The organism is Gemmobacter nectariphilus DSM 15620, assembly GCF_000429765.1.
GTDB classification, from domain to species: Bacteria; Pseudomonadota; Alphaproteobacteria; order Rhodobacterales; family Rhodobacteraceae; genus Wagnerdoeblera; species Wagnerdoeblera nectariphila.
Map to the genome: position 1 here is coordinate 112,343 of NZ_AUCM01000004.1, position 111,173 is coordinate 223,515.

Here is a 111,173-nt window from a genome sequence, read left to right on the forward strand (position 1 = left end):
CCGGTCAGCGCGTTCAGATAGGCCGGAAAGGTCGCGACCAGCGTCTTGCCTTCGCCCGTCTTCATTTCGGCGATATTGCCCTGATGCAGGAAGATGCCGCCCATCAGCTGCACGTCAAAGGCACGCAGGCCAAGCGCCCGCTTGGCGGCCTCGCGGCAGTTGGCAAAGGCTTCGGGCAGGATCGCATCCAGGCTTTCGCCTTTGGCCACCCGGTCCTTCAGTTGCGCGGTGCGCTCCTTCAGACCGTCATCGCTCAGCGCCAGGAATTCCGGCTCCAGTGCGTTGATCCTGGCGATCAGCGGGCGAACCGACTTGACCTTGCGGTCGTTGGGGGTGCCAAAGACCTTGCGCGCCAGAGTTCCGAAACCGAGCATGTGTATACGTCCCTTGGGAACGGCGCCGCCGTTCGTGATCCGCTGTGCGTATGAGGCGGGCTTGCCCACGACCCCCGGCTTGCCTAGAACAGCGCACAGGAGCAGGCATCCCCGCCACGCGACCCTCGCGATGTAAGGGGCTGCCCGCAAGGTGTCAACGCCGCCATGGTAGGCGGCATCCGGGGGAATGCTTATGAAACTTCGTGCAGGCGGCTTTGCGCTGGCGGTTCTGGGGGCTGCGTGGGCGCTGCCGGTCATGGCGCAGGATGCGTCGACCGTGGTCGCCACGGTGAATGGCACCGACATCACCCTTGGCCATCTTGCGGCAGCGCGCGCCCAGCTTCCGGCGCAATACCAGCAATTGCCCGATGACGTGCTGTTCCGCGGCCTGCTCGATCAGGTGATCCAGCAGACGGCTCTGTCGCAAGCGGCCGACAAGCTGGTGACCAAACGCGACGAGCTGACGCTGGAAAACGACCGCCGCGGCTATCTGGCCGGTCTGGTGCTGCAAGATGCCGTCAAGGGCGCCGTCAGCGACGAAGCCCTGCAGGCCGCCTATGACGCCAAATACAAGAATGCCGCGCCCGGCATGGAATACAACGCCGCCCATATCCTGGTGAAGACCGAGGAAGAGGCGAAGAAGCTCAAGGAAGAGCTCGACAAGGGCGCCGATTTCGCCGAACTCGCCCGCCAGCATTCGACCGATGGGTCGGCCGCGGGCGGTGGCTCGCTGGGCTGGTTCGGTCTGGGCATGATGGTCAAGCCCTTCGAGGATGCGGTCGTCGCGCTCAAGGCCGGCGAGATCGGCGGCCCGCTGCAAACCCAGTTCGGCTGGCACCTGGTCAAGCTGAACGAGACCCGCGCGGCCGAAGCGCCCAAGCTGGAAGAGGTGCGCGACGAACTGGCGGCCGAGCTGGAACAGGCCGCGATCGATGCCCGCATCAAGGCCGCGACCGACGGGGCCACCGTCACCCGCACGGTTGACGGAATCGATCCGGCCCTGCTCAAATCCCCGACGCTGTTCGGCAACTGAGGGTAACGCCATGGGCGCGAAGGACTGGAAGGCCAAGGCCAAGGGCCTCAAGAAAAAGCTCGACAAGCTGAAGAAGCGCGTCGAGACCGCCGCCGGGGAAACCGCGGCCGCCGTGACCGCGGTGGCCGAGTCGGCGGTGGTCAACGTCAAGACCCCGCCAGCCGTCTCGCCCTTGGCACCGGCGGCCTTTCCCGACCTGCCGGTGATCGACGGGGTCGAGTTTGCGGCGGCTGCGGCCGGCGTGCGCTACAAGGGCCGCACCGATGTGATGCTGGTGCGCCTTGCGCCCGGAACCTCGATCGCCGGGGCCTTCACCCGCTCGTCCACCCGCGCGGCCTGCGTGCTGGATGCCCAGGCCAAGCTGTCGGGCAAGGTCTCGGACGATGGCGCGGCGATCCTGGTCAATTCGGGCAATGCCAATGCCTTTACGGGCGCCGCAGGTCAGGCCAGCGTCGATGCGCTGACCGCGGCGGTTGGCGCCAAGCTGGGGATCCCGGCCGAGCGCGTCTTCACCTCGTCCACCGGCGTGATCGGCGAGCCGCTGCCGCATGAGCGCATCGCCGCCGCGCTGGACGATCTGGTCGCAGGCCTTGCGCCCGACGGCATCGCCGGCGCTGCCCGCGCCATCATGACCACCGACACCTTCGCCAAGGGTGCCGCGGCCGAGGTTCAGGGCGAAGGCGGCGCGATCCGCATCGCCGGGATCGCCAAGGGCTCGGGCATGATCGCGCCCGACATGGCGACGATGCTGGTCTACATCTTCACCGATGCCAAAATCGCCCCGGCCGTGCTGCAAAAGATGGTCAGCCGCCAGGTGGACGACACGTTCAACTGCATCACGGTCGACAGCGATACCTCGACCTCGGACGCGCTGATCGTTGCCGCCACCGGCGCCAGCCCTGCCGCCGAGATCAAGGATCTGCGCAGCAAGACCGCCCGGGACTTTGAAATGGCCCTGCGCGGCGTGATGATGGATCTGGCCCAGCAGGTGGTCAAGGATGGCGAGGGGGCGACGAAATTCGTCGAAATCCGCGTGACCGGCGCCGCTGACGCGGCCGATGCCCACAAGGTCGCCATGTCCATCGCCAATTCGCCGCTGGTGAAAACCGCCATCGCTGGCGAGGATGCGAACTGGGGGCGGATCGTTGCCGCCGTCGGCAAATCGGGGGCGCGCGCCGACCGCGACCTGCTGTCGATCAGCTTTGGCGATATCCGTGTGGCCGAAAAGGGCTGGCGCAACCCGGACTATTCCGAAGAGGCCACCTCGGCCTACATGAAGAACCAGGACTTGGTGATCTCGGTCGATCTGGGCCTTGGCAGCGCGGCGCGCACCGTCTGGACCTGCGATCTGACGCATCGCTACATCGACATCAACGCCGATTACCGCTCCTGAAACGGGGCGGGCGCGCCCCTTTCATCTGTCCCCAAATATCCCGCGGGGGTCCGGGGGCGCGAAGCCCCCGGTTCTCCGGCCGCCAACCGGAGCGCCGACCATGAAGCTTGTCCTTGTCACCGCCGTTGCCCTGATCGACCCGGATGGCCGCGTGCTGCTGGCTCAGCGCCCCGAAGGCAAATCGCTGGCCGGCCTGTGGGAATTTCCCGGCGGCAAGGTCGAACCCGGCGAGACGCCCGAATCCGCCCTGATCCGCGAGCTGCACGAAGAGCTGGGCATCGACACCTGGGCCAGCTGCCTCGCGCCGCTGACCTTTGCCAGCCACAGCTATGACGATTTCCACCTGCTGATGCCGCTGTTCGCCTGCCGCCGCTGGCAGGGCACGGTCACGCCGCGCGAAGGGCAGGGGCTGAAATGGGTGCGGCCCGACCGTCTGGCCGACTATCCGATGCCGCCGGCCGACATCCCGCTGATCCCCATCCTGCGCGACTGGCTCTAGGCCAGTCACGCGGCTGCCTCAGGCGGCGGCCTTGGGGCGGGCCTCGGTCAGAATGGCATACAGCGTGCCGGACTGCCCATTGGCGCGCAGCTTGGCGCACACGCCCGGATCGCGCATGGTGCGCGAGATCAGCGCCAGCGCCTTCAGATGCTCGACCCCGCTGTCCTTGGGGGCGAACAGCGTGAAGATCAGATCGACCGGCTGACGGTCGACGCTGTCGAAGTCCATCGGCTTTTCCAGCCGCACAAAGACACCAACGATCTGTTCCAGACCTTCAAGCCGGGCGTGAGGCAGGGCGATGCCATGGCCAACGCCGGTCGGCCCCAGGCTTTCGCGTTCCAACAGGCCATCGACGGCAACCGCAGGGCTCAGGCCATAGACCGACGCGGCCATGTCGCCAAGATCCTGAAAAAGTCGCTTCTTGCTGGTCATGCCGGCCAGCACGCGCACGGCTTCGGGCTTTAGGATTTTAGCGATGTCCATATCGTTCCGATTGTCGGGGGGCAAAGGCGCGCCACAAAGGGCGCGCCCGCCGCCGTTACTTGCTGTTGCGGGGGTCGATCCAGCCGATGTTGCCGTCTTCGCGGCGATAGACCACGTTCACCCCGCCATGCCCTTCGTTGCGGAACACCAGAAGTTTCTGACCCGACAGTTCCAGCTGCATCACCGCCTCGCCGACCGAAACCTCGGGAACCCGGGTTTCCATCTCGGCGATCACGATGGGCTGAAGCATGTCGTCGGATTCTGACGATTCTTCCGGCTCCTCGGTCGCGGCGAGGATATACGCGGCGCCCGCGCCGAATTCAACAGGCTCCGACCGGCGCGCGTGGTGGTCGCGCAGGCGGCGCTTGTGGCGGCGCATCTGCTTGTCCAGCCGCTCGCGGCAGCTTTCGAAAGCGGCATAGATTTCCGGGGCATGCCCCTTGGCCTGCACCGTCAGCCCGGTCGAAAGGTGGATGGTGGCTTCGCACACCATTTCATACGCATTGCGCGAGAACACGACGACTGCCTCGGTCGGGCGTTGGGCGTATTTCTCGACCGTTTCGCCCAGTTCCGCCTTCACATGGGTTTGCAAGGCCTCGCCAATGTCGATTTGCCTGCCGCTGATCTGGTACCGCATGTCGCCTCCTTCGTGCGGGATGGCCGGATGGGGCCTGCATTGTGCAGGGGATCCGGCCGGTGGTCGTCTGGGATCGGGGCCAGCCGTTCCGGAAGCCTGCCTGCGGGGCTGCGCAGCGGGTCTGTGAACGTGGTCCGGTGGCTGGTTCGAATTGCACGCATCTCGGGTATTTGGCGCCACGATCCCGGCAGTTGTCAACTGCGGCGTGATGACAATCGCATGTGATGCGAAGCGGCGCCTAGGAAACCCGGAAACTCTGGCCCAGGTAGACGCGGCGCACGTTCTCGTCGCGGACCACCTCGTCGGCGGTGCCCGACATCAGCACCTTGCCATCGTGCAAGATATAGGCGCGGTCGACGATCTCCAGCGTCTCGCGGACGTTGTGGTCGGTGATCAGCACCCCGATGCCCCGATCCTTCAGATCGTGCACCAGATGCCGGATATCCCCGACCGAGATTGGATCGACCCCGGCAAAGGGTTCATCCAGCAGCACATATTTCGGGCTGGCGGCCAGGCAGCGGGCAATCTCGACCCGCCGCCGTTCGCCCCCCGACAGCGACAGGGCAGGGGCCCGGCGCAGATGGGTGATGGAAAATTCGCTCAGCAGCTCTTCCAGCCGCTCGCGGCGGTGGTGGCGGTCGGGCTCGGTGATTTCCAGCACCGCCATGATGTTGTCCTCGACCGACAGGCCGCGAAAGATCGACACTTCCTGCGGCAGATAGCCAAGGCCCAGCCGGGCGCGGCGATACATCGGCAGGTTGGTCACGTCGCGCCCATCCAGGATGACCTGCCCGCCTTCGGGCGTGATCAGACCGGCGATGGCATAAAAGCAGGTGGTCTTGCCCGACCCGTTGGGGCCCAGCAGGGCCACCACCTCGCCCCGGCCCAGTTCCAGGTTGACATCGCGCAGCACCGGGCGGCGCTTGTAGCTTTTGCGCAGCCCCGTCACGCGCAGGCCTGCGCCGCCTTCGGCCACCGACAGGTCGGGGCGGTGTGCTGTTCCGGCCTCTGCCATCAGTTGCCGCCTTTCGCCCCGGGCTGGAACACCGTCTTCACCCGGCCCTGCATCTCGCCGGTGCCGGCGCGCAGATCGGCGACCAGCCGCTCGCCCGCGATGGTCGAGGGGCCCTGGGTCAGCAGCACCGATCCGGTCATCACCAGCGCGCCGCTGGCGACCTCATAGGTGGCCTCGCGCGATTCCGCAGCCTCGGCGCTGGTGGCCAGCGTGACGCCGCCGGTGGCGACAAGACGGCGGATGCCCTGGCCATTGTCGCCATATTCCACGGTCACGCTGCCGGCAGACAGCCGCATGGCGCCCTGCACGACCAGCACATTGCCGGTGAACACCGCCTGTCCGGTGGCATTGTCAACCTTGAGCGCGTCCGCCGTCACCTCGACCGGGGCGCCAGTGTCCTGGCGCAGTCCGCCGAACCCGACGGCCAGTCCCTGAGCCCCGGCCATGGCAAGTTGCGCGACAAGGGCAACGGCGGTCAGAAAGGACAGGCGAAGGGTCATTTCAAATGTCTCACGGTGCAGGGGGCGGCGCGGCCGTCGCTGGCTGGTATAGCAGCTTGACGCCACCGTTGAAAACCAGAACCTCCTGCCCGGCCTGATCGCCCCGCGCGAGTGTGAAGCCCCCGGCCTCGATCCGGCCCTGCGGCCCTTCGGCCGTCACGGCGCCCGGGCTTTCAAGACGGCTGCGGTCAAGTGACATCCGCACCTCGCCGCTGTCGACCGTGTAGCCGTCCGGGGTGTTGACGACGACATCGCCGCTCAGGACCAGTTCCTGCGCGGCCGGGTCGATCCGCGCCTCCTGCGCCTTGGCGCGGGTCTCGCCGCCTGCGGGCGAGACAAGTCGCAAGAGCGGCCCCAGCGCGCGCGCGCCGCTGCCATCGGGGGCGCCGGGATAGGCGGTCTCGGCGGAAAAGATCACCTCGTCCCCCTCGCGCGTCACGCCGCTATAGGTGGGGGCGGTCAGCCGCGGCTCGCGCAGCAGCTCGTCGATGTCGACCTGCGCATAGGGCAGCGCCGCATCGGGATCGCGCCCGCGCGAGAGCAGGAACAGCAGCGACAACAGCACAAGCGCCGCCAGAGGCAGCGCCACCTTGAGCGTGCCGACCAGCCGGGAATGCGCATTGTCCCCCAGCATGGTCCGATCCTAGTGCCGGAAAATATCGGTGGTGTCGTCCCAGCCCAGCAGGTCCAGTTCCGCCCGCGTCGGCAGGAAGGCGAACAGCCGCTCGGCCAGTTCCAGCCGCCCCTCGCGGATCAGGCGCGATTCGAGCTCGGCCTTGAGCCGGTGCAGATACAGGACATCCGAAGCCGCATAGTCCTTCTGCGCATCGCTCAGCGTCACCGAACCCCAGTCCGAGGTCTGTTGCTGCTTCGAGATGTCAACGCCGACCAGATCGTTCAGCAGGTATTTCAGCCCGTGACGGTCGGTATAGGTGCGGATCAGCTTCGAGGCGATCTTGGTGCACCAGACCGGCGCGGTGGTCACGCCAAAGGCCTGTTTCATCGCGGCAATGTCAAAGCGGCCGAAATGGAACAGCTTGAGCACCGCCGGATCGGTCAGCAGCCGTTCCAGGTTGGGCGCCCGCGTCTGGCCGCGGGCAATCTGCACAAGATGCGCATTGCCATCGCCGGACGACAGCTGCACCAGGCACAGCCGGTCACGCCGCGGGTCAAGGCCCATCGTTTCGGTGTCGATGGCGACGACGGGGCCAAGGTCAAGCCCGTCGGGCAGATCGGTCTGATAAAGATGGACGGCCAAGGCTGGCTCCTTGCGGCTGGGCTGCCCCGGCATAACGGCGGGCGGCGATGGGGTCAACGGCGCAAGGGGGGCGCTGCCCCCCTGTCACGGTCGAGCGGGGCGTCGGCGGCGGGCCTGCCCCCCGGGATATTTGCGGACAGATGAGGGGGCGGGCGGCGCGCGGGCCATTGACCCTGCCTGCGACAAGGTTCACCTTGACAGGGCGGCGGGCGCGTTCCGGGCGGCCGGCGCTCTGGGAGGTCGAGCCATCTTGCCGGACAGCGAAACCCTTATGCCTGTGCGGTTCTTTTACCAGAATCGCCTTTGAACATGTCACCATCGTCACAGTCGCAATCGCCGTTCTCGCCGCTCAAGCATCCGTATTTCAAGCTGATCTGGCTGGCGACCCTGGTGTCCAACCTGGGATCTCTGGTGCAAGGCGTGGGCGCGGGCTGGATGATGGCCGAGCTGACGCCCTCGCATGACATGGTTGCGCTGGTGCAGGCCTCGACCACGCTGCCGATCATGCTTCTGGCGATGCCGGCGGGGGCGCTGGCCGACAACATGGACCGCCGGCGGGTGATGCTGGCCTCGCAAGGGTTCATGGCGATGGTCTCGGCGCTGCTGGCCTTTGCGGCCTGGCAAGGCTGGCTTCAGCCCTGGAGCCTGCTGATCTTCACCTTCCTTCTGGGGCTGGGCTCGGCGATGCATCTGCCATCGTGGCAGGCCTCGGTGCGCGATCTGGTCCCGCGCGAGGATCTGGCGGCAGCGGTGACGCTGAATTCCATGAGCTTCAACCTGATGCGGTCGATCGGGCCGGCCGCTGGCGGGCTGCTGGTCGCCTGGGCGGGGCCCGAGGCGGCGTTCGCGCTGAATGCCGTCAGTTATATGGCGCTGATCTATGCGCTGGCGCGCTGGCGCAGCCCGGCCGAAGAAGGCCGCCTGCCGGCCGAGCGGCTGGGCAGCGCGATCGGGGTGGGCGTGCGCTATGTGCTGCTCTCGCCCAACCTGATGCGGATCATGGCGCGGGGCTTTGTGTTCGGGGTGGCCGCTGTTGTGCTGCTGGCACTGTTGCCGGTGGTGACGCGCGATCTGCTGCGCGGCAGCGCGACGACCTATGGCCTGCTGCTGGGGGCCTTTGGCCTGGGGGCGATCGGCGGGGCGCTGGCCAGCCCCTGGTTGCGGCGCCGGCTTGGGATCGAGGCGATTGTCGCAGGGTCCTTCGTCGCCTTTGCAGCGGGCACGGTCATGGTGGCGCTGTCGATCCACATGGCGCTGGCGCTGGTCGGGCTGCTGATCGCCGGGTCGGCCTGGGTTTCGGCGCTGTCGCTGTTCAACGTCTCGACCCAGCTGGCCACGCCGCGCTGGGTGGTGGGGCGGGTGCTGGCGATCTATCAGACCTCGACCTTTGGCGGGATGGCGCTGGGCAGCTGGGTCTGGGGCGGCTTGTCCGAGGTCTGGGGCACGGTGCCTGCGCTGCTGTGCGCCTCGGTGCTGATGCTGGTCGGGGCCGCGTTGGGGCGGGTCTTGCGGATGCCCGATTTTTCCGAGGTCGATCTGGACCCCGCGAACAGGTTCCACGAACCGGCGCTGCGGCTGAACCTCAAGGCGCGGTCGGGGCCGATCACCATCATGGTGGACTGGGACATCGCGCCGGAAAACACCGAAGCCTTCCTGTCCGAGATGGTCGAGCGGCGCAAGGTGCGGCTGCGCGACGGGGCGCGGGACTGGTCGCTGATGCGCGATCTGGAAAACCCCGACATCTGGATCGAATGCTATCATGTGCCGACCTGGACGGATTACATTCGCCACAACCAGCGCCGCACGCGGGCAGATGCCGGGAACTATGACCGGCTGCTGGCGCTGCACCGCGGGCCCGAGCGTCCGCATGTTCACCGCATGATCGAGCGGCGGGCGGTGACGGCACATGACGACATGCCCATCATCGAGCGGCCCAAGACCATGTAGCGGAGGATGGGGGCCAGCCCCCGTCGCGTTCCGCGACTCCCCCGGGATATTTGGGGACAGATGAAGGGTGCGGTTTCGCGGGATGCAAAGGCGGGTTCTTTGCGATCTGCAATCGGCGTTGCAGACTGCGAAGGGGCGGCCGCGCAGGACCGCCCCTTGCCCCCTCCCTGCCGGGGCGATCTTCAGTCGCCCTCGGTGAAGACTTCGTCGCGGCCCTTGCGGATCGTGGGCAGCAGCACCGCCACCAGCACGACAACCGCCAGCAGCAAAAGCGTCAGGCTGATCGGACGGGTGACAAAGGTGGTGGCATCGCCGCGCGCCAGGATCATGGCGCGGCGCAGGTTTTCCTCGAGCATCGGGCCAAGCACGAAGCCGAGCAGCAGCGGCGCCGGTTCGCAGCGCAGCTTGGACATGCCGTAGCCCAGAAGGCCAAAGAAGGCGACGGCGTAGAGGTCATAGGTGTTCGAGGCCACCGAATAGACCCCGATGGAACACATCGCCATGATGATCGGGAACAGGATGAAATAGGGCACCGTCAGCAGCCGCACCCACAGCCCGATCAGCGGCAGGTTCAGCACCACCAGCATCAGGTTGCCGATCCACATGCTGGCGATGATGCCCCAGAACAGCGCCGGCTGTTCGGCGGCGACATTCGGGCCCGGCACGATGCCCTGGATGATCATGGCGCCGATCATCAGCGCCATCACCGGATTGGCCGGGATCCCCAGTGTCAGCAGCGGGATGAAGCTGGTCTGCGCCCCGGCATTGTTGGCCGATTCCGGCCCGGCGACCCCGGCAATGGCACCATGGCCGAATTCGGCGGGGTTTTTCGAGACGCGCTTTTCCACCGTGTAGCTGGCAAAGGCCGCCAGCACCGCGCCGCCACCCGGCAGGATGCCCAGCACCGAGCCGATGCCGGTGCCGCGCAGCACCGGGCCGGCCATGGCGCGAAATTCCGCCATCGTGGGCCACAGGCGGCCGACCTGGCGGGTCAGCACCTCGCGCGCGTGTTCGTCCTCGAGGTTGCGCAGGATTTCTGCGATGCCGAAGACGCCGACCGCCAGCGCGACAAAGTTCAGCCCGTCGGCATATTCGGTGATCCCCATCGTGAAACGGGGGGTGCCAGTGTAGATGTCGGTGCCAACCATGCCCAGCAGCAGACCCAGCACCACCATGGCCAGCGCCTTGAGGATCGAGCCATGGGCGAGCGCGATGGACATGACCAGCCCCAGCACCATCAGGCTGAAATATTCCGCCGCGCCGAATTGCAGCGCGATGGCGGTCAGCGGCGGGGCGAACAGCGCGACCAGGAAGGTTGAAACCGACCCGGCAAAGAACGACCCCAGCGCCGCGCAGGCCAGCGCGACCCCGGCCTTGCCCTTGCGCGCCATCTGGTAGCCATCGATCGCGGTCACGGCAGACGAGCTCTCGCCCGGCATGTTGATCAGGATCGCCGTGGTCGATCCGCCATATTGCGCGCCGTAATAGATTCCCGCCAGCATGATGAGCGAGCTGACAGGTTCCAGCTGGAAGGTGATCGGCAGCAGCATGGCGATGGTGGCCGTGGCGCCGATCCCCGGCAGAACGCCGATCAGCGTGCCCAAGAGGACGCCGATCAGACAAAAGGCAAGGTTGGCCAGCGACGAGGCCACCGAAAAGCCAAGGGCGAGGTTGGAAAACAGATCCATCATGCGCCCCTAGAACCGCAGCCAGGGGCCGAAGCGCTGGAACGGCAGGCCAAGCGCATAGCTGAAGATCAGCGTGGAAAACAGCGTGACCGCCAGGGCCAGGATGACCGAGGGCACCGGCTTCATCCGCACCGAGGCCTGGGCGGCGATCAGCGCGGCCAGGAACAGCGCCGGGACAAAGCCAAGCCCGCGCACCGTCAGGCCAAAAATCACCGGCGCCGGCAGGATGAACAGCATCCCCCGCCAGGCCAGGCGGCCAAAGCCGACATGGGCAGGGCCGATCAGCCCCTTGGCCAGGATGATCGCACCCAGCAGGAACAGCAGGCCGGACAGGACGGCGGGAAAATATCCCGGCCCCATCCGCAGCGCGGTGCCGGTGTCAAGATCAAGGGTCTGCCAGCCGAAGAACGCGGCGACCAGCATCAGGGCGGCGCCGGTCGTCACATCGACCGTATCGGAAAGGCGTGCAGGCATTCGCGGCTCCAGCAGCGGTGTGCCCCCGGCGGATCGCCGGGGGCAGGCAGGATCAGTCGGCGTAGACGCCTGCGGCCTCGATCACCGGTTTCCACTTGGCGACTTCGGATTCCAGCTTGGCTTTCAGCGCCGCGGGGGTCGCATCGGCCGCAGCCGAAGGCGCGGTGCCCAGATCGCCCATCGCCTTGGCAATGCCCGGATCGGCCAGCGCGACCTGCAGCGCCTTGGACAGCCGTTCTGTCGCCTCGGCCGGGGTGCCCTTGGGGGCGTAGATGCCGTGCCAGATCGACACGTTCAGCGCCGGCACGCCGGATTCGGTGGCGGTCGGCAGGTCGGGGAAGATCGCCAGCCGTTCGGGCGTGGTCGAGGCATAGGCCTTGATCGTGCCGCCCTTGATCTGGCTTGTCGTGTTGGTGGTCTGGTCGCACATGAAATCGACCTGCCCGCCCAGAAGGTCGGTCATCGCCGGGCCGGTGCCCTTGTAGGGGACGGTCACGAACTGGGTCTGGATGGCCGACTGGAACAGCATGCCGCACAGGTGGCTGGCGGCGCCGATGCCGGCATTGGCCATGGTGACCTTGTCGGGATTGGCCTTCACATACTCGGCAAAGGCCTTGAAGTCGGCGGCGGGGAAATCCTTTTTCGCGACCATGACCATCGGCACTTCGGTGACAAGGCCGACATATTCAAAGGCGTTCAGCGTGTCATAGGCCAGCTTGCGGTATAGCGTGGCGGATGTGGCCATGCCGATATGATGCAAAAGCACCGTATAGCCATCGGGCTCGGCCTTGGCGACGCGGCCCGCGCCCAGCGTGCCACCCGCGCCGCCCACGTTTTCAATGATGACCTGCTGCCCCAGATCGGCCGACATCTTTTCCGCGACAAGCCGGGCCACGGTATCGGTCGGGCCACCGGCCGAGAAGGGCACGACCATGGTGATCTGGCGTTCGGGATAGCCGGCGGCAAAGGCGGCGGACGACAGGACGGTTGCGGCGGCAAGCGCGCCGAGCAGTTTCGACAAGGCCATGGTTCCTCCCTGGGGTGATGACGCGGTGCCGGCTCCTCTTCCGGCATCTGCTGGCGGCAAGGTGGCAAGGGGCAGGGCCGTCACGCAAATGCCATGCGTGCGGGTCGCGCCGGATTTCCGGGCCCAAGGGGCGAAAATGGGTGGAAGCGGTGACAGCCGGGCTGCGGGATGGGTGGAAATCCACCCATTCAGTCGCTGTCCTCGCCAGTGTCGGCCGGCAGAACGATCAGCCGCCGGTCCAGCCCGTGGCGCTGCATCTTTTCATACAGCGTCTTGCGCGAGATCCCGAGCGACTCGTAGACCGCCCTCAGCCGCCCGCCATGCGCGGCGATGGCACCGGCGATCAGGCTGCGTTCATAATCGGCCATGCGGTCGGCCAGCCGTGCGCCGCCCGGCAGATCGGCCGCGTCCAGCGGGTCAAGGTTCAGCACGAAGCGTTCCGCCTGATTGCGCAGCTCGCGCGCATTGCCGGGCCAGTCGCGGGCGGCCAGCGCCGACAGCCGCGCGGGCGGCAGGTCGCGCTCGGCAAGGCCGTGGCGGGCGGCGGATTCGCGCACCAGTTGCAGGAACAGCAGCGGAATATCCTCGCGCCGCGCCGAGAGCGGGGGCACGCGCAGCACGGCCACATTGAGCCGCCAGTAAAGATCCTCGCGGAAGGTGCCACGGGCGACGGCGGCGGCCAGATCGGTCTTGCTGGTGGCGATGAAGCGCACGTCCAGCGGCACCGGCTCGTTCGAGCCTAGCCGGGTGATCACCCGTTCCTGAAGCACCCGCAGCAGTTTCGCCTGCAACTCGATGGGCATCGAGCCGATTTCGTCCAAGAGCACCGTCCCGCCGCGCGCATGTTCGAATTTGCCAAATCGCGGCCGCAGGGCGCCTGGAAATGCCCCGGCTTCGTGCCCGAAAAGTTCGCTTTCTATCAGCGCCTCGGGCAGGGCAGCGCAGTTGATGGCGATGAAGGGGCGACCGGCGCGGGCGGAAATGTCATGCAGGGTGCGGGCGACCACCTCTTTGCCGGCGCCGGTCGGGCCGATGATCAGCGTATCGGCATCGGAGGCCCCGATTGCCCGCAGCCGATAGCGCAGATCGACCATCACCTGCGTGCGGCCGGGAAGGCGGGCCTCGACATCGTCGCGCTTACCGGCGACGGCGCGCAAGCGGCGGTTCTCGATCACCAGCGCCCGGTGATCGGCGGCGCGGCGCAAGACGGTGGCAAGGTCCTGCACCACAAAGGGCTTTTCGATGAAGTCATAGGCGCCCCGCCGCATGGCCTCGACGGCCAGCTGCACCTCGGCGTGGCCCGTGACCAGGATCACCGGGATCTCGGGGTCGGTCTCATGCAGGCGGGCCAGCAAGGTCATGCCGTCCATCCCCGGCATTCGTATGTCGCTGACCACGACGCCGTTGAACCCGGGGCCTGCCAGGGCCAGCGCCTCTTCGGCCGAGGGCAGGGGTTCGACCGCAAAGCCTGCAAGCTCCAGTGCCTGGGCGGTGGAATGGCGCATCCCGGCATCGTCATCGACCAGCAGGATCCGGCTCATGCGGCGGCCTCGGCAGGAAGGGCGGCGGGCAGGGTGACGGTGAATTCGGCGCCGGGGTCCGCGGCACGCAAGGTGATCTCGCCGCCGAAGTCCTTGACGATATTATAGGAAATCGACAGGCCAAGGCCCAGTCCCACCCCCTTGGTGGTGAAGAACGGATCAAAGATGCGCTCGGCTATGGCAGGTGCGACGCCCGGCCCGCGATCGCGCACGCGGATCGTCACGCGGTCCCCGCTGGCCCGCGCCGACAGGGTGATGCGGCGATCAGTCAGCCCTTCGATGGCATCGGCCGCATTGGTCACAAGGTTGACCAGCACCTGTTGCAACCGCGTGGCCCCGGCCATCACCGGGGGCAGGTCGGGCGGCAGGTCCAGCTCCAGCACCGCATCGGCCGCCGCCAGACGGCCAGCCACGATGACCTGCGTTTCCTCCAGCAGGGCGGGCAGGGCGATGGGCGAGAGCCGCTGGTTCGGCTTGCGCGCCGCGTTGCGCAGATGGCGGCCGATGGCGCCGATCCGGTCGATCAGCGACAGGATCAGCCCGATGTTTTCCCGCGCCCGCGCCAGATCGCCCCGGTCCAGCAGGATCGCGGCGCTGTCGGCATAGTTGCGCGCGGCCGCCAGCGGCTGGTTGATTTCATGGCTCAGGGCCGCCGACATCTGGCCAAGCGCGGCCAGCTTGCCGACCCGCACCAGATTGGCCTGAGCCGCGCGCAGCTCGGCCTCGGTCGCCTTGCGCTCGGCCACCTCCTGTTCCAGATGGGCGTTGACGCGGGCCAGATCGGCGGTGCGTTCGGCCACGCGGCGTTCAAGATCGGCCTTGGCCTGGGCGGCGAAGGCCAGCCGTTCCGCCACCCGCGCGCGGCGCTGCACCACCACCAGCCCTGCCGCCCCGATCAGGCACAGCGCCAGCGCCACCCCGGCGGTGGCGATGCGCGCCTCGGTCAGCGCCCCGGCACTGTCCAGCAGCACATGCACCGTCCAGCCGGCCGAGGGCATGACCTGCGCGGTTGCCACATGGTCATGCGCGGCGCCATTCGCGATCATCCGCATCAGCGGCACCCCTGCCGAGGTCGAGGTGCTGACCGACAACTCGCGCAGCGCCGCATCGGAATAGCGGCGCGAGGCGGCGGTGCGGGCCAGCCGCTCGGTCGTCAGTGGCTGGATCGACCCATAGAGCCATTCGGGTTCGGACGACAGGAAGACGATGCCTTCGGGGTCGGTGACGAAGATGCGAAATTCGCTGCCCCGCCACGCCGCCTCGGGCGCATCGACCCCGACCTTGACCGCGATCACCCCGGCGATCCGGCCCGCGAGGTCGCGCACGGGGGCCGAGAAGTAATAGCCGCGCACCCCCGATGTGGTGCCAAGCGCATAGAACCGCGCCGCCTTGCCTGCGGCCGCATCGAAGAAATACGGCCGATAGCTGAAGGTCTGTCCGATGAAACTGTCTGGCCGCGCGTGGTTCGAGGCGGCGATGGTCTCGCCGTTCATCTGCATGATGTAGATATCCGACGAGCCGATGACGGAATTGCGATCCTCGAGCAGGCGGTTGATCGCCGCGCGGCGCACCGGATCGGCAGGAAAGGTGACCAACAGGCGCACCGCCTCAAAATCGGCCAGAAGCTGGGGGGTCACCTCATAGCGCGCCAGGTAGGCGGCCAGCGCGTTGGTGGTCAGCCCCAGCGCGGTTTCGGTGCGCGCCTTGGCCTTTGCCAGATAGCTGGCGCGCGCCTGCCGTTCGGCATGGCCCACGGCCAGCACCAGCAGCAGCCCGCCCAAGGCAATCGCCAGAATACGCCGGCTGGTGATGCGCACGCCTGATCCTCCCCGATCAGGGGGGATGTTAGGCTGGATCGTGGTTTCGTCAAATGGCCAGTTTCAGGCCGGCACCCGGCTGGCGATGGCGCTGAACAGCATCATCACCGCCTCGACCGATTGCGCCTCGTCCAGATCGGTGCGGCGCAGGTTCTGGCGCAGCGCCACCCCGTCGAAGGCCAGGATCAGCGCCTGCGCCAGGGTGCGGCGTTCGGCAGGCGTGGTTCCCGGCAGGCAGGCGCCCATCATGTCCAGCGTCCGCTCCATCGTCCAGTTCAGCAGGTCGGGGCTGTAATTGTCGGTTGGCCGGGCGGTGGCCAGCGCCTGCACCAGGGTCAGCGTCTGGCCGGACCGATCGCCCGCGATCCCTTCTAGAAAGCCGCGCACAAGCAGGCTCAGCCGCTGCATCCGGTCCGGCTCTGCCAGAACGCGCGTTTCCAGTGCCTCGATCTGGGCGCGCATCCAGGGGTCGAAGACGGCAAAGGCAATCTCGATCTTGGACGAGAAATAGACATAGACGTTCGACTGCGAGGTGCCCGCCGCCTTGGCGATGCTGCCAATGGTGGTGGCGATATATCCCTTTTCCTCGAACAGCTTGGCCGCTGCTTCAAGAATGGCCTTGCGGACCTGTTCGTTCTTCACTCGGGCCATGGGGGACCACCTCCTGATGACCGAATGACATTCTGTATTGACAGAATCAAGATATATGTTTTCCCTTTAGAGAACGACGTTCGCTAATGCGCCGCCAGAGCGCCGAACCAGACCAGGGAGCCGACATGACCAGCGCCACTTGCCAGCCGAGATCCGTCCATTGCCTCCCGGGGGGGCGGGCATGAAGATCGCCGGCACCTTCGAGGTCGACGCCCCGCAGGACCGGGTCTGGGACAAGGTCCGCGACCCCGAGCTGATGGTGCAGTGCATTCCGGGCTGCGAAAGCATCGAGCAGATCGACCCGATGGCCTATCGTGCCAAGGTCTCGGTCAAGGTCGGGCCGATCAGCGCACGGTTCAATCTGGTGGTGACGGTGCTGTCCGAGGAGGCGCCGCATACCGTCATCTCGCGCACCTCGGGCGAGGAGGGCACCCGCGCCTCGGTCGTCGCCTCCGACAACGTGCTGAGGCTGGAACCGACTGCCACGGGGGGCACCCGCGTCAGCTATGAGGCTGATGTGTCGATGACCGGGCGGCTGGGCAAGTTCGGTCTGGGGATCTTTCGCAAGAAGGCCGACCAGCTGGCCGAGGTTTTTGTCGGCACGTTCCGCGACAAGCTGGAGGTCGCGGCATGACGCAGATCCTGTTTCCCGAAACGCTGGATCAGGCGGTCGCGCTGCTGGCCCGGCATGACGAGGCGCGGCCGATCGCGGGCGGCACTACGCTGGTGGCGATGCGCAACGCCGGGCTGGTCGACAGCAGCCATCTGGTCAGTCTGGACCGTATACCGGGTCTGCGCGGGATCGAACGGCTGGCCGATGGCCGGATCCGCGTTGGCGCCATGACGCGCCATGCCGATACGGCGGCATCCGATCTGTTCACCGGCTCTCTGGCCGTGGTGCGCAAGGCGGCCGGGATGATCGCCAACAAGGTGGTGCGCAACATGGGCACCATGGGCGGATCGGTCGCCAATGCCGATCCGGCGGCCGATTACCTGCCGGCGCTGGCCTGCGCCGATGCGGTGCTGTCGGTGCTTGGCCCCGATGGCGCGCGCGAGATCCCGATCCTGACCTATGTGCAGGACTGGTATGAGACCGCGCTGGAGCCGGGCGAGATCCTGACCGCCATCACCTTTCCGGCGCCCGAAGATGCGCCCTCGGCCTATCGCAAGATCGCGCGGGTGTCGGGCGATTATGCCACGGCCTCTTGTGCCATGGCGCTGACGCCGGACGGACAGGGGCTGCGCGTTGCCATCGGGGCCTGTGGCCCCGGCCCGATCCGGGACGTTCAGGCCGAGGCGGTCTTGCACGGCCATCTGCAGGATCCGCAGGCGGTGGCCGAATTCGCCGCCGCGCTGGTCGCCAAGGCCGATCCGGTCGACGATGTGCGCGGCAGCGCCGACTACCGTCTGGCGCTGATCCCCCGGCTGATTGCCTCGGTGCTCTCTGACCTCATTTCCGCCAAGGAGGCCGCGTGATGGCGAAGAAGGCCCTGTTCACCCTGTCCCTGAACGGCGATCAGACTGATGTCGCCGCCGCCCCCGATGCAACGCTGCTGGAAACCCTGCGCGACGGTCTGGGGGTGCTCTCGCCCAAGCGGGGCTGCAATCAGGGCGTCTGCGGCGCCTGCACGGTGCTGATTGACGGCGTGCCGGTGCGGTCCTGCCTGACGCTGACCGCGCGCTGCGAGGGCCACGAGATCAGCACGATGGAGGGGATGAACACCGATCCCGTCATGGAGGTGCTTCAACGGCACATGGTCGCCAGCGGCGGGGTGCAATGCGGGTTCTGCACCTCGGGGATGCTGATGTCGGCGCGCAACCTGCTGGCCGAAACCCCGCGCCCGGACCGCGAGGCGGTGAAATCCGCCCTGTCGGGCAACCTGTGCCGCTGCACGGGCTATCGCACCATCGTCGATGCCATCTGCACCGCTGCCGAGGAGCTTGCACAATGAGCCTTGATGCATTCGCCGGCACGACCGTCGGCCAGCCGGTCGCCAAGGTCGACAGTCTGGAAAAGGTGCGCGGTCAGGCGCAGTATATCGCCGATCTCTATCGCCCCGGCATGTTGCATGGGGCAATCCTGGCCAGCCCCTATCCCCATGCGCGCATTCTGGGCTATGACCTGACCGAGGCGCTGGCGGCGCCGGGCGTCGTGGCCATTGTCACCGGTCATGATGTGGGCGATGGGCGGATGGGCGCCTTCATCAAGGACGAACATGCCATCGCCAGGGGCAAGGTGATGTATGTGGGCGAACCCGTCGCTGCCGTCGCCGCCCGCACCGAGGCCGAGGCCCGCGCGGCCTGCCGCCTGATCCAGGTGCAGTACGAGGAACTGCCTGCCGTCTTGTCGCCCGAAGAGGGGCTGGCCGAAGGCGCGCCGATCCTGCACGAACATCTGGCCGACTACATCAAGGTGTTCGATGCCGGGTCCACCGGCAACCTGTGCAGCCGCACCAGGCTGGAGGAAGGCAACGTCGATAGCGCCTGGGACCAGTGCGATGTGATCGTCGAGGGCGATTACACCACCCAGGCCCAGGCTCATGTGTCGATGGAACCTTGCGGCGCACTGGCCGAGGTGGATGCCAACGGCCGCGTGACCCTGTGGTCGGCCAACCAGTCGGTGTTCCGGGTGCAGGCGAATGTCTGTGAATCGCTGTCCTTGCCGATGTCGCAGCTGCGCAGCCTGACCCCGCGGGTGGGGGCAGGCTTTGGCAACAAGATGGAGCCGCATATCCAGCCGATCTGCGTGGCCCTGGCCATGAAGGCGCAGCGCCCCGTCAAGCTGATCCTGTCGCGCGAGGAAGACTTTGAGATGGTCCGCGCCCGCCACCCCTTCAAGGTGTGGATGAAGACGGGCGCCAAGGCCGATGGCACGCTGGTCGCGCGCGAATGCCGGGTGCTGCTGGATTGCGGGGCCTTTGCCGACGACAGCCCCGGCGTGATGGGCTATGCCCTGCTGATGTGCGGCGGGCCTTACCGCATCCCGCATCTGCGCGCCTCGGGCCAGCTGGTCTATACCAACAAGCTGCGGTTCGGCGCCTTTCGCGGCTTTGGCAACCCGCAGGTGCTGTTCGCCGGGGAACAGCAGATCGACCAGATCGCCGAAAAGCTGGGTCTGGATGCGTTCGAGATCCGCCGTCGCAACATGCTGCGCGAGGGGGACCGCTGGTTCGTCGGGCCGCAGATCGCCTCGAACGGTCTGGCGCGCTGCATCGACGCGGTGGAACAGGCGGCAAAGACCCCGCGCGCCGATGGATCCCCGCGCAACTTCGGCCTTGCGGTGACGGCGCATATTTCGGGCCTGCTGGGCACCGGCGCCATCGTGCGGATGCTGGAGGACGGGACGATTTCCCTCAACACCGGGGCGACCGACATCGGGCAGGGGTCCGATACCGTGCTGGCCCAGATCTGCGCCGAGGAACTGAAGGTGCCGCTGGACCGCGTGGCAGTGGCCAGCCCCGACACCGACGGATCGCCCTACAACTGGGGAACGACGGCCAGCCGGGTGACCTATACCACGGGCCGCGCGGTCAAGGCGGCTGCGCGGGTCGTGGTGGACAAGGCCATGGAACATGCCGCCGAGATGCTGGACTGCCCCATCGAGGAGCTGGAGCTGCGCGAGGGCGGCCGCATCGGGCGCAAGGGGGCGAACACCGACCTGACCTTTGCCCAGATCTCGGGCCGCGCGCATTGGGCGGTGGGCGGCCCGATCGTGGGCAGCAACACGCTGGTGTTTGACGAACCCACCCATGACCCCAAGCGCGCCATCGCGCTGGGCCTGCCGTTCCCGCGCATCGGGGTGTTCAGCTTTGCCGCCATGGGGGTGGATGTCGATGTCGATCAGGTCTCGGGCCAGGTGACGGTGCACGAGGCCTGGTCGGCCGCCGATGTCGGCCGCGCGATCAACCCCAAGCTGGTCGAGGTGCAGCTGCATGGCGGCTTTGTCCAGGGCCTTGGCTATGCGCTGGTCGAGGAGATGGTCTGGGACGGCGCGCGTTTGGCCAACCCATCCCTGATGGATTACAAGGTGCCGACGATGCGCGACGTGCCCGACGCCATCCACACCTTCATCATCGAGGATCCCGAACCCTCTGGCCCCTTTGGCGCCAAGGGGGCGGGCGAGATCGGCCTGAACCCGGTCGTAGGCGCCGTGGCCAATGCGGTGGCCAAGGCCACCGGGTTTCGCCACCACCATCTGCCGCTGACGGGCGAGCGTGTGCTGAACGGCATGACCGGCCGGGGCTAGGCCCCCTGCTGCCAGAACGACCCGACCCCGGATCCATAACCGGGGCGGCCCATCCCCAACAGGAGCCAGGAAACGATGAAACGACGCACAACACTTGCGGGCATCGCGCTGGGCGCGCTGATGGCCGTGGCCCCGCTCGGCACCGCCTGGGCCGCCGATCCCATCCGCATCGGCTATGCCATCGCGCGCACCGGGATTTTCGCCGCCGCCGCGCCCTCGCAGGAAAACCCCTATGCGCTGTGGCAGGAACAGGTGAATGCCGCCGGCGGGATGGAACTGCCGGGGGGCGAGCGGCGCCCGGTCGAATTCGTCAGCTATGACGACCAGTCGAACCCGGCCAACACCGTGCGCATCTATGAACGGCTGATCACCCAGGACAAGGTCGATCTGCTGGCCGCGCCCTGGGGCACGCCGATGCATCTGGCGCTGGCCCCTGTGCTGCAGCGCTACAAATTCCCCATGGTGGGCAATACCGCAGCGTCCGTGCAGCTGCGCAAGGTGGCGCCGGGCTATATCTGGTTCGTCACTTCGGCCATTCCCGACAGCATGGGCGCCGAAATGGCCGCCATGCTCAAGGCGAACGGCATGAAATCCGTCGCGGTTCTGGCCAACGAGCTGCCCTATGCGCAGGAGTTCCGCAGCTTCCTGTTGCCGGCGCTGAAAGAGCAGGGCATAGAAGTGCTGGTCGATCAAAGCTATCCGCCGGACGCCAAGGACATGACATCCTTGCTGGTCGAGGTGAAGGGCAAGTCCCCCGATGCGGTGCTGGCGCTGACCTACCCGGCCGATGCCTTTCTGTTCACCGGCCAGGCGCGCGAGCTGGGGCTGGCCTCGCCGTTCGTTCTGTCGCTGATCGGGCCGACCATCGACGCCTATCGCAAGGCCTTTGGCGGGGCGGCGGATGGCATCGTCTCGTCGGCGCATTGGTCGGGCCAGTCGGACATGTGGCCGCGCGGCAAGGCGTTCTTTGACGCCTATGTGGCCAAGTTCGGCGAAGAACCCGATGCGCTGGACAGCGCCGTCACCTGGATGTCGATGGAGATCTTGCAACAGGCGGTCGCCAAGGCCGGCCTTGACCATGAAAAGCTGCGCGAGGCGATTGCCACCGGCACCTTTGACACCATCAACGGCCCGGTGAAGTTCGATGGTGTGCAGAACGCCATGACCCCGACCGGCTTTGTCCAGATCCAGAATGGCAAGATCGAACTGGTCTGGCCGCCCGCGATCAAGACCGCCGATTTCAAGCCGAAACAGGGCTGGTAAGCGCGCCGCCCCGCCGCGCGGCGGCGGGGCCTCCTTCGACAATTCGGAACGGGAACCATGGTGGATACCCTCCTCTCGGGGCAGTTGCTGTTTGCCGCGCTGGTCTCGGGCTCGCTGTATGCGCTGGTCGCGCTGGGGCTGAACCTGGTCTATGGCACGCTGCGCCTGCTCAATATCGCGCATGGCGATCTGGTGATGATCGGCGCCTATGTCGCCTTCTGGCTGTTCACGCTGCTGGCGGTGCCCCCGGTGGTCGCGCTGGTGGTGGCGGCGGTTCTGTGTGCGGTGCTGGGCTGGGCGGTCTATGCGGGGCTTTTCCGCCGGATGCTGGCCAAGCCCGCGCTGGCCAGACGGGTCGAGGCGAATTCGCTGATCCTGTTCTATGGCATCTCGGTGATCTTGCAAAACAGCGCTGCGCTGGCCTTTACCGCCTCGCCCCGCGCCTATCGCTGGCTGGATACGGTGATCACCTGGGGCGGGGTCAGCATGACGCTGAACCGGCTGCTGACACTGGGGGTGGCGGCGGGGCTGTGCCTTGGCGTGCTGGCCTTTCTGCGGTTCCACCTGTTCGGCTGGGGCCTGCGCGCGGTGATCCAGCGGCGCGAGGCGGCGCAGGTCGTCGGCGTCAACATCGAGCGGGTGCAGCTGGCCACCATCTGCGCCGGATTTGCGGTGGCGGGCATGGCGGGGGTGCTGGTCAGCATGACCGAACAGATCACCCCCTTCATGGGCTTTCCCTTCACCATCGTGGCCTTTGTGGTGATCATCGTGGGCGGGCTTGGCAACATCGGCGCCGGGGTGCTGGCGGGCTTTGCGCTGGGGTTGGTGGAAACCTATGGCATCGCGCTGACCTCGGCGGGGTATCGGTCGATCCTGATCTACGGCATCTTCGTTGCCGTGCTGATGGTGCGCCCCGAAGGGCTGTTCACCCGGGCGGTGCGGACATGAAGGGCATCTGGCCAACCGCCGGGGTCGTGCTGGCCGGGCTTGCGCTGGCCGCGCCGCTGTCCGGCAATGCCTATCTGACCGGCGTTGCCTTTCAGATCGCCATGTGGATCGCGCTGGCGCAAAGCTGGTCGATGCTGTCGGCGACGACCGGCTATGTCTCGTTGGGGCACGCGGTGTTCTATGGCATCGGCGGCTATGTCGCGGTGCTGCTGGTGGATGCGGCGCCGTTCCCGCTGGTGCTGCTGGTGGCGGCGCTTGCCCCGGCGGTGTTTGCTGCGGTGATCGGCCTGCCGGTGCTGCGGGTGCGCGGGCCCTATTTCGTGATCCTGACCTATGGCCTGTCGGAACTGGTGCGCCATGGGGTGATGCGGATCGAATCCGCGCTGGGCAGCTTTGGCCGGATGATCTTTTCCGCGCCCTCGCCCGAGGCGCTGCTGTGGTGGATGGTGGCCCTGGCCGTGGCGGCCACGCTGGGCGCCTGGGCGGTGCGGCATTCGCGCTTTGGCGCCGGGCTGGCCGCGATCCGCGAAGATGAGGTCGCGGCCGAAACCCTGGGCGTGCCGACCGCGCGGCTGAAACTGCTGGCGCTGATCGCCTCGGCCATCATCCCGGGCGCGGTGGGGGGGCTGGCGATGATGCGCACGGGCTATTTCGAACCCGGTCAGGCCTTTGATCCGGTGGTCAGCTTCACCATCGTCACCATGGCGCTGGTCGGCGGCACCGACAGCGTGCGCGGCCCGGTGATGGGGGCGATCGGCTTTGCCCTGCTGTCGGAACTGCTGTGGTCAAGCTTCCCGCAGCTTTACATGATCGTGCTGGGCGCGGCGCTGATCGGCTTTGTGCTGTTCGTCCCGCAAGGCCTGTCCGGCCTTGTGGACCGCATAGCGGGGAGGCGCGCATGAGTTTCCTTGAGGTCAGGGGCGTGTCGAAACGCTTTGGCGGCATCACCGCGCTGAACGATGTCAGCCTGACGGTGGAAAAGGGCGAGATTTTCGGCCTGATGGGCGCGAACGGCGCCGGCAAGACCACGCTGTTCAGCGTGATCGCCGGCCATGCCGCCCCCAGCAGCGGCGAGGTTCTGTTCAAGGGCCGCCGCATCACCGGCCTGCCCCCTGCGCGGATCTGCCGTCAGGGGATCTGCCGCACCTTTCAGATCGTGCGCCCGATGGCGGGGCTAAGCGTGGCCGAAAACGTCCGTGTCGCGGCGCTTTACGGCAGCCACGGCCTGCGCCCCGGCCCGCAGACGGACGCAAAGGTTGCCGAGGCGCTGGCGGCGGTGGGTCTGGACGATCAGCTGGAAACGCTGGCCGGGGCGCTGACACTCTCGGGGCAAAAACGGCTGGAGATCGCCCGCGCGCTGGCGACCGGGGCGGAACTTGTCATGCTGGACGAGGTGATGGCCGGGCTGAACCCCACGGAAATCGCCCATATGCTGGATACGCTGTCGGCCCTGCGGCGCGAGCGGGGGCTGACCTTCGTGATCGTCGAACATGTCATCGGGGCGCTGATGACCCTCTCGGACCGGATCCTCGTGCTGCACCATGGCGAGCGGATCGCCTTTGGCACCCCCGAGGACATCGGCCGCAACGATCAGGTGGCAGAGGTGTATTTCGGATGACCGAACCCATGTTGTCCGTCCATGATCTGACCGTTGCCTATGGGCAGGTGCAGGTGCTGTTCGGCGTCGGTTTCGCGGTGCCGCGCGGGTCGGTCACCACGCTGATCGGCGCCAACGGGGCCGGCAAGACCACGATCATGAAGACCCTTGCCGGCATGGTGGCCCCCCGCAGCGGCACCATCCTGTTCGAAGGGCGTGACATTGCCCATCTGCCCAGCCACGACCGGGTGGATGGCGGGCTGGCGCTGATCCCCGAAGGGCGGCTGGTGTTCGGCGGCATGACGGTGGAACAGAACCTGCGGCTGGGCGCCATTGCCCCATCCGCCCGCGCCGGCCACGATGAAATGCTGTCCGAGGTTTACCGCCGCTTTCCCCGGCTGGAGGAACGCCGACACCAGCGCGCGGGCCTGATGTCGGGGGGCGAACAGCAGATGCTGGCGCTGGGGCGCGGCCTGATGGCGCGGCCCCGGCTGATCCTGATGGATGAACCGACGCTGGGCCTTGCCCCGGTGATGGTGAAGAAAGTCTTTGAAACCATCGCCGAGCTGCGCGCGGCCGGTTTCACCATCCTTCTGGCCGAACAGAACGCCCGTGTGGCGCTGGAACTGGCCGACCATGCCTATCTGCTTGAAAACGGCCGCATCGCCATGACGGGGACGGGGGCCGACATGCTCGCCTCGCCCGAGGTGCGGCGCGCCTATCTGGGGATGTGATCCATGCGTTTCGTTGCGATCTTCTTCGATGACGTCCAGCCGCGCGACATCGACCCCGCGCTGACCCGCGCGCATTTCGATTATCTTGCGCAGCACCGCGACCGCATCACCGAGGCGGGCGGCCTGCGCCCTGGCCCGGAGGCGCCGTTCTGCGGCTCGCTCTGGGTGATCGAGGCCGACACCCTGGCCGAGGCCCGCGCGCTGGCCGATGGCGATCCCTATTGCACCGCAGGCCTGCGGCCCGACATCCGCGTCCTGCAATGGAACCGGGCGCCCCTGCCCACCAACTGACCCACAGGAGAGACCCATGACCACCCCCGATGGCACCCAGGTGATGATCCTTACCCCCAAGGCGACCAGCATCGCCAAACAGGGGATGCCCGCCTTCTTCGGCGTCTCGCAAAACAGCACCGGGGCACAGCACCTGTCGCTGAACCTGACGGCCTTTGGCCCCGGCGGGCGTGCGAAAACGCATTTCCACCGCGATTATGAAACCGCGATCTATACCGTCTCGGGCGCCATCGTGCTGCTTTACGGCAACAAGCTGGAACACGAGGCGCTGATGCTGCCCGGCAGCTTCACCTATATCCCGCCCGAAGTGCCGCATATCGCCTTCAACCTGTCGCTGACCGAACCCGCCACCGCCGTCACCGCCCGCAACGATGCGCGCGAGCAGGAAAACGTGGTGCTGACGCCCGATTTGGACGGGCCGTGGCTGGACGAGCGGATTGCCAAGCGCCGGGCAGAGGGCTGAGCCATGAAGGTCATCATTGCCGGGGGCGGGATCGGCGGTCTGACCGCCGCGCTGTTCCTTCACAAGGCCGGGGTCGCCTGCAAGGTCTATGAAAAGGTGCCGGACATCCAGCACCTTGGCGTGGGCATCACCTTGTTGCCCCATGCCGTCAAGGCGCTGGACGAAATCGGGCTGATGGAACCGCTGGACCGTCTGGGCGTGCGCACCGACCGGATGATCTTTCGCACCCGGGGCGGGCAGGCAGTCTGGGACGCGCCGCGCGGGCTGAAGGCGGGCTATGACGTGCCGCAGATCACCGCCCACCGCGCCGACATCCACAAGGTGCTGCTGGAGGCGGTGGCCGAACGGATGCCGGCAGGCACCGTCACGCTGGATGCAGCCTTCGAGACGGTCGAGGACACGGCGGATGGCGTCATCGCCACCTTCCGCCGGGCCGACGGGTCCACCTTTACCGATACGGGCGATGTGCTGGTCGGCGCCGATGGCATCCATTCCGCCGTGCGCCGCCATCTAAACCCAGAAGAGGGGGCACCGCGCTGGTCGGGGCTGTTCCTGTGGCGCGGCTCGGTCGACTGGCCGCCGGTGCTCGACGGGCATACGATCATCAATTCGGGCGGGATGACGCGCAAGTTCATCTTCTACCCGATCGGGCCTGGCAAGACACCGGGCACCCAGCTGATGAACTGGGCCTGCGTGATCCGCGCCGCCGAACCCGGCAGCCCCACCCCCGGCCGCGAGGACTGGGACCGCGAGGCCAAGGCCGAGGTGCTGCACCCGATCCTGCGCGATTTCACCGTGCCGGAAACCGACATCCGCGCCATGATCGACGCAACCCCGGTGTTCTGGGATTTCCCGATGTGCGACCGCGACCCGCTGACCAGCTGGACCCGCGGCCGCGTCACGCTGCTGGGCGATGCGGCGCATCCGATGTATCCGTTCGGGGCCAATGGCTCGGCCCAGGCGATCCTCGATGCGCGGGCCCTGGGCGAGATCTGCGGGCGCGGCGGCGATCCGGCGGCGGCGCTGATGGCCTATCAGGACGCCCGCCTTGGCCCGGTGAACGATGTGGTGGCCGGCAACCGCACCGGCGGGCCCGAGCGGGTGATCGACGAGGTCGAGGCCCGCATCCGCGACCTGCCGGGCCAGCGGTTCGACGATATCGAAACCGTGATGCCCTATGCCGAACGCGAGGCGATCGTGAACGGCTATTCCCGCCTTGCAGGCTTTGCCAGGGAACAGGTCAGCTGACCCATCGGGGCGCCGGATCAGGCGCCCCCTTCTTGCGGCATGGCCCGCTGCGTCGCCATCAACCTCTGTGCGGGTGCGCTGAACATCCCAAGGTCTCGCGCGCCCCGCACCCGACAAACGCCCTGGCCATGCGCGCCGTCCTCGTCCCTTTCGCCTTGATCCAAATATCCTCGGGGGTGAATTGGCCGTCAGGCCAAGAGGGGGCAGAAGGCCCCCTTTCTTTCCGCAGGATCACCGCCCCGGCGCTGCCGCCACGATATTGCCGATCAGGCAGGCCGTCGTCACCGGCCCCACCCCGTCCGGCACCGCCGAGACCAGCGCCGCATGGCCCAGCAGTGCTGCCATGTCCGCATCCCCGACCAGCCCGCGCGCCGTGCGGATGATCGCCAGATCCAGCACCCGCCCGCCTGGTGCGACATGATCGCGGCCGATCAGCCCGGCAACGCCGGCCGCCGTCACGATCAGATCGGCCGCGCGCGTATGCGCTGCCATATCGCGGGTCGCGACATGGCACAGCGTGACCGTCGCCCCCGCATCGGCCAGCAGCATCGCCAGCGGTCGCCCGATCAGCCGCGAGGCCCCGACCAGCGCAATCTCGGCCCCGCGCAGATCGCCCAGGATCTCGCGGGCGCACAGCAGGCTGGCCTGTGCTGTCGCAGGCGCGCGGGCCGCAGGATCGCCCAGCAGCACGGCGCCCGCGTTCAAGGGGTGCAGCCCGTCGGCATCCTTGGCCGGGCCGATGATCGCCGCGGCGCGCTCGGGCGTCAGGCCCGCGGGCAGGGGATAGAGCGTCATCACCGCGTCAATGCCCGGATCCGCCGCCAGCGCGGCCAGCTGCGCCGCAGGATCGGCGCCCCAGCCGATCGCCCGGATCTCGACCCCGGCCTCGGCCGCCATCGCCTGTTGCCGGGCCAGATAGGCGGCGGCGGGGGCATTGCCGGGGTCCAGCAGGCTGGCGCAGACCGGCGCGCGCCCCAGCGCCTTCACCTGGCTGCGCGTTCTGGCCTGCACCTGCGCGGCAAGCGCAAAGCCGGTGAACACCTCGGTCATTGCAGCGCCCCGCCCAGTTCCGCCGCGCCCGCCTGCATGCGCGGCGCGATGCGGCCGGCGATCTCGGCCGCCTCATGGCCATGGGCCGGAAAGATGATCGAGATCGCCCCCGTCACGCGCTGCATCCCGTCGAACACCGGCACGGCCAGCGAGGCAACGCCATCGACATATTCGCCATCCGACAGGCAATAGCCCAGCCGCCGGCAGTCAGCCAGAATCCCCGCCAGCCGCGCGGCATCGGTTTCGGTCCGGGGCGTATGGGCGGCGGGGGGCAGGCGGGCGAGCAGCGTGGCGCGCTCGACCTCGGGCAGATAGGCCAGGATCACCCGCCCCGCCGCCGTCGGGAGCAAGGGCACCCGCGAGCCCACCGTCACCATGTTCAGCGTGAAGCGCGAGGGCAGGAAGGCATGGGCGACATAGACCGCCTCGGTCTCGTCCAGCATGGCAAAGGATGTCGACTCGCCGATTTCCTCGGCCAGTCGGCGCAGGATCGGGTGAACGATCTGCGGCAGGCTGCGCCCCTCGATGAAGCCGCGGATCAGGCGCAGCACATGGGGGGTCAGCTCGTATTGCCCCCGGTCGGCGCGGGCATAGCCCTTTTTCTCCAGCGTGCGGACAAGGCGACGGGTGACGGCGCGGTTCAGCCCGGTCTTGGCCGCCAGTTCCGACACTGACAGGCGCCGGTCGGCCCCGGCAAAGGCCTCGATCACGTCAAGGCCCTTGGCAAAGGTCAGCGAGACTTCCTTGTCGTCATCGGGGATCGGTTCAGCCATGGCGCGCCGCCGCGTCGATCAGGTTGCGCAGCAGCATGGCGCGGGTCAGCGCGCCGACCGACCCATGCGGCGGGGTGACATGGCCTGCGACCTGCGCCACATCCCCGGCAAGGTCCGACACCATCTGGCCACCGGCATAGCTGATCCCAACGCCAACGGCGGCAGCGCCAGGGCGGATCATGTCGGCGCGGATCAGATCGGGCTGCCCGGCGGCCGCGATCACCACATCGGCCTGACAGGTCAGCGCCGCCAGATCGGGCGTTGCGGAATGCGCCAGCGTCACCGTGGCATCGACGCCCCGCGCCGCCAGCATCAGCGCCAGCGGCCGCCCGACCAGCAGCCCGCGCCCGACGATCACCACATGCCGCCCGGCCAGCGCGACACCATAGCCTTGCAGCAGCGCCAGCACGGCCGCAGGGGTGCAGGGCACATGGCCCGGCAGCCCCGCGACCATCCGGCCCAGGTTTTCCGGCGACAGACCGTCGATGTCCTTGCCCGGTGCGATGGCGGCGGCGATGGCCCGCTCGTCATGCCCGTCCGGCAGCGGGAACTGGACAAAGAACCCGTCAACCGCCGGATCGGCGTTCAGCCGCGCCACCTCGGCCAGCAGGGCGGGCGCAGGGGTATCGGCGGGCAGGGCGATCAGGTCAGCCTGAATGCCCAGTTCCACGCAATCGGCATGTTTGCGCGCGATATAGGATTGGCTGGCCGGGTTGTCCCCGACCAGCACGGTGGCCATGCGCGGTGGGCGGGGCAGGCGCGCGACTTGCCCCGCCATGGTGCGGCGCAGGGTCGCGGCCAGCGCATCGCCATCCAGCAGCACGGCCGTCATGTCACTTCAGCCCGATTGCAGGGTCGATGAAGCGGTTGGTCACCACATCTTCGGGCTTGACATCGGGGTTGGAGCGCTCGTCCAGCCAGGGTTTGACGATGTCATACATCGCCTTGACCTGATCCATGTCGAAATCGCCCAGCGTGGCATTCGGGCCATTGCCGACGATGCCGCGTTCCTTCTGCGCCTTGGCCGAGAATTCGTTCAGCTCCAGCGAGGTTTTCCACCAGCTGGTGGCGAAACCGCCAGCGTTGAAGTCGTAGATCAGCTTGTTCACCGCAGCCGGGTCGGTGATGTAATCGATCTCGGCCTGTTGCAGGATCGGCACCAGCTTGGTCAGGCAGGGCGCCAGCTCGTCCAGCCGGTGATTGGCCACCGCCAGCATCCCGGTATAGGTCGGATAGCCCAGCTCGTTCACCGTGACGGCGTCGATCGGCTTGCCCCAGTTGTTGCCGTGGCTGAACTTGTAGACCTCGGAGGTGACAAAACCCTGGTTCAGCCAGGTGCCGTTGTTGGTGACGAAATTCTCGCCATCGCCGCGATAGCCCTCGACGAAGACATCCTTGGGCACGCCCGAGTTGACCAGATAAAGCCCGAAGGTCCGGGTGATGGTGGACACATAGATCATCCCCTTGCCGCTGGCGGCAAAGGCTTTCAGATCGTCGATGGAATGGAACCCTTCGGGATAGGTGCCCACATCCCAGAACAGGCCCGAAGGCGCCTTGTCCAGCGCGGTGAACACGCCCGTGACCGGGAAGCGCTTGGAAAAGATGAAGGCGTTGTCGAGTTCCTGAAAGCCCAGATGCGGGGTGACGCCGGCCTTGGAATTGCCGTTGAACAGCGCCGAATAGGCGGTTTCGCCATCGCCCAGGCCAATGTTGCCGCCACCTTCCAGGATCACAAGGTCGATCCCGGTCGATCCCAGCGGGCCGGAATAGCGGCCGGCTTCCATCTTTCCGCCAGGTCCGATCAGCTGATATAGCCCGCCATGTTCGGCCTGCGCCAGCCAGTCCTTTTGAATGTAGAACGGGCTGGGGCACACGTCGGCCAGCGGGGTGGTATAGCGTTCGGCGGCGGTGCCCTGGGCAAGGGCAGGCAGCGCGGCAAGCGCGGTCGTCGTGGCAGCGACGGCGCGGATCAGACCTTTGATCATGGCGGTTCCCTGTGGTTCTTGGAGGAGGAGGCGGCAGGTTCGGGGCAGCTCAGCCCCGGCGGGCGGCACTTTCATGCCAGCTTGCGAACAGGCGGTTTCCCGCCCAGGTGAAGACCAGGTACACCGTTATCGACAACGCCGAAGATGCGATCAGTGCGGCATACATCTGCTCGTACTTGAAGTCGGTCTTGGCGTTGATCAGCATTTGCCCCAGCCCGCCCTTGCCCGCAAGGAAGAACAGCTCCGACGTGACCGCGCCGATGATCGCCATGCCGGTCGAGATGCGGAACCCCGCAAACAGCGCCGGCGCGGCCGAAGGCAGGCCCGCCTTCCACAGCATCGCCCACCAACTGGCGCCTTGCAGCCGGAACAGGTTCAAGATGCCCCGGTCGAGGCTTTTGAGCCCCAGAAGCAGCGTGGTGGGAAAGGCGAAAAAGGTGAACAGCGCCACGATCAGCACCTTGGGCATGAAGCCAAAGCCAAGCGCGCTCTGGATCAGGGGGATGATCGCCAGGATCGGAATGGATTGCAGCGCCACCAGATAGGGGAACACCGCCCGTTCCATGACGTGAAAGCGGAACATCACGATCCCGATCGCCATGCCCAGCGGGATCGACACGCAAAGGCCGGTGACCGCGATGGTGATGGTGACAAGGCTGCGGTTCCACAATTCGGCCAGCACCTCGGGGCGCGACAGGGCCTGTGCCCACAGATCGCCGGCCGAGGGCATCAGGAACTGCCGGTGCGGCGGCAGGTTCCAGCGCGTCCAGGCATAAAGCCCCAGCAGCATCAGGCCCATCAGCACAGGCGGCAGCATCAGCGCCACAAAGGCGCGCAGCGGCCCCGGCGGCTGTTCCACCGGCACCGGGGCAAAGCGTTCGGGGTTGATCCGGGGGGCGCGGGACATGGTCATTCCTCGATCGCGCGGCGCAGGGCGACCGAAACCTCGCCCGCAAGGCGGGTGAATTCGGGATCATAGCGCAGCTCGGGCGTGCGGGGCCAGGCAAAGGGGATGTCGAATTCGGCGATGATCCGGCCGGGGCGGCGGCTCATCACGACGACGCGGGATGACAGATAGACCGCCTCGGGGATCGAATGGGTGATGAAAAGGCCGGTGAACCCCTTGCGCAGGTAAAGGGCGATCAGCTCGTCGATCAGCCGCTCGCGGGTGATTTCGTCCAGCGCGCCAAAGGGTTCGTCGAACATGAACACGCCGGGGTTCAGCGCCAGCGAGCGCGCCAGCGCGGCGCGCATCCGCATCCCGCCCGAAAGCCGTTTGGGATAGTGGTTTTCAAACCCCTTGAGCCCGACCAGCTCGATCTGGTCCATCGCGATGCGGCGGCGTTCTGCGGCCGGCACCCCGCGCAGTTCCATCAGCAGTTCCACATTGGGCAGCACCGTGCGCCAGGGCAGAAGCGTGGCATCCTGAAACGTATAGCCAAGGTTTGACCGATCCACCCAGATCTCGCCCCCGGTGTGGGTTTCCAGCCCCGAGGCAAGTTTGAGCAGCGTGGACTTGCCACAGCCCGACGGGCCCACGACCGAGACGAATTCCCCTGCCGCAATGCGCAGATCCACCCCGTCCAGCGCAAGGGTGCCATCGGGATACTGCATCGACACCTTGTCGAAACTCAACGCAGCGGCGGGGCTGGAGGCAGTGGACATGCGCGGCCTTTCAGAATTTCAACATCGCGGCGCGGACGCGGGCGACATAGGCCTCGGTCTGGGCGCGGGTGACGTTGTTCATGTCATATAGGGCATGATAGCTGACCTTTACCATGGGGTGGCAGCAGACCCGCAAAAAGCGCGTGGCATTGCGGCGCGGCGCATCGCCCAGAAACCACGCCCGCCAGCGTTTCGATCCATAGGTCGTCACGGTCGCCAGCTTGCGGATGTTCTGAAGGCCGGGCGAGAGCTGCCCATCGCGCATCTTGAAGGACACATCGGGCAGGAACACCTTGTCGAAATACCCTTTCAGGATCGCCGGCCAGCCGAAATTCCACACCGGATGGCACAGCACCACCGCATCGCAGCTTTCCAGCCGGCGGACGTAGTCATCGACCTTGGCGCGATTCGCCGGCACGTCGTGATAGCTGTCGCGATCCTCGCGGGTCAGCACAGGGTCAAAGCCTTCGGCATAAAGGTCAAGGTCGTCGACCTCGTGCCCGGCCTCGGTCAGCGCCTGAACCACGGTGCGGTGCAGCTCGGCATTCAGGCTGTCGGGCTGCGGATGGGCGTAGATGACATGCACCTTCATCGGGTCATACTCATTCGGTGAACAGGAAATTCTTGCCGCTGTCGGGTGTCCAGTCGGGGTGGGTCCAGGCGATCATCTTGCCGGGGTTCATCAGGCCCAGCGGGTCGGTCTGGCGCTTGAATTCCAGCTGGGAAATGTCGGTGCGCTTCATCCCGCCTTCTTCCAGCGTGACGCGGTGCGGGTTGAAGACGGTGATCGGAAAGTCGGTTTCCAGAATGCGGACCAGGTCCTCCAGCCGTTCCTCGGTGGTAAAGCGCACGATGGGCATGGCAACCGGGCTGACAACGCCGTTGAACCGGGTGTATTCGCAATGCAGCATCAGCTCGTCGCCAAAGCGGGCGTCCAGCGCGGCGATGGTGTCGGCCATGCTCTCGCGCGGGAACATCATCTGCAGATAGGTCAGCGACGGGTCGATCCGGATCGCGCGCAAGGTGGTGTGGTTCCAGGCCATCTCGAACAGCGCGGGCAGGCGGTCTGCCGGATCGGCCCGGTCGGCGCGATAGGAGATGTCCGCCCCCGGCCAGGCGGCGACGCGGGCCTCCAGCGTCGGCAGATCGTGGCGCGCGACCATCAGCGCGATCACGCCTTTGCCGGTGCCGGCATGGGGGCGATAGCGCTGAAAGAACAACTCGGGCACCGGCGGGGCAAAGGTCGACAGCATCCGCAGCAGCAGCGATTCCCCAAGCTCGATCGCCAGCAGGTTGGCCGAGATGAAATCGGGGGTCGTGACCATGACATCCACCCAATCGCCCGCCGGGTCCACCGGCAGCTCGATTTCGGTCATCACGCCGTTGACGCCATAGGCATGGGCGGCCTTGTGGATGTCGTGCCCGGTCAGGTCCAGCACGCGCGGGGTTTCCTCCATCGTCACCAGCCGGACGCGGCGGATGTTGGCGGGGTTGCGCAGCCCGCCCCAGCGGATCGCGCCGACACCGGAGGATCCGCCCGCGATGAAGCCGCCGATGGTTGCCGTGGCGGTGGTCGAAGGGAACAGCCGGATCTCGCGCCCGTTGTCTCTCAGGTGCCGCTCGATGTGCTCGATGATGGTGCCAGAACGGACGGTGACATGATCGTCCCCCAGATCGGAGATGCCGGTCAGGTGCTGCATGTGCAGCACCACGCCGCCGTTCAGCGGCATGGCCTGGCCGTAATTCCCGGTGCCGCCGCCCCGCACCGTCACCGGCACCTTGTGGCGATAGCAGGCGGCCAGCACGCGGATCACCTCGGCCTCGTCCCGGGGCGAGACGACCAGATCGGCAGTGAACCCGTCCAGCTGGCGTTTCAGGATCGGGGAATACCAGTAGAAATCGCGGCTCTTCGCCTTGAGGACCGAGGGGCGGTCATCCATCTCGATCCCGTCAAGGTCGGCCTTCAGCTGGGTCAGGTCCATGCGGGGGCTCCGTCCAGGGGGTGGCCTGCACGCAGGACCAGCCGGTTTTCATGGGCGCGCGACATCAGGTCGGTCCAGTCGCGGGCGTCAAAGACGATCAGATCGGCCGGGGCGCCGGGGGCGATGATGCCTGCCTCCAGCCCCATGACCTGGCCTGCGCGGGCGGCGATGGCGGGCAGCCAGTCCTGCGGCGCGGCTTCCAGCTGCAGGGTCAGCACGGCCTGGCGGAACACCTCCCACAGGTCATAGGCGCCATAGGGGTAGAAGGCATCGCGCACATTGTCGGATGCAAAGCCGACCGGCACCCCAAGCGCGGCCAGTTCCTGCACCATGGTCATGCCGCGCAGGCGCGGGCTGGTGCCGGGGGCGCGGTCCATCAGAAAGGCGTTGGTCAGCGGCAGGGCGATCACCCGCACCCCGGCCCGCGCCATCCGCTCGGCCAGTGCCAGCGCGCGGGGGCGGTCCATGGCGGACAGGGCGCAGCAATGACCCAGCGTGACCGGGCGGTCAAAGCCGGTGCGGGCGATGGCGTCCAGCACGGTGGCGATGCCTTGTGCGTTGGGATCAAGGCATTCATCGACGTGGAAATCCACCGCCAGCCCGGCGTGGCCCGCATGGATCAGAAAGGCATCGACTGCGGCCGGATCGCAGCCTTCGGCCGGGATATAGCCCCCCGCCAGCCCGCCCCGCGCCGCGATCTGGGCACAGCGGGTGGCAAAGCCGGGCTCGAGTGCGCGGTCGATGCGCATCAGCGCGACCGGCTCCAGCACCATGCGGCCCTGCCAGCGGGCCTGCATCTGGGCCAACGCCTGCCAGGCGGGGCTGTCATCGGGCGCGGTCATGCTGTCGAGATGTGTGCGCAGGGCGACGGTGCCTTGCCGCCAGGCCATGCCGATGGCGCGGTCCATGCGGGCGGTCAGATCCGCCGCCGTGCGGTTGGGCGCATCGGCCATGGCAAGGCCCACCGCCTCGGCCAGACCCGAACGGGCAAAGCCGGTGCGCTGGACGGTCAGGGTCTTGTCCAGATGGACATGGGCGTCGATCAGGCCGGGCAGGGTGATCCGCCCGCCCATGTCGCGCACCTGCTGCGCCGGGCCAGGCTGGGCGATCCGGCCATCGGTGATCGCCAGATCCATGCGCATCAGCCCGTCGCCCAGATCGGTGCCCGGCAGCCCCTGGCACAGGGCCGAAGGCAGCACGACATTGCGCAGCACCAGATCGGCGCGCGTCCTCACCTCGGGGGCGTCGGTCATGCCAGACGCGCGGGCAGCGGGCAGGCCGATACCTCATCCAGCAGCAGGCCAAAGCGTTGCGCCGCATGATCCGCGATCCGTGCGCCCAGCTCGGCCGTGGCACCGCGCGCATCGCCCGCGGCGCCTTCGGGGTGCAGATCCTCGGACCGCCAGCCCATGCTGACCAGCCCCAGCATCCGCAGCACCTGATTGTTCTGCGCGATGTCGGCCGAGGCCGGGCGGAAGTATTTCGCCTGGGTCATATCCACCAGATCGGGGCGGAAATGCAGCATGGCCGCCGTTTCGACCAAGCCGCCGTGGATCCCCTCGGCCTGTTCCTGGGCCGAGACCGCGCCTTCGGGAAAGCCCATCGAGACCCAGCCGGCGGTGGCCACCAGCATGTCATGCTTCAGCCGCAGGCTGCGGGCCAGCATCTGCAGCACCGGCACATTGCCGCCATGGGCGTTCAGGCAGACCAGCCGCCGGATGCCCGCCCGCGCGACCGAGGCGCCGATCTGTTCCAGCACCGCCAGCAGCGTGGGGCCATCCAGCGTCAGCGTGCCGGGAAAGCCGATGTGTTCATCGGATTTCGCCACCGCGATGGTGGGCAGCACCAGCACGGGGGCGGTTGCCGCCGTGGCAGCGCAGCGGGCCATGTTCTCGGCCAGCGTCGTATCGGTGGATACCGGCAGATGCGGCCCGTGCTGTTCGGTGGCCCCGACCGGCAGCAAGGCAACGGTGCGGTCCTTGTCCAGCGCGGCAAAGTCGGTGGTGTGCAGGTCGGACCAGTAACGGTATGGCATGGGATGTGTCCGATTATCGAGCAGGTGTTCGCATTGTGATCAGGGTGGCTGCCCTTGCCGCCATTGGCCAGACCGCGAAAGCGCGGCCTTGGCAAAAATGCCGCAGCGCCGCATCGTTGCACAACAATGCGGCGCTCTGCCTGCGCAGCGGGCGGGTCTGGGGTGGATCGGGGCGAATCCCCGGCTGTCAGGACCGGGCGGCCAGCAGCTCGATTTCCACCTTGAATTCGGGCCGGGTAAAGCCGCTGACGATCATCAGGGTCGAGGCCGGGGCAGGTTGCCCGAACAGCCGGTCGCGCACCGCCATATAGGGCGCCATATGGGCGCGGTCGGTGACATAGGCGTTGATGCGCACCACATCGGCCAGCGTCATGCCGGCCTCGGCCAGAATGGCGGCGCCATTGGCGAAACAGATCTCGGCCTGCGCGCCGGCATCTTCGGGAACCAGCCCCTCGGGGGAAATCGCCAGCTGGCCCGAACACAGGACCAGCCGGGCGCCGGCGGCGATTTCCACGCCGTGGCTATAGGCGGCCAGCGGCCGGGCGATGGTGGCGGGCAGCAGGTGGTGCAAGGTCATGGGGCCTCCGGGTCAGGGGATGCCCCAAGGCTTCCACGGCTTGCGCGGCAGGGCAAGCGCCTCAGCCGACGCGGTTGCCCTGAACCCACAGCCCGCGCACCGCGCCTGCGGTGCCGATCCGCGCAACGCGCACCACATCGGCGCGCGCACCGGGCACCAGATGGCCCCGGTCGGCCAGCCCTGTCGCCTCGGCCGGGGCGGCGGTCACGGTGGCGATGCCGCGCGCCATGTTGCCCCACAGATCGCCCAGCATCAGCGCCGCCGACAACAGCGACGAGGGCACATAGTCCGACGACAGGATGTCCAGCAGATCAAGGCCCGCCAGGTCCGCCGCAGCCACATTGCCCGAATGCGAGCCGCCCCGGATCAGGTTCGGCGCCCCCATCATCACGCGAATGCCCTCTGCGCGGCAGGCCGCTGCGGCGTCGACCGTGGTGGGGAATTCGGCGAAATGCACGCCATGCACCTTCGAGGTCGTGACCTGGTCGGCCGTGGTATCGTCATGGCTGGCCAGCACCGCGCCATAGCGGCGCGCCTCGGCCACGGCCGTTGCCTCGTGCAGATCGCCCACACGGGCGCGCAGGGCCTGCTGACTGGCGACGTGGTCAAGAAAGGCCTCGTCCGACAGGCCGCGCTTGCCCATGACATATTCACGCAGCTTGCTCAGGTCGCGGAACTGGCGCTGGCCGGGGGTATGGTCCATCAGGCTGACGATGCCCACCCGGTCCTCGGGGCCGAACTTGGCCATTTCCTCGACCAGCGTTTCGGAACAGATCTCGGCCCGCAGGTGCAGAAAATGGCTGATCCGCAACACGCCGCGCGCCCGCAGGTCCAGGATTTCACTGGCCACGGCGCGGGCGTATTCGCCATACCCCGCGTTGGTGTTGGAAAAGATCGAGCCCACGCGCAGCGCATCGAACACCGTGGTGATGCCGACGCTGGCCAGTTCGGCATCATGGGCGACAATCGCCGACATATGCGGCCAGTTCACCTTGGGGCGCGGCTGCATGTGGCGTTCCAGATTGTCGGTATGCAGCTCGATCAGCCCCGGCATCACCAGATCGCCGCCGCAGTCGATGGCATCCGCAGGCACCGCCGTGCCATGGTCGATTGCCGCGATGCGCCCGCCGGACAGGCGGACCGAGCCGCGGATCACCTCGTCCGGCAGCACGATCTGGGCATTGGCAAGGATGGTATCGGTCATGTCAGGTCGTCCTGTCTTGCAGTCGTTGGCGCGGATCGGCTGAATGGCAGCGGCCTGTCACAACCGTGTGACAGTCGACCGCTAAGGCCACGCCATGGAACAGATGAAACGGTATGCCGTGTATTATGCCCCGCCGGCCGGGGAATTCTGGGACCGCGCAAGCCACTGGCTGGGCTGGGATGCGGTCCGCGGTCAGGCCGTGGTGCCGCCCGATCTGGGGCTGGATGCGGCCGCGATCACCCGCGATCCGCGCAAATACGGCTTTCACGGCACCATCAAGCCGCCCTTCCGGCTGGCCGATGGCGTCGATCTGGCCGCGCTGCACGATGCCATGGCCGATCTGTGTGCCCGGCTGGCGCCGGTCGAGCTGCCGGGGCTGCGGCTGAAGAACCTTGACGGTTTCCTTGCGCTGGTTCCGGATGGCGATGCCGCCGCGCTGCGCGCCCTGGCAGCCGCGGTCGTCGAAGGGCTGGACGCGCTGCGCGCCCCCCTGACCGCGGACGAGATTGCCCGCCGCCGTCCCGAGCGGCTGAGCCTGCGCCAGCGCGAGCTGCTCTATCGCTGGGGCTATCCCTATGTGATGGAGGAATTCCGCTTTCACCTGACGCTGACCGACCGCCTTGCCGGGGCGCAGGCCGCACAGGCCGCGACCACGCTGGAGGCGCATTTCGCCCCCGTGCTGCCGCGCCCCTTCCGGGTTGCCGACCTGTGCCTCTTTGGCGAGGCGATGGACGGGCGCTTTTACCTGCTGCACCGCTACACCCTTTCCGGCTGAAGCGCGGCCATGAAGCGGGCCAGCCCCATCTCGGGGCTGGCATCGTTGTGCACCACGGCCACATCCAGCCCGTCGGGCAGCGCAAAACCCGCCCGCGCCAGCCGCGCGGCCTGATCGGCACCGCTTTCACGCGCCCTCCCGGCCAGCCGGGCCGCCAGCACCTCGGGCGGCGCCGTCACCAGCACGACGCGCAAGCCGGGAAACTGCGCTGCCGCCGTGGCCAGCACCGCGCGCGAGGCGTTGAACAGCACGATGCCGTTGCCCGCCAGTTCCGCCGCCGGAATGCCATAGCCCAGCCCATGCGCCCGCCAGTGCAGCGCGAAATCGCCCGCCTCGGCCCGGGCGACAAAGACCGCCTCGCTGACGCCTTCAAAGTCTTCGCCCCCCGCCTCGGCCGGCCGGGTGATCACGCGCCGCGCGGCCCGGATGCGCGGATCGGCGGCACAGGCCGCCGCCATCAGCGTATCCTTGCCCGCCCCGGATGGCCCGACGACCGCGACCAGCCTCATGCCGCCCTCGCCGGGGTAAAGGCGGTCACATCGACCAGCCGGTCGCAGACCCGCTCGCGCGCGGCCTCATCGTGAAAGATCCCCAGGATCGCGGCGCCGCGCGCCTTGGCCTCTTCGATCAGCGACAGGACCACCTCGCGGTTGGCCGCGTCCAGACTGGCCGTCGGCTCGTCCAGCAACAGCGCCGGATAGCCATGGGCAAAGCCGCGCGCGATGTTCACCCGCTGCTGTTCCCCGCCCGAAAACGTGGTGGGCGAGAGGGACCACAGCCGCTCGGGGATGTTCAGCCGCGCCAGCAGACTGGCCGCCCGTGCCCGTGCCTCGTCGGGCGGAACGCCCAGCACCAGCAGCGGCTCGGCCACCACCTCGATGGTCGGCACACGCGGCACCACGCGCAGGAACTGGCTGACATAGCCCAGGGTTGCCCGGCGCAGCGCGACGATCTCGCGCGGCTGGGCGGTCACCACATCAAGACCGTCCACCAGGATCGACCCGCCCGCCGCCAGATAGTTGCCATAGACCATCCGCATCAGCGTCGACTTGCCCGCCCCCGACTGGCCGACCAGCCCGACACATTCGCCCCGCGCCACCGACAGCGCGGCCCCGGCCATCACCGGAATGACTGCGCTGCCCTGATTGTGCAGGGTGAAGCTTTTGGAAAGATTGGAAATCTCGATCATCGCCTACACCTGAAGGACAGAGGAAACCAGAAGCTGGGTATAGGCGTGCTGCGGATCGTCCAGCACCTGATCGGTCAGGCCGGTTTCCACCACACGGCCCGATTTCATCACCATCAGCCGGTCTGCAAGCAGCCGCACCACCGCCAGATCATGCGTGACGATCACCACCGACAGGCCCAGATCGCGCACCAGCCCGCGCAGCAGATCCAGCAGCCGTGCCTGCACACTGACATCAAGGCCCCCGGTCGGCTCGTCCATGAACACAAGGCGCGGCCCCGTCACCAGATTGCGCGCGATCTGCAAGCGCTGCTGCATCCCGCCGGAAAACGCGCTGGGGCGGTCGTCGATCCGCTCGGCGGCGATTTCCACCCGGCCCAGCCAGTCGGTGGCGGTGTCGCGGATCGCACCATAGTTGCGCGCGCCCACCGCCATCAGCCGCTCGCCCACATTGCCGCCTGCGCTGACCCCCATCCGCAGCCCGTCGCGCGGGTTCTGGTGGACATAGGCCCAGTCGCTGCGCAACAGCCGCCGCCGCTCGGCCTCGGACAAGGTCAGCACATCGGCGCCGTCGTATGCGATCCGCCCCAGATCGGGCCGCTGATGCCCGGCCAGACAGGACAGCAGCGTCGATTTGCCCGACCCGCTTTCCCCCACGATCCCCAGAACCTCGCCCGGCCACAGATCGAAAGACACATCCGCACAGCCGATCCGCGCCCCGTAACGCTTCGTCAGCCCATGAACCGAAAGCAGCGGCTGCGGCATCATCTTGCCAAAAATACCCAATTCCCCGGCCCCCATCACGCGACCCTCTCGGGCGAAAGCCGCCCCCGGTGCCCCTCGGCCTGGCGAGAGGCGCAATAATCGGTGTCGGAACAGACGAACATCCGGCTGCCCTGATCGTCGGTGATCACCTCGTCCAGATAGCTGCGGCCCGATCCGCACAGATCGCAGCAATGATCGGCCTTGGACGCGACAAAGGGATGATCCTCGAAATCCAGGCTCACCACCTCGCTATAGGGCGGCAGCGCATAGATCCGCGCCTCGCGGCCTGCGCCGAACAGCTGGATCGCGGGGTTGCCGCCCAGCCGGGGGTTGTCGAACTTCGGGATCGGCGAGGGGTCCATCACATAGCGCCCCTCGACCTTCACCGGATAGGCATAGCTGGTCGCGATCTCGCCATGGCGGGCGATGTCTTCATACAGCTTCACATGCATCAGGCCGTATTCCTCCAGCTCGTGCATCTTGCGCGTCTCGGTCTCGCGCGGCTCCAGAAACCGCAAGGGTTCCGGGATCGGCACCTGATAGACAAGGATCTGCCCTTCGGTCAGCGGCACTTCGGGAATGCGGTGGCGGGTCTGGATCACCGTCGCCTCGGCCGTGCGCTCTGTCACCTCGACGTTTGCTGTGCGCTGAAAGAACCGGCGGATCGACACTGCATTCGTGGTGTCATCGGCCCCCTGGTCGATCACCTTCAGCCGGTCGCCCGGCGTCAGGCAAGCCGCCGTCACCTGCACCCCGCCGGTGCCCCAGCCATAAGGCATCGGCATCTCGCGGCTGGCAAAGGGCACCTGATAGCCCGGCACCGCCAGCGCCTTGAGCAGCGCGCGCCGGATCATCCGTTTGGTCTGTTCGTCCAGATAGGCGAAGTTATAGTCCTTCACAGCAGCCCCCGTTGGGTCAATGCGGCCTCCAGCGCCGGTGGCGCCGTGAAATGGATGGCATCCATGCCAAAGGCGCGTGCGCCCAGCACGTTCCGTTCGCTGTCGTCGATGAACAGGCAGTCCTGTGCCGCCACGCCCGCGCGCTCGCAAAGCAGCGCAAAGATGCACGGATCGGGTTTCAGCACCCGCTCGATCCCGGAAACCACCGTCACGCCAAACGCATGGCCAAGGCGCGGGTGGCTGGCCAGCCCGATGGGCCAGGTCTGTGCCGACCAGTTGGTGATTGCGTGGACGCCATGTCCGCGCGCCGCAAGCCGGTCCAGCAGCGCCCAGCTTTCTTCGATCGCCTCGGGAATGCTCAGGGCATAGTCCGCCAGGTAGCCGGCAAAACGCGCCCGGTCCGACGGATCGGCGATTTCCTGTGCCAGGTCGGCAAAGGTCTCGCCAGCGTCCGCACGCAGGTTCAGCGTGGCAAAGTCGATCCGCGCCATGAAGGCGTCCACGGCGTCCCGCGTGCCAAGTGCGGGCAGAAAGGCCTGGTGGGCATCCCAGCGGATCAGCACATTGCCAATGTCGAAGACCACGTTCATTGCGCCGCCTCCTGCGCGGCCATCGCCTCGCGCCGCAGGCGGCGGACCAGCTCCAGCTCGGCCTGGAAATCGACGTAATGCGGCAGCTTGATATGCTCGAGGAACCCCGTCGCCTGGATGTTGTCGCAATGCGACAGCACGAATTCCTCGTCCTGCGCCGGCGCCCCGATGAAATCCTCGCCCAGTTCCTGCCAGCGCAGGGCACGGTCGACCAGGCTCATGGAAATCGCCTTGCGTTCCGACTGGCCCATGACCAGCCCATAGCCGCGGGTGAACTGCGGCGGCTCGGTTTTCGAGCCCTTGAACTGGTTGACCGTCTCGCATTCGGTCAGCTCGATCTCGCCGATTTCCACGGCAAAGCCCAGCTCGGGCAGATCGATCTCGACCGCCACGCGGCCAATGCGCAACTCGCCCACAAAGGCATGGGTGCGGCCATATCCGCGCTGCGTGGAATAGGCCAGCGACAGGGTGAACCCCTCGTCCGCCCGCGCCAGCGCCTGCAGCCGCAGCGCGCGGCTCGCCGGCAGCTCCAGCGGCTCGCGCGTCAGATCGCGCGGCGGGGTATCGTCGGGCAGGGCCTGTTCGATCAGCCCGTCGCGGTCCAGAAGGCCCGTGACATGGGGCACCGGCTCCGGCGCGCCCCCTGTGCGTTCCTCGTGGATGCTGGACGATGGTGCCTCGCCCTCGGCCATCAGCGAGAAATCCAGCAGCCGGTGGGTATAATCGAAGGTCGGCCCCAGGACCTGCCCGCCGGGCAGATCCTTGAAGGTTGCCGACACCCGCCGATCCACGGCCATCGCCGCCGTCTCGACCGGGCGCGAGGCGCCGACGCGCGGCAGCGTGGTGCGATAGGCGCGGATCAGGAACACGGCCTCGATCAGATCGCCCCGCGCCTGCTTGATCGCCAGCGCGGCCAGATCGGGATCATAAAGCGATCCCTCGGCCATCACCCGGTTCACCGCCAGCGCCATCTGTTCGCGGATCTGGGCGATGGACAGCTCGGGCACCGACAGATCGCCCCGCCGCTCCTCGGCCAGCCAGTCATGGGCGGCATCAATCGCGCGCTCACCCCCTTTGACGGCAACATACATCAGCGGTCCTCCACGCGGGTGCTGCGGGGCAGGGCGGCCAGCCGCTCGCCACAGGTCAGGATCGTGTCAAAGCCCAGCGGAAACAGCCGCCGGTTGGCCTGAAAGACCGCAGTCTCGGGCAGGCTCAGCCGCGCCTCGGTCTCGATGCCGGGGCCGGTCAGGCGCGGGCCATCGGCCTCCAGCCGGTCCATCTCGACGATCAGCGTGGCCGAACGATCGGGATAGGACGGCTCGCCAATGCGAAAGCGATCGACGGGGCACAGGTCATCCCAGCGCCCGACCGCGAATTGCGCGGCCTCGGCGGCCACCAGCGGCGCGCCGGTGTGAAAGGCGATCCAGCCCCGCACCGCCGCGCAATCCGCATCGCCCGCCAGATGCAGCGGCGTCGTGCTGTCGGTCAGCACCAGCAGCGCGACCCCGGCCGCCACCGACAGCGGCGCAGGCGGCTCGGCCCCCGCCACGGTGAAAATCCGGCCCGGCCGCGCCATTGCCTCCAGCAGGGCGCGAAAGGCCTCGGCGGACTGGATTGCGGGGTCGGCAAAGCCCCCGGTCAGAACGGCGCTCATTGGTCTTCCCCCCGCACCATGGTGAAGAATTCGACACGGGTGCCTGCCGCCTTGGCGGCGCGGGCCGCGCGGCGGGTGGCCTCTTCGGCGCGCAGCGCGGCCAGAACGGCGGCCTCCAGCGCCGCACCCCCGGCCGTCTGCATCATGGCATCGGCCAGCGCGGCACGCCGGGCATGGCCCTTGTCGCGGCCCTGCACGCAGGCATGGCCCACGGTGCCATCGGCCAGACGGACGGAACAGCGCGTCACCGTCATCTCGCCCAGGTTGAACGGCGCGCCAGTGCCGCCCGTGCGGCCTTGCACCATGACGGCGCCGATCTCGGGCGCGCGCAGATCGTCATGCGCCGGCAGATCCGGCATCAGCGCCGCCAGCCGCGCCGGCGGCGCCTTGGCAAGCACCGACATCCAGTCACGGCGCAGGTTTGGTTCGGTTTGGTGGGACATTCCGGCCTCGACAGCTTGCGGATTTGTCTAGCATACTATACAACTAGACAAATCAATACGCCGCACCGGGCCGCCCCACAAGCCCCCGCATCGTGAAACTTTGGTGACAGCATGGCCCGCGCCCCGATCTGGACCTCGATCGCCGACACGCTCTCGGCCGAAATCGCCCAAGGCCATTACCGCCCTGGCGAGCGCCTGCCGACCGAGACCGCGCTGGCCGCCCGCTTTGGCGTCAACCGCCATACCGTGCGCCATGCCCTGTCCGCGCTGGTCGAGGCAGGCACGATCCGCACAAGGCGCGGGGCAGGGGTTTTCGTGACCGCCCGCCCGACCGACTACCCGCTGGGCCGCCGGGTGCGGTTCCATCAGAACGTCACCGACTCGGGCCGCACCCCCTCGCGCCGCCTGACCCTGCTGGACACCCGCGCCGCCGATGCCAAAGAGGCCGAGGCCCTGCACCTCGCCCCCGGCGCCCCCGTTCACGTCGTCGAGGGTCTGTCCCTGGTTGATGGCCAGCCCGTCGCGGCCTTCCGGTCCGTGTTCGATGCCGCGCGGTTCCCCGATTTCCTGGTCCATATGCAGGACCTGCAGTCGATCACCGCCGCCCTCGCCGCCTGCGGGCTGGCCGATTATACCCGCGCCCAGACCCGGCTGACGGCAAAACTCGCACCGCCCGTGCTGGCGCTGGCGCTGGAACTGCCCGAAGGCGCGCCGCTCTTGCGCTCGGTCGCGGTGAACGTCGATGCGGGGGGGCGCCCGGTCGAATACGGCACCACCTGGTTTGCAGGCGACCGCGTCACCCTGACCGTCACGCCAGAAGGGACAGCCTGACGGCTGCCCCTTTGCCTTTTTCAAAAAACCCCGGGGGCGACGCCACACCCGCCACAGGCGCAAGGATGCCATGGGGCAGCGCCCCCTCGTGCCCCCCGCCTCAGGCGTATTTCGCGACGAAAGCCTCGGCGCCCAACCGGCGGAAATCGGGCAGCGCCTCGCGCAGACGCTCGTGGCTCCAGTCCCACCAGGCCAGGGCCATCAGCGCCTCGGCCACCTCGGGGGCGAACCGTCCCCGGATCGGCACGGCCGGGCAGCCGGCCACGATGACAAAGGGCGGCACATCGCGCGTCACCACCGCGCCCGAGGCGACGATCGCCCCCGCGCCAATGGTCACGTCGGGCTTGATGATCGCACCATGCCCGATCCAGCAATCGGGTCCCAGCACCGTGCGCCGCGCCGCACGGGCCGCGAAGAACGCGGCATCATCTTCGGCATCGTCCCAGTAATAGCTGGAGCGATACAGGAAATGGTGCTGCGCGGCGTTGCGATACGGGTGATCGGTCGGCCCGATCCGGGTCATCGCCGCGATGTTGGAAAACTTTCCGACCGTCGTGTTGGCAATATCCGCCAGCCGGTCGCAATAGGCATAGTCCCCGAAGTCCGAGTTCAGCACGCGGCTGCCCTCGCCCACCTCGCACCAAGCGCCGAAGGTAGAGTTTGCAACCTTGACGCCCGGATGCAGCAAGGGTTCGGTGGCAGACAGTTTGGGCATCATTCCCCCTTGATCAGCTTGCGGCGCAGCCAGCCCGACAGGCTGTCCATCGCCATGATCGTCAGCACGATCAGCACCATGTAATAGGCCACATCCTCCCAGTCCTTCTGGGTCTGGATCGCCTGGGTCAGAAGCAGCCCGATGCCGCCGCCGACAATCGCGCCGATCACCGTGGCGCCGCGGGTGTTGGATTCAAGGAAATACAGCACCTGGCTCAGCAGCACCGGCATCACCTGCGGGATCACGCCAAAGCGCGCCTGTTGCAGCGTGTTCGCGCCCGTCGAGCGGATGCCCTCGACCTGTTTCTCGTCGATGTTCTCCAGCGCCTCCGAGAACAGCTTGCCGAAACTGCCGGTATCGGTCAGCAGGATCGCCAGCGATCCGGTCATCGGGCCAGGGCCAAAGGCGCGGGCCAGGATGATCGTCCAGATCAGCCCGTCGACCCCGCGGATGAAATCAAACACCCGCCGCAGGCCAAAGCGCACCGCGCCCAGCGGCATCATGTTGCGCGCCGCAAGAAAGCCCAGTGGCAGCGCGACGATGGCCGCGCCAAAGGTGCCAAGGAAGGCCATCAGCACGGTCTCGAACATCGCCCAGGCCACATCGCCATGGCGCCAGACCCGGTTGGTCCAGACATCCTGCGCCATGGCCAGGATGTTCGGCTGATCGGCCCGCACCCGGTCCCCCCACAGCGCGCTTGCGGCAAGTTCGCCCCAGCTCATGTAGTGGAACGGGCTGTCGAGCGTGAACAGGAACATCTCCCAGCCGGGCTGATAGCGAAAGGTCTCGACCCGCGCACGGGTATAGGTAAAGCGGCCCGCATCGGTCGTCACCGTCACCCGGGTGTTCGAGGCATTGATCCAGTCCGGCAAGGGCTGCGGCGCGGTCAATGCCAGCGCGTTGCCATCGGGGCGAATGTCGACGGTGCCATAGCCGGGCACGACATAGCGCGCACCCTGATCGTCATAGGTGACGACATGCCCGCCCCCCAGATCGACCGTGGTGAGCCCCCCGGCCATCGTCACCCAGCCGGGCAGGCGGTCCGCAGGATAGACAGCCTTGGAATCGCCCTCGATCGAGACCGAAACCTCGCCCGATCGGTTGTCGCGCGTGACATGCGTCTTGTGCTGCCAGAAGTCCGACAGAAGGATCGCCGCATTGTCCAGCCGCGCGCGGGCGGCCAGGCCAGGCAGATCGAAGGCGACCGCAGCATACAGCAGATAGGCCAGGATCAGCGCAGGCACCGCAAACGAAAGCATCCGGCGGCGGGCGAAACGGATGGTGACGGTGGCGGCCAGATCGGGGGCAAGCGTTGCGGTGGTCATGGGATCAGCCTTTCACCAGACGGTGGCGCGCGTGGTCGGACAGCCGGTCGATGGCGACAATGGCCAGGAACAGCAGCAGAAAGATCGCCACCACCTCGTCATAGCGGCCCATGCCCCATTGCATGGCGATCTTGAGGTCATAGCCGATCCCGCCCGAGCCGACGAAGCCCAGGATCGCGCTGGCCCGCACGTTGATTTCAAAGCGCATCAGCGCATAGGACAGCCAGTTCGGCGCCACTTGCGGGATCACGCCCAGCCACATCTGCTGTCCCCAGGTCGCCCCGGTCGAGGACAGCCCCTCGACGGGCTTGAGATCGGCATTCTCGGCCACTTCGGAAAACAGCTTTCCCAGCGCCCCGGCGGTATGCAGCGCGATGGCGGCGACGGCCGGCACCGGCCCGCCGCCCAGGATATAGATCAGCATCAGCGCGATGACGATTTCCGGGATCGCCCGGAACGCATCCATCATGCGGCGAAACAGCGTGGTCAGCCGGGGCCAGCGCGCCAGCCCCCGCGTCGCCAGCAGCGCCAGCGCCATGGCGATCATGCCGCCCAGCAGGGTGGACACGGCCGCGATGTTCAGCGTCTCGACCAGCGCGGGCACATGGGCCAGCACCAGACCGGGCAGGTTGGCGCGTTTCTCCCAGGCTTCGGCCAGCACTTCGGCGGGAAATTCCAGAACGCGCGGCAGCCCCTGAAGAAAGCCGCCCGCATTGCGGCCCTGTGCCAGATCGAAGCCCGAGGCCATCAGCACCACGAACAGCACCAGCAGGATCCCGCCATACATGCGGCGGCGGCGCACCATCGCCAGATAGGCGGCGGATGTGCCGCTGGCAGGGCGCGGATCGCGGCCGGGTCCGAAGGCTATGTCGACCATGGGGCTCTCGTGGCTGGGGCTGGACATGAAATTGCCGTGCCCCCGGATGCGGGGACACGGCAGAGGCTTTTGAAATCTCAGTTCTTCTTGGCCGATTCCTGCAGCTTGCGGGCTGCGACGATGCCTTCGTATTCGGCATGGGTCACCGGAACAAAGTCCTTGGCCTCGCCGGCTGCGACACCATAGGCGCATTTTGCGTCCGTCTCGTGCAGATCGGCGGTCAGTTTCGTGACCTTGTCCTTGACGTCCTGCGGCAGCGCCTTGCGCACGACCATCGGGCCTTCGGGGATCAGCTTCGATTTCCAGATCTCGACCAGATCGTTCATGTCGACCAGACCGGCATCCGAGGCACGGCGGAAGGCGCCCGAGTTGTAGCCGTCTTCCCAGTTGCCCAGACCGTCGGCCCAGCTGACGCCGGCATCGAAATCGCCATTGGCGACGCCGACGATGGTCTGTTCATGCCCGCCCGAGAATTTGACTTCCTTGAAGTAGCCATCCAGCGGGCCGAACATCGCGGTCAGCTCGGCGCCCGGCACCAGATAGCCCGAGGTCGAGTTCGGTTCGGCAAAGGCAAAGACCTTGCCCTTGGCATCGGCCATCGAGGTGATGCCGCTGTCCTTGCGGGCAAAGCCCACCGAATAATAGCCGGTCGAGCCATCGACGTTCTGCTTGGTCAGCACGGCTTCGACGGCATCGGGGTTGTTCAGATAGATCTTGGCATAGCCCGAGGCGCCCAGCCAGGCCATGTCCAGCGTGCCGCCCAGCAGGCCCTGGATCACGCCGTCATAGTCGGCCGGGGTGAACACCTTGACCGGAACGCCAAGCGCGGCTTCGATCTTGGCGCGGTAGCATTCCTGGTTGGTCAGGCGGTCCTGTGCGTTCTCGCCGCCCAGAATGCCAAGGTTGAACTGGGTGATGCCTTCGGCCGAGGCCGCCGAGGCAAGGGCGGTGGTGGCAGCCAGCAGGGCGGCAGCAAGGGTCTTCATGGGATGCTCCATGCAAGGGGTGAACGGGTCGTCAGGACAGCATCCGGTCCGCATAGGCGCGGTCGGCTGCGGTATCGGTGGGAATGGCGGTCGAGGTCGCGGCCTCGTTGAAGCTGGCATCGGCGCCATAGATGTCGCGGGCAACGCCCGTGGACAGCTGGTCGGGCGTGCCGTCGAACACCACGCGGCCATCGCGCATGCCGATCACCCGGTCGCAATAGCGCCGCGCGGTATCCAGCGTGTGCAGGTTGGCGACGACCATGCGGCCATCCTCGACATTGATGCGGCGCAGCGTGTCCATCACGACTTGCGCATTCATCGGGTCGAGGCTGGCGATGGGTTCATCCGCCAGAATGATCTTGGGATCCTGCATCAGCGCGCGGGCAATGGCGACGCGCTGCTGCTGGCCGCCCGACAGGGCCTCGGCCCGTTTCGGGGCCTGTTCGGCAATGCCCAGCCGGTCAAGGATTTCCAGCGCCTTCAGGATGTCGGCCTGGGGCCACAGATTGAACATGGTCGCAAGGGTCGACCGGCGCGACAGGATGCCGTGCAGCACGTTCGAGGCCACATCCATCCGCGGCACCAGGTTGAACTGCTGGAAGATCATCGCGCACTGGCCCTGCCACTGGCGGCGATGGGCGCCGCGCAGGGTCAGCACGTCTTGCCCGTCGACCAGGATCTGGCCCGAACTTGCATCGGTCAGCCGGTTGATCATGCGCAGCAAGGTGGACTTGCCTGCCCCCGAGCGGCCGATCACCCCGACGAATGCGGGTCGATCCACGGAAAAGCTCACGTTCTTCACCGCGGCGCGGTCGCCGAAGATGCGAGTGAGGTTCCGAACATCCAGCATGGTGCCTCCGGCTTGGGTCGGCCCCGTCCTAGGCGGGCTGTGTGACAACAGCCCGACGGTTGCTTGAAGGTTTTGCAACGCTTGCCCCGCAAGGGCGGCGCCGCTAACACTCCGGGACACTCGTAGGGGGACCGGATGGCCGATTGGTCTGCACAGCAGGCATTGATGCGCGAGCGCAGTCCGCGGCGCGTGGTGCTGCTGGGCGCCATGGCGCTGGTGTCGGTGCTGGCGGCGGGGGCGGCCGGTTTGGGCAGTTACCGCAGCTCGCTGGCCGCGCTGGATGCCCGGATCGAGGACCGGCTGTCGATCACCGGCCATGTGCTGGCCTCCGAGCTGGAACGGCTGCGTCACCTGCCGCGGGTGCTGGGCGAGGATCCGCGCCTGCTGGCGGCGCTGGACCGGCCCGATGATGCCGCAGCGGTCGCCGGGGCCAATGCCTATCTGCGCCGGATGCGCGAGCTGACGGGCGCCGACGAGGTCTATTTGATCGACGCGCAGGGCGTGACGCTGGCGGCCGCGAACTGGGACGAGCCGGGCAGTTTCATCGGCATGAACTACAGCTTTCGCCCCTATTTCCGGCAGGCCATGGCAGAGGGCACCGCGCATTATTACGCGATCGGCGTGACCACGGGGCGGCCCGGCGCCTTTCTGTCGGCGCGTCTGGGCAGCGCCGATGCGCCGCGCGGGGTGGCCGTCGTCAAGATGGAGCTGGGCCGGATGGAGGGCGCCTGGGCCCGCGCGGGCGAGCTGACGGCGGTGGCCGATGCCGATGGCGTGGTGTTCCTGTCCTCGGTTCCCGGCTGGCGGTTCCGCCCGCTGGCCCCGCTGGATGCGGCGGGGCTGGAGCGGCTGGGGCGCGAGCAGCGCTATGCCGGGCTGAACCTTGCGCAGGCCGTGCCGCTTCCGATCAGCGACCGGGTGATGTCGCGCCCCGAACAGGGGCAGGTGCGGCTGGGCCTTGGCGCGGTGGCCGGCACCGACTGGCGGCTGATGGTCGCGCTGCCGCTGGCCGATGCGCGGGTGCAGGCCATGCTGGTGGCGGCCGTCACCGGGGCGGCGGGGTTCTTGCTGTTCAGCTTTGCGCTGGCGCTGATGCAGCGCCGGCAGATCTTGCGCCTGCGCCTGGTCGAGGCTGACCGGCTGGAGGCCCGCGTCGCCGCGCGCACCCGCGAGCTGGCGCAAGAGGTCGAGGAACGTCGCCGCGCCGAGGCCGAGCTGTTGCGCACGCAGGAAAGCCTGATCCATGCGGCCAAGCTGGCGGTGCTGGGGCGCATGTCGGCCGCCATTGTCCACGAGGTCGGCCAGTCGCTTTCCGCGCTGGACAACAACCTTGCGGCGGCAGAGCTGCATGGCGCGCGGGGGGCCGCCGACCGCCTTGCCCCGGCGCTGGACCGCGCGCGCAGCATGGTGCGGCGCATGCAGGGCGTCGTCAGCCGTCTGCGCGGCTTTGGCAGCCGTCAGGTGCCGGTGGCGCTGGGGCCGGTGGCGCTGGACCGCGTGGTCCTGACCGCAGCCGAGCTGGTCGAGCCCCGCGCGCGCGAACTTGGCGCGCGGCTGGATCTGCCGCAAGGCGCGCTGCCTGCGGTTCAGGGCGATGCGCCCCGGCTGGAACAGGTGCTGACCAACCTGATGCTGAACGCGCTCGAGGCAGCGGCGCGCAGTGACCGCCCCCGCCGCGTCAGCGTGCAGGCTATCGGCGGGGCAGGGGATGTCGAGATCCGCATCACCGACAGCGGCCCCGGCATTGCGCCCGACATGCTGGCCGAGGTGATGGAACCCTTTGTCACCACCCGCACGGGCGAGGGGCTGGGGCTGGGGCTTTATATCGTGCAATCGCTGCTGGAACAGATGCAGGGAACCTTGCGGTTCGATACCGGCCCGCACGGCACCGCCGCCATCCTGCGCCTGCCTGCGGCGGCCGCCCGCGCCGGAGAGGCCGCATGACGACCCGTGGCCATATCGTCTTTGTCGATGATGAACCGGGCCTGTGCGCAGCGGCGGCGGACTGGCTGGAAAGTTCGGGCTTTACGGTCGACACCTGGTCCGATCCGGTGCAGGCGCTGGGCGGGATCGACCCGGCGCGCTGCGATGCGGTGCTGACCGATCTGCGGATGCCCGATTTGCCAGGCGATCGGCTGATGGCCGCGCTGCGCGAGCGTGACCCGGACCTGCCGGTGATCCTGATGTCGGCCCATGCCGATGTGCCGGTCGCGGTGGCGGCCATGCGCGACGGGGCGCATGATTTCATCGAAAAGCCCTATATGGCCGAATATCTGGTCGCGGTGCTGGACCGCGCCGTCGAATGGCGCCGCCTGCGGCGCGAGATCGCCCAGGCCCGCGCCCCGCAGACCCGCCGCGACCGGGTGGAACAGCGCCTTGCCGGGCGCTCGCCTGCCATCGTGCAGCTGCGCGAGGCGGTGTTGCAGCTGGCGGACGTGCCGGTTGATGTGCTGCTGACCGGCGAGGCGGGATCGGGGCGCGAGACGCTGGCCCGGCTGATCCATGACATCTCGCGCCGCGCGCGCCGGCCGTTCGTGGCGCTGGACTGCACGGCCATCCCCGAGGCCGCGCTCGAGGCGGAACTGCTCGGCCATGAACGCGGCGCCTTGCCGGGCACCAGCACGGAACGCGCCAGCCGGTTCGAATTCGCCAATGGCGGGACGATCTATCTGGCGGGGATTCACGCGCTGTCGCCCGGATTGCAGCTGCGCCTGTTCCGGGTGCTGCAAGACCGCGCCGTGGTGCGGCTGGGCGGCAATGCGCCGCGCCCGGTGGATGTGCGGCTGATCGCCTCGAGCCCCGAGGATCTGGCAGCGCTGGCGCGGCAGGGGCGGTTCCGGCAGGATCTGTATTTCCGTCTGGCCAGCGCCGGGTTGCGCGTGCCCGCCCTGGCCGAGCGGCGCGAGGATATCGGGCTGCTGTACACCCAGTTCCTGCACGAGGCGGCAACGCGGTTCCGCCGCCCCGTCCCCGACCCTGGCCCGGCCGAGATGGAGGCCCTGCGCGCCCGGCCATGGCCGGGAAACCTGGCACAGTTGCAGGCCGTTGCGGAACGCCATGTGCTGGGTCTGCGCGAGGATCGCGCACGGGCAGGCGCCTCGGCCGATCCGGTGCCCGATGACAGCCTGCCCTTGCCGCGGCGGGTGGCCGAGTTTGAATCGCGCGCCATTGCCGAGGCGCTGGCGCGCTGCGGCGGATCCTCGGCGGCTGCGGCCGAGTTGCTGGGCCTGCCGCGCCGGACCTTGAACGAAAAGATTGCCCGTTACGGATTGCGCGGCGGCGAGGGCGGCTGAGCCGGCCCTGCGCACAGCCTGGCGGAAATCCGCCAGACAGGCGGCCCCTGGCGGATTTCCGCCAGAAGGGGACACCATCACAGGATGGCCACGATTTCGTTACCGCCTTGTTTCACGAAGGTTTTCCCGAAAATCGCCCAGAAATCGGGCGAAGGGAAAAAATTCCTTTGTTCAAGCCCGATGCTCCCGCACCCTGAAGGCCGATTCACAAGGGAGGGGAATACCCATGTCTCGCATGTTCCAGTTCATCGCGGGTGCCGCCATTGGCGTGGCCAGCCTTGGGGCCGCCACCACCGGCGCGCGGGCCGAATTCATCAACGTGCTGACCGGCGGCACCTCGGGCGTCTATTATCCGCTGGGCGTGGCCCTGTCGGAACTTTACGCCGAAGGCATTCCCGGCGCGCGCACCCAGGTGCAGGCCACCAAGGCCTCGGTCGAGAACCTGAACCTGCTGGCCTCGGGCCGCGGCGAGGTGGCCTTTGCCCTGGGCGATTCCGTCATGGCGGGCTGGGAAGGCAAGCAGGAAGCGGGCTTCAAGGCGCCGCTGAAGAACCTGCGCGCGATCGGCGGGATGTATGACAACTACATCCAGATCATCGCGGAAAAATCGGCCGGCATCGCGACCGTGACCGACCTCAAGGGCAAGACCATCTCGGTCGGCGCGCCTGCCTCGGGGACCGAGCTGAACGCCCGTGCCATCTTTGCCGGTGCAGGCATGAGCTATGACGACATGGCCAAGGTCGAGTTCCTGCCCTATTCGGAATCGGCCGAGCTGATCAAGAACCGCCAGCTGCAATCGACGCTGCAATCGTCGGGTCTGGGCGCGGCCTTCATCAAGGATCTGGCGACCACCCACGAGATCAACATCGTCTCGGTTCCGGCCGAGGTGGTGGAAAAGATCGGCGCGCCCTACAAGCCCTCGGTGATCCCGGCCGGCACCTACAATGGCCAGACCGCCGATGTGCCGACCGCGGCGGTGACCAACATTCTGGTCACCTCGGACAAGGTGTCCGAGGAAACCGTCTACCAGATGACCAAGCTGATGTTCGAGAACATCGCCAAGCTGAAGGCCGCGCATTCGGCGGCCTCGGCGCTGGATCCGGCCAAGGCGGTGCAGGCGCTGCCGATCCCGCTGCATCCGGGCGCGGAAAAGTACTACCGCGAAATCGGTGTCCTGAAGTGATGAGCGGCCGGGCAGGGGCCCATGCCCCTGCCTGAACCCAAGGGACGCGCGGGGCCTTGCCCCCCGCGCGCCCCTTGCCGTTCCCGGCCCCAAGGAGACGCCATGAGCCAGCCCATCCATTCCCACGACCCCCATCCCGGCGAAGAGAAGATCGAGGGCCTGCCCCCCGGTTTCGGCGAGGGCCTTCCGGGCCGCATCGCCTTCTGGATCGCCTTTACCTTTTCGCTGTTCCAGCTGTGGGTCGCCGCCTATGGCACGCTGGCCAGCCAGATCGTGCGCGCCATGCATGTCGGCTTCGTGCTGCTGCTGGGCTTCATCCTGATCGGCAACCTGCTGACGAAATCGCGCGCCGGGCAAACCTTTTACTGGGTGCTGGGCCTGCTGGGCTTTGGCACCGGGCTTTACAACTGGGTCTTCTACAAAGACCTGATCATGCGGTCGAACTTCCTGACCACGCCCGACCTGATCGTCGGCGGTCTGCTGATCGCGCTGGTGTTCTGGCTGGCGCGCCGCCTGATGGGCTGGCCGCTGGCGATCATCGCCGGGGTGTTCCTGGCCTATTGCGCCTGGGGTCAGCATCTGCCCGGCCTGTTCGGGCACCGCGGCTATGACTGGGAGCTGCTGATCGAACATTTCGGTTTTGGCACCGAAGGGATCTATGGATCGCCGGTCTATGTCTCGTCGGCCTATATCTTCATCTTCGTGGTGTTCGCGGCCTTCCTGGAACGCGCCGGGATGCTGGATCTGTTCAACGATGTCGCGCTGGGCCTGGTGGGCCACTGGCGCGGCGGCGCGGCGCAGGTCTGCACGCTGTCCTCGGCGCTGATGGGCACGATCTCGGGCTCGGGTGTGGCGAATGTCGTTGCCTCGGGGCAGTTCACCATTCCCTTGATGAAGAAGTCGGGCTTCCGCCCTGCCTTTGCCGGCGGGATCGAGGCGACGGCCTCGATGGGCGGGCAGATCCTGCCCCCCGTCATGGGCGCTGTGGCCTTCATCATGGCAGAGACGCTGAACCTGCCCTATGGCGATGTGGTCCGCGCGGCCATCGTGCCCGCGCTGCTGTATTTCGGTGTCTGCTTCTGGAGCGTCTATCTGGAATCGGGCAAGCACGGCCTGCTGGGCCTGTCGAAAGATCAGCTGCCCAGCCCCTGGCAGGCGCTGAAGAAGCAATGGATGCTGCTGATCCCGCTGGGATCGCTGGTGTTCATGCTGTTCGCCAACTACACGCCGATCTTTGCCGGGTCGATGGCGCTGGCGCTGGTGGTGGTGCTGATCCTGGGCACGGCGATTGCCGCGACCATCGGGCCGGTCGCCTTCCGCTTTGCCTTCTGGGTGGCGCTTGGCATCGCGTCGGCGGCCTTCCTGAACTATGGCGTCAACCTTCTGATGATCGTCATCGCGGTGCTGCTGGCGGTTTGCGTCGTGGTCAAGGGCGGGCGCGAGGCGCTGGTGATCGTGCGCGATTCGCTGGCGCAGGGTGCGCGCAATGCCCTGCCGGTGGCGGCGGCCTGTGCCATTGTCGGTATCGTGATCGGCACGCTGACGCTGACGGGCATCGCCTCGACCTTCATCGGCGCGGTGATCCGCATTGGCGAGAACAACCTGTTCCTGTCGCTGGTGCTGGTGATGATCACCTGCCTGATCCTCGGGATGGGCATCCCGACGATCCCGAACTACATCATCACCTCGTCGCTGGCCGGTCCCGCGCTGGAACAGCTGGGCGTGCCGCTGCTGGTCAGCCACATGTTCGTGTTCTACTTCGGCATCATGGCGGATCTCACGCCCCCGGTCGCGCTGGCCTGTTTCGCGGCGGCGCCGATGGCCAAGGTCTCGGGCCTGCGGATTTCCATCGACGCGACCAAGCTGGCGGTGGCAGGGTTCGTGATGCCGTTCATCGCGGTCTATTCGCCGGTGCTGATGCTGCAAGATCCCTATCCGGGCTCGTTCCTGGCGGAAAATGTCGGCTACTGGGCCGAATTCCTGTGGACGGTGGCGCAGGCGGCCTTTGCGGTTGGCCTGTGGGGCATCGCGGTGGTCGGCTTTCTTGTGGTGCGCGCGGCCTTGTGGGAACGCGCGGTGGCGCTGGCGGCCGGGATCTTGCTGGTGACGCCGGGGATGGAAACCGATCTGGCGGGCTTTGCCCTTGGCATCGCGTTCGTGGCCCAGCACATCATGCGCCACCGCCGCGGGCCGGCCAGCCCGGTGGCCGCCTGATGCTGTGTGTTGCCGCCGCCGGGGCCGTTCTGGCGCTGGCGGCGGATCGCTTTACCCTGGAATGGACCCATTCCGTCACCTTGACCCAATGGCAGGAAAGCTGGGTGGTGGACGTGGATGGCGTGCGCCCGGTCGAGGCGACGATCCAGGGGCCAGGCGCCGGGATGGAGCTTCCCGAAGGCGCCTGGGCCGTTCCGGGCGGCTGGCGCTACCGTGTGTCGCTGCCGCCGCAGCGGGTGGTGGTGCTGGCAAGTTCGGGCGCCACGCCTTCGGGCTGGCGGCTTTGCGCGAATGGCACCTGCCATGACCTTGGCACCACCGAAGGCGCCCCGCTGCGCCTGTGGTCGGGCGAGGGATGCGCGCCGCCCTGAGCGGCCGCACCAAGACCCTCGGGGGCGCTGCTGGTCCAAGGGGGCCAGAGACCGGATGCGACCTCAGACCGCCTGGGCACCCCGCGCCGCCCGCCAATGCGCGGCGCGATCCTTCAGCATCTCGGCCCGTGCCAGCTGGCTGTCCTCTTCCTCGATCCGCTCCAGCACCTCAAAGCCAAAGGCGGCTTCACCATGGGCCGTCCAGGCCGCCTGCATCGCGCGGTTGGTCGCGCCGCCCTGCGAGAGGGTGAACCACAGCCGGTTGCGGATCGCGGCCAGCGCAGGCGTCGATCCGACCCAGACCAGATCGCCGCAGGTCACGGCATAGATCCCGGCATCGGGTTTGCGGTCCTTCCAGGCGGCAACGGCCGCCTTGCGCGATTGGGATGTCATCGTCCTCTCCTGTGCGATGGGCGTCAGATAGGGCAAGGCGGCTTGCCTGTCAATTATATCCGGGTAATAATAGTTGCGAACCCAGACCGGACCCTGACATGCCCAAAACGGCTACCGCCTTTCTGAACCACCGCCGCATCGCCCATGGCCCCTTGGCCGAGGTCGCCCGCCATCTGCACGCCCTGCCGCCCGAGGCCCTGCCACTCGTCTTCGATGACACCACCGGCCACGCCATCGACCTTGACCTGCGCGGCACCGAGGCCGAGGTGATCGCCCGCCATGCCGAACCCCCACGCGGCCGCGGCCGTCCGAAACTGGGCGTCACGGCGCGCGAGGTGACCTTGCTGCCCGATCAGTGGGACTGGCTGGCCGCCCAGCCAGGTGGCGCGTCTGTCACGCTGCGCAAACTGATCAACGCGGCGATGAAGGATGCCCGCGCGGCGCGGCGTCAGGCCCGCGATACGGCCTATCGCGCCATGTCCGCCCTTGCCGGCGATCTGCCCGGCTTCGAAGAGGCCGCCCGCGCCCTATATGCCGATGATGCCGCGTTGCTGGCCCAGCACATTGCCGACTGGCCCGATGACATCCGCGCCTATGTCCTGCATCTGCTTTCGGGCGGCTAGGCTTTCATCTGTCCGAAAATATCCTGGGGGTCCGGGGGCAAGGCCCCCGGCTGCCGCCGATCAAGGGGCATGGACGGCGCCGCCTTGGCCCGCAATAATCGTCTGACGATCTGCGAGCAGGAGGAACCCATGCGGAAATCGAACAAGGTCATTGTCAGTTGTGCGATCACGGGCTCGATTCACACGCCCACCATGTCGCCCCATCTGCCCGTGACGGCCGAGCAGATCGGTGCCGAGGCGATTGCCGCTGCCCGCGCAGGGGCCGCCATCTTGCACCTGCACGCCCGCAAGCCTGGCACCGGCGCGCCATCGTCGTTGCCCGAGGATTACGCCCGCTTCCTGCCGATGGTCCGCGCCGAATGCGATGCCGTGGTCAACATCACCACGGGCGGCGGCCTTGGCATGACGCTGGACGAGCGGCTTGCGGCGGCGAAATGGGCGCAGCCGGAACTGGCCTCGATGAACATGGGCTCGCTGAACTTCAACATCTCGGGGGCGGCGGCAAAGATCACCGAGTTCGTGCAACCCTGGGAACGCCCCTATCTGGAGATGACCAAGGATTTCATCCTGTCGAACACCTTTGCCCAGATCGAGCGCGGGATTACCGAGCTGTCCGAAGCGGGCACCCGGTTCGAGTTCGAATGCTATGACATCGGCCACCTTTACAACCTGGCGCATTTCCGCGATCGCGGCATGGTCAAGGGGCCGCTGTTCGTGCAGGGCGTCTTTGGCATTCTGGGCGGCATCGCGCCCGAGATGGAGCATCTGCTGCACATGAAGGCCACGGCGGACCGGCTGTTCGGGGACGATTACTATTTCTCGTGCCTGGGGGCCGGGCGTCACCAGATGCCCTTTGCCGTGACCAACGCCTTGCAGGGCGGTCATGTCCGGGTGGGGCTCGAGGACAGCATCTTTCTGGAAAAGGGCAAGCTGGCGACCTCGAACGCCGAGCAGGTGGCCAAGATCGTGCGGATCCTCAAGGAACTGTCGCTGGAGATCGCAACGCCCGACGAGGCGCGGGCCATGCTGGGGCTGAAGGGCGCGGGCAACGTCGCGTTCTGATCCTGGTGTTGCGCGGACACAGAGGAAGGGGGGGCCTTCTGCCCCCCTCGGACCGGCATGGCCGGTCCTCACCCCCCGAGGGTATTTTCAAAAGGCAAAGAGGGGGGCGTGGCCGCAATGCTAAGGGGGGGGGCGCCCCCTGGCTGGCGGGCTCAGCGGGGCGCGGGGGCAGCTGCCGCAAGGTGACGGGCGGGCTGTGCATCGCAGGTGGCAAGAACCATTTCCTGCACCGTTGCGATATAGCTGTCGATGCTGACATTGCGGCGGCGATACTTGGCGCGCTTGACATACCAGTCCTGCAAGAGCGGCTTGATCAGTGCTGGCAGAAGCGGCGAGGTTTCGGGGCGAAAGCGGCCGGCTGCGATCCCGCGCCGGAGTGCCTCGGCAAGGTAGCCTTCGGTCTGTTCTTCGCTGTCCACCGCCTGGCGACGTTCGGCGGGGGGAAAGCCTTTTGCCTCCATGAAAGCAAAGACGAACCAGGGCAGCATGGTTTCGGTCAGCCGCATGTGCGTGTCGATCAGCCAGAGCAGATGGGCGCGGGGATCGGCGGCGATCTGGTCGGGGGGATGGCTAAGGACGGCGGTGACGGCGGCGGTGACCTCGGACAGGATCATCTGCAAAAGCGTGGTCTTGCCATCGAAATAGGCATACATCCCGCCCATCGACACGCCCGAGGCGGCCGAGAGATCGCGCAGGCTGGTGGCCTGAAAGCCGCGCGAATTCGACAGGTCCAGCGCGGCGGTGACGATGCGTTCCAGCTTGGGCAGGGCAAAGGCCGTCTTTTGCACGCGGATCGTCGCGCGGTTGCGCTCGAGCATCAGCCGGCACAGCGTTTCCATCGTGTAGGCCGAGGGATCGGCAGGCGCCGCTTGCGGCAGGATCGGCTGATCGGACATCGCGGGTTCCCGGACCAGAGGGGCGCAACACAAGACTTGTCACACCGGGCAAATCATGACTAGAAAATAAATCGAACGCTCGCTCGATAAAAGGCAAACCTTCATGACCGATCTGACCGGACGCCGCGCCCTGGTGACAGGGGCCTCCTCTGGCCTTGGCCGTCACTTTGCCCAGGTGCTGGCCGCGGCCGGGGCCGAGGTGACGGTGGCCGCGCGGCGCACCGATGCGCTGGCCGAGACCGTGGCGCTGGTGACGGCGCAGGGCGGGCGGGCCCTGCCGGTGGCGCTGGATGTGACCAGCCCCGAGTCGGTGGCGGCGGCCTGTGCGGGGGCGCCGTTTGACATCGTGATCAACAATGCCGGCATTGCGCTGGATGGCCCCGCGCTGAAGATGCCGGACGCTGACTGGTCGCGGGTGATCGACACCGACCTGTCGGGCGTCTTCCGTGTGGCGCAGGCCGCAGCGGCGCGGATGGTGGCCGAAAAGGTCGGCGGCAGCATCGTCAATGTGGCCTCGATCGTGGGCCTGCGGGTGGCAGGGAACCTGTCGGCCTATGCGGCGGCCAAGGCCGGGGTGATCCAGCTGTCCAAGGCGCTGGCGCTGGAATGGGCGCGCAATGGCATTCGTGTCAACGCGCTGTGCCCCGGCTATATCGAGACACCGCTGAATGCCGAATTTTTCGCATCCGAGCCCGGGCAGGCGCTGATCCGGCGCATTCCGCAGCGCCGTCTGGGGCAGATGCGCGATCTGGACGGGCCGCTGTTGCTGCTGGCCTCGGAGGCCGGGGCCTACATGACCGGATCGGTGATCGCGGTCGATGGCGGCCATCTGGTATCGTCGCTGTAAGGCGAGGCGGCGCCAGGAGGGGCGCCGCCAGTCATCCGGGCCCTGCAGGCCCCGAACAGGGAGGGGAGGCCATGTTCGACCAATCGCATCTTGCCGCGCGGGCGGCGAATCATCTGCCGCTAAGCCCGCTTGATCAGCTGGATCGCACGCTTTTGGTGCATGGCGCGCGTCCGGCCGTTGCCTGGCGGGACGATCTGTGGAGCTGGGATCAGTTCGGCGCAATGATCCGGCGCATGGCGCATTGGCTGGCCGGGCAGGGCGTCGGGCGGGGCGATGTGGTGTCGGTCATGCTGACCAACCGGCCCGAGCTGCTGGCGGCGCATTTCGCGGTGCCGGCGCTGGGGGCGGTGCTGAATGCGCTGAACACGCGCCTTGAGGCCGAGGAAATCGCCTATATCCTCGATCATGCCGGATCGAAGCTGGTGATCTGCGAAAACGCCACGCTGGCGCATCTGGCCGGGGCGCAGGTGCCGGTGCATGTGGTGCCGGACACTGCGGGCGGGGCCGAGGGGCTGAACCTGTTCACCGGCCCGGATGCGCCGCTGGACTGGCGGGCGAATGTCACCGACGAATGGCAGCCGATCGCGCTGAACTATACCTCGGGCACGACGGGGCGACCCAAGGGGGTGGTCTATACTCATCGCGGGGCCTGCATGAATGCGCTTGGCAATGTTCTGGCGCTGGGGCTGACGGCGGACAGCCGATACTTGTGGACCTTGCCGATGTTTCACTGCAACGGCTGGTCGCAGACCTGGGCCGTGACGGCGGCAGGGGGCCTGCATGTCTGCCTCGACAAGGTGGACCCAGAGCTGATCCTGTCGGAAATCGAACGCCATGCGGTCACGCATATGTCCTGCGCGCCAGTGGTTCTTTACATGATGCTGCATGCGGCCAAGGCGCCGCCCCCGGTGCGGGTCAAGGTGGCGACCGGGGGCGCCGCGCCAACCCCCGCGCTGCTGGAGGGGATGGAGACGCTGGGGTTCGACCTGATCCATCTTTATGGCCTGACCGAAAGCTATGGCCCGGCCACGCTTAACGATCCTGGCCCCGACGCCCCCGGCACCATTGCCGAGCGGGCCGAGCTGCTGGCCCGTCAGGGCAAGCGGCACATCACCGCCTCGACCCCGCGGGTGGTCGATGATCAGGGCCGCGACGTGCCCGCCGATGGCCAGACGGTGGGCGAGATCGTCTTGCGCGGCAACACGCTGATGGCCGGCTACTACCGCAACCCCGAGGCGACCGAGGCGGCCTTTGCCGGGGGCATGTTCCACACGGGCGATCTGGCGGTGATGCACCCGGACGGACAGATCCAGATCCGCGACCGCGCCAAGGACGTCATCATCTCGGGCGGCGAGAACATGTCGAGCCTCGAGGTCGAGAACGTGCTGCACAAGCACCCGTCGGTGCTGATTGCCGCCGTGGTGGCTGCCCCGCATCCGAAATGGGGCGAGACGCCTTGGGCCTTTGTCGAGCCGAAGCCGGGCGTTGCGCCGGATCCGGCCGATCTGGACCAGTTCTGCCGCGCCCATCTGGCCGGGTTCAAACGGCCGAAACGCTATGTCTTTGGCCCCTTGCCGCGCACGGCCACCGGCAAGATCCAGAAGTTCGTGCTGCGTGATCAGGCTCGCGCCATGGCCGCAGATAGTCAGGAGCAGGTGCCATGACCGACCATTCCCAGACCGCGCGCTGGCTGCGGGGTCAGCACCTGGCGGGGGCGCGTTTCGTGCCCTTTGCCCGCGCCCGAGGCGGTGCGACACTTGCCGATGCCTATGCGGTGCAAGAGGCGCATGTCGCCGCGATGCAGGCCGATGGCATGGGCGATATTCGCGGCTGGAAGATCGGGCTGACCTCGCTGCGGATGCAGCAGATGTGCGGCATCGACCAGCCCGTCGCCGGGGCGGTGCTGGCCAGCCGGTTGCATGCCTCGGGCCACATGGCGCGGCTGGCCGATCATGGGCGGCTGGGGCTGGAATTCGAGATTTGCCTGCGCCTTGGCGCCGATCTGCCAGCGCGCGCCGCCCCCTATACGGCGGCCGAGGTGGCGCGCGCAGTCGATGCGGCGGCAGCGGCCGTGGAAATGGTCGATGATCGCAACTGCGATTATGCCACGCTGGATGTGGAATCGCTGATCGCCGACAATTCCTGGAATGCCGGTGTGGTGCTGGGCGACTGGGCGCCGGTGCCGGCCGACCTGACCGGCTGCGAAGGTGTCGTCACGCTGAACGGCGCGCATCTGGACCGGGGCTATGGCCGCGATGCGCTGGGGGGGCCGCTGGTGCCGCTGGAATGGCTGGCGAACCACCTGTCCGCCCGCGGCCGGGGCTTGCGGCGCGGCGATCTGGTGATGACCGGCAGCCTGATCCCGACCCAGTTCCCGGCGGCTGGCAGCCGCTATGGCTTTGTCGTAGAAGGTGTCGGCCGGGTCGATCTGTCGCTGGCCTGATCCGGCGCAGGGCAAACGCGGGCCCCTGGTCGGCAGGCAGGTGACAGCGCCTGCAAATGGCGTTACAGCTTCCACAATGTAAAATTCTGGTGGGGGCAGCATGGAACGCGATGAAGCACCGCAGGGGGCCCAGCTGATCTCTCGGGCGGCCGAGGTGCTGCGGGCTATCCCGCGCGGCGCGCCCGATGGGCGGCGGCTGCGCGATCTGGCGGTGTCCACCGGGCTGACCGAACCCACCGTGCGGCGCATCCTGCTGGCGCTGATCCACGAACAATTCGTGGTGCAAGATGCCGAGACGAAACTCTATCGTCTTGGCCCGCTTGCGTTCGAGCTGGGCCTTGCCTCGGGCTTTCATGCCCGGGCGGTGGAACTGTGCCGCCCGCATCTGCGCGCGCTGACCTCGGATACGGGGGACACCAGTTTCCTTGCCGTGCGGACCGGCACCGAAACCGTCTGCCTGGACCGCGCCGATGGCTTGCAAGAGATCGAGGCCAAGGTCGCCGGCATCGGCGAGCGGATCCTTCTGGGTGTCGGCACTGGCGGGGTCGCCTTGCTGTCCGCGATGCAGGATGCCGAAATCGAGGAAGTCCTGTCCGCCTATGCCTATAACCAGTCTGCGGTCAGCCGTGACGAGATCCGCGCCCGTGTCGCGACGGCCCGCGCGCGCGGCTATGCCGATATTTCTGACAAGCCCATTCCGGGCGTTCGCGGCATTGGCGTCGTGGTGCCGACCGAGCGCGGGCTGCCGACGCTGTCGCTCTCGATCGTCGCATCGCACGAGCGCATGAGCGAAGAGCATCTGCACCGCATCCTGCCGATTCTGCGCATGACCGCAGAGCGGATCGGCGCCGCGCTGGATCTGCACTGACCGGCCGCGCCGGCGCGCGAATCGGCGCCGGGCCGTCGTTCCATATTGTGCGGCCGTGCCCGGGTGGCGGGCGGTCTGGGGGCAGCATGGGCCCTGCGCATGGTCCCTGCGATCCCTTCCCCCTCATGGGCGGCCGTCGGCGCGCGACCCGGTGTTTTGCAGGCTGATCGGGCGGGGGACTGCCCCTGATTGGCGATCTTGCGAAAATCATGCGGCGCGCTTGCGACATATTTCTTGACAGGTGGGCGGTGCCGTCGCACGTTCTGTGTATCCACTATGTGGAGTTTTCGTGGCGGCAGCAGGAGGAGCCTGACCGCCCGGGACAAGCGGAACGTCAGGTGGGGGTCTGTGTCCGGCGTCGTCCAGCAAGGGGCAGCGGCGCGCAGGTTCATCCCGCCCGAATGCAGGGACACTGCCGTCGGGCCAAACCCGGCGGCGACGGCGCAGCAAAAATCCAGGGAGGAATGGAATGGCTAAGGGGACTTGGAAGATCGGCGCGCTTGCCGCGTCGGCAGCGGGCTTCATGTGGGCGGGTGCGGCCTCGGCCGAGACGCTGAAATATGCGTTCGGCTATCCGGCGGCCTCGACCGTGGGCATCGCGGCCGAGGATTACGCGGCCGCGATCAAGGAACGCTCGGGCGGCTCGCTGACGGTGCGCAACTTCCCGATGTCGCTTCTCAGCCTTGTCGAGACCGGCCCTGGCCTGCGCGACGGGATGGCCGATATCGGCTATGTGGTCGCGGCCTTCACGCCCAAGGATTTTCCGCGCTACATGCTGATGCAGGACATGCAGCTGATGGTGAACCTGCAAAAGCCGCGCGGCAAGGAAAGCGTGGCCTATGCGGGTGCGGTGATCGAATACACCCTGACCAAATGCCCGAAATGCCTGTCGGAATTCCAGGGCCAGAACCAGGTCTACATGGGGGGCGCGACCAGCTCGCTCAACATGGCGCTGTGCACCAAGCCGGTGCGCACCATGGAAGAGCTGAAAGGCATGAAGATCCGCGTCAGCCATGCGGTCGTCAGCCGGCTGTTCACCGAACTTGGCGCAACCCCGGTGTCGTTCCCTGCGAACGAATCCTATGAGGCGCTGAGCCAGGGCGTGGCCGATTGCACCCAGCTGTCGATGCCTGAACTGACCAACATGAGCCTTGCCGATGTCGTCAAGAGCGTGACCGTCGATCTGCCGGGCGGCCTGTCGTCGAACGTGGCGGTCAACAACATGAACCTCGAGTCGTGGCGCAAGCTGAATGACGAGCAGCGCGGTGCCATGCTGTGGGGCGCAAGCCAGATCTCGGCCGATATCACCTGGGGCTATTATGCCGATGCGATCACCAACGAAAAGCTGGCCAAGGATCGCAACATCCAGCTGGTGCATGGCGATGAGGCCGTGATGGAAAAGATGCGCGACTTCGCCCGCAAGGATCTGCCGAGCACGCTGGCATCCTACAAGACCACCTACGGCGTCGAGGATTCCGAAACCATCGCCACCGAATTCCAGGCCATGTATGCCAAATGGCTTGATCTGGTCGATCCGGTCGAGACCCGCGATCAGCTGCGCGAGCTGTTCTGGAACCAGATGTTCAAGAACGTCGATCCCAAGACCTACGGCATGTAACCCGGCCGACAATACGGCCAACGCGGGACGCCCGCGCCCTGACCGGGCGCGGGCAAGCGATCTTGGGGTAGGACATGGACTTTATCGAAAAGAGCATCCGGCGCCTGACAAAGGTGATGGGCTTTCTGGGATCGGCGCTTGTGATCTTGCTGGTGCTGCATGTCTCGGCGGACGTGATCTTGCGCAACGTCTTTGACTATCCGATCGCCGGCACGATCGAGGTGGTCTCGATGGTCTACATGATCGGCATCTGCTTCCTGCCGCTGGCGCTGGCCGATGTGCAGGACGCGCATATTTCCGTCGAGGTGCTGAGCGAGCTGATGCCCCCTCGCGTTGTGCGCTGGCTGATCATGGCCGGCACGGCGCTTGGTATCGTGGTGATGGGCATGCTGTGCTGGCGCACCTGGCTCGAGGCCGTGACCCAGATGAACAAGGGCACCGTGATGATCGTCGCGGGGCGCGATCCGATCATCACCTGGCCCAGCTATTTCATCTTGCCGCTGGGCTTCGGGCTTTCGGCGCTGGTCTGCGCCTACAAACTGATCTTCCAGATCCTGCGCCGTCCCGTCCGGCACGATGCAGACGAATTGCCTGCGGGCATGGAACTTGTGGCCGGGGAACGGGTGGACAATGTCTGAAATCGAGATCGGCCTTTACTTCGTCATCATCCTGATGACCCTGATCTTGCTGCGCATCCCGATCGGACTTGCGCTGATCTCGGTGTCGTTTTGCGGGATCTGGGCGCTGATGGGCTGGAAGATCGCCTGGGGCTCGCTGGGGATCATCCCGTTCCATTTTGCCTCGAACTGGGTGCTCAGCTCGGTCCCGGCCTTCCTGTTCATGGGCTTCGTCTGTTACCACGCCAAGCTGACCGAAGGTCTGTTCACCGCCGCGCGGGTCTGGCTGTCGGGGCTGCCGGGCGGGCTGGCGGTCGCCTCGATCTTTGGCTGCGGCGGCTTTGCGGCGGTCACGGGCTCGTCGGTGGCCTGTTCGGCGGCCATGGGCAAGATCGCCGTGCCCGAGATGACGCGCTACAACTATGCCCCCTCGCTGGCGACCGGCGCGGTGGCGGCTGGGGGCACCATCGGGGCGCTGATCCCGCCATCGCTGATCATGATCCTGTATTCGGTGATGGCGCAGGCCCCGGTCGGCAAGCTGTTCCTGGGCGGGCTTGTCGTCGGCCTGATCACCGTGGCGTGCTATGTGCTGATGATCATGGTGCGCGTCACGCTGAACCCCAGCCTTGCGCCGCCAGTGACCGAGCGGATCCCGCTCTCGGTCAAGATGGGTGCGCTGATGCGCACGGCGCCGATCCTGATCATCATCCTGGGCGTGTTCGGCGGTCTGTTCAGCGGCATGTTCACCCCGACCGAGGCCGGGGCCGTCGGCGCCTTCCTGTCGTGTATCGTGGCCTTGCTGGCCGGGCGCCTGTCGCTGGAGGTGGTGCGCCGCGCGGCGGTCGAGACCATCGTCACCACCTCGTCCATCCTGGTGATCGCGGTGGGGGCGAGCCTGCTGACCCGGTTCCTGGCGCTGTCCGGGTCGGGTGATGCGCTGTCCGAGGCGATCCTGGGCTTCGGCGCCGATCCCTTGCTGATCATCATTGGCGTGACGCTGATCTATCTGCTGCTGGGCATGTTCCTTGAACCTGTCGGCGCCATGATGCTGACGCTGCCGGTCGTGCTGCCCATCGTCAACGAGGTGGGCTATAACGCGATCTGGTTCGGGGTCTTCCTGACCAAGCTGCTGGAAATCGGCATGTTGTCGCCGCCGATCGGGATGAATGTCTTCGTCATCAAGGGTGTCGTCGACAAGTCGATCAAGCTGGGCACGATCTTCCGGGGGGTGACCTGGTTCATCCTGTGCGACCTGGCGATTGTCGCGCTGGTCGTGGCATTTCCGGCCATCATCCTGTTCTTGCCCGATCTGGTGGGCTGACCCGTCGGGGCGATACCGCTGGCAGCGCCTGTGTGCTGCCAGCGATTTTCCATAATGTGGAATCATTTGGTTATATCGTCGCGAATATCAGCATAAAATTTCATATTGTGGCGATTATTGTTGACTCCTAACCATGTTTTTCAGACGATCAGATCAGGGAGAGGCCACGATGTGGAAATTCGGCCCTGGGGCGATCCGTCGCCCGGGGCCATCCGCGCAAGGGAGGACACGCCTTGAAACTTCACTGGTTTGCCGAAGCAAGCTACCCGGATCTGCCGCCGGATTTTCGTGCCAGCGGGGAATCCAGCTGGGTCACAACCCCGATCAGCCGGTGCGAGCCGGGCGTGGTCGGCGACATGACGCGCATGTTCATCCGCCTGATGCAGCAGGCCGACCGCGAAGGGTTCGACGGTCTGGCGATGAACGAACATCACCAGACGCCGTTCGCGCTCACGCCCTCGCCCAACCTGCTTGCGGCGACGCTGGCGACGACCACGCAGCGGGCCGCGTTGCTGATCATCGGCGACTCGCTGGCACTGTATAATCCGCCGGTGCGTGTGGCCGAGGAAGTTGCCTGGCTGGACTGCCTGTCCGAAGGGCGGGTCATTTCCGGCTTTGTCTTCGGCACGCCGATGGATACGCTGTATTGCTATGGCGTCTCGCCCACCGAGTTGCGCGAACGCTTCCACGAGGCGCGCGAGCTGATCCAGAAGGCCTGGGCCGCCGAAGAACCCTTTGCCTTCAACGGCAAGTATACCAAGCTGCGCTATGTCAACCTGTGGCCGCGCCCGGTGCAGAAGCGCCCGCCGATCTGGGTGCCCGGGTCTGGCAGCGTGGAAACCTGGGATCTCGCGCTCAAGAACGACTATTGCTATGGGCAGCTGTCGTTCTCGGGGCTGCACAGCGCCAAGCCGCTGGTCGATGCCTGGTGGAACTATGCCGAGGAAAACGGCTATCAGGCCAACCCCTATCAGCTGGCCTTTACCCAGCTGATCTGCTGCGCCGAAACCGATGCCGAGGCGGAGGCGAAATATTCCGAGGCTGTGAAGTATTTCTACCGCAACCGTTCAGTCCATCCGGGGTTCGAAACGGGGCCGGGGTTTCGCACGCAGAAATCGGTGCAGGCCATGGCCAAGTTCGCCGCCGAGACCAACAAGAACCTGCCGCCCGAGGAAAAGGCCCGCGCCAATTCGGGCGAGATGGACTTCTGGGATTACGACAAGCACGGCTTCATCATCGCCGGCTCGCCCGAACGGGTGCGCCAGCGCATCGAAGAGATGGTCAAGCAGTTGCGCGTCGGCCAGCTGATCGCCTGCCTGCACATGGGCGATCTGGATGAGGAAACCGCCGCGATGAACACCCATCTGATGGCGACCCGGGTGCAGCCGCATCTGCGCGGCCTGTGGTCGGAGTTTGAAGATCGCTGGACCCCGCCATCGGTCAGGGCCGCCCATGCGGCGGCGCTGGCGGACACTGTGGCCCAGCCGCGCAAACTGGCGGGGGCACGGGCATGATGCAGGCGGTGATCGACACGCTGAACGGAACCCCGGTGCGCGCCTGGAAGGGCGGGCAGGGCGGCACCCCTCTGGTCTTTCTGCACGGGTTCGAACAGCACCCTGGCGCTGCGCCCTTCCTGAGCAAGCTGGCCGCATCCCGGCCGGTGCTGGCGCCCGAACACCCCGGTTTCGGCGCCTCGGGCGGGGCGTCGGAGATGGCGGGCATTCTGGATCTGGCGCTGCACTACCGCCAGTGGCTGGAGCCGCTGGTTGCCGAACACGGCCCGGTGGATCTGATGGGCCATTCGCTGGGCGGCATGTTCGCGGCGGAAATCGCGGCGATCTTTCCGCATCTGGTGCGGCGGCTGGTGCTGGTCGATGCCTATGGGCTGTGGCTGGACGATGTGCCGATGCCCGATCCCTTCGTCATCCCGGCGCCCCAGCTCGATGCCGCGAAATGGGCCGATCCGGCGACCTGGGCCGGGGCAGAGCCAAACAGCCATGATGGCGCGGCGGCGGATTACGTCTATTATCGCAGCGCCAATCTGGGCGCCGCCTCGCGCTTCATGTGGCCGATCCCGGATCGTGGCCTGTCGCGCCGCCTGCCGCTGATCCGGGCTCAAACGCTGGTGGTGCATGGCGAACGGGACGGGCTGGTCCCGCCTGCCTATGCCGATGCCTTTGCCCGCGCCATTCCTGGCGCCCGCACGGCGATCATCGCCAAGGCCGGCCATCTGCCGATGATCGAGCAGGAAGCCGCCTTCCTGGACGCCGTCGGCGGGTTTCTGGGCTAGGGGCGCGCCATGACCGATGCAGGCCCCGCGCGGGGCAAGGCCCGTGTCAATGGCGTCGAACTGGCCTATGAGATCGGCGGCAGCGGCCCGACGCTGGTGCTGATCAGCGGGCTGGGGCAGAACGCGCTGGCCTGGGCGGGGGTGGTGGGGGCGTTTCGCCAGCACTTCCGCACGCTGGTCTTTGACAATCGCGGCACGGGGCAAAGCGAGGTTCCGCCCGGCCCCTGGACCATCGACGACATGGCCGACGATGCGGCGGCGCTGATCGCGCATCTGGATCTGGGGCCGGCGGCGGTGGTCGGCTGGTCGCTGGGCGGATCGGTGCTGCAATCGCTGCTGATCCGCCATGGTGCCAGCCTGCGGGCCGGGGTGCTGCTGAACGCGCTGCCGAACTATACCACCGTGCAGCACCGCTGGCTGGATGCCCAGCTGGCCCTGCGCCGCAGCGGACTGCCGCCCGAGGCGGTGGCGACCATGACCCTGCCCTGGGCGCTGTCGCCGCTGATCCTGTCGGATCATGCCCGCACCGCCGCACTGGTCGATGCGATGGTGCGCAACCCCTGGCCCACCGGGATCGAGGGCTATTCCGCCCAGGCCGAGGCGATCCGGGTCTACGATTCAACCCCCGGCCTGCCCGATGTGCGCACCCCCACGCTGGTTCTGGTCGGGGCCGAGGATATCCTGACCCCCATCGCCCAATCCCAGCAGATCGCCAGCCTGATCCCCGGTGCCGAGCTGGTGGTTCTGGGCAAGGGCGGGCACAGCATGGTGCTGGACTACCCGCACGAGGTGACCCGCACGATCATCGGCTGGCTGCAAGGCCGCGATGCCTGAACGGAACATATCGCCATGACACAGGATTTTCCGAACCCCCCGCTTGCCCCGCTGGTCGACACGCTGGCCCCCGATGGCCTGCGCGCCGCGCTGGCGGCCTTTGCGCGCGGTGCCATGCTGATCGTGACCGACGATGATGGCCGCGAGAACGAGGGCGATCTGATCATGTCGGCCGTGCATTGCCGCCCGGCCGACATGGCCTTCATCGTGCGCCATACCTCGGGGATCGTCTGCACGCCGCTGACGCCGGACATTGCGGCGCGGCTGGACCTGCCGCCGATGGTGGCGCGCAACGATGCGCCCTTTGCCACCGCCTTTACCGTCAGCGTCGACTGGCGGCAGGGCACGACGACCGGCATTTCTGCGGCCGACCGCTGTGCGACGGTCCACGGTCTGGCCGACCCTGCGGCCCGCCCGGCCGACTTCGTGCGCCCTGGCCATATCTTTCCGCTGGTCGCCCGCCCCGGCGGCGTGCTCGAGCGCGATGGCCATACCGAGGCAGCGGTCGATCTGTGCCGCCTGACCGGCCTGCCTCCCGTCGGCGTGATCTGCGAGCTGGTCAACGATGATGGCACGGTGATGCGCGGCCCCGATCTGGCGGCCTTTGCCGCCCGCCACGATCTGCACCGCATCACCATTGCCGATCTGATCGCCCTGCGCCGCGCCATCGAGGCGCAAACCGCCGCCATCGCCGCGCAATAACTTGCAGACTTCGGGGAGGAAGACATGCAATTGAAAGACCGGCTTGCCGTCATCACCGGCGGCGCCAGCGGGCAGGGGCTGGCCAGCGCCCGCCTGTTCCTGACCGAAGGCGCCCGCGTCGTCATCATCGACTGGAACGCCGAACAGGGGGAAAAGGCCGCCGCCGACCTTGCCCCCTTGGGCGACATCCGCTTCATCGCTGCCGATCTGGGGCAAGAGCCGCAGGTCCGCGCCGCCTGCGATCGTATCCTGTCCGAATGCGGCCCCCCCGATATCCTGTTCAACAATGCAGGCATCGGCTATTCGGAAAACGGCCGTTTCAAGATGGCCAGCATCTTCGACACCCCGCTCGAGGATTGGGATGCGATCTTGCGCATCAACCTGACCGGCGCCTTCCTGATGACGAAATACCTGGGCCAGGCGATGGTGGGCCGCAAATCCGGCTCGATCATATTCAACGCCTCGATTGCCGGGGTGGTCGGCCAGCGCAACATCGACGCCTATACTGCCAGCAAGGGCGGCCTGGTCGCGCTGACCCGCGCGCTGGCGGCCTCGCTGGGCGAAAGCGGGATCCGGGTCAATGCCATTGCGCCGGGGTCCATCGACACGCCGATGATCCGCCCGATCCTGACCGAGGCCAGCACCGCCGAACGCCTGGCCGCCATTCCGCTGCGCCGGATCGGCACGCCCGAGGATATCGCGGGCCTTGCGCTGTTCCTCGCCTCGGACCACGCCGCCTATGTCACCGGCCAGATCATCGCCTGCGACGGCGGCCGCGTCGCCATCTGAACCAAGGAGCCACCATGCTGTTTGCCTGCCCGAGCGTCTACAAGAAGGACATCCCCGCCGAAACCCTGGCGGCCCATCGCACCTGGCTGAAGGCCGCCGTGGACAGCGGCGCCATCGTTTCCGCCGGTCGGCGCGAGCCTGCCATCGGCGGGCTGATCATCCTGCGCGCCGAAAGCCGCGAGGCAGCGGTGGCCCTGCTGGCGCAGGACCCCTTTGTGGCCGAAGGGATTGCCGAATATGATCCGATGGGATTCAATCCCTCTATCGGTGAACTGAAAGGCTGATCTCCATGGCGCCCCTGCTGACCTCGCCCGTGACGCTGCGGGGCCTGACCCTGCGCAACCGCATCGTCATCTCGCCCATGTGCCAGTATTCGGCGACGCCCGACGGCTGCGCCACCGACTGGCATCTGGTGCAATACGGCCGTTTCGCGGTTGGCGGCGCCGGGCTGATCTTTGTCGAGGCGACCTGTGTCACGCCGGACGGGCGCGGCACCCCCGGCGATCTGGGGCTTTGGGACGACGGGCATATCGCACCGCTGGCCCGGATCGTGGACTTCGTGCAGTCCCAGGGGGCGGCGGCCGGGATTCAACTGGGCCACGCCGGGCGCAAGGGCGCGACGCGCCGCCCCTGGCATGGCAGCACCCCGCTGGATCGGGCCGACCTTGCCGAACGGGCCGAGGAACAGTGGCCGGTGATCGCCCCCTCGGCCATTCCCATGGCCGACGGCTGGCCGGTGCCGCAGGAAATGTCCCTGGCCGATATCGACCAGCTCAAGGCCGATTATGCCGCCGCCGCCCGGCGCGCCCTGGCGGCCGGGTTTGACGTGATCGAACTGCACGCCGCCCATGGCTATCTGATCCACGAATTCCTCTCGCCCGTCTCGAACCGGCGCACCGATGCCTATGGCGGCGACCGCGCAGGGCGGATGCGCCTGCCGCTGGAAATCGCCGAGCTGCTGCGCGGGATCTGGCCGGCAGGTCGCCCGGTCTTTGTCCGCGTCTCGGCCGTGGATCACATGGACGAAGGCATCCAGCTTGAGGATACCATCGCCTTTGCCCGCGCGCTGAAATCGGTCGGCGTCGATGTGGTCGATTGTTCCTCGGGCGGTATCTCGGGGGGCGCGACGGCTGCCCGCATCCCGCGCGGCCCCGGCTTTCAGGTCCCCTTTGCCGAGGCCGTCCGGCGCGAGGCGGGCATCGCAAGCATGGCGGTCGGGCTGATCACCACGCCCGATCTGGCCGAAAGCATCCTTCAGGAAGGCCGGGCCGATCTGATCGCCATCGGCCGCGAGGCGCTCGAGGATCCGAACTGGCCGCTGCACGCCCGCCGCGCGCTGGGGGATGACGGGTTCAGCGCCTGGCCCGAACAGCATGGCTGGTGGCTGGAACGCCGCGTCGCCAGCCTTCGCGCCTGAGGCACTCGCCATGAGCCTTGCAAGACAGGTGGCCTTTGTCACCGGCGGCGCTTCGGGCATCGGCGCGGCCGTCGCACAGCGTCTGGCCGCGCGGGGGGGGGCGCTGGCCTTGGCCGACCTCAATCCGGCGGCGCTTGATCAGGCCCACGCGGATCTGACAGCCATCGGCGCGCAGGTGCTGTGCCTGCCACTGGATGTATCGGACCCTCAGGCGGTGCAGGCGGCCATGGACCGCACCGCGCAAAGCCTTGGCCCGGTGCGCCTTCTGGTCAACAGCGCCGGCATCACCGGCGATGGTGCGCCGATGGGCCAGGTCGCGCTTGCCGACTGGCGGCGGGTGATGGCGGTAAACCTGGACGGCTCGTTCCACACGATGAACGCGGCGTTTCCCATGATGGCGGCGGCAGGTGGCGGGGCGGTGGTCAATGTCGCCTCGGTCATGGGCACTGTCGCCTCGGGCCGGTTCGCGCATTATGCGGCCTCGAAACATGCGCTGATCGGGCTGACGAAATCGGCCGCCGTCGATGGTGCGCCCTTGGGGATCCGGGTGAATTCCGTCGGTCCCGGCTTTGTCGATACCCCCATGCAAGAGGGGCGGATGGACCAGGCCCGGCGCGCGCAACTGGCCAGCCAGCATCTTCTGGGCCGCTGGGCCACGGCAGACGAGGTTGCGGCCCTGGTCGTCTGGCTGCTGTCGGACGAGGCCTCCTTTGTCACCGGCAGCCATCATATGGTCGACGGCGGCTATACGGCCGTCTGACCCGCGCCCCCGCTGACAGGCGCGGCAGCGTGGAAAAACACCGGACCACCCTTTCCATTCCCGGAAAAGGTTGCAACCATGGCAGCGCCGTCAGGGTAGCTGCCCGGCGACGGCGCGCAACATGGGAAAACGCCGGACGGGTGTGCAGGAATGCAACATGCACAGGACAGGTTCCAATGGGATGACCTGCGCTACGTTCTGGCCGTGGCGCGGGCGCGCTCGGTCTCGGGCGCGGCGCAGCAATTGCGGGTGGATCATACCACGGTCAGCCGCCGCGTCACCCGGCTGGAACAGCTGCTGAACACCGCGCTCTTCAACCGGACCCGCTCGGGCTATTCCACCACGGCAGCGGGCGCGCGGGTGGTCGAACTGGCCCAGCAGATGGAAAGCGCGCTGATCCGCTGCGAAGGCGAGATCACCAACCGCAACGACGAGCTGCGCGGCACCGTCCGGGTGGCCACGCCCGATGGCTTTGGCAGCATCTTCCTGGCCCCGCGCCTTGCCCAATTGTGCACTGACCATCCCGAACTCAGGGTGCAGCTCTACCCCTCGCAACTGCGCTACAGCCTGGCGGACCGCGAGGTCGATATCGTGATCGGCCTGCAAAAGCCCTCGGCCGGCCGGCTGACGGCGCGCAAGCTGACCGAATACCGCATCCGCCTCTATGCCAGCCGCGCCTGGTGCGATCTGCGCGATCTGCCCCGCAGCTTCGAGGAACTGACCGAGGTTCCCGTCGTCGGCTATGTGGAAAACCTGGGCACCGAACCCCCGGTGAATTTCCTGCCGCTGCTGCCGGGTAAGATCCGCGCGCGCTTTGCCAGCTCGAACCTGCTGGCCCAGATCAACGCGGTGCTGGCCGGGCAGGGCATCGGCTTCCTGCCCGATTTCGTGGCCGACGGGCGGCCCGAATTCATCCCCGTCCCCGTCGATTTCCACATCGACCGGGAACTGTGGCTGATGATCCACGAGGATAACCGCAACCTCGCCCGCGTTCAGGCCGTGGCCGAGTTCATCCAGTCCGAGGTCCGCAAAAGCCGCAGCACATTCTTTGCCGACTGACCGCCGTCCCTTTCATCTGTCTTCAAATATCCTGGGGGGCAGGCGCGCCCGCGACGCCGGGCCGACAGCACCCGGGGGGCAAGGCCCCCCGCGCGGTGCCGCTTACGCCTGCGCCTTCAGGCTGCGGCCGATCACCACGTTCATGATCTCGCCCGTGCCGTCCATGCACTCGGAAACGCGCACAGCCGCCAGCTGCCGCGCCAGCCCATGGTCGCGCATCAGCCCGTTGGCCCCCAGCGCCCGCATCGCCTGGCTGATCGCGTCAAAGGCGCTGCGGGTGCCCAGCTTCTTGGCATGCGCCGTCAGCGTGGCATCGGGCCTGCCGCCTTCGAAATGCCGGGCGGCCTGAAAGGTCAGGGCGCGGCTGGCCTCGATGCTGGTGGCCGCATCCGCCAGGATCCACTGCATCCCCTGATGGTCGATCACCGCCTTGCCAAAGGTCTGCCGCCCCGCGGCATAGGCCAGTGCCCGGTCCATCGCGCCCATGGCCGCGCCGTTGCACATGGCCGCCACCCCCAGCCGGGCCACGTCGATGCCATACATCGCCGCCTTGAAGGCGGTTCCCGGCGCAAAGGCCACGGCGCCGTGGGGCGCAAAGGCACCGTCAAAGCTGAGGTCAGTCGTCCCCATCGCGGTCGAGCCGATCAGATCCAGCGCCGGTTCCACAGTGACGCCCGCAGCGCCCCGTTCGAACCCCAGGGCGGCCACGCCCTTGGCGCCGCTGCCCGGATCGGTCTGGCAAAAGGCCGCGAAGATGTCGGCATATAGCCCGTTGGTCACCCAGGCCTTGCGGCCCGTCACCGAATAGCCGCCATCGACCGGCTGCGCATGCGTGGTGATCGAGGTCGCATCCGACCCCGCGCCCGGCTCGGTCAGCAGAAAGGCCCCGACCGCATCCCCCGACAAAAGCTGCGGCAGCGCGGCATCGCGCAAGCCCGCATTGGGCGACAGCGACATCGCCACCGTCACATTGGTATGCACCGCCAGCGCGCAGGTGAATCCCATGTCGCGCCGCGCCAGTTCCTCGTAGATGCGGACCTGCGTGGCCACCCCGTCGCCAAACCCGCCCAGATCGCGCGGGATCGCCGTGCCGGTAAAGCGCGAAATCGCATCGCGCAGCGCGGTTTCCGGGCTGGCCTCGCCCTTGTCCCAGGCCTCGCCATTCGGCGTCAGAACCCGGTCGGCAAATTCGGCAGCCTCGGCGATGCGGTCCTCGTTGACCGGGCCATGGGGCAGGGCAAGCGGTTGATAGGTCATGGTCTCTCCCTAGATGTGCAGCGCGTGGCCAAGCGCCCTGTGCGCGGCCTCTTGCAGGGCCTCGCCCTGGGTCGGGTGGGCATGGATGGTTCCGGCGATGTCCTGAAGCGTCGCCCCCATCTCGATTGCCAGGGCAAAGGCGGTGGCCATTTCGGAAATCCCGGCGCCGACCGCCTGAACCCCCAGGACCAGCCCGTTGTCCTTGCGCGACACGACCCGGATGAACCCATCCTCGCGCCCGACCGTCATCGCCCGGCCATTGGCCTTGAAGGGGAAGCTGTCGGCGCGCGCGGCATCGCCCGCCTCGGCCGGGGACAGGCCCACGGTCACAAGCTCGGGGTCGGTAAAGCAGATCGCCGGGATACAGCGCTTGTCCCATTCGGCCCTGCCGCCTGCGGCGGTTTCCACCGCGATTTCCGCCTGTGCCATGGCGCGGTGGGCCAGCATGGGGTCCCCCGTCACATCGCCAATCGCCAGAACCCCGGTCATGGACGTGCGCATCCGCGCATCGACCTTGATGAACGGCCCCGCCATCGTCAGGCCCAGCGTCTCGATGCCCGAGGTGTTCGGGCGGCGCCCGACGGTGACCAGCACCTTGTCCGCCGCGATCTCGGCCTCGCCGTCCGGTCCCTGAACCTTCAGCCCGGTGTCGGTCAGCCCCAGCGCCTTGGTGCCGGTCAGCACCGTGACCCCCAGCGATTTCAGCCGCGCGGCAACCGGCGCGGTCAGGTCAGCATCATAGGCTGGCAGGATGCGCGCCCCTGCCTCGACCACCGTCACCTTGGCGCCCAGCTTGGCAAAGGCGGTGCCCAGCTCCAGCCCGATATAGCCGCCACCGACCACGGCCAGCGACGCGGGCACCTTGTCCAGCGCCAAGGCCGCGGTCGAAGACAGCACCCGCTCGCCAAACGGCAGGAAGGGCAGTTCCACCGGCTCCGATCCGGTGGCGATAATGGTCGTTGCAGGCTTGATCGTGACCGGGCCATCGGCGGTGTCCACCACAACGGTCTTGCCATCGACGAACCGGGCCCGGCCCGTCACCACCCGCACCTTGGCCTTTTTCATCAGCCCGGCAACGCCGCCGGTCAGGCGGGCGACGATGCCATCCTTCCACGCCATGCCCTTGGCCAGGTCGATGGTGGGCGTGCCCGCCGAAATGCCCAGCGGGTTGTCGTGGGTCAGCTCCGCCGCGCGGTGGAATTCCTCGGCCAGATGGATCACGGCCTTGGACGGGATGCAGCCGATGTTCAGGCAGGTGCCGCCGGGGCGTTCGGCCTCGACCACCACGGTATCCAGGCCCTTTTGCCCGGCGCGGATCGCGGCGACATAACCGCCGGGACCGGCGCCGATGACCAGCAGCTGACAGGTGATCGTGCTCATGCCTCGCCCTCGGTGAACAGCAATGCGGGTTCTTCCATCAGCGTCTTGATGCGCTGGATGAAGCTGGCGGCGTTCCAGCCGTCCACGATGCGATGGTCAAAGCTGGACGACAGGTTCATCACCTTGCGCGGCACAAAGGCCGAGCCGTCCCAGACCGGGCGGATCTGCATCTTGTTGACGCCGACGATGGCCACTTCGGGGTGGTTGATGATCGGCGTATGCGAGATGCCGCCCATCGGCCCCAGAGAGGTGATGGTGATCGTGCTGCCGGTCAGCTCCTCGCGGGTCAGCCGGCCCTGGCGGCCTGCCTCGGCCAGCCGGTTCAGCTCGGCCCCCAGATCCCACAGGCCGCGCGCCTCGGCATGGCGCAGGTTGGCCACGACCAGACCCGTGGGGGTCTGCACCGCGATCCCGGCATGGACGGCGCCATATTGGTGGACGACGCCATTGTCATCGTCATAGCGCGCGTTCACCACCGGCTCGTCGCGGATGGCGATGACCATGGCCCGGATCAGGAAGGGCAGCATCGTCAGCTTGGGCTGGCCGTCCTTGCGCGAGCGGTTCATGGTCTCGCGCAGGTCTTCCAGCTTGGTGACATCGGTATCCTCGACATAGGTGATATGCGGGATGCGGCTGCGCGAGGTGGACATCTTGTCCGCGATCATCCGGCGCAGGCCGACGACCTTGATGTCGGTGACGCGCATGTCGCGCTGGCGGCCGGTGGCGGCCGGCGCGGTGCCAGGGCCGGCGGCAAAGACGGCATCAAGGTCGGCATGGGTGATACGGCCGGCCGGGCCGGTGCCGGGCACCGTGCGCAGGTCGATCCCCGCATCGCGGGCACGGGCGCGCACGGCGGGGGAGGCCAGCGGGGCCTCGCCTTCGGGGCGGGGGGCGCGGGCCATGGCCGCGGGTGCGGCAGGTTTGGGCTGCGGGGCAGGGGCCACCGGGGCCGCCGCCGCAGGGGCGGGGGCCGGTGTCTGGGCCTTGGCCGGTTCTGCCGTGGGGGCAGGCTCGGCGTCGCCGTCGCCCTCGACCTCGATACGGATCAGGGGGGCGCCGATGGCGATGACCTTGCCGACCTCGCCGCCCAGGTCGACCACCTTGCCGCCAAAGGTCGCGGGGATTTCCACCGTCGCCTTGTCGGTCATCACGGCGGCCAGCGCCTGATCCTCGGCGATCAGATCGCCGGGCTTGACCAGCCATTCCACCAGCTCTGCCTCGGCGATGCCTTCGCCGATGTCCGGCATCTTGATCGTGCGAATGCCCATGGCTCAGCCCTCCATCACGTCGCGCAGCGCCTGCGCCACCCGGTCGGGGCCGGGGAAATACAGCCATTCCTGCGCGTAAGGATATGGCGTGTCATAGCCGGCGACCCGGGTGATCGGTGCCTCCAGGTGGTAGAAACACGCCTCTTGCACGATGGCCGACAGTTCAGCGCCGAAGCCGCTGGTCTGCGTGGCCTCGTGGACGATCACGCAGCGGCCGGTTTTCGCGACCGAGGCTTCGATGGTCTCGTAGTCGATCGGCACCAGGGTGCGCAGGTCGATCACCTCGGCGTCGATCCCGGTCTCGGCCACTGCGGCCAGCGCGACATGCACCATCGTCCCATAGGCCAGCACCGTCACCGCATCGCCGGGCCGGCGCACCACCGCCTTGCCCAGCGGCACGGTGTAATGGCCTTCCGGCACCTCGCCCAGCTCATGCGCCGACCAGGGCACGACCTTCTGGTCGTGGTGGCCGTCGAACGGGCCGTTGTAAAGCCGCTTGGGTTCGAGGAAGATCACCGGGTCGTCATCCTCGATGGCGGAAATCAGCAGGCCCTTGGCATCATAGGGGTTCGAGGGGATGACCACCTTGAGCCCGGTCGAATGGGTAAAGCACGCCTCGGGCGATTGCGAATGGGTCTGGCCGCCAAAGATGCCGCCGCCCGTGGGCATTCGGATCACCATCGGGCAGGTGAACTGCCCGGCCGAGCGATAGCGCATCCGCGCCGCTTCCTGGGTGATCTGGTCATAGGCGGGAAAGACGTAATCGGCGAACTGGATTTCCACGCAAGGCCGCAAGCCATAGGTCGCCATGCCGACCGCGACCCCCACGATGCCGCCTTCGGCAATCGGCGTGTCAAAGCAGCGGGTCTTGCCGTATTTCGCCTGCAGCCCTTGGGTGCAGCGGAAGACGCCGCCGAAATAGCCGACATCCTCGCCAAAGACCACGACCTTTGGGTCCTGGCCCATCTTGACGTCCATCGCATCGCGGACGGCCTCGATCATCGTCATGCGTGCCATGGTCAGATCCCCGCTTTCTGGCGCTGACGGCGCAGGTTTTCCGGCATGTCCTTGTAGACATCGCTGAACATCGCCCCCGCAGGCGCCGTGCCGCCGTCCAGCATGGTGCCAAAGGATTCCGCGATCTTCTGTTCGGCCTTCACATGGTCCTCGACCTCGGCCTGGGCTTGGGCGTGGCGCTCGTCGGACCATTCGCCCATGGCGATCAGATGGGTCTTCAGCCGCTCGATCGGGTCACCAAGGGGCCAGGCGGTGGATTCGTCCTTGGCCCGGTAGACCGTCGGGTCATCCGACGTGGTATGCGAGGCTGCGCGATAGGTCAGCCATTCGATGAAGGTCGGCCCAAGGCCCTGACGCGCCCGTTCGGTCGCCCATCGCGATGCCGCCAGCACCGCCAGATAGTCGTTGCCATCCACCCGGATCGCCGGCAGGCCATAGCCGATGCCGCGCGCGGCAAAGGGCTGCGCCCCGCCGCCGGTCAGGCCGGAAAAGGTGGAAATCGCCCATTGGTTGTTCACCAGGTTCAGCACCACCGGCGGCTTGTAGACCGCCGAGAACAGCATCGCCCAGTGGAAATCGCCCTCGGCCGCCGCGCCATCGCCGATCCAGCCAGCGGCGATCCTGGTATCTTCGGAAATCGCGGATCCCATCGCCCAGCCGACCGCCTGCACGAATTGCGTGGCCAGGTTGCCCGAGATCGAAAAGAACCCGTGATCCTTGGCCGAGGTCATCACGGCCAGCTGCCGGCCCAGCACCGGATCGCCCGCATTGCCGAACACCTGGTTCATGTACATGTGGATCGGATAGCCCGCCGCGAACAGCAGGCCCTGTTGGCGATAGGTCGGAAAGTTCATGTCGCCTTGGGCCAGAACCGACTGAAAGCCGCAAGCGATGGCCTCTTCGCCGGTGCATTGGGCGTGGTTCGTGGTCTTGCCCTGACGCTGGGCCATCTGCATCCGGCGGTCGATATAGCGCGTCGTCATCATGTCGCGCAGGCCCTTGCGCAGCAGGTCGGGGTCCACCTTGCCCAGCCAGTCGGCCCAGGGGCCGACGGCATTGCCCATGCCGTCCATCAGCCGCACAAGGCCCCAGGCCATGTCGCGCATGGCCTCGGGGGACTCGTCCATCGCGGGCAGGCGGGTCTCGCCGGGTTCGGCCAGCGGCAGATAGTCAAAGCGCGGTGCCTCGCCGGGGCGGGCAGGGGGATCGGGCACATGCAGCCGGATCTTGGGGGTCTTGTCCATGCGGGGGTCTCCTTGACGGGGAGGTCGTACGAAGGTCGGAACGCTCAGGCGAAGCCGTGCTTGCCGGGGTTCATGATGTTCAAGGGGTCCAGCGCCTGCTTGATCGCGGCCATGAAGTCGACCGCATCGCCCAGTTCCTTGCGCAGATAGGCCGCCTTGCGCTGGCCGACGCCATGTTCGCCCGTCGAGGTGCCGCCCATGGCAATCGCCCGCGCGACAAGGCGCGAGGTGAAGGCCTCGACCTCGGCCACCTCTGTCGCGCTGCCCGGGTCCAGCGTCAGCAGGACGTGGAAGTTGCCATCGCCGACATGGCCCAGGATCGGCCCGGTCAGGCCATGGTCCTGCAAGTCCTTTTGCGTTTCCACCACGCAATCGGCCAGACGCGAGATCGGCACGCACACATCGGTGGAAAACACCTGCTTGTCCGGCGCGGCGGCGGCGGCGGCCCAATAGGCATCGTGCCGCGCCTGCCACAGCTTGCCGCGCTGCGCAGGATCGGGCGACCAGGCAAAGCCCTGCGCCCCGTTGCCTTCGGCAATGGCGGCAAAGGTGTCGGTCTGGGCCTGAACCTCAGCCGGGCTGCCGTGGAATTCCACGAACAGCGTCGGCACCACCGGCAGGCCCAATTTGGAATAGGCGTTGCAGGCGGCAACCTGCGCCTCGTCCAGCAGTTCCACCCGGGCGATGGGCACGGCGGACTGGATCGTCTCGATCACCGTGGTGCAGGCATCGGCCACGCTGGCAAAGGTGCAGGTGCCCGACCCGATGACCTCGGGGATCGGATACAGCTTCAGCGTGATTTCCGTCAGGATGCCCAGCGTGCCTTCGGCCCCGACCAGAAGCCGCGTCAGGTCATAGCCCGCCGAGGTCTTTTTCGCCCGCTGCGCCGTGCGGATGATCCGGCCATCGGCCATGACGGCCTGCGCGGTCAGCACGTTGTCCTTCATGGTGCCATAGCGCACCGCCGTGGTGCCCGAGGCCCGGGTGGACGCCATGCCGCCGATCGAGGCATTCGCGCCGGGGTCGATCGGAAAGAACAGCCCCGTATCGCGCAAATAGGAATTCAGCGCCTCGCGCGTGATGCCGGGCTGCACCGTGACGGTCATGTCCTCGGGCGAGACGGACACCACCTGATCCATCCCCGACAGGTCGATCGACAGCCCGCCCTGCGGCGCGTTCAGATGCCCCTCGAGCGAGGAACCGGCGCCAAAGGCGATGACCGGCATCCGGTGACGGGCGCAGATGGCGACAGCCTCGGCCACCTCTTCGGCGGTGTCCACCTTCAGCACGGCGTCGGGCAGTTCCGATGCCAGATAGGTCACCGTATGCGTATGGGTGCGACGGCTGCCAAGGCTGCGGTCCAGACGGTTGCCGAAACGGGCCGTCAGGTCGGCACAGGCGCCTTCGATATCGCGGGAGGGCAGGGTCATTCGGGTCTCCGGTCAGGAACGGCGCAGGCGTTCGGCATCGCGCACGGCCCCCTGGGCCGCCGAGGTGACAAAGGCCGCATAGAGGCGCAGCGCCGTGGAAATCACGCGGGGGCGGTCGGTGGCGGGGCGCCAGGCGGCCTCGCCCCTGGCCTCCATCGCGGCGCGGCGGGTGGCCAGCACCTCGGGCGTCAGATCCACGTCGATGCGGCGGTTCGGAATGTCGATGATAATCGGGTCGCCATCCTCGACAAGGCCGATGGTGCCGCCGCTGGCCGCTTCGGGCGAGACATGGCCGATGGACAGGCCCGCACTTCCGCCCGAAAAGCGGCCATCGGTGATCAGCGCAACCGACGTGTCCAGCCTGCGACCCTTGAGGATCGTGGTCAGCTTCAGCATCTCGCGCATCCCCGGCCCGCCGCGCGGACCTTCATAGCGCAGGATGATCGCATCGCCCGGCTGGACGGTGCCATCGACGATGGCCGCTTCGGCGGGGTCTTCGTCATCGAACACCCGCGCGGTGCCGGTGAAGTTCAGGATCGAGGCATCGACCCCGGCCACCTTCACGATGCAGCCATCCTCGGCCAGATTGCCATACAGCACCGCCAGCCCGCCATCTTGCGACCAGGCATGTTCGGCGCTGCGGATGCAGCCCTTTTCAGCATCCACATCCACCGCAGGATAGCGCCGGTTCTGCGAGAACGCCCGCAGCGAGGGGATGCCGCCGGGCGCTGCGCGAAACAGCTCCAGCGCCTCGGGCGTGGGGGTGCGGCGAATGTCCAGCGTGTCGATGGCCTGGCCGACGGTTGCGGCATGAACGGTCCGCGCCTCGCGGTTGACGACGCCCAGGCGGTCCAGCTCGCCCAGCAGGCGCCAGACGCCGCCGGCGCGGTGGACATCCTCCATGTACCAGTCGGCAGACGACGGCGCGACCTTGGCCAGATGCGGGGTCGAGCGCGAGATGCGGTCGATGTCGAGCATGTCAAAGGGCACCTCGCCCTCGCGCGCGGCGGCCAGCAGGTGCAGCACCGTGTTGGTCGACCCGCCCATCGCCACATCCATCCGCATGGCGTTTTCAAAGGCGGCGAAACTGGCGATGGAGCGCGGCAGGACGCTGGTGTCATCGTGGCGGTAATAGCTGTCGCACATCTCGACAATGCGGCGCGCGGCGGTCAGGAACAGCTGTTCGCGGTCGGCATGGGTGGCGACCAGCGTGCCGTTGCCCGGCAGGCCAAGGCCAAGCGCCTCGACCAGGCAGTTCATCGAATTGGCGGTGAACATGCCCGCGCAGCTGCCGCAGGTCGGACAGGCGCTGCGTTCGAACTCGTGCACCTTGTCCGCGCCCGAGGCCGGGTCGCTTTGCACGATATAGGGGTCGATGGCGGACACGCGCCTGGCCTCGTCGCCCCAGGTGACCTTGCCGGCCTCCATCGGGCCGCCGGACACGAAGATCGCCGGAATGTTCAGCCGCATCGCGGCCATCAGCATGCCGGGGGTGATCTTGTCGCAGTTGGAAATGCACACGATGGCATCGGCGCGATGCGCCTCGACCATGTATTCCACGCTGTCGGCGATCAGATCGCGCGAGGGCAGGGAATACAGCATCCCGTCATGGCCCATGGCGATGCCGTCATCGACGGCAATGGTGTTCATTTCCTTGGCGACGCCGCCCATGCGGTGGATTTCATCGGCCACCAGCTTGCCCAGATCGCGCAGATGCACATGGCCGGGCACGAACTGGGTGAAGGAATTGACGACCGCCACGATGGGCTTGCCGAAATCGCCATCGGTCATGCCCGTTGCCCGCCAGAGCGATCGGGCAAAGCTGCGGTCCTTGCCGGCGGTGGTGCGTCTGGAGCGAAGGTCTGGCATGGCGGGTGTCCTGTCGGCGGGCATGGCTGGGCCGGGCACGGCAACAGGGCCGCGCGCTCGGGTGCGATTGTGGCGATGGGGGCATGAGGGGCCGGGGCGCCGCCCAACGGGGCGCCCCGGCCGTCAGGTCACTGGGTCTTGCCGGCGAGGAAGCCGTCGAACGGCAGTTCCGCCAGGCGGTTCCACACGCGCTGCTTTTCGGTATAGGCCGACCACTGGTCATACATCTTCTTGAAGACCGGGTTGGCGGCCGCGTATTCGGCATAGACCTCGCGCGAGGCAGTGTAGCCGGCGTCCAGCACTTCTTGCGGGAACACGCGCAGCTCGGTGCCCTGCGCCACAAGGCGATACAGCGCCTCGGGGTTGTTGGCATCGTATTTGGCCAGGCAGTGGCTCATGGTTTCGGACGACACGGTTTCCAGCGCGGCCTGATAGGCGGGGGGCAGGCTGGCCCACTTGTCCTTGTTGATGTAGAGCGAGGCGTTCGCCGTGCCTTCCCACCAGCCGGGCGCATAGTAGTATTTGGCGACCTTGTAGAAGCCCAGCTTTTCATCGTCATAGGGGCCCGAGAATTCGGCCGCATCCAGCGTGCCGCGCTCCAGCGCCGAATAGATGTCACCGCCCGCGATCTGCTGCGGCACGACGCCAAGACGCGACATGATGGTGCCGCCCATGCCGGCGATGCGCATCTTCAGACCGTTCAGATCGGCCAGCGAGTTGATTTCCTTGCGGTACCAGCCCCCCATCTGCGCGCCGGTATTGCCCGCCGGGATCGCGTGGATGTTGTAGCCACCCAGGAATTCGTTCACCAGCTCGCGCCCGCCGCCGTAATACAGCCAGCCGATATGCTGGCGCGTGTTCAGGCCAAAGGGCAGCGAGGTGTCGAACTGGAAGGCCGGATCCTTGCCGATATAGAAGCTCGACAGCGTATGCGCGCATTCGATGGTGCCTTCCTGCACCGCGTCCAGCGCCTGCAGGCCGCCAACCAGCTCGCCCGCCGCAAAGGGCTGGATGGTGAAGTTGCCATCGGTGATCTCGGCGATGCGCTTCGACAGATGGGTGCTGATGCCATAAAGCGTGTCGAGGCTTTTCGGATAGCTGGACGTCAGGCGCCAGCTGATCTTCGGCATGGATTGCGCTATGGCCGGTGCGGCAACGGTGGTCGCGGCCGCGGCGGCGATCCCCGCCCCCTTGATGAACGAGCGTCTGTGCATGAAGTCCTCCCTCTCCAGTCATTCCTGTGGTGGGTGGTGTTTACTGCGCCGTGCGGGGGAAAGTCACATGGATTATCGCGGACCGGCTGTGCAGGAATTCCCCAACGCGGTGCAGGGTGGGGCGGTTTTCCCGGCGCGCTTGCCCGATCTGCGCGCCGGCGGCCTGCGTCGGCCGCCTCCGGCGGGGGTATTTTCAAAAAGGCAAACAGGCCGCGCGCCTTGCCCTTCATCTTTCTGCAAATACCCATCCTGCAGATCCACAAGGGGTGCGGCCGGGCAGGCGCGGCGGTTGCATCATCTTGCCTGAAATACCCCCGCCGGAGGCGTCCGAGGCAAGCCTCAGGTGCGGCGCTCGGGGGCAGATCGTGCAGTCCCCGCGGCTTGCCGTCGTTTCCGTCATGCGCGGGTCGCTGACGTCGACCGCGCCCGGCACAGCGGCGCCATGACCTGCATCGGGTGGGCCCTTGGCGGCGATGGGCCACCCAATCTTGCACCGGCAGGACAGGGCCGCGGCAGTGTCGGGATGATGATCCGCAGTGTCCTGGCCCGTCCGTGCAGGGTCAGGCCCGTGCGGCTGCCGGGGGCGGCGCGGGGCGGGGGCGGTGTCACAGTGCCGGCATCGGCGCCTGCCCCTTGGGGGATGGGTTGGCCTCTCCCAGCCCGGCGCCTTGGCCGGCCGGCGGGATCGGGGGATCCGCCGCGGCGGGGTTGTGGCAAGGTGAGGCCCGCCATACACCAAGGCAGGAGGTGCGCCGATGATCCTGACCCTTGCCGTTTCGGGCTATCGCTCGCTGCGCGAGATCGTGTTGCCGCTGGATCGGCTGACCGTGATCACGGGCGCGAACGGGACGGGAAAATCCTCGCTGTATCGGGCGTTGCGGTTGCTGGCGGATGTCGCGCAGGGGCGGACCATCGGGGCACTGGCGGCCGAGGGGGGACTTGAGTCCACCCTGTGGGCCGGGCCCGAGACCATCTCGCGCGCGATGCGATCGGGGCAGGTGCCGGTTCAGGGCACCGTGCGGCGGGACCGCGTTGCGCTGCGGCTGGGCTTTGCGGGCGAGGATTATGGCTATGCGGTTGATCTGGGACTGCCGGTCAGCGGCGGCGCCTTTGCGCAGGATCCCGAGATCAAGGCCGAGGCGGTCTGGGTCGGGGAATCGCTGAACCGGCACAATTCCATTGCAGAGCGGGCCGGGGGGCTGGTCAGGGTGCGCTCGGGGCGCGGGGAATGGAGGCCGCTGGTCACCGGGCTTGCGGCCTTTGACAGCATGATGACCCATGCGACCGATCCGTCCCAGGCGCCCGAATTGCTGGCCCTGCGCGAGCGGATGCGGGGCTGGCGGTTCTATGACCATCTGCGCACCGACCGCGATGCCCCGGCGCGCCGTCCGCGCGTGGGCACCCGCACCCCGGCGCTGGCCGGGGACGGGGCCGATCTGGCCGCCGCGATCCAGACCATCCGCGAGATCGGCGATGGTGCCGCCTTTGATGCGGCCATCGAGGATGCCTTTCCCGGCGCACGGGTTGCGGTGGTGCAATCGGGCGGGCTGTTTGCGGTGACCATGCATCAACACGGCCTGCTGCGTCCGCTGGTTGCGGCGGAACTGTCGGATGGCACCTTGCGATTCCTCTTGCTGGCCACCGCCTTGCTGACGCCGCGCCCGCCCGAGGTGATGGTGCTGAACGAGCCCGAGACCAGCCTGCACCCCGACCTGATCGCGCCGCTGGCCCGGCTGATTGCCCGCGCGTCCGGGGCGGGGCAGATCGTGACCGTCTCGCACAGCGCGGCACTGGCGCAGGCCCTGGCGGGGCAGGGCGCGCGGACGCATGAGTTGCGCAAGGAGGTGGGCGAGACGGTGGCCGGGATGGACGATCCCCCGTCGTGGGGTTGGCCAAAGCGATAGGGCGCGTGGTGGCCGCCGCCCTGTGGGGGCGCTGCCCCCTGGCAGCGTCGTGCCCGTGGATCGGGCAGTCCTGCCCCCGGGATATTTGGATCAAGGCGAAACGGGGCGTGATCGTTTGCAATGCGCCCGATCTGGCAGCGTTTTTTGCTTGATTGCCGGTTCTGCGGGCGGATGATGGGCAGCAGGGGTCCTGGAACCCTTGCGGCATCTGTGGCCCTCGGCCGCGCTGCTATCCAAGGTCAATCCGTGACCGAAGCCCGAAAGAGATCCATGTCGATCAAGGCCGCCATCCACCATCTGACGCATTACACATACGACCGTCCGGTCGTCTTGGGCCCGCAGGTCATCCGGCTGCGGCCCGCGCCGCACAGCCGCACGCGGGTCATCAGCCATTCGCTGAAGGTCAGCCCCGGCGGGCATTTCGTGAACCACCAGCAGGACCCATACGGCAACTGGCTGGCGCGCTTTGTCTTTCCCGAGCCGGTGAGCGAATTGAAGATCGAGGTCGATCTGGTCGCGGACATGACGGTCTACAATCCGTTCGACTTCTTCGTCGAGGAATCGGCCGAGGACTGGCCCTTTGACTATCCGCTGGATCTGCTGGACGATCTGTCGATCTATCGCAAGGCCGAGCCGCAGGGGCCTGAATTCGAGGCCTTCATGGCGACGATCCCGCGCGAGCGGGCACGGACGGTGGATTTCGTGGTCGGGCTGAACCGCGATCTGGCAAACAAGATCAAATACCTGATCCGCATGGAACCGGGGGTGCAGACGCCGGATGAAACGCTGGCCAAGGCCTCGGGGTCGTGCCGCGATTCCAGCTGGCTGCTGGTCAATGTGCTGCGTCATCTGGGGTTCGCGGCGCGCTTTGTCTCGGGCTATCTGATCCAGCTGAAACCCGATCTGAAGGCGCTGGACGGGCCATCGGGGACCGAGGTGGATTTCACCGACCTTCATGCCTGGTGCGAGGTTTATCTGCCCGGCGCGGGCTGGATCGGACTGGACCCGACCAGTGGTCTGCTGACCGGCGAAAGCCATATCCCGCTGGCCGCGACACCGCATTACCGCAATGCGGCGCCCATCGCGGGCGGGTTCAGTGCCGTGGGCTCGCCCGAGGTGAGCTTTGATTTCGACATGACGGTGACGCGGGTGGCCGAACATCCGCGCATCACCAAGCCGTTCAGCGATGCGTCCTGGGACGAGCTGAACGCCCTTGGCCGCAAGGTGGACGCGGCCTTGCACGCGGGCGATGTGCGGCTGACCATGGGGGGTGAGCCGACCTTTGTCTCGATCGACGATTTCGAAAGTGCGGAATGGAACACCGCCGCGGTGGGCCCGACCAAGCGGGCGCGCGCCGATGTGCTGATCCGCCGCTTGCGCAACCGTTTCGCGCCGGGGGGCTTTCTGCACTATGGGCAAGGCAAGTGGTATCCGGGCGAGACCCTGCCGCGCTGGACGTTCTCGCTGTATTGGCGGCGCGATGGTCAGCCGGTCTGGCAAAACCCCGATCTGATCGCCGCCGAAGGGGTCAATCAGGGCGCCAGCGCGCTGGATGCACAAGAGCTGCTGCGCGAGATGGCGGCCGAGATGGACCTGCCCGAGGAGAACATCCTGCCCGCCTATGAGGATCCGGCTGAGTGGCTGGTGAAAGAGGCGAAGCTGCCCGACAACGTGACGCCCGAGAATTCCAGGCTGGAAGACCCCGAGGAACGTCACCGCATCGCGGCGGTCTTTGACCGGGGGCTGACGCATCCGGTGGGCTTTGTGTTGCCGGTCCAGCCCTGGATGGGCCGCGACGGGCGGCGCAAGTGGTATTCCGAACGCTGGCGGATGCGGCGGGGGCGGATGTTCCTGGTGCCCGGCGACAGCCCGGTCGGCTATCGCCTGCCGCTGGCCAGCCTGCCCTGGCTGAGCCCGGCGCAATATCCCTATATCAACCCGATGGACCCCACCATCGAGCGGCCCGACCTGCCCGAGCCGCCCGAGGTGGACGGCGCGCGCAAGACACAGCCCATGGCCTCGTTCATTCCGGCGCCGCAGATGTCGGGGTTCGTGCCGCAGACGGTAACCGAGGTTGAAGGGTTCGTGCGCACCGCCCTGACGGTCGAGCCGCGCGAGGGGCGGCTGTGTGTCTTCATGCCGCCGGTGACCATGCTGGAGGATTACCTTGACCTTTTGCATGTGGCGGAATCGGCGGCGGCCCGGCTGGGGCTCAAGGTGCATATCGAGGGCTATCAGCCCCCGCATGATCCGCGCCTCAACGTGATCCGCGTGGCGCCCGATCCGGGCGTGATCGAGGTGAATATCCATCCGGCGCACGACTGGGCCGATTGCGTGGCGATCACGCAGGGGGTTTACGAGGAAGCCCGCCAGAGCCGCCTTGGCGCCGAGAAGTTCATGATCGACGGCAAGCATACCGGCATCGGGGGCGGCAACCATGTGGTGGTGGGGGGCGCCACCACGCTGGACAGCCCCTTCCTGCGCCGGCCCGACCTGCTGAAATCGCTGATCCTGCACTGGAACCGGCATCCCAGCCTGTCCTATCTGTTCTCGGGCCTGTTCATCGGCCCGACCAGTCAGGCGCCGCGCATCGACGAGGCGCGCCATGATGCGCTCTATGAGCTGGAGATCGCGCTGTCGCGCATTCCCGCGCCGGGGCAGGGCGAGGCACCGTTGCCCTGGCTGACCGACCGGCTGCTGCGCAACATGCTGACCGATGTCACCGGCAACACCCACCGGGCCGAGATCTGCATCGACAAGCTGTATTCACCCGACGGACCCACCGGGCGGCTGGGGCTGGTGGAATTCCGCGGCTTCGAGATGCCCCCGGATGCCCGCATGAGCCTTGCCCAGCAACTGCTGCTGCGCGCGCTGATCGCGCGGTTCTGGGCCGCGCCTGCCGAAGGGGAGCTGGTGCGCTGGGGTACGGCGCTGCATGACCGCTTCATGTTGCCGCATTATGTGTGGGAGGATTTCCGCGATGTGCTGGCCGACCTGCGCCAGCACGGGTTCGACCTGAAAGAGGACTGGTTCGTCGCCCAGGGCGAGTTCCGTTTCCCCTTCTGCGGCGAGGTCGACTATGAGGGCGCGCATCTGGAAATCCGCCAGGCGCTGGAGCCCTGGCATGTGCTGGGCGAGACCGGCGCCATCGGGGGCACGGTGCGCTATACCGACAGCTCGACCGAGCGGTTGCAGGCGAAACTGACCACGGCGAACCCGGATCGCTACACCGTCACCTGCAACGGGCGGGAATTGCCGCTGGCCAGGGTGGCGAATGGCGTGTCGGTGGCCGGGGTGCGGTTCAAGGCCTGGCAGCCGGCCAGCGCCATGCACCCCACCGTGCCCGTTCAGGCGCCGCTGACCTTCGACATTTACGATCGCTGGTCGGGCCGGGCGCTGGGCGGCTGTGTCTATCATGTCGCCCATCCGGGGGGGCGGAACTATGACACCTTCCCGGTCAATGGCAACGAGGCCGAGGCCCGGCGGCTGGCGCGGTTCGAGCCGATGGGCCACCGCTCTGGCTGGCATCCCGTCGGGGCGGAACGGCGCCATCCCGAGTTCCCGATGACGCTTGACCTGCGCCGGCCGATCGGCATCTAGTCCGGCGATGGACAGGACGGCACAAGACAAGGCAGGGGGCGGTGCCCCCGTCAGGCGCGATCGCGGCCTGGCGGGCTATCGGCCCTTGCCCGGCGTGCCGGATGAACTGATCGGGCCCGACGGGGCGCTGCGCCCGCTGTGGCGCCCGCTGATCGGCCATGTTCAGGGGCTGAGTGACGATGACCTGACCCGTGCCTTTGGCCGGGCCGACCAGTACCTGCGCGATTCGGGTGTGTTCTATCGCCAGTATGATGCGGGTCAGTCGGTGGAACGGCCCTGGCCACTGGCCCATCTGCCGGTGCTGATCGACGAGGCCGACTGGACGCGCCTTTCGGCCGCGCTGATCCAGCGCGCCGATGTGCTGGAATCCTTGATGGCCGATCTTTACGGCCCCAACCGGCTGGTGGCCGAAGGGCACCTGCCGGCCGCGCTGGTGACGGAAAACCCCGAATGGCTGCGGCCCATGGTGGGTGTGCGGCCACGTTCGGGGCATTACCTGCATTTCGTCGCCTTTGAAATCGGCCGGGGCCCGGATGGCAATTGGTGGGTGCTGGCCGACCGCACCCAGGCGCCCTCGGGCGCGGGCTATGCCCTTGAGGGGCGGGTTGCCACCAGCCGCGCCTTTTCCGATGTGTTCGAAGGGCAGAATGTCCACCGCCTTGCCGGGTTCTTTCGCGATTTCCGCGACACGCTTCTGGCCATGCGCGAGGACCGCGAGGCCAGCGTTGCCATCCTGACGCCGGGGCCGCTGAACGAAACCTATTACGAACAGGCCTGGCTTGCCCGCTATCTGGGCGTCGCGCTGGTGCAGGGCGAGGATCTGGTGGTCGAAAAGGGCCATCTGATGCTGCGCACCGTGTCGGGGCTGCGCCCGGTCGATGTGCTGTGGCGCCGGCTGGATGGCAGCTTTGCCGACCCGCTGGAGCTGGACCCCGCCTCGCGCATCGGCACGCCGGGCATGGTGTCGGCCCTGCGGCAGGGCGGGCTGACCATGGTGAATTCGCTGGGATCCGGCGTGGTCGAGACGCGGGCGCTGATGGCGTTCCTGCCCAAGCTGGCGCCGCATCTGGTGGGGGCGCCGCTGGCCATGCCCAACATCGCCACCTGGTGGTGCGGCGGCGCGGCCGAGCGGGCGGCGGTGCTGGCCGATCCGGGCCGCATGGTGCTGTCGCCCGCGCTTGGCACCGGGCTGCCCTATGACCGGCAGGGCGAGACGGAACTGGCGGCGGGCCTTGGCGCAGGCAAGCTGGCGCAGCGGCTGGGCCGGGATGGCGCGGCGCTGGTCGCGCAAGAGGCGGTGACACTGTCCACCACCCCCGCGCTGGTCGATGGCCGGATCGTGCCGCGCCCGATGAGCTTGCGGGTGTTCCTGGCCCGCACCGCCAGCGGCTGGCAGGTCATGCAGGGCGGCTTTGCCCGCATTGGCGCGGCGGCCGATCCATCGGCGCTGGCGATGCAGCGGGGCGGGGCGGCGGCCGATGTCTGGATCGTCAGCGGCAGCGACGTGCCCGCCATCTCTATGCTGGCGCAGCCCGCAGGGCCCTATCGGCGAATGGCGCCCGGCGCGCTGCCCTCGCGCGCGGCGGACAACCTGTTCTGGCTGGGCCGCTATGTCGAGCGGGTCGAGGGCATCGTGCGCCTGCTGCGGGCGCGCAACATCCGGCTGGTCGAAAGCGGGCGGGCGGCCGGGCCGATGCTGAAGGCGATCGACCCGATTGCCGAAAGCTATGGGCTTGATCCGGCGCAGGGCATTCCCGACGGTCTGATCGACACGCTGGCCGCCGCGATTGCCAGCGCCGGGCAGATCCGCGACCGTTTCTCGCCCGATGGCTGGTCGGCGCTGGCCGATCTGGACAAGACCGCCCGCCGCATGGCCACCCGCGTGACGCCTGGCGACGATGCCGCACGGGCGCTGTCGGCGCTGCTGCGCAAGCTGGCCGGGTTCTCGGGTCTGGTGAACGAGAACATGTATCGCTTTCTGGGCTGGCGCTTCCTGACCATCGGGCGTCAGCACGAACGGGCGATGGCGATGACGGGCCTTTTGGCGGCGCTGGCCGATGCCGGGGCACCCGCCGGGGCGCTGGATCTGTGCGTGGAACTGGGCGACAGCGTGCTGACCCACCGGCGCCGGTTCACCATGGGCACCAGCCGCGAGACGGTGATCGACCTTCTGGCGCTGGATCCGATGAACCCGCGCTCGATCCGTCACCAGCTGGACGGGATGATGGCACAGGTCAACATGCTGCCCGGCGCCTCGGAGTATGGACAGCTGTCGGACCTTGGCCGCGCGATGCTGCGCTGTCAGACCGAAGTGGCGACCGAAACGCCCGAGACCCTGACCACCGAGGTGCTGGACGCCTTGCGCGGCCGGATTGCCGTGCTGTCCGATCTGCTGACAGGGGCCTATCTGCGGTGACGCTTTATGCGCTGCGCCTTGCGATCCATTACGACTTTGCCCGCCCGACCGGGGCCGGGCGCCAGCTGTTCCGCATCCTTCCGGCCGAGACGCCGGGGGTGCAACGGCTGATCCAGTCGCGCGTCATCCTGGCGCCCGCCCCGGCCGAGCGACTGGAGTTTACCGACTTCTTCGGCACCCGCGTGATCGAGGTGGCGATGCCGCCCGGCCTGACCCGGCTGGATCTGGTGCTGGAGGCCGAGGTCGAGCGGGCACGGGCCGAGCCCGAACTGGACATGTCACCAAGGGTCGCGGCCCTGGCCGCCGAACTGGCGGACTGGCGCGATATCGGCCCGGCCTCGCCCCATCACTTCCGCGCGCCCTCGCGCCGGATCCCGCCGATGGCTGCGGTGGCGAGCTTTGCTGCGGCGGCGACCAGGGGGGCGCGCACGGTGCAAGAGGCGGTCATCGCCCTGGGCGAGGCGCTGCACGACCACATGACCTTTGATGCCAAGGCGACCGAGGTGGATACCTCGCCTGCCCATGCCTTTGCGCTGCGGCGCGGGGTCTGCCAGGATTTCGCGCAGATCATGGTGGGGGGGCTGCGGTCGCTGGGCATTCCGGCGGCCTATGTCGCGGGCTATCTGCGCACCCGGCCCCCGCCTGGCAAGCCGCGGCTGGTCGGGGCCGATGCGATGCACGCCTGGGTGCGCGCCTGGGCAGGAGCCAAGGCGGGCTGGATCGACTATGACCCCACCAATGCCTGCCGGGCCGGGGCCGATCATATCGACGTGGGCTTCGGGCGCGATTACGGCGATGTGGCGCCGGTGACGGGGATGCTGCGGCTCGATGGCTCGCAGGCCGGATCGCACAGCGTGGATATTGTCGAAAGCGTCGGCTGAGCCGCTTGCGGCGGTATGGGCCGCTGCGGCACAGTGGCCGCATGGACTGGACCCCGACCCGCAACCTGACCGGCCTTGCCCTGCACCCTGACGGGGATGCGGCAGGCGGTCGCCTGCTGGCCGAAGAGGCGCCGGTTGCCGTGGTCTGCAATGGAACCAGCCTTGCGGTGATGATGGCGACACCGGCCGACCTTGCCGATTTCGCGCTGGGGTTCGCGCTGACCGAGGGGATCGTTCAGGGCCCGTCCGACGTCCTGGACTTCGAGGAGGTCGCCCAGGCCACAGGGATCGAGGCGCGGCTGTGGATCGCGGCGCCGCGCGCCGAGGCGCTGGCGCGGCGGCGGCGCTTCATGGCCGGGCCGGTCGGCTGCGGGCTGTGCGGGATCGACAGTCTGGATCAGGCGATGCGCCCCTTGCCGCAGCTGCGCGCGGAACTGAATCTGTCAGGCGCCGAGGTGCTGGCCGCGCCCGCGATGCTGCGCGCGGCCCAGCCGCTTTACGGGCTGACGCGGGCCACCCATGCGGCGGGGTTTCTGGTGCCGGGCCGCGGGATCGTGCTCTTGCGCGAGGATGTCGGGCGGCACAATGCGCTGGACAAGCTGATCGGCGCGCTGCTGCGGCAGGGGATCGCGCCCGCCTCGGGGGCGGTGGTGATGACCAGCCGGGTCTCGGTCGAGCTGGTGCAGAAATGCGCGCTGGCCGGGTGCCCTGCGCTGATCGCGGTTTCGGCGCCGACGGCCCATGCGGTGCGGCTGGCCGAGGCGGCCGGGATCACGCTGGTCGCGCAGGTGCTCGATGGTGGCGGCGTGGTCATGGCGCATCCGGGGCGCATCGCTGGCTAGGTCGCTTGGGCGGCTGGCGGGGGCAGGGGCCTTCAGCCCCTCTTGGCCGTGCCGGCCAATTCACCCCGAGGATATTTAGGGACAGATGAAAGGGCGGCGGCTGCGCGGGGCGGTGTCCGCGCAGCTCTTGTCGGGCGCGGCGGGGCGGGGCAGGATTGCCCGGATGAGGAGGGGGCGGCATGGACCATTCGGCGATCCGGGACGGCGAGGAGCGGTTGGGGCTGGACCCCGCGCTGGCCGATGATGCGCGGCTGGCCTTTGTCGGGCGCATCGTCTCGCCCTGGCAGCGCGGGGATTGCCCGAAGAACCTGCGCGAGGCGCGGGCGCGGGGCGGGCGGTTCGGCGTCAGTGTCGATGCCCCCTATCGCGCGGCGCTGCGAGGTCTTGGGCCGGGGGACGGGGTGATCGTGCTTTACTGGATGGCCGGGGCGCGGCGTGATCTGGCGGTGCAGGCGCCTGCGCACCGCGATGCGCCGGTGGGCACCTTTGCCCTGCGATCGCCCGCGCGGCCCAATCCGGTTGCGCTGGCGGTGGTGCGTCTGCTGGCGATCGACATTCAGGCGGGCTGGCTGGAACTGGATGCGATCGACGCCTTCGACGGCACGCCGGTGCTGGACATCAAGCCCTGGCTGCCCAGTGTCGATATCCTGCCCGAGGCGCAGGGCGGCCCGAGGTGACAGGCCGGCTGCCCAGCGGTGTCTTGCCAGGGTCAGTCGGCAAGGCGCCACGGGATCGGGCGATCGTCCTGGGGCCGCCCGCGCTGATCCGCCCCAGCCCCGCCAAACAGCCCGAGGAGCACCAGCACGACAGCCACAAGGGTGCGCAGGCGGGGATTGTGGTCACCCTTGGCCGAGAGGGGGCGGGCGATGCGGCAAGCGGGCAGGGGAGCGCGATGGGGCATGTCGGAATCGTTATGTTTTGACAAACATAACGAATTGCGGGATCCGCGTCCATCCGCTTTGCGCTTGATCCTGCGCGCCGGGGCGTGAAGATTTGGCCAAACAACCGAAAGTGTTCTGGCATGGCCCGACTTCAGCTGCGTCTCATGTTCGATACGGTCCAGATGGGGCCGGGCAAGGCCGAACTGATGGAACATATCCGCGAGACAGGCTCGATCTCGGCGGCCGGGCGGCGGATGGACATGAGCTACAAGCGCGCCTGGACCCTGATCGAAGAGCTGAACACCGCCTTTGCCCAGCCGCTGGTGCAGTCCAGCCGGGGCGGGGCAGGCGGGGGCGGGGCGCAACTGACCGAGGCCGGGGCCGAGGTGCTGCGCCTGTTCCGCCAGATCGAGGCCGAGCTGGCCGAGGTTGCCGCGCCGCATGTCGGGGCGCTGGAGGCGCTGTTGCGCCCGGCTGGCGATATTCCCGATCGGAAATAGCGCTTGCACGTCAGGGGGGCATGTGGTGATATGTTCGGCGAAACATATCGACTGGAGGCCCCATGACCGCTGCTGTCCGACTGCGCCGCATTGCTCTTGCCCTGACGCTATGTGCCGGCACTGCGCTGCCTGCGGCCGCCGAGGAGGTCGTGGTCTTTGCCGCCGCCTCGATGAAGACCGCGCTGGACCGGATCGCGGCCGACTTCACGGCGGCCACAGGGCACAGGGTGACGATCAGCTATGCCGGATCGAATGTGCTGGCCAAGCAGATCATCGAAGGCGGGCCGGCGGATATCTTCATCTCGGCCAATGTCCGGTGGATGGACGAGGTGGGCAAGCAAGGTCTGATCGCTGAAGGGATGCGGGCGGATCTGCTGGGCAATCGGCTGGTGCTGATCGGGCATGGCGACGCGCCGGATGTGCAGATCGGGCCGGATCTGGATCTGGCCGGGCTGCTGGGGGACGGCAAGCTGGCCATGGCCCTGGTCGATGCCGTGCCGGCGGGGCAATATGGCAAGGCTGCGCTGACCGCGCTGGGGCTGTGGGACGGGGTGGCCGCGCAGGTCGCGCAGGCCGACAACGTGCGCGCGGCGCTGGCGTTGGTCGCGGCGGGCGAGGCGCCCCTGGGGATCGTCTATGCGACCGATGCGGCGGCCGACAGCCATGTCCGCATCATCGGCACCTTTCCCGAAGGCAGCTATCCGGCGATCATCTATCCGGCCGCGCTGCTGGCCGGGGCACAGGATGCGGCGGACAAGGCGTTCTATGAGGCATTGTCCTCGGACGCGGCGGATGCCACCTTTGCCGCCGAAGGTTTTGCCATTCTGAACTGAGCGCATGAGCGACTGGCTGTCCCCCGATGAATGGCGTGCGCTGGCGCTGTCCCTGCGCGTGTCGTTCTGGGCGATGCTGGTCAGCTTGCCCTTTGGCATTCTGGTGGCCTATGCGCTGGCGCGCTGGCGCTTTCCGGGGCGGCAGCTGCTGAACGGCCTTGTGCATCTGCCGCTGATCCTGCCGCCGGTCGTCACGGGCTATCTGCTGCTGATCACCTTTGGCCGGCGGGGCCTTGTCGGGCAATGGCTGGACGACTGGTTCGGCATCGTTCTGGCCTTTCGCTGGACGGGGGCGGCGCTGGCGGCGGGGATCATGGCCTTTCCGCTGATGGTGCGCGCGATCCGGCTGGCGATCGAGGCGGTGGATCCGCGGCTGGAACAGGCGGCGGCGACGCTGGGGGCCTCGCGCCCCTGGGTGTTCCTGACGGTGACCTTGCCGATGATCCTGCCCGGCGTGGTGGCGGGGGCGATCCTGGCCTTTGCCAAGGCGATGGGCGAATTCGGCGCGACCATCACCTTTGTGTCGAACATTCCCGGCCAGACCCAGACCCTGCCATCGGCGATCTACAGCTATCTTCAGGTGCCGGGGGGCGAGGCGAATGCCGCGCGGCTGGTCTGGGTGGCGATTGCCGTGGCGATGGCGGCCTTGCTGCTGTCCGAATGGGTGGGCCGGGCGGTGGCGCGGCGGATCGGGGGCGGCTGATGCTGGAGATTGCCTTGCGCCACCGCTTTGCCGGCTTCGATCTGGACGTGGCGTTTCGCGCCCCGCCAGGGCTGACGGCGCTGTTCGGGCGCTCGGGGTCGGGCAAGACCACGATCGTCAATGCGGTCGCGGGGCTTTTGCGCCCCGATCAGGGGCGCATCCTTGCGGATGGGGCGGTGCTGCTGGATACCGGCGCGGGGGTCTGTGTCCCGCCGCATCGGCGCCGGGTGGGCTATGTGTTCCAGGATGCCCGGCTGTTCCCGCATCTGACCGTGCGGCAGAACCTGATGTATGGCCGCTGGTTCGCGCCGCGCGGGCCGGGGGCGGACCTTGGCCAGATCGTCGAGATGCTGGGGATCGGCCCGCTGCTGGGCCGGCGCCCCGGCGCGCTGTCGGGCGGGGAAAGGCAGCGGGTGGCGCTGGGGCGGGCGATCCTGTCGAACCCGCGCCTTTTGCTGATGGACGAGCCGCTTGCCGCGCTGGACGAGGCGCGCAAGGCCGAGATCCTGCCCTATCTGGAACGGCTGCGGGACGAGCTGCGCCTGCCGATCCTCTATGTCAGCCATTCGGCGGCCGAGGTCGCGCGGCTGGCCACCACCGTGGTGCTGATCGGCGCCGGGCGGGTGCAGGCCAGCGGCCCGGCCGGGGCGATCCTGTCGGACCCGGCCATGGCCCCGGCCTTTGGGCTGCGCGAGGCGGGGGCGATCCTGACAGCGCGGATCGCGGCGCAGGAAGATGACGGGCTGAGCCGGCTGGACACGGGCGCAGGGCCGCTCTGGCTGCCGCGCGTGGCGGGGGGGCCGGGCACCCTGGTGCGGCTGCGGATCCTTGCGCAGGATGTGCTGCTGGCAACCGTGCGGCCCGAGGGGATTTCAGCGCTGAACATCCTGCCCGTGACGGTGCGCGAGATCCGCACGGGCGAGGGGCCGGGGGCGCTGGTCGCGCTTGTGGCGGGCGATGACGTGATTCTGGCGCGCATCACCCGCCGGTCGGCCGAACGGCTTCAGTTGACGCAAGGGCAGTCGATCCATGCCGTGCTGAAAGCCGTCGCCGTCGCGCCCGCAGATGTCGGCCGCGGATGATCACGGGGCGGGCAATTGCCGACCGATCAGGCAGAAATCCGCAGGGCCTGCGGCATCTGGTCGCCATTTTTTGCCGGTTTGTCAGGATCTTGGCAAAGGCGCGGATGGGTGGCTGGACAGGGGCCGCTTGGCGTGTAAACTGTCGCCGCAGTGCTGCCGCTCAAGGTACGGAAAGTGCCAGGGCAGCCCAGCAATAACTGTGAAAGGGGAGGAATCCTTGGATCGTCGTTCATTCCTGACCAAGGCCGGCGTTGCCGGTGTTGGGGCCGCCTCTGCGGCAACTCTGGCCGCTCCGGCCATCGCGCAGTCGATGCCCAAAATCAACTGGCGCCTGACCTCGTCGTTCCCGAAATCGCTGGACACGATCTATGGCGGGGCCGAGGTTCTGTCCAAGCGCCTGTCCGAGGCGACGGACGGCAATTTCACCCTGCAGGTCTTTGCGGCCGGTGAAATCGTGGGCGGCCTGCAGGCAGCCGACGCCGTTTCGGACGGTGTCGTCGAGGCGGCGCATACCGTCGGTTACTACTACTTCGGCAAGGATCCGACCTGGGCGCTGCCGGCAGCCGTGCCGTTCTCGCTCTCGGCGCGGGGCACCAATGCCTGGCACTATCATGGCGGCGGGATCGACCTTTACAACGAATTCCTGGCCGACAAGAACCTCTTTGCGCTGCCGGGTGGCAACACCGGCACCCAGATGGGCGGCTGGTTCCGCAAGGAAATCAACACCGTCGAAGACCTCAAGGGCCTGAAGTTCCGCGTGGGCGGCTTTGCCGGCAAGGTCATGGAGCGTCTGGGCGTCGTGCCGCAGCAGATCGCGGGTGGCGACATCTACCCGTCGCTGGAAAAAGGCACCATCGACGGCGCCGAATGGGTCGGCCCCTATGACGACGAGAAGCTGGGCTTCTTCAAGGTCGCGCCCTACTACTACTATCCCGGCTGGTGGGAAGGTGGCCCGACCGTCCACTTCATGTTCGGCAAGAAAGCCTATGAGGAACTGCCGAAGTCGTATCAGTCTCTGCTGCGCTCGCTCTGCCAGGGTGTCGATGCCGACATGCTGCAGAAATACGACTACAAGAACCCCACCGCGATCAAGTCGCTGGTGGCTCAGGGCACCCAGCTGCGCCCCTTCACCCCGGAAGTCCTCGACGCCTGCTTCAAGGCCGCCAACGAGGTTTACGCCGAGATGTCGGCCAACAACCCGGCCTTCAAGAAAATCTGGGAATCCATCAAGGCTTTCCGCTCCGAGAACTATACCTGGGCGCAGATCGCCGAATACAACTACGACACCTTCATGATGATGAAGCAGAACTCGGGCGAGCTGTAATCCGGCCAGCCACGGTTTTCGAAAGGCCCCGGTGCAAGCCGGGGCCTTTTGCATGTGAGCTGGATGGGCCGGGCGCTTGATTGCGGGAAGGTGGAGGCGGCGGGGCAAGGGGGGCCAGCCCCCCTGTCTGCGCCGCGCCTTTGGTGCTGTAGCACCTGCCCCCCGGGGTATTTGTCAAAAGGCAAAGATCAACGGGGGGCGGGCCGCGCGCTGTTTTCGCCTTGATGAAAATATCCCCGCCGGAGGCATCCGTCAGCTGCCGCCTGGCGCCGCCATGGGGCAAAGGAAAACGGCCCCCGTTCAGGGGGCCGTTTCCATCTTGTGCCTTTGGGGCGATCAGGGCTTGGGCGGCTGCAATCCGCCCGGGGTGCCAAGCCCGCCAGGCGCGCCAAGGCCCCCCGGCTTGCCAAGCCCGCCCGGCATACCCAGACCGCCCGGGGCGCCAAGGCCACCGAGGCCCGGCATCTGCGGCAAGGTGATGGTGACGTTCTTGGTGTCCACCGGCGGGCCCTTGTAATGCATCACCATCTGCGGGAAGCCGATCACCACCCCGATCATCGCCAGCTGGATGAACAGGAACGGCACGGCGCCCAGATAGATCTGCATCGTCGTCACCGGCGCGATGGTGCGGCCGGTGATCCGGTCGACATAGGCATTGCGCGGCGCGACCGAGCGCAGGAAGTGCAGCGCAAAGCCAAAGGGCGGGTGCATGAACGAGGTCTGCATGTTCACCGCCAGGATCACCCCGAACCAGATCAGGTCGATCCCCAGCGCCTGTGCCGGGGCAACCAACAGCGGGACGATGATGAAGGCCAGCTCGAAGTAGTCGAGGAAGAACGCCAGGAAGAACACCAGCAGCGAGACGACCAGCAGGAAGCCCAGCTCGCCCCCCGGCAGCGAGACCAGCAGATGTTCCACCCACAGGTGCCCGTTCACGCCATAGAAGGTCAGCGAGAAGACGCGCGCACCGATCAGGATGAACATCACGAAGGCCGACAGCCGGGTCGTCGAGGCGACCGCCGCCGTGATCACCGACAGGTTCAGCCGCCGTTTCGCCGCCGCCAGGATCAGCGCGCCGACCGCGCCCATGGCTCCGCCTTCGGTGGGCGTGGCGATGCCAAGGAAGATCGTGCCCAGCACCAGGAACACCAGCGCCAGCGGCGGGATCAGCACGATCACGACCTGTTGGGCCAGGCGGCTCATCAGGTTGATCTTCAGCGTCTTGTCCAGCAGGGCATAGACGTAGACGATGATCACGCCGGCGGCAAAGCCCATCATGTCGGCATTGTTCGCACCGTATTTCGCCGCGAACCAGTGATGCGAGCCCCAGGTGATCGCCCCGCAGGCCGCCAGGGCGACCAGCAGCGACGTGACACCCGAGCCAAGCGTGCGCGCCTCGAGCGGCAGGGCTGGCAGCTTCTTGGGCTGGATCATCGAGATGACGAAGATGTAGCCCATGTAGATCGCCGTCAGCACAAGGCCGGGGATCAGCGCGCCCTTGTACATGTCGCCCACCGACCGGCCCAGCTGGTCGGCCAGCACGATCAGCACCAGAGACGGCGGCACGATCTGCGCCAGCGTCCCCGAGGCCGCAATGGCCCCCGCCGCGATCGAGCGGTCATAGCCATAGCGCAGCATGATCGGCAGCGAGATCAGCCCCATCGCGATCACCGAGGCCGCAACGACCCCCGTGGTAGCCGCCAGCAGCGCGCCGACCAGGATCACCGCATAGGCAAGGCCCCCGCGCACCGGGCCGAACAGCTGGCCGATGGTGTCCAGCAGATCCTCGGCCATGCCGGAGCGTTCCAGGATCACCCCCATGAAGGTGAAGAAGGGAATGGCCAGCAATGTCTCGTTCGACAGCACCCCCCAGAAGCGGTCGGGCAGGGCGGCCAGCAGCGGCCAGGACAGGTTGATCGACCCGTTCGACAGCGGGGCCAGTTCCACCCCGATGAAGAAGAACAAAAGGCCATGGGCCGCCAGCGAAAACGCCACCGGATAGCCCAGCAGCAGCACGACGATGAGCGAGGCGAACATGATGGGCGCCATGTTCAGCGCGATGAATTCCATCATTTCTTCATCTCTCCCATCAGCAGCTCGGCTTCGGTCGTCGCCGCGTCATGCGAGGACTGGAAGGGGTTCGGATCCTCGATGTCGCCGCGCATCACCGCGATCTTCTTGATGATTTCCGAGATCGCCTGGATCGTCAGCAGGATGAAGCCGACCAGCAGCAGCGCCTTGGCCGGCCAGATGATCAGCCCGCCCGCGTTCGAGGACATCTCGCCCGAGATCACCGATTTCATCGTATAGGGCCACAGGTAGTAGACCATCAGCACGCTGAAGGGCAGCAGGAACAGCAGATGGCCAAGCAGGTCGATCCAGTGCTGCACCCGGCGGCCGAACAGGCCATAGACGATGTCGATGCGGATATGTTCGTTCTGTTTCAGCGTATAGGCAGCGGCCAGCAGGAACGAGGCGCCGAACAGATACCACTGCGCCTCCAGCCAGGCGTTCGATGACGTGCTGAAAATCTTGCGAACCAGGGCGTTCGCCGCGCTTATGAGGATCGCCACAAGGATCGCCCACATGACGACCTTGCCGAAAAGCTCGTTCACGCGGTCGATGCCCCTGGACAAAGCCAAGAGAGCATTCATTTGCGGATTTCTCCCCCTTCGTCTTGGTTTTCTTCGGTTTTGGATTGGCCCGGAGCCCCGGCTCCGGGCCTGCCCCCTATGCCTGCGCGAGGGTCCATATGTCAATGTCTGCTGGGGTCGGCAGGGCGGCGGGCAGTGTCTGCCCATGCGGGGGCGGCGCGCGCGGGGGGGGCGCGCGATGGTTGCCTGCAAGCTGGGCACAGGCCCAAGGAACGGGCATGATCGGACCTGCCGGGGTCGCGTGCGCCGGCCTTTGGCGCCTGTCTGGGGGCGCGGGACATCGAACCGCGGCCCGCGCCCGGTGCTGGCGCCAGATCCCCCGCGCAGCAGCCAGGCCATCACAATCTTGCGAGGCGGGCGTGAGTGTTACACTGCGTCCCGTGCCCGCCGACCCCCCGGGCGCTTGCAGGAAATCTTTCGAATTCCGCCGATTGCAATGTTCCCGCAAGGTTGGTCTGCTTGACCGGCCGCGCAAGCACGAGAGGGTTTCATGCTCGACTATCAATCCGCGCACGAGGAAGTGCATTTCATCAACCGATCCGGCTGGCTGCGCGCCGCAGTCCTGGGGGCGAATGACGGCATCGTCTCGGTCTCGTCGCTGATCGTCGGGGTGGCGGCGGCCAATCCGGGGCCGACGGCAATTCTGGTGGCCGGGGCGGCAGGTCTGGCGGCCGGCGCCATGTCGATGGCGGCCGGTGAATATGTTTCGGTCAGTTCGCAATCCGACATCGAGCGCGCGGACATCGAACGTGAACGGCAGGCCCTGATCGACACCCCCGAGGCCGAGGAAGCAGAGCTTGCCTCGATCTATGAGGCGCGCGGGCTGTCGCCGGCCACCGCCGCACTTGTGGCGCGCGAGCTGAGCGAGCGCGATGCCCTGGGCGCCCATGTGCGCGATGAGCTGGGCCTGTCCGAAATCCATGCCGCGAACCCGTTGCAGGCGGCACTGGCCTCGGGGCTGACCTTCACGCTGGCAGCTGCGGTCCCGCTGATCGCCGCGGTGCTGGCCCCGGCAGGGCAGGTGATCCCGGTGGTCGTGGTGGCCACGCTGCTGTGCCTTGGCGCGCTTGGGGCCATTGGCGCCCATGCGGGCGGCGCGCCGCGTCTGCCGGCAACGCTGCGTGTGCTGTTCTGGGGGGCGGCCGCCATGGCCATTACCGCAGGCGTCGGCCGGGTGTTCGGCGTCGCGGTCTAGGACCCCCAGGCGCGGGGTCGCGCCTTTGCGCGCGGCCCCGCGTTCGCGGTCTGCGGCGGCAGGGGGAACGCATCGCCTGCGGCGGTCTACTGTCGCGCGCTTGCGCCGCGACCGCCCGGGGCCGAAGCGGTGTTCGCCTGCAGCGCCAGGCCCGGCCCCGACCAAGGCCGCAACCCCAGGCAGGACCGGCGCATGGCCCCGCCTTGCAAGACGCGGCCAACATCCTTGCCGCGCCAGCCTCGCGCGCGCACATGCGGGGCTGCGCTCTAACCCCGCGCGGCCCAGTCATATTGCGCGGGCGTCTCGACCGCGCAGGGCCGCACGGCGCGCAGCCGCTCCAGCGCCGGGCCGGGTGCCTCGCCCGCCAGCACCATCAGCCGCAGCGCGATCATCCCCGAGCGCCCGCAGCCGCCCATGCAATGCAGCGCGATGCGCTGACCCTGCGCCAGCCGGTCCGTCAACCCGCGCACCACCGCTTCGGCGCTGCCGTCCGGTATGCCGAAATCCGGGATTGGAAGATGTCGCCAGCCGATCCCCGCCGCCAGCAGCGCCCCCGGCAGATCGCCCGTGACCATCTCGGCCGCTTCGGTCAGGCTGACCAGCAGATCCGCCCGCCACCGCACAAGGCCCGCCACATCCGCCGCAAGATCCCCGCCCCGCCCCGGCAAGGGCGAAAGCGAAATCCACCCCGCGCCCACCTGTATCTCGGCCGCCGGATAGCTCATGGCCGGTGCGTCCCGAAGGTATCGCAAGCCTCCATGCGCCCCTGTTCATAGCCCGTGGTGAACCAGCGCACCCGCTGGGCCGAGCTGCCATGGCTGAACGTATGCGGCCGCGGCACCTTCCCGGCGCGCCGTTGCAGCGTATCGTCGCCAATCTGCCGTGCAGCGTTGATCGCCTGTTCGACATCGCCGGGTTTCAGCAAGGCATTCACGCTTTCCGCCCAGACCCCGGCCAGACAATCGGCCTGCAATTCGATCCGCACGGAAACGGCATTGGCCTCGGCCGGCACCATCCGCGCCCGCGCCGCATTGGCCTTGCCCAGAATGCCCAGCTCGTCCTGCACATGATGGGCCACCTCATGCGCGATCACATAGGCCGCTGCAATCTCGCCCGGCGCGCCCAGCTGGCGCGACAGGGTCGCGAAGAATTCGGTATCCAGATAAATCTTGCGATCGCCCGGGCAATAGAACGGCCCCGTCGCCCCGGAGGCATTGCCGCAAGGGCTTTGCGTCACGCCCGAATACAGCACCAGAACCGGCGGCGCATAGCGCGCCCCCAATTCGTTGCGGAACCGCTCGGCCCAGACATCCTCTGTGGTGCCCAGCACCTGGCTGACCCAGACGCCGGCCTGCTGCTCGTCCGGCGTCAGCGCCCGGCGCTCGCCTGGCGCGCCGCCCTGCTCCAGCCCCTGAAGCAGCGGGGTCACGTCGATGCCGGTGAAATAGCCGATCGCAAGCACCGCCAGCAGCGCAAGGCCAGAGATACCCCCTATCCCCGGACCACCCCGGCCCGAACCGCGCCGATCCTCGACATTGCGGCTTTGCCGCTGGCCCCCGAACCGCATGACACCCTCCAACCCTTGCAGGCCCAGACTACTTCCCGCCTGTCCCGATGCCAACGGCAAGCCGGCGCGCCGGTTCCCAGGGTGCAAGGCCTGTCTGGCATCACCTTCCCCAAATACCCCGGGGGGTCCGGGGGGCAGCGCCCCCCGGCCTGGCCCAAAGCCCTGTGCGGCCCGGAACGGGCCGCGCCGGGCTGCGGGAGCTCGCGCCCAATGCAAAGGGGCCGCAGCTTGCGCTGCGGCCCCCGATCTGTTGACCAGACCCCGATCAGGCGGCCAGATCGAACCGATCCGCGTTCATCACCTTGGTCCAGGCGGCCACGAAGTCCTTGACGAACTTCAGCTTGTTGTCGTCCTGCGCATAGACCTCGGCATAGGCGCGCAGGATCGAGTTCGACCCGAACACCAGGTCGATCCGCGTCGCCGTCCACTTGACGGCGCCGGTGGCACGGTCGCGGATCTCGTAGTGATCGCCCGCCTTGACCCAGGTATTCGCCATGTCAGTCAGGTTGACGAAGAAATCCGTCGTCAGCGCGCCGACCTTGTCGGTAAAGACGCCATGCGCGGTGCCACCATGGTTGGTGCCCAGAACGCGCATCCCGCCGACCAGACAGGTCATCTCGGCTGCCGTCAGACCCAACAGCTGGGTGCGGTCCAGCATCAGCTCTTCGGGGCTGACGACATAGTCCTTCTTCAGCCAGTTGCGATAGCCATCCGCCAGCGGCTCGAGCACGTCGAACGAGGCCGCGTCGGTCATCGCCTCGGTCGCATCGCCCCGGCCCGGTGCAAAGGGCACCTCGACGTCAAAGCCTGCCGCCTTGATCGCCTGTTCCAGCCCGACATTGCCCGCCAGCACGATCACATCGGCCACGCTTGCGCCGGTTTCCGCCGCGATCGGCTCCAGTGCTGCCAGCACCTTTTGCAGGCGGGCCGGCTCGTTGCCTTCCCAGTCCTTCTGCGGCGCCAGACGGATGCGCCCGCCGTTCGCGCCGCCCCGCATGTCGGATCCGCGATAGGTGCGGGCGCTGTCCCAGGCGGTGGCGATCAGATCGGCAGCCGGCAGACCGGCGGCAGCGATCCTGGCCTTCACGGCCGCCACGTCATAGCCGGTGTTGCCGGCGGGAACCGGATCTTGCCAGATCAGATCTTCGGCCGGAACGTCGGGCCCGATGTAGCGCGCCTTCGGCCCCATGTCGCGGTGGGTCAGCTTGAACCAGGCGCGGGCGAAGGTGTCCTTGAAGTACTCCGGGTCGGCCATGAACTTTTCGCAGATCGCGCGATAGGCCGGGTCCATCTTCATCGCCATGTCGGCGTCGGTCATCATCGGGTTGTGGCGCTTGGACGGGTCGGTCGCATCGACCGGCTTGTCCTCGTCCTTGATGCTCACCGGCTCCCACTGCTGGGCACCCGCGGGGGATTTGCGCAGCTCCCACTCATGGCCGAACAGCATCTCGAAGAAGCCCATGTCGAACACGGTCGGATGCGTGGTCCAGGCGCCTTCCAGGCCCGAGGTCACGGCATTCGCGGCCTTGCCGCCCATGTTCGGGTTCGCCCAGCCCAGGCCCTGCTCGGTCACGTCGGCCGATTCAGGATCGGCCCCCAGCGCCTGCGCATTGCCATTGCCGTGGGTCTTGCCGACCGTGTGGCCCCCGGCGGTCAGCGCGACGGTTTCCTCGTCGTTCATCGCCATGCGGGCAAAGGTCTCGCGCACCATGGCCGCGGTCTTCAGCGGGTCGGGCTTGCCGTTCACGCCTTCGGGGTTGACGTAGATCAGGCCCATCTGCACGGCGGCCAGCGGGTTTTCCATCGTCTCTGGCTTGGTCACGTCGCCATACCGCTCGTCCGAGGGTGCCAGCCATTCCTTTTCGGCACCCCAGTAGGTGTCCTTTTCGGGATGCCAGATGTCCTCGCGGCCAAAGCCGAAGCCAAAGGTCTTCAGGCCCATCGATTCATAGGCGATGTTGCCGGCCAGGATGATCAGGTCGGCCCAGCTCAGCTTGTTGCCGTATTTCTTCTTGATCGGCCACAGCAGGCGGCGGGCCTTGTCCAGGCTGACGTTGTCCGGCCAGCTGTTCAGCGGGGCAAAGCGCTGGTTGCCGGTGCCGGCGCCGCCACGGCCATCGGCCAGACGGTAGGATCCGGCCGCGTGCCAGGCCATGCGGATCATCAGGCCGCCGTAATGGCCCCAGTCCGCCGGCCACCAGGACTGGCTGTCGGTCATCAGCGCGTGCAGGTCGCGCTTGACGGCGTCATAGTCCAGCGACTTGACCTCTTCGCGATAGTCGAAGTCCGGCCCCATCGGATTGGTCTTGCGATCGTGCTGGTGCAAGATGTCCAGGTTCAGGGCATTCGGCCACCAGTCGGTGTTCGACTTGCCCGCCGCCGTCACGGCGCCGTGCATCACCGGGCACTTGCCACCCGTCTTCACATCATTCCCATCCATCTGGGCCTCCGTCTTGCTGAAAACGCACGGCAGGCCGGATGCCCGCCGCAATCTGGAATCATTCTTATCAGCAAGACCGCATCAGGGGAACTTGATAGTTCTGATCATCGTGATAAGTAATTCTGATGATGAACCTCACCCTCAAGCAGTTGCGCTATTTCGATGCGCTGGCCCGGCACCGCCACTTTGGCCATGCGGCCGAGGCAAGCGCTGTCTCGCAGCCCGCGCTGTCGATGCAGATCAAGGACCTGGAACAGACGCTGGGCGCGCCGCTGCTGGAACGTGGACCCCGGCAGATCCGCCTGACCGGCTTTGGCGAGGTGTTTCTGGAGCGCGCCCGTGCCATCTTGCAGGCGGTGGACGAGCTGGAGGATCTGGCCCAGACCGCCAGCGGCAAGCCCGCGGGCCGGCTGCGGATCGGGGTGATCCCGACGATTGCCCCCTATCTTCTGCCCGCCATCATCGCCCGGCTGGGCCAGCACTATCCGGGGCTGGAGCTGAACCTGCGCGAGACGGTCACCCCCAAGCTGCTGGCCGAACTGATCGAAGGGCGGCTGGATACCGCCATCGTCGCCCTGCCGGTGTCTGAACCCTCGCTGACCGAGGTTGCGCTGTTTTCCGAGGAATTCGTGCTGGTGCGCCCGGCCGAGGATGCCGCCCGTCCGGTTCCCGATGCCACCATGCTGCGCGAGATGCGCCTGCTGCTGCTGGAAGAGGGGCATTGCTTTCGCGATCAGGCCCTGTCGTTTTGCGACCTGGCCGCCACGCGGCCGCGCGAGCTGATGGATGGCAGCTCGCTGGCGACGCTGGTGCAGATGGTGGCGGCGGGTATCGGGGTCACGCTGATCCCCGAAATGGCGGTGCCGGTCGAGACACGCTCGGCCAATGTCTCGATCGCGCATTTCCGCGCGCCCGCCCCCAGCCGCACGATCGGCATGGTCTGGCGCAAGACCAGCCCGCTGGCCGGGCAACTGTCCGAGATCGCCGAAGCCGTGCGCCAGACATCCGAGGCCACGCGCACCGCCACCGAACCAGGCGCTGCCTAGCCGATCAGCCCCAGCCGCCGCGCACCACTGATCAGGTCCGGCGCGACAAGGCTTGCATGGCGCCCGTCGGTGGCCAGCACGTCGGGCACCTGCACCACGGTCATGCCTGCCTCGGACGCCGAACGGGCGCCGATGTCGCTGTCCTCGAAGGCCAGGCAGCGCGAGGGCGTGACGCCAAGCCGTTCGGCCGCCAGCAGGAAGGGTTCGGGATGCGGCTTGGCGCGGGTCACGCAATCGCGCGTCACCAGCGTTTCGAAATGTGCCAGAAGGCCCGCGCGCGCCAGTTTCCATTCTGCCCCCGCCCGGCGGCTGGAGGTGGCAACGGCCAGGCGGTGGCCGGTGCCGGCCAGCAGCTCCAGCAGTTCGGCAGCGCCGGGGCGCAGCGGGACGCCATCCTGGGCCATTCGGGCGCGAAAGGTCGCCATCCAGTCGGCGCGGATCGTCTCGAGCGGGACATCGGGGCCAAGGGCGGCGGCGAGGATGGTGTTCGCGCCTTCGGCATCGACCCCGATCAGGCTGTGGAACAGGGTCTCGTCGACCGGGTGGCCATGGGCGGCAAAGACCTGAAGCCCGGAGGCGACGGCGACGGATTCGCTGTCGATCAGCGTGCCGTCGAGATCGAAGATGATGGCGTCGAACATGGGGCCCCATGGAACATGCGGGTTGCGGGGCGGACTTTAGCCCGAATGCGCGCAGGTGCAACCGGAGGGGCGCGAGGGGGCGCTGCCC

General features: G+C 67.4%; 109 protein-coding genes (1 of these 109 cut by a window edge). 54 read left to right on the top strand and 55 right to left on the bottom strand.

Annotated elements, in window-relative coordinates:
- Window positions 1-374: the beginning of a preprotein translocase subunit SecA gene (gene secA, locus G481_RS0103575; protein WP_028028791.1), read on the bottom strand. 2,320 nt of this gene lie to the left of the window's left edge; 374 of the gene's 2,694 nt are visible here — the first part of the coding sequence; its start codon is at window positions 372-374; its stop codon lies beyond the left edge, outside the window.
- Between the two features lie 193 nt (window positions 375-567).
- Here secA and G481_RS0103580 point away from each other — a divergent pair, with 193 nt between their 5' ends.
- The 3 genes from G481_RS0103580 to G481_RS0103590 all read left to right on the top strand — a co-directional run bounded on the left by G481_RS0103580 (window position 568) and on the right by G481_RS0103590 (window position 3,299).
- Window positions 568-1,407: a peptidylprolyl isomerase gene (locus tag G481_RS0103580; protein WP_028028792.1), complete on the top strand. Its 840-nt coding sequence runs from the start codon at window positions 568-570 to the stop codon at window positions 1,405-1,407.
- Between the two features lie 10 nt (window positions 1,408-1,417).
- A complete protein-coding gene (argJ, locus tag G481_RS0103585) occupies window positions 1,418-2,800 on the top strand; it encodes a bifunctional glutamate N-acetyltransferase/amino-acid acetyltransferase ArgJ (protein ID WP_028028793.1) in 1,383 nt (460 codons plus the stop codon).
- A gap of 100 nt (window positions 2,801-2,900) precedes the next feature.
- Window positions 2,901-3,299, top strand: coding sequence for a (deoxy)nucleoside triphosphate pyrophosphohydrolase (locus tag G481_RS0103590; RefSeq protein WP_028028794.1), 399 nt, complete (start codon window positions 2,901-2,903; stop codon window positions 3,297-3,299).
- Window positions 3,300-3,317: 18 nt separating this feature from the next.
- On the opposite strand, the gene G481_RS0103595 is transcribed toward G481_RS0103590, so the two are convergent.
- From G481_RS0103595 to G481_RS0103620, 6 genes are all read right to left on the bottom strand, one after another.
- Entirely contained in the window at window positions 3,318-3,782 is a 465-nt protein-coding gene (locus G481_RS0103595) for a PTS sugar transporter subunit IIA (RefSeq protein ID WP_028028795.1), read from the bottom strand.
- A gap of 55 nt (window positions 3,783-3,837) precedes the next feature.
- On the bottom strand, window positions 3,838-4,419 hold the full coding sequence (hpf, locus tag G481_RS0103600; protein WP_028028796.1) for a ribosome hibernation-promoting factor, HPF/YfiA family: 582 nt from the start codon (window positions 4,417-4,419) through the stop codon (window positions 3,838-3,840).
- Window positions 4,420-4,657: 238 nt separating this feature from the next.
- Window positions 4,658-5,434 (bottom strand): LPS export ABC transporter ATP-binding protein, encoded by a 777-nt coding sequence (lptB, locus tag G481_RS0103605; RefSeq protein ID WP_035025039.1) that lies wholly within the window; start codon window positions 5,432-5,434, stop codon window positions 4,658-4,660.
- Window positions 5,434-5,934, bottom strand: a complete 501-nt coding sequence (gene lptA, locus G481_RS22740; protein ID WP_035025040.1) for a lipopolysaccharide transport periplasmic protein LptA — start codon at window positions 5,932-5,934, stop codon at window positions 5,434-5,436. Before lptA ends, lptB begins: the two co-directional genes overlap by 1 nt.
- A 10-nt stretch (window positions 5,935-5,944) precedes the next feature.
- A complete protein-coding gene (gene lptC / locus G481_RS0103615; RefSeq protein WP_028028798.1) occupies window positions 5,945-6,568 on the bottom strand; it encodes an LPS export ABC transporter periplasmic protein LptC in 624 nt (207 codons plus the stop codon).
- A 9-nt stretch (window positions 6,569-6,577) separates the two neighbouring features.
- The gene (locus G481_RS0103620) at window positions 6,578-7,225 is read right to left on the bottom strand and encodes a ribonuclease D (RefSeq protein ID WP_425402451.1); all 648 of its coding nucleotides are present in this window, start codon (window positions 7,223-7,225) and stop codon (window positions 6,578-6,580) included.
- Window positions 7,226-7,501: 276 nt separating this feature from the next.
- On the opposite strand from G481_RS0103620, the gene G481_RS0103625 reads away from it, so the two are divergent.
- Window positions 7,502-9,139 (top strand): MFS transporter, encoded by a 1,638-nt coding sequence (locus G481_RS0103625; RefSeq protein ID WP_035025118.1) that lies wholly within the window; start codon window positions 7,502-7,504, stop codon window positions 9,137-9,139.
- Between the two features lie 182 nt (window positions 9,140-9,321).
- On the opposite strand, the gene G481_RS0103630 is transcribed toward G481_RS0103625, so the two are convergent.
- The 6 genes from G481_RS0103630 to G481_RS24980 all read right to left on the bottom strand — a co-directional run bounded on the left by G481_RS0103630 (window position 9,322) and on the right by G481_RS24980 (window position 16,337).
- On the bottom strand, window positions 9,322-10,827 hold the full coding sequence (locus G481_RS0103630; protein WP_028028801.1) for a tripartite tricarboxylate transporter permease: 1,506 nt from the start codon (window positions 10,825-10,827) through the stop codon (window positions 9,322-9,324).
- Window positions 10,828-10,836: 9 nt separating this feature from the next.
- The gene (locus G481_RS0103635) at window positions 10,837-11,301 is read right to left on the bottom strand and encodes a tripartite tricarboxylate transporter TctB family protein (RefSeq protein WP_028028802.1); all 465 of its coding nucleotides are present in this window, start codon (window positions 11,299-11,301) and stop codon (window positions 10,837-10,839) included.
- A 52-nt stretch (window positions 11,302-11,353) separates the two neighbouring features.
- Window positions 11,354-12,328, bottom strand: a complete 975-nt coding sequence (locus G481_RS0103640) for a tripartite tricarboxylate transporter substrate-binding protein (RefSeq protein WP_035025041.1) — start codon at window positions 12,326-12,328, stop codon at window positions 11,354-11,356.
- Window positions 12,329-12,516: 188 nt separating this feature from the next.
- On the bottom strand, window positions 12,517-13,869 hold the full coding sequence (locus tag G481_RS0103645; RefSeq protein ID WP_028028804.1) for a sigma-54-dependent transcriptional regulator: 1,353 nt from the start codon (window positions 13,867-13,869) through the stop codon (window positions 12,517-12,519).
- The gene (locus G481_RS0103650; RefSeq protein ID WP_154664516.1) at window positions 13,866-15,686 is read right to left on the bottom strand and encodes a sensor histidine kinase; all 1,821 of its coding nucleotides are present in this window, start codon (window positions 15,684-15,686) and stop codon (window positions 13,866-13,868) included. The genes G481_RS0103645 and G481_RS0103650 overlap by 4 nt, the downstream gene beginning before the upstream one ends.
- Before the next feature lie 63 nt (window positions 15,687-15,749).
- The gene (locus G481_RS24980; protein ID WP_028028806.1) at window positions 15,750-16,337 is read right to left on the bottom strand and encodes a TetR/AcrR family transcriptional regulator; all 588 of its coding nucleotides are present in this window, start codon (window positions 16,335-16,337) and stop codon (window positions 15,750-15,752) included.
- Window positions 16,338-16,518: 181 nt separating this feature from the next.
- Between G481_RS24980 and G481_RS0103660 the strand changes: the two genes are divergently transcribed.
- From G481_RS0103660 to G481_RS0103715, 12 genes are all read left to right on the top strand, one after another.
- A complete protein-coding gene (locus tag G481_RS0103660) occupies window positions 16,519-16,971 on the top strand; it encodes an SRPBCC family protein (protein ID WP_028028807.1) in 453 nt (150 codons plus the stop codon).
- Window positions 16,968-17,813, top strand: a complete 846-nt coding sequence (locus G481_RS22750) for an FAD binding domain-containing protein (protein WP_051294282.1) — start codon at window positions 16,968-16,970, stop codon at window positions 17,811-17,813. The genes G481_RS0103660 and G481_RS22750 overlap by 4 nt, the downstream gene beginning before the upstream one ends.
- Entirely contained in the window at window positions 17,813-18,289 is a 477-nt protein-coding gene (locus tag G481_RS0103670; protein WP_035025043.1) for a (2Fe-2S)-binding protein, read from the top strand. The genes G481_RS22750 and G481_RS0103670 overlap by 1 nt, the downstream gene beginning before the upstream one ends.
- Window positions 18,286-20,583 carry a xanthine dehydrogenase family protein molybdopterin-binding subunit gene (locus tag G481_RS0103675; protein WP_028028809.1) on the top strand — a complete coding sequence of 766 codons (2,298 nt, stop codon included), beginning with the start codon at window positions 18,286-18,288 and terminating at the stop codon, window positions 20,581-20,583. The genes G481_RS0103670 and G481_RS0103675 overlap by 4 nt, the downstream gene beginning before the upstream one ends.
- A 75-nt stretch (window positions 20,584-20,658) precedes the next feature.
- Window positions 20,659-21,846 carry an amino acid ABC transporter substrate-binding protein gene (locus tag G481_RS22755; RefSeq protein ID WP_035025044.1) on the top strand — a complete coding sequence of 396 codons (1,188 nt, stop codon included), beginning with the start codon at window positions 20,659-20,661 and terminating at the stop codon, window positions 21,844-21,846.
- A 57-nt stretch (window positions 21,847-21,903) separates the two neighbouring features.
- Window positions 21,904-22,794 carry a branched-chain amino acid ABC transporter permease gene (locus G481_RS0103685; RefSeq protein ID WP_051294283.1) on the top strand — a complete coding sequence of 297 codons (891 nt, stop codon included), beginning with the start codon at window positions 21,904-21,906 and terminating at the stop codon, window positions 22,792-22,794.
- Window positions 22,791-23,696, top strand: a complete 906-nt coding sequence (locus G481_RS0103690) for a branched-chain amino acid ABC transporter permease (RefSeq protein ID WP_028028811.1) — start codon at window positions 22,791-22,793, stop codon at window positions 23,694-23,696. The genes G481_RS0103685 and G481_RS0103690 overlap by 4 nt, the downstream gene beginning before the upstream one ends.
- Window positions 23,693-24,412 (top strand): ABC transporter ATP-binding protein, encoded by a 720-nt coding sequence (locus G481_RS0103695; protein WP_028028812.1) that lies wholly within the window; start codon window positions 23,693-23,695, stop codon window positions 24,410-24,412. Before G481_RS0103690 ends, G481_RS0103695 begins: the two co-directional genes overlap by 4 nt.
- Complete coding sequence (locus G481_RS0103700) at window positions 24,409-25,125, top strand: ABC transporter ATP-binding protein (protein WP_035025045.1); 717 nt, start codon at window positions 24,409-24,411, stop codon at window positions 25,123-25,125. Before G481_RS0103695 ends, G481_RS0103700 begins: the two co-directional genes overlap by 4 nt.
- A gap of 3 nt (window positions 25,126-25,128) precedes the next feature.
- Window positions 25,129-25,416 (top strand): YciI family protein, encoded by a 288-nt coding sequence (locus G481_RS22760; protein WP_051294284.1) that lies wholly within the window; start codon window positions 25,129-25,131, stop codon window positions 25,414-25,416.
- Window positions 25,417-25,432: 16 nt separating this feature from the next.
- On the top strand, window positions 25,433-25,879 hold the full coding sequence (locus G481_RS22765) for a cupin domain-containing protein (protein ID WP_051294285.1): 447 nt from the start codon (window positions 25,433-25,435) through the stop codon (window positions 25,877-25,879).
- A 3-nt stretch (window positions 25,880-25,882) separates the two neighbouring features.
- Entirely contained in the window at window positions 25,883-27,127 is a 1,245-nt protein-coding gene (locus G481_RS0103715) for an FAD-dependent monooxygenase (protein WP_028028814.1), read from the top strand.
- Between the two features lie 231 nt (window positions 27,128-27,358).
- On the opposite strand, the gene G481_RS0103720 is transcribed toward G481_RS0103715, so the two are convergent.
- The 12 genes from G481_RS0103720 to G481_RS0103775 all read right to left on the bottom strand — a co-directional run bounded on the left by G481_RS0103720 (window position 27,359) and on the right by G481_RS0103775 (window position 38,398).
- Entirely contained in the window at window positions 27,359-28,177 is an 819-nt protein-coding gene (locus G481_RS0103720; RefSeq protein WP_028028815.1) for a bifunctional 5,10-methylenetetrahydrofolate dehydrogenase/5,10-methenyltetrahydrofolate cyclohydrolase, read from the bottom strand.
- Complete coding sequence (locus G481_RS0103725; protein ID WP_035025046.1) at window positions 28,174-28,950, bottom strand: IclR family transcriptional regulator; 777 nt, start codon at window positions 28,948-28,950, stop codon at window positions 28,174-28,176. Before G481_RS0103725 ends, G481_RS0103720 begins: the two co-directional genes overlap by 4 nt.
- Window positions 28,943-29,782 carry a bifunctional 5,10-methylenetetrahydrofolate dehydrogenase/5,10-methenyltetrahydrofolate cyclohydrolase gene (locus tag G481_RS0103730; RefSeq protein WP_028028817.1) on the bottom strand — a complete coding sequence of 280 codons (840 nt, stop codon included), beginning with the start codon at window positions 29,780-29,782 and terminating at the stop codon, window positions 28,943-28,945. Before G481_RS0103730 ends, G481_RS0103725 begins: the two co-directional genes overlap by 8 nt.
- Window position 29,783: 1 nt before the next feature.
- The gene (locus G481_RS0103735) at window positions 29,784-30,935 is read right to left on the bottom strand and encodes a hypothetical protein (protein ID WP_028028818.1); all 1,152 of its coding nucleotides are present in this window, start codon (window positions 30,933-30,935) and stop codon (window positions 29,784-29,786) included.
- 49 nt (window positions 30,936-30,984) lie between these two features.
- Window positions 30,985-31,842, bottom strand: a complete 858-nt coding sequence (locus G481_RS0103740; RefSeq protein ID WP_245594919.1) for an ABC transporter permease — start codon at window positions 31,840-31,842, stop codon at window positions 30,985-30,987.
- A 2-nt stretch (window positions 31,843-31,844) separates the two neighbouring features.
- On the bottom strand, window positions 31,845-32,600 hold the full coding sequence (locus tag G481_RS0103745; RefSeq protein ID WP_028028820.1) for an ABC transporter ATP-binding protein: 756 nt from the start codon (window positions 32,598-32,600) through the stop codon (window positions 31,845-31,847).
- 10 nt (window positions 32,601-32,610) lie between these two features.
- The gene (locus tag G481_RS0103750; protein WP_028028821.1) at window positions 32,611-33,192 is read right to left on the bottom strand and encodes an NAD(P)H-dependent oxidoreductase; all 582 of its coding nucleotides are present in this window, start codon (window positions 33,190-33,192) and stop codon (window positions 32,611-32,613) included.
- Between the two features lie 10 nt (window positions 33,193-33,202).
- On the bottom strand, window positions 33,203-34,582 hold the full coding sequence (locus G481_RS0103755; RefSeq protein ID WP_028028822.1) for an FAD-binding oxidoreductase: 1,380 nt from the start codon (window positions 34,580-34,582) through the stop codon (window positions 33,203-33,205).
- Complete coding sequence (locus G481_RS0103760; protein WP_028028823.1) at window positions 34,573-35,835, bottom strand: amidohydrolase family protein; 1,263 nt, start codon at window positions 35,833-35,835, stop codon at window positions 34,573-34,575. The genes G481_RS0103755 and G481_RS0103760 overlap by 10 nt, the downstream gene beginning before the upstream one ends.
- Entirely contained in the window at window positions 35,832-36,617 is a 786-nt protein-coding gene (locus tag G481_RS0103765; protein WP_028028824.1) for a creatininase family protein, read from the bottom strand. Before G481_RS0103765 ends, G481_RS0103760 begins: the two co-directional genes overlap by 4 nt.
- 187 nt (window positions 36,618-36,804) lie before the next feature.
- Window positions 36,805-37,194, bottom strand: coding sequence for a RidA family protein (locus tag G481_RS0103770; RefSeq protein ID WP_028028825.1), 390 nt, complete (start codon window positions 37,192-37,194; stop codon window positions 36,805-36,807).
- A gap of 61 nt (window positions 37,195-37,255) precedes the next feature.
- Window positions 37,256-38,398 (bottom strand): alpha-D-ribose 1-methylphosphonate 5-triphosphate diphosphatase, encoded by a 1,143-nt coding sequence (locus tag G481_RS0103775; protein ID WP_028028826.1) that lies wholly within the window; start codon window positions 38,396-38,398, stop codon window positions 37,256-37,258.
- 94 nt (window positions 38,399-38,492) lie between these two features.
- Here G481_RS0103775 and G481_RS0103780 point away from each other — a divergent pair, with 94 nt between their 5' ends.
- Window positions 38,493-39,173: a DUF1045 domain-containing protein gene (locus G481_RS0103780; RefSeq protein WP_028028827.1), complete on the top strand. Its 681-nt coding sequence runs from the start codon at window positions 38,493-38,495 to the stop codon at window positions 39,171-39,173.
- Here G481_RS0103780 and phnN read toward each other — a convergent pair.
- The 8 genes from phnN to phnG are packed head-to-tail and all read right to left on the bottom strand — an operon-like array spanning window position 39,155 to window position 44,713.
- Window positions 39,155-39,682, bottom strand: coding sequence for a phosphonate metabolism protein/1,5-bisphosphokinase (PRPP-forming) PhnN (gene phnN / locus G481_RS0103785; protein ID WP_028028828.1), 528 nt, complete (start codon window positions 39,680-39,682; stop codon window positions 39,155-39,157). The genes G481_RS0103780 and phnN overlap by 19 nt on opposite strands.
- Window positions 39,679-40,362: a phosphonate C-P lyase system protein PhnL gene (gene phnL / locus G481_RS0103790; RefSeq protein WP_028028829.1), complete on the bottom strand. Its 684-nt coding sequence runs from the start codon at window positions 40,360-40,362 to the stop codon at window positions 39,679-39,681. Before phnL ends, phnN begins: the two co-directional genes overlap by 4 nt.
- Window positions 40,363-40,365: 3 nt before the next feature.
- Window positions 40,366-41,124 (bottom strand): phosphonate C-P lyase system protein PhnK, encoded by a 759-nt coding sequence (phnK, locus tag G481_RS0103795; RefSeq protein WP_035025126.1) that lies wholly within the window; start codon window positions 41,122-41,124, stop codon window positions 40,366-40,368.
- 35 nt (window positions 41,125-41,159) lie between these two features.
- On the bottom strand, window positions 41,160-42,023 hold the full coding sequence (locus G481_RS0103800; RefSeq protein WP_028028831.1) for an alpha-D-ribose 1-methylphosphonate 5-phosphate C-P-lyase PhnJ: 864 nt from the start codon (window positions 42,021-42,023) through the stop codon (window positions 41,160-41,162).
- Window positions 42,020-42,613 carry an HAD family hydrolase gene (locus G481_RS0103805; protein WP_028028832.1) on the bottom strand — a complete coding sequence of 198 codons (594 nt, stop codon included), beginning with the start codon at window positions 42,611-42,613 and terminating at the stop codon, window positions 42,020-42,022. Before G481_RS0103805 ends, G481_RS0103800 begins: the two co-directional genes overlap by 4 nt.
- Window positions 42,610-43,704: a carbon-phosphorus lyase complex subunit gene (locus G481_RS0103810; RefSeq protein ID WP_028028833.1), complete on the bottom strand. Its 1,095-nt coding sequence runs from the start codon at window positions 43,702-43,704 to the stop codon at window positions 42,610-42,612. The genes G481_RS0103805 and G481_RS0103810 overlap by 4 nt, the downstream gene beginning before the upstream one ends.
- On the bottom strand, window positions 43,704-44,270 hold the full coding sequence (gene phnH / locus G481_RS0103815) for a phosphonate C-P lyase system protein PhnH (RefSeq protein WP_028028834.1): 567 nt from the start codon (window positions 44,268-44,270) through the stop codon (window positions 43,704-43,706). The genes G481_RS0103810 and phnH overlap by 1 nt, the downstream gene beginning before the upstream one ends.
- Entirely contained in the window at window positions 44,267-44,713 is a 447-nt protein-coding gene (gene phnG, locus G481_RS0103820) for a phosphonate C-P lyase system protein PhnG (RefSeq protein ID WP_028028835.1), read from the bottom strand. The genes phnH and phnG overlap by 4 nt, the downstream gene beginning before the upstream one ends.
- Before the next feature lie 111 nt (window positions 44,714-44,824).
- Here phnG and phnF point away from each other — a divergent pair, with 111 nt between their 5' ends.
- Window positions 44,825-45,544, top strand: a complete 720-nt coding sequence (gene phnF, locus G481_RS0103825; protein WP_028028836.1) for a phosphonate metabolism transcriptional regulator PhnF — start codon at window positions 44,825-44,827, stop codon at window positions 45,542-45,544.
- A gap of 100 nt (window positions 45,545-45,644) precedes the next feature.
- Here phnF and G481_RS0103830 read toward each other — a convergent pair whose 3' ends face one another.
- From G481_RS0103830 to phnC, 5 genes are all read right to left on the bottom strand, one after another.
- Window positions 45,645-46,259 (bottom strand): LbetaH domain-containing protein, encoded by a 615-nt coding sequence (locus tag G481_RS0103830; protein ID WP_028028837.1) that lies wholly within the window; start codon window positions 46,257-46,259, stop codon window positions 45,645-45,647.
- Entirely contained in the window at window positions 46,259-47,584 is a 1,326-nt protein-coding gene (phnE, locus tag G481_RS0103835) for a phosphonate ABC transporter, permease protein PhnE (protein ID WP_028028838.1), read from the bottom strand. Before phnE (G481_RS0103835) ends, G481_RS0103830 begins: the two co-directional genes overlap by 1 nt.
- Before the next feature lie 4 nt (window positions 47,585-47,588).
- A complete protein-coding gene (phnE, locus tag G481_RS0103840; protein ID WP_028028839.1) occupies window positions 47,589-48,461 on the bottom strand; it encodes a phosphonate ABC transporter, permease protein PhnE in 873 nt (290 codons plus the stop codon).
- 77 nt (window positions 48,462-48,538) lie between these two features.
- On the bottom strand, window positions 48,539-49,447 hold the full coding sequence (gene phnD, locus G481_RS0103845) for a phosphonate ABC transporter substrate-binding protein (RefSeq protein WP_028028840.1): 909 nt from the start codon (window positions 49,445-49,447) through the stop codon (window positions 48,539-48,541).
- A 31-nt stretch (window positions 49,448-49,478) separates the two neighbouring features.
- Complete coding sequence (gene phnC / locus G481_RS0103850) at window positions 49,479-50,297, bottom strand: phosphonate ABC transporter ATP-binding protein (RefSeq protein WP_028028841.1); 819 nt, start codon at window positions 50,295-50,297, stop codon at window positions 49,479-49,481.
- A 165-nt stretch (window positions 50,298-50,462) separates the two neighbouring features.
- Between phnC and G481_RS0103855 the strand changes: the two genes are divergently transcribed.
- From G481_RS0103855 to G481_RS0103875, 5 genes are all read left to right on the top strand, one after another.
- Window positions 50,463-52,241, top strand: coding sequence for a sensor histidine kinase (locus G481_RS0103855; RefSeq protein WP_035025127.1), 1,779 nt, complete (start codon window positions 50,463-50,465; stop codon window positions 52,239-52,241).
- Window positions 52,238-53,590, top strand: coding sequence for a sigma-54-dependent transcriptional regulator (locus tag G481_RS0103860; RefSeq protein ID WP_028028843.1), 1,353 nt, complete (start codon window positions 52,238-52,240; stop codon window positions 53,588-53,590). Before G481_RS0103855 ends, G481_RS0103860 begins: the two co-directional genes overlap by 4 nt.
- A gap of 226 nt (window positions 53,591-53,816) precedes the next feature.
- Entirely contained in the window at window positions 53,817-54,773 is a 957-nt protein-coding gene (locus G481_RS0103865; RefSeq protein ID WP_028028844.1) for a TAXI family TRAP transporter solute-binding subunit, read from the top strand.
- 102 nt (window positions 54,774-54,875) lie between these two features.
- A complete protein-coding gene (locus G481_RS0103870) occupies window positions 54,876-56,987 on the top strand; it encodes a TRAP transporter permease (RefSeq protein ID WP_028028845.1) in 2,112 nt (703 codons plus the stop codon).
- Window positions 56,987-57,358 (top strand): DUF1850 domain-containing protein, encoded by a 372-nt coding sequence (locus G481_RS0103875; RefSeq protein WP_245594920.1) that lies wholly within the window; start codon window positions 56,987-56,989, stop codon window positions 57,356-57,358. Before G481_RS0103870 ends, G481_RS0103875 begins: the two co-directional genes overlap by 1 nt.
- A 63-nt stretch (window positions 57,359-57,421) precedes the next feature.
- On the opposite strand, the gene G481_RS0103880 is transcribed toward G481_RS0103875, so the two are convergent.
- Window positions 57,422-57,751 carry a GIY-YIG nuclease family protein gene (locus G481_RS0103880; protein ID WP_028028847.1) on the bottom strand — a complete coding sequence of 110 codons (330 nt, stop codon included), beginning with the start codon at window positions 57,749-57,751 and terminating at the stop codon, window positions 57,422-57,424.
- 98 nt (window positions 57,752-57,849) lie between these two features.
- Between G481_RS0103880 and G481_RS0103885 the strand changes: the two genes are divergently transcribed.
- Together G481_RS0103885 and kce are read left to right on the top strand one after the other, a co-directional pair.
- Window positions 57,850-58,374, top strand: coding sequence for a DUF2239 family protein (locus G481_RS0103885; RefSeq protein WP_028028848.1), 525 nt, complete (start codon window positions 57,850-57,852; stop codon window positions 58,372-58,374).
- Between the two features lie 129 nt (window positions 58,375-58,503).
- Complete coding sequence (kce, locus tag G481_RS0103890; RefSeq protein WP_028028849.1) at window positions 58,504-59,436, top strand: 3,5-dioxohexanoate:acetyl-CoA acetone transferase; 933 nt, start codon at window positions 58,504-58,506, stop codon at window positions 59,434-59,436.
- 152 nt (window positions 59,437-59,588) lie between these two features.
- Here kce and G481_RS22770 read toward each other — a convergent pair whose 3' ends face one another.
- Window positions 59,589-60,332 (bottom strand): TetR/AcrR family transcriptional regulator, encoded by a 744-nt coding sequence (locus G481_RS22770; RefSeq protein ID WP_051294287.1) that lies wholly within the window; start codon window positions 60,330-60,332, stop codon window positions 59,589-59,591.
- A gap of 103 nt (window positions 60,333-60,435) precedes the next feature.
- Here G481_RS22770 and G481_RS0103900 point away from each other — a divergent pair, with 103 nt between their 5' ends.
- The 16 genes from G481_RS0103900 (at window position 60,436) to G481_RS0103975 (ending at window position 75,897) form a co-directional block, all read left to right on the top strand.
- Entirely contained in the window at window positions 60,436-61,179 is a 744-nt protein-coding gene (locus G481_RS0103900) for an SDR family NAD(P)-dependent oxidoreductase (protein ID WP_028028850.1), read from the top strand.
- A 71-nt stretch (window positions 61,180-61,250) separates the two neighbouring features.
- Window positions 61,251-62,843 carry an AMP-binding protein gene (locus G481_RS0103905; protein WP_028028851.1) on the top strand — a complete coding sequence of 531 codons (1,593 nt, stop codon included), beginning with the start codon at window positions 61,251-61,253 and terminating at the stop codon, window positions 62,841-62,843.
- Entirely contained in the window at window positions 62,840-63,622 is a 783-nt protein-coding gene (locus G481_RS0103910) for a 2-keto-4-pentenoate hydratase (RefSeq protein WP_051294288.1), read from the top strand. Before G481_RS0103905 ends, G481_RS0103910 begins: the two co-directional genes overlap by 4 nt.
- A gap of 100 nt (window positions 63,623-63,722) precedes the next feature.
- Entirely contained in the window at window positions 63,723-64,490 is a 768-nt protein-coding gene (locus tag G481_RS0103915) for an IclR family transcriptional regulator (RefSeq protein ID WP_028028853.1), read from the top strand.
- A 469-nt stretch (window positions 64,491-64,959) separates the two neighbouring features.
- Window positions 64,960-66,108 (top strand): C4-dicarboxylate TRAP transporter substrate-binding protein, encoded by a 1,149-nt coding sequence (locus G481_RS0103920; RefSeq protein WP_028028854.1) that lies wholly within the window; start codon window positions 64,960-64,962, stop codon window positions 66,106-66,108.
- Window positions 66,109-66,182: 74 nt separating this feature from the next.
- Window positions 66,183-66,746, top strand: coding sequence for a TRAP transporter small permease (locus G481_RS22775; protein WP_051294289.1), 564 nt, complete (start codon window positions 66,183-66,185; stop codon window positions 66,744-66,746).
- Entirely contained in the window at window positions 66,739-68,046 is a 1,308-nt protein-coding gene (locus G481_RS0103930) for a TRAP transporter large permease (RefSeq protein WP_028028855.1), read from the top strand. The genes G481_RS22775 and G481_RS0103930 overlap by 8 nt, the downstream gene beginning before the upstream one ends.
- Window positions 68,047-68,279: 233 nt before the next feature.
- On the top strand, window positions 68,280-69,560 hold the full coding sequence (locus G481_RS0103935; RefSeq protein WP_028028856.1) for an LLM class flavin-dependent oxidoreductase: 1,281 nt from the start codon (window positions 68,280-68,282) through the stop codon (window positions 69,558-69,560).
- Window positions 69,557-70,336 carry an alpha/beta fold hydrolase gene (locus tag G481_RS0103940; protein WP_211235175.1) on the top strand — a complete coding sequence of 260 codons (780 nt, stop codon included), beginning with the start codon at window positions 69,557-69,559 and terminating at the stop codon, window positions 70,334-70,336. The genes G481_RS0103935 and G481_RS0103940 overlap by 4 nt, the downstream gene beginning before the upstream one ends.
- 9 nt (window positions 70,337-70,345) lie before the next feature.
- Window positions 70,346-71,170, top strand: coding sequence for an alpha/beta fold hydrolase (locus tag G481_RS22780; RefSeq protein ID WP_051294290.1), 825 nt, complete (start codon window positions 70,346-70,348; stop codon window positions 71,168-71,170).
- A gap of 15 nt (window positions 71,171-71,185) precedes the next feature.
- Window positions 71,186-71,872: a 3,4-dihydroxy-2-butanone-4-phosphate synthase gene (gene ribB, locus G481_RS22785; protein WP_084450617.1), complete on the top strand. Its 687-nt coding sequence runs from the start codon at window positions 71,186-71,188 to the stop codon at window positions 71,870-71,872.
- Between the two features lie 24 nt (window positions 71,873-71,896).
- Window positions 71,897-72,661 (top strand): SDR family NAD(P)-dependent oxidoreductase, encoded by a 765-nt coding sequence (locus G481_RS0103955; protein ID WP_028028858.1) that lies wholly within the window; start codon window positions 71,897-71,899, stop codon window positions 72,659-72,661.
- Window positions 72,662-72,675: 14 nt separating this feature from the next.
- On the top strand, window positions 72,676-72,945 hold the full coding sequence (locus G481_RS0103960) for a YciI family protein (protein ID WP_028028859.1): 270 nt from the start codon (window positions 72,676-72,678) through the stop codon (window positions 72,943-72,945).
- 5 nt (window positions 72,946-72,950) lie between these two features.
- Entirely contained in the window at window positions 72,951-74,078 is a 1,128-nt protein-coding gene (locus G481_RS0103965) for an NADH:flavin oxidoreductase/NADH oxidase (RefSeq protein WP_035025050.1), read from the top strand.
- Window positions 74,079-74,088: 10 nt separating this feature from the next.
- Window positions 74,089-74,838 (top strand): SDR family NAD(P)-dependent oxidoreductase, encoded by a 750-nt coding sequence (locus G481_RS0103970; RefSeq protein WP_028028861.1) that lies wholly within the window; start codon window positions 74,089-74,091, stop codon window positions 74,836-74,838.
- A gap of 150 nt (window positions 74,839-74,988) precedes the next feature.
- Window positions 74,989-75,897: a LysR family transcriptional regulator gene (locus tag G481_RS0103975; protein ID WP_028028862.1), complete on the top strand. Its 909-nt coding sequence runs from the start codon at window positions 74,989-74,991 to the stop codon at window positions 75,895-75,897.
- A 102-nt stretch (window positions 75,898-75,999) separates the two neighbouring features.
- Here the strand turns inward: G481_RS0103975 and G481_RS0103980 are convergent, their stop codons facing one another.
- The 8 genes from G481_RS0103980 to G481_RS0104015 all read right to left on the bottom strand — a co-directional run bounded on the left by G481_RS0103980 (window position 76,000) and on the right by G481_RS0104015 (window position 86,576).
- Window positions 76,000-77,154, bottom strand: coding sequence for an acyl-CoA dehydrogenase family protein (locus G481_RS0103980; RefSeq protein ID WP_028028863.1), 1,155 nt, complete (start codon window positions 77,152-77,154; stop codon window positions 76,000-76,002).
- Window positions 77,155-77,163: 9 nt separating this feature from the next.
- Window positions 77,164-78,534, bottom strand: coding sequence for a dihydrolipoyl dehydrogenase (gene lpdA, locus G481_RS0103985; protein WP_028028864.1), 1,371 nt, complete (start codon window positions 78,532-78,534; stop codon window positions 77,164-77,166).
- Complete coding sequence (locus tag G481_RS0103990; RefSeq protein ID WP_028028865.1) at window positions 78,531-79,802, bottom strand: dihydrolipoamide acetyltransferase family protein; 1,272 nt, start codon at window positions 79,800-79,802, stop codon at window positions 78,531-78,533. The genes lpdA and G481_RS0103990 overlap by 4 nt, the downstream gene beginning before the upstream one ends.
- Before the next feature lie 3 nt (window positions 79,803-79,805).
- On the bottom strand, window positions 79,806-80,819 hold the full coding sequence (locus G481_RS0103995; RefSeq protein ID WP_028028866.1) for an alpha-ketoacid dehydrogenase subunit beta: 1,014 nt from the start codon (window positions 80,817-80,819) through the stop codon (window positions 79,806-79,808).
- Between the two features lie 2 nt (window positions 80,820-80,821).
- A complete protein-coding gene (locus G481_RS0104000) occupies window positions 80,822-82,063 on the bottom strand; it encodes a thiamine pyrophosphate-dependent enzyme (RefSeq protein WP_028028867.1) in 1,242 nt (413 codons plus the stop codon).
- Between the two features lie 44 nt (window positions 82,064-82,107).
- Window positions 82,108-83,493 (bottom strand): FAD-binding oxidoreductase, encoded by a 1,386-nt coding sequence (locus G481_RS0104005; protein WP_028028868.1) that lies wholly within the window; start codon window positions 83,491-83,493, stop codon window positions 82,108-82,110.
- A gap of 12 nt (window positions 83,494-83,505) precedes the next feature.
- On the bottom strand, window positions 83,506-85,362 hold the full coding sequence (gene ilvD / locus G481_RS0104010) for a dihydroxy-acid dehydratase (protein ID WP_028028869.1): 1,857 nt from the start codon (window positions 85,360-85,362) through the stop codon (window positions 83,506-83,508).
- 128 nt (window positions 85,363-85,490) lie between these two features.
- Window positions 85,491-86,576: a TRAP transporter substrate-binding protein gene (locus G481_RS0104015; protein ID WP_028028870.1), complete on the bottom strand. Its 1,086-nt coding sequence runs from the start codon at window positions 86,574-86,576 to the stop codon at window positions 85,491-85,493.
- A 755-nt stretch (window positions 86,577-87,331) separates the two neighbouring features.
- On the opposite strand from G481_RS0104015, the gene G481_RS0104020 reads away from it, so the two are divergent.
- The 6 genes from G481_RS0104020 (at window position 87,332) to G481_RS0104045 (ending at window position 96,896) form a co-directional block, all read left to right on the top strand.
- Complete coding sequence (locus tag G481_RS0104020) at window positions 87,332-88,480, top strand: AAA family ATPase (RefSeq protein WP_028028871.1); 1,149 nt, start codon at window positions 87,332-87,334, stop codon at window positions 88,478-88,480.
- Between the two features lie 270 nt (window positions 88,481-88,750).
- Window positions 88,751-92,080 carry a transglutaminase family protein gene (locus G481_RS0104025; protein WP_028028872.1) on the top strand — a complete coding sequence of 1,110 codons (3,330 nt, stop codon included), beginning with the start codon at window positions 88,751-88,753 and terminating at the stop codon, window positions 92,078-92,080.
- A 7-nt stretch (window positions 92,081-92,087) separates the two neighbouring features.
- On the top strand, window positions 92,088-94,496 hold the full coding sequence (locus G481_RS0104030) for a circularly permuted type 2 ATP-grasp protein (RefSeq protein ID WP_028028873.1): 2,409 nt from the start codon (window positions 92,088-92,090) through the stop codon (window positions 94,494-94,496).
- Window positions 94,493-95,377, top strand: a complete 885-nt coding sequence (locus G481_RS0104035; RefSeq protein WP_028028874.1) for a transglutaminase family protein — start codon at window positions 94,493-94,495, stop codon at window positions 95,375-95,377. The genes G481_RS0104030 and G481_RS0104035 overlap by 4 nt, the downstream gene beginning before the upstream one ends.
- A gap of 41 nt (window positions 95,378-95,418) precedes the next feature.
- Window positions 95,419-96,219, top strand: coding sequence for a formate dehydrogenase accessory sulfurtransferase FdhD (gene fdhD / locus G481_RS0104040; RefSeq protein WP_028028875.1), 801 nt, complete (start codon window positions 95,419-95,421; stop codon window positions 96,217-96,219).
- Between the two features lie 179 nt (window positions 96,220-96,398).
- Window positions 96,399-96,896 carry an SAM-dependent methyltransferase gene (locus tag G481_RS0104045; RefSeq protein ID WP_028028876.1) on the top strand — a complete coding sequence of 166 codons (498 nt, stop codon included), beginning with the start codon at window positions 96,399-96,401 and terminating at the stop codon, window positions 96,894-96,896.
- A gap of 32 nt (window positions 96,897-96,928) precedes the next feature.
- Here G481_RS0104045 and G481_RS25815 read toward each other — a convergent pair whose 3' ends face one another.
- Window positions 96,929-97,120, bottom strand: a complete 192-nt coding sequence (locus G481_RS25815; RefSeq protein WP_154664517.1) for a hypothetical protein — start codon at window positions 97,118-97,120, stop codon at window positions 96,929-96,931.
- A gap of 120 nt (window positions 97,121-97,240) precedes the next feature.
- Here G481_RS25815 and G481_RS0104055 point away from each other — a divergent pair, with 120 nt between their 5' ends.
- The 5 genes from G481_RS0104055 (at window position 97,241) to G481_RS0104075 (ending at window position 101,542) form a co-directional block, all read left to right on the top strand.
- Window positions 97,241-97,600, top strand: coding sequence for a winged helix-turn-helix domain-containing protein (locus G481_RS0104055; protein ID WP_035025053.1), 360 nt, complete (start codon window positions 97,241-97,243; stop codon window positions 97,598-97,600).
- A gap of 62 nt (window positions 97,601-97,662) precedes the next feature.
- Window positions 97,663-98,433, top strand: coding sequence for a molybdate ABC transporter substrate-binding protein (gene modA, locus G481_RS0104060; protein ID WP_028028879.1), 771 nt, complete (start codon window positions 97,663-97,665; stop codon window positions 98,431-98,433).
- A gap of 4 nt (window positions 98,434-98,437) precedes the next feature.
- Window positions 98,438-99,136 (top strand): molybdate ABC transporter permease subunit, encoded by a 699-nt coding sequence (gene modB / locus G481_RS0104065; RefSeq protein WP_028028880.1) that lies wholly within the window; start codon window positions 98,438-98,440, stop codon window positions 99,134-99,136.
- Complete coding sequence (gene modC, locus G481_RS0104070; RefSeq protein ID WP_028028881.1) at window positions 99,133-100,218, top strand: molybdenum ABC transporter ATP-binding protein; 1,086 nt, start codon at window positions 99,133-99,135, stop codon at window positions 100,216-100,218. The genes modB and modC overlap by 4 nt, the downstream gene beginning before the upstream one ends.
- 217 nt (window positions 100,219-100,435) lie before the next feature.
- Window positions 100,436-101,542, top strand: a complete 1,107-nt coding sequence (locus G481_RS0104075) for a TRAP transporter substrate-binding protein (protein WP_028028882.1) — start codon at window positions 100,436-100,438, stop codon at window positions 101,540-101,542.
- A 336-nt stretch (window positions 101,543-101,878) separates the two neighbouring features.
- Here the strand turns inward: G481_RS0104075 and G481_RS22790 are convergent, their stop codons facing one another.
- Complete coding sequence (locus G481_RS22790) at window positions 101,879-103,615, bottom strand: TRAP transporter large permease (RefSeq protein WP_051294291.1); 1,737 nt, start codon at window positions 103,613-103,615, stop codon at window positions 101,879-101,881.
- On the bottom strand, window positions 103,612-104,196 hold the full coding sequence (locus tag G481_RS0104085; RefSeq protein ID WP_028028883.1) for a TRAP transporter small permease subunit: 585 nt from the start codon (window positions 104,194-104,196) through the stop codon (window positions 103,612-103,614). The genes G481_RS22790 and G481_RS0104085 overlap by 4 nt, the downstream gene beginning before the upstream one ends.
- A 490-nt stretch (window positions 104,197-104,686) precedes the next feature.
- Between G481_RS0104085 and G481_RS0104090 the strand changes: the two genes are divergently transcribed.
- Window positions 104,687-105,391, top strand: a complete 705-nt coding sequence (locus tag G481_RS0104090) for a VIT1/CCC1 transporter family protein (protein WP_028028884.1) — start codon at window positions 104,687-104,689, stop codon at window positions 105,389-105,391.
- 266 nt (window positions 105,392-105,657) lie between these two features.
- Here the strand turns inward: G481_RS0104090 and G481_RS0104095 are convergent, their stop codons facing one another.
- The 3 genes from G481_RS0104095 to katG all read right to left on the bottom strand — a co-directional run bounded on the left by G481_RS0104095 (window position 105,658) and on the right by katG (window position 109,398).
- Window positions 105,658-106,116 (bottom strand): phosphatase domain-containing putative toxin, encoded by a 459-nt coding sequence (locus G481_RS0104095; RefSeq protein ID WP_028028885.1) that lies wholly within the window; start codon window positions 106,114-106,116, stop codon window positions 105,658-105,660.
- The gene (gene ypfJ / locus G481_RS0104100) at window positions 106,113-106,958 is read right to left on the bottom strand and encodes a KPN_02809 family neutral zinc metallopeptidase (protein ID WP_028028886.1); all 846 of its coding nucleotides are present in this window, start codon (window positions 106,956-106,958) and stop codon (window positions 106,113-106,115) included. The genes G481_RS0104095 and ypfJ overlap by 4 nt, the downstream gene beginning before the upstream one ends.
- 265 nt (window positions 106,959-107,223) lie before the next feature.
- Window positions 107,224-109,398 (bottom strand): catalase/peroxidase HPI, encoded by a 2,175-nt coding sequence (katG, locus tag G481_RS0104105; RefSeq protein ID WP_028028887.1) that lies wholly within the window; start codon window positions 109,396-109,398, stop codon window positions 107,224-107,226.
- A gap of 125 nt (window positions 109,399-109,523) precedes the next feature.
- Here katG and G481_RS0104110 point away from each other — a divergent pair, with 125 nt between their 5' ends.
- A complete protein-coding gene (locus tag G481_RS0104110) occupies window positions 109,524-110,444 on the top strand; it encodes a LysR substrate-binding domain-containing protein (RefSeq protein WP_028028888.1) in 921 nt (306 codons plus the stop codon).
- Here G481_RS0104110 and G481_RS22795 read toward each other — a convergent pair.
- A complete protein-coding gene (locus tag G481_RS22795) occupies window positions 110,441-111,085 on the bottom strand; it encodes an HAD family hydrolase (protein WP_035025057.1) in 645 nt (214 codons plus the stop codon). The two genes, G481_RS0104110 and G481_RS22795, sit on opposite strands and share 4 nt — an antisense overlap.
- Between the last annotated feature and the right edge of the window lie 88 nt (window positions 111,086-111,173).

What these genes read in the sequence shown, in the direction of transcription:
- G481_RS0104090 (WP_028028884.1), top strand. Translation starts at nt 104,687, where the DNA reads ATGCTCGACTATCAATCCGCGCACGAGGAAGTGCATTTCATCAACCGA.
- G481_RS0104025 (WP_028028872.1), top strand. Translation starts at nt 88,751, where the DNA reads ATGTCGATCAAGGCCGCCATCCACCATCTGACGCATTACACATACGAC.
- phnF (WP_028028836.1), top strand. Translation starts at nt 44,825, where the DNA reads ATGGCCCGCGCCCCGATCTGGACCTCGATCGCCGACACGCTCTCGGCC.
- G481_RS0103860 (WP_028028843.1), top strand. Translation starts at nt 52,238, where the DNA reads ATGACGACCCGTGGCCATATCGTCTTTGTCGATGATGAACCGGGCCTG.
- G481_RS22790 (WP_051294291.1), bottom strand. Translation starts at nt 103,615, where the DNA reads ATGATGGAATTCATCGCGCTGAACATGGCGCCCATCATGTTCGCCTCG.
- phnL (WP_028028829.1), bottom strand. Translation starts at nt 40,362, where the DNA reads ATGATCGAGATTTCCAATCTTTCCAAAAGCTTCACCCTGCACAATCAG.
- G481_RS0103755 (WP_028028822.1), bottom strand. Translation starts at nt 34,582, where the DNA reads ATGGACCTGACCCAGCTGAAGGCCGACCTTGACGGGATCGAGATGGAT.
- G481_RS0103920 (WP_028028854.1), top strand. Translation starts at nt 64,960, where the DNA reads ATGGCTAAGGGGACTTGGAAGATCGGCGCGCTTGCCGCGTCGGCAGCG.
- G481_RS0103930 (WP_028028855.1), top strand. Translation starts at nt 66,739, where the DNA reads ATGTCTGAAATCGAGATCGGCCTTTACTTCGTCATCATCCTGATGACC.
- G481_RS0103960 (WP_028028859.1), top strand. Translation starts at nt 72,676, where the DNA reads ATGCTGTTTGCCTGCCCGAGCGTCTACAAGAAGGACATCCCCGCCGAA.
- G481_RS0103970 (WP_028028861.1), top strand. Translation starts at nt 74,089, where the DNA reads ATGAGCCTTGCAAGACAGGTGGCCTTTGTCACCGGCGGCGCTTCGGGC.
- G481_RS0103875 (WP_245594920.1), top strand. Translation starts at nt 56,987, where the DNA reads ATGCTGTGTGTTGCCGCCGCCGGGGCCGTTCTGGCGCTGGCGGCGGAT.
- G481_RS0103690 (WP_028028811.1), top strand. Translation starts at nt 22,791, where the DNA reads ATGAAGGGCATCTGGCCAACCGCCGGGGTCGTGCTGGCCGGGCTTGCG.
- G481_RS0103870 (WP_028028845.1), top strand. Translation starts at nt 54,876, where the DNA reads ATGAGCCAGCCCATCCATTCCCACGACCCCCATCCCGGCGAAGAGAAG.
- G481_RS0104110 (WP_028028888.1), top strand. Translation starts at nt 109,524, where the DNA reads ATGATGAACCTCACCCTCAAGCAGTTGCGCTATTTCGATGCGCTGGCC.
- G481_RS0104020 (WP_028028871.1), top strand. Translation starts at nt 87,332, where the DNA reads ATGATCCTGACCCTTGCCGTTTCGGGCTATCGCTCGCTGCGCGAGATC.
- G481_RS0103770 (WP_028028825.1), bottom strand. Translation starts at nt 37,194, where the DNA reads ATGACCTTGCACCACCTGCTGCCCGCCACCATCGCCCGGCCGCTGGCC.
- G481_RS0104000 (WP_028028867.1), bottom strand. Translation starts at nt 82,063, where the DNA reads ATGGACAAGACCCCCAAGATCCGGCTGCATGTGCCCGATCCCCCTGCC.
- G481_RS22750 (WP_051294282.1), top strand. Translation starts at nt 16,968, where the DNA reads ATGACGCAGATCCTGTTTCCCGAAACGCTGGATCAGGCGGTCGCGCTG.
- modB (WP_028028880.1), top strand. Translation starts at nt 98,438, where the DNA reads ATGAGCGACTGGCTGTCCCCCGATGAATGGCGTGCGCTGGCGCTGTCC.
- G481_RS0103965 (WP_035025050.1), top strand. Translation starts at nt 72,951, where the DNA reads ATGGCGCCCCTGCTGACCTCGCCCGTGACGCTGCGGGGCCTGACCCTG.
- G481_RS22760 (WP_051294284.1), top strand. Translation starts at nt 25,129, where the DNA reads ATGCGTTTCGTTGCGATCTTCTTCGATGACGTCCAGCCGCGCGACATC.
- G481_RS22770 (WP_051294287.1), bottom strand. Translation starts at nt 60,332, where the DNA reads ATGTCCGATCAGCCGATCCTGCCGCAAGCGGCGCCTGCCGATCCCTCG.
- G481_RS0103855 (WP_035025127.1), top strand. Translation starts at nt 50,463, where the DNA reads ATGCGCGAGCGCAGTCCGCGGCGCGTGGTGCTGCTGGGCGCCATGGCG.
- G481_RS0103830 (WP_028028837.1), bottom strand. Translation starts at nt 46,259, where the DNA reads ATGCCCAAACTGTCTGCCACCGAACCCTTGCTGCATCCGGGCGTCAAG.
- G481_RS0103955 (WP_028028858.1), top strand. Translation starts at nt 71,897, where the DNA reads ATGCAATTGAAAGACCGGCTTGCCGTCATCACCGGCGGCGCCAGCGGG.
- phnE (WP_028028838.1), bottom strand. Translation starts at nt 47,584, where the DNA reads ATGACCACCGCAACGCTTGCCCCCGATCTGGCCGCCACCGTCACCATC.
- G481_RS0103725 (WP_035025046.1), bottom strand. Translation starts at nt 28,950, where the DNA reads ATGGCTGAACCGATCCCCGATGACGACAAGGAAGTCTCGCTGACCTTT.
- G481_RS0103645 (WP_028028804.1), bottom strand. Translation starts at nt 13,869, where the DNA reads ATGAGCCGGATCCTGCTGGTCGATGACGATGCCGGGATGCGCCATTCC.
- lptB (WP_035025039.1), bottom strand. Translation starts at nt 5,434, where the DNA reads ATGGCAGAGGCCGGAACAGCACACCGCCCCGACCTGTCGGTGGCCGAA.
- G481_RS0103810 (WP_028028833.1), bottom strand. Translation starts at nt 43,704, where the DNA reads ATGTATGTTGCCGTCAAAGGGGGTGAGCGCGCGATTGATGCCGCCCAT.
- G481_RS0103975 (WP_028028862.1), top strand. Translation starts at nt 74,989, where the DNA reads ATGCAACATGCACAGGACAGGTTCCAATGGGATGACCTGCGCTACGTT.
- phnG (WP_028028835.1), bottom strand. Translation starts at nt 44,713, where the DNA reads ATGTCCCACCAAACCGAACCAAACCTGCGCCGTGACTGGATGTCGGTG.
- G481_RS0103980 (WP_028028863.1), bottom strand. Translation starts at nt 77,154, where the DNA reads ATGACCTATCAACCGCTTGCCCTGCCCCATGGCCCGGTCAACGAGGAC.
- G481_RS0104030 (WP_028028873.1), top strand. Translation starts at nt 92,088, where the DNA reads ATGGACAGGACGGCACAAGACAAGGCAGGGGGCGGTGCCCCCGTCAGG.
- G481_RS0103805 (WP_028028832.1), bottom strand. Translation starts at nt 42,613, where the DNA reads ATGAACGTGGTCTTCGACATTGGCAATGTGCTGATCCGCTGGGATGCC.
- G481_RS0103630 (WP_028028801.1), bottom strand. Translation starts at nt 10,827, where the DNA reads ATGGATCTGTTTTCCAACCTCGCCCTTGGCTTTTCGGTGGCCTCGTCG.
- G481_RS0103775 (WP_028028826.1), bottom strand. Translation starts at nt 38,398, where the DNA reads ATGACCGATACCATCCTTGCCAATGCCCAGATCGTGCTGCCGGACGAG.
- argJ (WP_028028793.1), top strand. Translation starts at nt 1,418, where the DNA reads ATGGGCGCGAAGGACTGGAAGGCCAAGGCCAAGGGCCTCAAGAAAAAG.
- G481_RS0103900 (WP_028028850.1), top strand. Translation starts at nt 60,436, where the DNA reads ATGACCGATCTGACCGGACGCCGCGCCCTGGTGACAGGGGCCTCCTCT.
- G481_RS0103675 (WP_028028809.1), top strand. Translation starts at nt 18,286, where the DNA reads ATGAGCCTTGATGCATTCGCCGGCACGACCGTCGGCCAGCCGGTCGCC.
- phnN (WP_028028828.1), bottom strand. Translation starts at nt 39,682, where the DNA reads ATGAGGCTGGTCGCGGTCGTCGGGCCATCCGGGGCGGGCAAGGATACG.
- G481_RS0103765 (WP_028028824.1), bottom strand. Translation starts at nt 36,617, where the DNA reads ATGCCATACCGTTACTGGTCCGACCTGCACACCACCGACTTTGCCGCG.
- G481_RS22775 (WP_051294289.1), top strand. Translation starts at nt 66,183, where the DNA reads ATGGACTTTATCGAAAAGAGCATCCGGCGCCTGACAAAGGTGATGGGC.
- lptA (WP_035025040.1), bottom strand. Translation starts at nt 5,934, where the DNA reads ATGACCCTTCGCCTGTCCTTTCTGACCGCCGTTGCCCTTGTCGCGCAA.
- G481_RS0103995 (WP_028028866.1), bottom strand. Translation starts at nt 80,819, where the DNA reads ATGGCACGCATGACGATGATCGAGGCCGTCCGCGATGCGATGGACGTC.
- G481_RS0103635 (WP_028028802.1), bottom strand. Translation starts at nt 11,301, where the DNA reads ATGCCTGCACGCCTTTCCGATACGGTCGATGTGACGACCGGCGCCGCC.
- G481_RS0103640 (WP_035025041.1), bottom strand. Translation starts at nt 12,328, where the DNA reads ATGGCCTTGTCGAAACTGCTCGGCGCGCTTGCCGCCGCAACCGTCCTG.
- kce (WP_028028849.1), top strand. Translation starts at nt 58,504, where the DNA reads ATGCGGAAATCGAACAAGGTCATTGTCAGTTGTGCGATCACGGGCTCG.
- G481_RS0103590 (WP_028028794.1), top strand. Translation starts at nt 2,901, where the DNA reads ATGAAGCTTGTCCTTGTCACCGCCGTTGCCCTGATCGACCCGGATGGC.
- G481_RS0104095 (WP_028028885.1), bottom strand. Translation starts at nt 106,116, where the DNA reads ATGAGCTATCCGGCGGCCGAGATACAGGTGGGCGCGGGGTGGATTTCG.
- G481_RS0103700 (WP_035025045.1), top strand. Translation starts at nt 24,409, where the DNA reads ATGACCGAACCCATGTTGTCCGTCCATGATCTGACCGTTGCCTATGGG.
- G481_RS0103905 (WP_028028851.1), top strand. Translation starts at nt 61,251, where the DNA reads ATGTTCGACCAATCGCATCTTGCCGCGCGGGCGGCGAATCATCTGCCG.
- lpdA (WP_028028864.1), bottom strand. Translation starts at nt 78,534, where the DNA reads ATGAGCACGATCACCTGTCAGCTGCTGGTCATCGGCGCCGGTCCCGGC.
- G481_RS0103595 (WP_028028795.1), bottom strand. Translation starts at nt 3,782, where the DNA reads ATGGACATCGCTAAAATCCTAAAGCCCGAAGCCGTGCGCGTGCTGGCC.
- G481_RS0103685 (WP_051294283.1), top strand. Translation starts at nt 21,904, where the DNA reads ATGGTGGATACCCTCCTCTCGGGGCAGTTGCTGTTTGCCGCGCTGGTC.
- G481_RS0103695 (WP_028028812.1), top strand. Translation starts at nt 23,693, where the DNA reads ATGAGTTTCCTTGAGGTCAGGGGCGTGTCGAAACGCTTTGGCGGCATC.
- ypfJ (WP_028028886.1), bottom strand. Translation starts at nt 106,958, where the DNA reads ATGCGGTTCGGGGGCCAGCGGCAAAGCCGCAATGTCGAGGATCGGCGC.
- phnC (WP_028028841.1), bottom strand. Translation starts at nt 50,297, where the DNA reads ATGCTGGATGTTCGGAACCTCACTCGCATCTTCGGCGACCGCGCCGCG.
- G481_RS0103750 (WP_028028821.1), bottom strand. Translation starts at nt 33,192, where the DNA reads ATGAAGGTGCATGTCATCTACGCCCATCCGCAGCCCGACAGCCTGAAT.
- G481_RS0103910 (WP_051294288.1), top strand. Translation starts at nt 62,840, where the DNA reads ATGACCGACCATTCCCAGACCGCGCGCTGGCTGCGGGGTCAGCACCTG.
- fdhD (WP_028028875.1), top strand. Translation starts at nt 95,419, where the DNA reads ATGGACTGGACCCCGACCCGCAACCTGACCGGCCTTGCCCTGCACCCT.
- ribB (WP_084450617.1), top strand. Translation starts at nt 71,186, where the DNA reads ATGACACAGGATTTTCCGAACCCCCCGCTTGCCCCGCTGGTCGACACG.
- phnE (WP_028028839.1), bottom strand. Translation starts at nt 48,461, where the DNA reads ATGGTCGACATAGCCTTCGGACCCGGCCGCGATCCGCGCCCTGCCAGC.
- G481_RS0103715 (WP_028028814.1), top strand. Translation starts at nt 25,883, where the DNA reads ATGAAGGTCATCATTGCCGGGGGCGGGATCGGCGGTCTGACCGCCGCG.
- G481_RS0104045 (WP_028028876.1), top strand. Translation starts at nt 96,399, where the DNA reads ATGGACCATTCGGCGATCCGGGACGGCGAGGAGCGGTTGGGGCTGGAC.
- G481_RS0103740 (WP_245594919.1), bottom strand. Translation starts at nt 31,842, where the DNA reads ATGTCCCGCGCCCCCCGGATCAACCCCGAACGCTTTGCCCCGGTGCCG.
- G481_RS0104085 (WP_028028883.1), bottom strand. Translation starts at nt 104,196, where the DNA reads ATGAATGCTCTCTTGGCTTTGTCCAGGGGCATCGACCGCGTGAACGAG.
- katG (WP_028028887.1), bottom strand. Translation starts at nt 109,398, where the DNA reads ATGGATGGGAATGATGTGAAGACGGGTGGCAAGTGCCCGGTGATGCAC.
- G481_RS0103885 (WP_028028848.1), top strand. Translation starts at nt 57,850, where the DNA reads ATGCCCAAAACGGCTACCGCCTTTCTGAACCACCGCCGCATCGCCCAT.
- G481_RS22795 (WP_035025057.1), bottom strand. Translation starts at nt 111,085, where the DNA reads ATGTTCGACGCCATCATCTTCGATCTCGACGGCACGCTGATCGACAGC.
- G481_RS22765 (WP_051294285.1), top strand. Translation starts at nt 25,433, where the DNA reads ATGACCACCCCCGATGGCACCCAGGTGATGATCCTTACCCCCAAGGCG.
- G481_RS0103670 (WP_035025043.1), top strand. Translation starts at nt 17,813, where the DNA reads ATGGCGAAGAAGGCCCTGTTCACCCTGTCCCTGAACGGCGATCAGACT.
- G481_RS0103990 (WP_028028865.1), bottom strand. Translation starts at nt 79,802, where the DNA reads ATGGGCATTCGCACGATCAAGATGCCGGACATCGGCGAAGGCATCGCC.
- phnK (WP_035025126.1), bottom strand. Translation starts at nt 41,124, where the DNA reads ATGCCGCAGCCGCTGCTTTCGGTTCATGGGCTGACGAAGCGTTACGGG.
- G481_RS0103580 (WP_028028792.1), top strand. Translation starts at nt 568, where the DNA reads ATGAAACTTCGTGCAGGCGGCTTTGCGCTGGCGGTTCTGGGGGCTGCG.
- G481_RS0103745 (WP_028028820.1), bottom strand. Translation starts at nt 32,600, where the DNA reads ATGTCCACTGCCTCCAGCCCCGCCGCTGCGTTGAGTTTCGACAAGGTG.
- hpf (WP_028028796.1), bottom strand. Translation starts at nt 4,419, where the DNA reads ATGCGGTACCAGATCAGCGGCAGGCAAATCGACATTGGCGAGGCCTTG.
- ilvD (WP_028028869.1), bottom strand. Translation starts at nt 85,362, where the DNA reads ATGCCAGACCTTCGCTCCAGACGCACCACCGCCGGCAAGGACCGCAGC.
- G481_RS0103720 (WP_028028815.1), bottom strand. Translation starts at nt 28,177, where the DNA reads ATGACCGAGGTGTTCACCGGCTTTGCGCTTGCCGCGCAGGTGCAGGCC.
- lptC (WP_028028798.1), bottom strand. Translation starts at nt 6,568, where the DNA reads ATGCTGGGGGACAATGCGCATTCCCGGCTGGTCGGCACGCTCAAGGTG.
- G481_RS0103625 (WP_035025118.1), top strand. Translation starts at nt 7,502, where the DNA reads ATGTCACCATCGTCACAGTCGCAATCGCCGTTCTCGCCGCTCAAGCAT.
- G481_RS22755 (WP_035025044.1), top strand. Translation starts at nt 20,659, where the DNA reads ATGAAACGACGCACAACACTTGCGGGCATCGCGCTGGGCGCGCTGATG.
- G481_RS0103780 (WP_028028827.1), top strand. Translation starts at nt 38,493, where the DNA reads ATGGAACAGATGAAACGGTATGCCGTGTATTATGCCCCGCCGGCCGGG.
- G481_RS0103940 (WP_211235175.1), top strand. Translation starts at nt 69,557, where the DNA reads ATGATGCAGGCGGTGATCGACACGCTGAACGGAACCCCGGTGCGCGCC.
- G481_RS0104055 (WP_035025053.1), top strand. Translation starts at nt 97,241, where the DNA reads ATGGCCCGACTTCAGCTGCGTCTCATGTTCGATACGGTCCAGATGGGG.
- G481_RS0103760 (WP_028028823.1), bottom strand. Translation starts at nt 35,835, where the DNA reads ATGACCGACGCCCCCGAGGTGAGGACGCGCGCCGATCTGGTGCTGCGC.
- G481_RS25815 (WP_154664517.1), bottom strand. Translation starts at nt 97,120, where the DNA reads ATGCCCCATCGCGCTCCCCTGCCCGCTTGCCGCATCGCCCGCCCCCTC.
- G481_RS24980 (WP_028028806.1), bottom strand. Translation starts at nt 16,337, where the DNA reads ATGGCCCGAGTGAAGAACGAACAGGTCCGCAAGGCCATTCTTGAAGCA.
- G481_RS0103915 (WP_028028853.1), top strand. Translation starts at nt 63,723, where the DNA reads ATGGAACGCGATGAAGCACCGCAGGGGGCCCAGCTGATCTCTCGGGCG.
- G481_RS0103865 (WP_028028844.1), top strand. Translation starts at nt 53,817, where the DNA reads ATGTCTCGCATGTTCCAGTTCATCGCGGGTGCCGCCATTGGCGTGGCC.
- phnD (WP_028028840.1), bottom strand. Translation starts at nt 49,447, where the DNA reads ATGAAGACCCTTGCTGCCGCCCTGCTGGCTGCCACCACCGCCCTTGCC.
- G481_RS0103735 (WP_028028818.1), bottom strand. Translation starts at nt 30,935, where the DNA reads ATGATCAAAGGTCTGATCCGCGCCGTCGCTGCCACGACGACCGCGCTT.
- phnH (WP_028028834.1), bottom strand. Translation starts at nt 44,270, where the DNA reads ATGAGCGCCGTTCTGACCGGGGGCTTTGCCGACCCCGCAATCCAGTCC.
- G481_RS0104015 (WP_028028870.1), bottom strand. Translation starts at nt 86,576, where the DNA reads ATGCACAGACGCTCGTTCATCAAGGGGGCGGGGATCGCCGCCGCGGCC.
- G481_RS0103880 (WP_028028847.1), bottom strand. Translation starts at nt 57,751, where the DNA reads ATGACATCCCAATCGCGCAAGGCGGCCGTTGCCGCCTGGAAGGACCGC.
- G481_RS0104005 (WP_028028868.1), bottom strand. Translation starts at nt 83,493, where the DNA reads ATGACCCTGCCCTCCCGCGATATCGAAGGCGCCTGTGCCGACCTGACG.
- G481_RS0103660 (WP_028028807.1), top strand. Translation starts at nt 16,519, where the DNA reads ATGAAGATCGCCGGCACCTTCGAGGTCGACGCCCCGCAGGACCGGGTC.
- G481_RS22780 (WP_051294290.1), top strand. Translation starts at nt 70,346, where the DNA reads ATGACCGATGCAGGCCCCGCGCGGGGCAAGGCCCGTGTCAATGGCGTC.
- G481_RS0103620 (WP_425402451.1), bottom strand. Translation starts at nt 7,225, where the DNA reads ATGCCGGGGCAGCCCAGCCGCAAGGAGCCAGCCTTGGCCGTCCATCTT.
- modA (WP_028028879.1), top strand. Translation starts at nt 97,663, where the DNA reads ATGACCGCTGCTGTCCGACTGCGCCGCATTGCTCTTGCCCTGACGCTA.
- G481_RS0103730 (WP_028028817.1), bottom strand. Translation starts at nt 29,782, where the DNA reads ATGACGGCCGTGCTGCTGGATGGCGATGCGCTGGCCGCGACCCTGCGC.